The sequence below is a fragment of the Micromonospora sp. NPDC048935 genome (genome assembly GCF_043197875.1).
GTDB lineage: Bacteria > Actinomycetota > Actinomycetes > Mycobacteriales > Micromonosporaceae > Micromonospora.
The window spans coordinates 1-115,343 of the sequence record NZ_JBICTZ010000015.1 but is presented as its reverse complement, the minus strand read 5'-3'; the positions used below and the strand labels follow the sequence as shown (position 1 = coordinate 115,343).

At 72.3% G+C, this 115,343-nt stretch carries 105 protein-coding genes and 2 pseudogenes (1 of these 107 running past the window's edge); 92 read left to right on the top strand and 15 right to left on the bottom strand.

Features of this window, described 5'->3' with window-relative positions; translation table 11 throughout:
* On the bottom strand, positions 1-277 hold the 5' portion of the coding sequence (locus ACGFIW_RS30780; protein WP_393323182.1) for a 3-hydroxybutyrate dehydrogenase. 506 nt of this gene lie to the left of the window's left edge; 277 of the gene's 783 nt are visible here — the first part of the coding sequence; the start codon lies at positions 275-277; its stop codon lies off the left edge, out of view.
* A gap of 275 nt (positions 278-552) precedes the next feature.
* Here ACGFIW_RS30780 and ACGFIW_RS30775 point away from each other — a divergent pair, with 275 nt between their 5' ends.
* The 9 genes from ACGFIW_RS30775 (at position 553) to ACGFIW_RS30735 (ending at position 10,483) form a co-directional block, all read left to right on the top strand.
* Positions 553-798 (top strand): hypothetical protein, encoded by a 246-nt coding sequence (locus ACGFIW_RS30775; protein WP_393323179.1) that lies wholly within the window; start codon positions 553-555, stop codon positions 796-798.
* Positions 799-841: 43 nt separating this feature from the next.
* Positions 842-1,369, top strand: coding sequence for a crossover junction endodeoxyribonuclease RuvC (ruvC, locus tag ACGFIW_RS30770; protein WP_393323177.1), 528 nt, complete (start codon positions 842-844; stop codon positions 1,367-1,369).
* Positions 1,366-1,968, top strand: coding sequence for a Holliday junction branch migration protein RuvA (ruvA, locus tag ACGFIW_RS30765; RefSeq protein WP_393323174.1), 603 nt, complete (start codon positions 1,366-1,368; stop codon positions 1,966-1,968). The genes ruvC and ruvA overlap by 4 nt, the downstream gene beginning before the upstream one ends.
* A gap of 146 nt (positions 1,969-2,114) precedes the next feature.
* Entirely contained in the window at positions 2,115-3,182 is a 1,068-nt protein-coding gene (gene ruvB / locus ACGFIW_RS30760; RefSeq protein ID WP_393323171.1) for a Holliday junction branch migration DNA helicase RuvB, read from the top strand.
* A gap of 140 nt (positions 3,183-3,322) precedes the next feature.
* Entirely contained in the window at positions 3,323-3,661 is a 339-nt protein-coding gene (yajC, locus tag ACGFIW_RS30755; RefSeq protein WP_393323168.1) for a preprotein translocase subunit YajC, read from the top strand.
* Between the two features lie 277 nt (positions 3,662-3,938).
* Complete coding sequence (gene secD / locus ACGFIW_RS30750; RefSeq protein WP_393323165.1) at positions 3,939-5,864, top strand: protein translocase subunit SecD; 1,926 nt, start codon at positions 3,939-3,941, stop codon at positions 5,862-5,864.
* A 1-nt stretch (position 5,865) separates the two neighbouring features.
* Positions 5,866-7,059 carry a protein translocase subunit SecF gene (gene secF / locus ACGFIW_RS30745; RefSeq protein WP_393323162.1) on the top strand — a complete coding sequence of 398 codons (1,194 nt, stop codon included), beginning with the start codon at positions 5,866-5,868 and terminating at the stop codon, positions 7,057-7,059.
* Between the two features lie 136 nt (positions 7,060-7,195).
* Positions 7,196-7,762, top strand: a complete 567-nt coding sequence (locus ACGFIW_RS30740; protein ID WP_393323160.1) for an adenine phosphoribosyltransferase — start codon at positions 7,196-7,198, stop codon at positions 7,760-7,762.
* Between the two features lie 198 nt (positions 7,763-7,960).
* Positions 7,961-10,483: a RelA/SpoT family protein gene (locus tag ACGFIW_RS30735; protein ID WP_393323157.1), complete on the top strand. Its 2,523-nt coding sequence runs from the start codon at positions 7,961-7,963 to the stop codon at positions 10,481-10,483.
* Between the two features lie 66 nt (positions 10,484-10,549).
* Here the strand turns inward: ACGFIW_RS30735 and ACGFIW_RS30730 are convergent, their stop codons facing one another.
* Positions 10,550-11,389 carry a peptidylprolyl isomerase gene (locus ACGFIW_RS30730; protein WP_393323155.1) on the bottom strand — a complete coding sequence of 280 codons (840 nt, stop codon included), beginning with the start codon at positions 11,387-11,389 and terminating at the stop codon, positions 10,550-10,552.
* Between the two features lie 59 nt (positions 11,390-11,448).
* Entirely contained in the window at positions 11,449-12,327 is an 879-nt protein-coding gene (locus tag ACGFIW_RS30725; RefSeq protein WP_393323152.1) for a peptidylprolyl isomerase, read from the bottom strand.
* Between the two features lie 270 nt (positions 12,328-12,597).
* On the opposite strand from ACGFIW_RS30725, the gene ACGFIW_RS30720 reads away from it, so the two are divergent.
* The 3 genes from ACGFIW_RS30720 (at position 12,598) to ACGFIW_RS30710 (ending at position 15,723) form a co-directional block, all read left to right on the top strand.
* The gene (locus tag ACGFIW_RS30720; RefSeq protein WP_393323149.1) at positions 12,598-13,308 is read left to right on the top strand and encodes an MBL fold metallo-hydrolase; all 711 of its coding nucleotides are present in this window, start codon (positions 12,598-12,600) and stop codon (positions 13,306-13,308) included.
* Between the two features lie 73 nt (positions 13,309-13,381).
* On the top strand, positions 13,382-14,710 hold the full coding sequence (gene hisS / locus ACGFIW_RS30715) for a histidine--tRNA ligase (RefSeq protein ID WP_393323146.1): 1,329 nt from the start codon (positions 13,382-13,384) through the stop codon (positions 14,708-14,710).
* 77 nt (positions 14,711-14,787) lie between these two features.
* A complete protein-coding gene (locus tag ACGFIW_RS30710) occupies positions 14,788-15,723 on the top strand; it encodes an acyl-ACP desaturase (RefSeq protein WP_393323324.1) in 936 nt (311 codons plus the stop codon).
* 119 nt (positions 15,724-15,842) lie between these two features.
* Here ACGFIW_RS30710 and ACGFIW_RS30705 read toward each other — a convergent pair whose 3' ends face one another.
* Positions 15,843-16,349 (bottom strand): PaaI family thioesterase, encoded by a 507-nt coding sequence (locus tag ACGFIW_RS30705; protein ID WP_393323143.1) that lies wholly within the window; start codon positions 16,347-16,349, stop codon positions 15,843-15,845.
* Between the two features lie 55 nt (positions 16,350-16,404).
* Between ACGFIW_RS30705 and ACGFIW_RS30700 the strand changes: the two genes are divergently transcribed.
* Both ACGFIW_RS30700 and ACGFIW_RS30695 read left to right on the top strand, forming a co-directional pair.
* The gene (locus ACGFIW_RS30700; protein WP_393323140.1) at positions 16,405-16,881 is read left to right on the top strand and encodes a winged helix-turn-helix transcriptional regulator; all 477 of its coding nucleotides are present in this window, start codon (positions 16,405-16,407) and stop codon (positions 16,879-16,881) included.
* Positions 16,882-17,158: 277 nt separating this feature from the next.
* Positions 17,159-18,205 carry a S1 family peptidase gene (locus tag ACGFIW_RS30695; RefSeq protein ID WP_393323138.1) on the top strand — a complete coding sequence of 349 codons (1,047 nt, stop codon included), beginning with the start codon at positions 17,159-17,161 and terminating at the stop codon, positions 18,203-18,205.
* Here the strand turns inward: ACGFIW_RS30695 and ACGFIW_RS30690 are convergent.
* A complete protein-coding gene (locus tag ACGFIW_RS30690) occupies positions 18,192-18,980 on the bottom strand; it encodes a DUF998 domain-containing protein (protein WP_393323135.1) in 789 nt (262 codons plus the stop codon). The genes ACGFIW_RS30695 and ACGFIW_RS30690 overlap by 14 nt on opposite strands.
* A 155-nt stretch (positions 18,981-19,135) precedes the next feature.
* Here ACGFIW_RS30690 and aspS point away from each other — a divergent pair, with 155 nt between their 5' ends.
* The 4 genes from aspS (at position 19,136) to ACGFIW_RS30670 (ending at position 23,867) form a co-directional block, all read left to right on the top strand.
* Positions 19,136-20,941: an aspartate--tRNA ligase gene (gene aspS, locus ACGFIW_RS30685; RefSeq protein ID WP_393323132.1), complete on the top strand. Its 1,806-nt coding sequence runs from the start codon at positions 19,136-19,138 to the stop codon at positions 20,939-20,941.
* A gap of 100 nt (positions 20,942-21,041) precedes the next feature.
* A complete protein-coding gene (locus ACGFIW_RS30680) occupies positions 21,042-21,854 on the top strand; it encodes an SDR family oxidoreductase (RefSeq protein WP_393323130.1) in 813 nt (270 codons plus the stop codon).
* 68 nt (positions 21,855-21,922) lie between these two features.
* Positions 21,923-22,525, top strand: a complete 603-nt coding sequence (locus tag ACGFIW_RS30675) for an ArsR/SmtB family transcription factor (protein WP_393323127.1) — start codon at positions 21,923-21,925, stop codon at positions 22,523-22,525.
* A 55-nt stretch (positions 22,526-22,580) separates the two neighbouring features.
* Complete coding sequence (locus ACGFIW_RS30670) at positions 22,581-23,867, top strand: MFS transporter (protein WP_393323124.1); 1,287 nt, start codon at positions 22,581-22,583, stop codon at positions 23,865-23,867.
* 33 nt (positions 23,868-23,900) lie between these two features.
* Here ACGFIW_RS30670 and ACGFIW_RS30665 read toward each other — a convergent pair whose 3' ends face one another.
* Positions 23,901-24,707 (bottom strand): GNAT family N-acetyltransferase, encoded by an 807-nt coding sequence (locus tag ACGFIW_RS30665; protein ID WP_393323122.1) that lies wholly within the window; start codon positions 24,705-24,707, stop codon positions 23,901-23,903.
* Between the two features lie 74 nt (positions 24,708-24,781).
* Between ACGFIW_RS30665 and ACGFIW_RS30660 the strand changes: the two genes are divergently transcribed.
* The 22 genes from ACGFIW_RS30660 to ACGFIW_RS30555 all read left to right on the top strand — a co-directional run bounded on the left by ACGFIW_RS30660 (position 24,782) and on the right by ACGFIW_RS30555 (position 51,594).
* Entirely contained in the window at positions 24,782-24,994 is a 213-nt protein-coding gene (locus tag ACGFIW_RS30660; RefSeq protein WP_204944524.1) for a hypothetical protein, read from the top strand.
* Positions 24,995-25,068: 74 nt separating this feature from the next.
* Positions 25,069-26,607, top strand: coding sequence for a replication-associated recombination protein A (locus ACGFIW_RS30655; protein WP_393323119.1), 1,539 nt, complete (start codon positions 25,069-25,071; stop codon positions 26,605-26,607).
* Positions 26,608-29,246: 2,639 nt separating this feature from the next.
* Positions 29,247-29,936: a hypothetical protein gene (locus tag ACGFIW_RS30650; protein ID WP_393323321.1), complete on the top strand. Its 690-nt coding sequence runs from the start codon at positions 29,247-29,249 to the stop codon at positions 29,934-29,936.
* A gap of 149 nt (positions 29,937-30,085) precedes the next feature.
* A complete protein-coding gene (locus ACGFIW_RS30645) occupies positions 30,086-30,550 on the top strand; it encodes a DUF948 domain-containing protein (RefSeq protein ID WP_393323116.1) in 465 nt (154 codons plus the stop codon).
* Between the two features lie 29 nt (positions 30,551-30,579).
* Entirely contained in the window at positions 30,580-30,885 is a 306-nt protein-coding gene (locus ACGFIW_RS30640) for a hypothetical protein (protein WP_357559396.1), read from the top strand.
* Entirely contained in the window at positions 30,882-33,560 is a 2,679-nt protein-coding gene (gene alaS, locus ACGFIW_RS30635) for an alanine--tRNA ligase (protein WP_393323113.1), read from the top strand. Before ACGFIW_RS30640 ends, alaS begins: the two co-directional genes overlap by 4 nt.
* 72 nt (positions 33,561-33,632) lie before the next feature.
* On the top strand, positions 33,633-34,091 hold the full coding sequence (gene ruvX, locus ACGFIW_RS30630) for a Holliday junction resolvase RuvX (RefSeq protein WP_393323110.1): 459 nt from the start codon (positions 33,633-33,635) through the stop codon (positions 34,089-34,091).
* On the top strand, positions 34,091-35,284 hold the full coding sequence (mltG, locus tag ACGFIW_RS30625; RefSeq protein ID WP_393323107.1) for an endolytic transglycosylase MltG: 1,194 nt from the start codon (positions 34,091-34,093) through the stop codon (positions 35,282-35,284). The genes ruvX and mltG overlap by 1 nt, the downstream gene beginning before the upstream one ends.
* A 56-nt stretch (positions 35,285-35,340) precedes the next feature.
* The gene (locus ACGFIW_RS30620; protein WP_393323318.1) at positions 35,341-36,177 is read left to right on the top strand and encodes a shikimate dehydrogenase; all 837 of its coding nucleotides are present in this window, start codon (positions 35,341-35,343) and stop codon (positions 36,175-36,177) included.
* 101 nt (positions 36,178-36,278) lie between these two features.
* A complete protein-coding gene (locus tag ACGFIW_RS30615) occupies positions 36,279-37,979 on the top strand; it encodes a glycosyl hydrolase (RefSeq protein ID WP_393323104.1) in 1,701 nt (566 codons plus the stop codon).
* Between the two features lie 224 nt (positions 37,980-38,203).
* Complete coding sequence (locus ACGFIW_RS30610) at positions 38,204-40,141, top strand: hypothetical protein (RefSeq protein ID WP_393323102.1); 1,938 nt, start codon at positions 38,204-38,206, stop codon at positions 40,139-40,141.
* Positions 40,142-40,269: 128 nt separating this feature from the next.
* Positions 40,270-40,788, top strand: coding sequence for an acyltransferase (locus ACGFIW_RS30605; protein ID WP_393323099.1), 519 nt, complete (start codon positions 40,270-40,272; stop codon positions 40,786-40,788).
* A complete protein-coding gene (locus ACGFIW_RS30600) occupies positions 40,781-42,379 on the top strand; it encodes a lipopolysaccharide biosynthesis protein (RefSeq protein WP_393323097.1) in 1,599 nt (532 codons plus the stop codon). The genes ACGFIW_RS30605 and ACGFIW_RS30600 overlap by 8 nt, the downstream gene beginning before the upstream one ends.
* A 68-nt stretch (positions 42,380-42,447) precedes the next feature.
* A complete protein-coding gene (locus tag ACGFIW_RS30595; protein ID WP_393323315.1) occupies positions 42,448-43,740 on the top strand; it encodes an O-antigen ligase family protein in 1,293 nt (430 codons plus the stop codon).
* Positions 43,737-45,359 carry a lipopolysaccharide biosynthesis protein gene (locus ACGFIW_RS30590; protein ID WP_393323094.1) on the top strand — a complete coding sequence of 541 codons (1,623 nt, stop codon included), beginning with the start codon at positions 43,737-43,739 and terminating at the stop codon, positions 45,357-45,359. Before ACGFIW_RS30595 ends, ACGFIW_RS30590 begins: the two co-directional genes overlap by 4 nt.
* Before the next feature lie 8 nt (positions 45,360-45,367).
* Entirely contained in the window at positions 45,368-46,270 is a 903-nt protein-coding gene (locus tag ACGFIW_RS30585) for a sulfotransferase domain-containing protein (protein ID WP_393323313.1), read from the top strand.
* On the top strand, positions 46,267-47,529 hold the full coding sequence (locus ACGFIW_RS30580; protein ID WP_393323091.1) for a hypothetical protein: 1,263 nt from the start codon (positions 46,267-46,269) through the stop codon (positions 47,527-47,529). The genes ACGFIW_RS30585 and ACGFIW_RS30580 overlap by 4 nt, the downstream gene beginning before the upstream one ends.
* Before the next feature lie 212 nt (positions 47,530-47,741).
* Entirely contained in the window at positions 47,742-48,221 is a 480-nt protein-coding gene (locus ACGFIW_RS30575) for a UDP-N-acetylglucosamine--LPS N-acetylglucosamine transferase (RefSeq protein ID WP_393323088.1), read from the top strand.
* Positions 48,218-48,889: a glycosyltransferase gene (locus tag ACGFIW_RS30570; protein WP_393323085.1), complete on the top strand. Its 672-nt coding sequence runs from the start codon at positions 48,218-48,220 to the stop codon at positions 48,887-48,889. Before ACGFIW_RS30575 ends, ACGFIW_RS30570 begins: the two co-directional genes overlap by 4 nt.
* On the top strand, positions 48,886-49,809 hold the full coding sequence (locus tag ACGFIW_RS30565; RefSeq protein ID WP_393323082.1) for a glycosyltransferase family 2 protein: 924 nt from the start codon (positions 48,886-48,888) through the stop codon (positions 49,807-49,809). The genes ACGFIW_RS30570 and ACGFIW_RS30565 overlap by 4 nt, the downstream gene beginning before the upstream one ends.
* 103 nt (positions 49,810-49,912) lie before the next feature.
* On the top strand, positions 49,913-51,091 hold the full coding sequence (aroC, locus tag ACGFIW_RS30560; RefSeq protein ID WP_393323079.1) for a chorismate synthase: 1,179 nt from the start codon (positions 49,913-49,915) through the stop codon (positions 51,089-51,091).
* Positions 51,091-51,594: a shikimate kinase gene (locus tag ACGFIW_RS30555; protein ID WP_393323075.1), complete on the top strand. Its 504-nt coding sequence runs from the start codon at positions 51,091-51,093 to the stop codon at positions 51,592-51,594. Before aroC ends, ACGFIW_RS30555 begins: the two co-directional genes overlap by 1 nt.
* Before the next feature lie 93 nt (positions 51,595-51,687).
* On the opposite strand, the gene ACGFIW_RS30550 is transcribed toward ACGFIW_RS30555, so the two are convergent.
* Positions 51,688-52,416 (bottom strand): alpha/beta fold hydrolase, encoded by a 729-nt coding sequence (locus ACGFIW_RS30550; protein ID WP_393323072.1) that lies wholly within the window; start codon positions 52,414-52,416, stop codon positions 51,688-51,690.
* 79 nt (positions 52,417-52,495) lie between these two features.
* Here ACGFIW_RS30550 and ACGFIW_RS30545 point away from each other — a divergent pair, with 79 nt between their 5' ends.
* From ACGFIW_RS30545 to nusB, 5 genes are all read left to right on the top strand, one after another.
* Complete coding sequence (locus ACGFIW_RS30545; RefSeq protein WP_393323068.1) at positions 52,496-53,494, top strand: helix-turn-helix transcriptional regulator; 999 nt, start codon at positions 52,496-52,498, stop codon at positions 53,492-53,494.
* A 10-nt stretch (positions 53,495-53,504) separates the two neighbouring features.
* Positions 53,505-54,584, top strand: a complete 1,080-nt coding sequence (gene aroB / locus ACGFIW_RS30540; RefSeq protein WP_393323065.1) for a 3-dehydroquinate synthase — start codon at positions 53,505-53,507, stop codon at positions 54,582-54,584.
* Positions 54,581-55,048 carry a type II 3-dehydroquinate dehydratase gene (aroQ, locus tag ACGFIW_RS30535; RefSeq protein ID WP_393323063.1) on the top strand — a complete coding sequence of 156 codons (468 nt, stop codon included), beginning with the start codon at positions 54,581-54,583 and terminating at the stop codon, positions 55,046-55,048. The genes aroB and aroQ overlap by 4 nt, the downstream gene beginning before the upstream one ends.
* Positions 55,049-55,415: 367 nt before the next feature.
* Positions 55,416-55,973: an elongation factor P gene (gene efp / locus ACGFIW_RS30530; RefSeq protein WP_210793018.1), complete on the top strand. Its 558-nt coding sequence runs from the start codon at positions 55,416-55,418 to the stop codon at positions 55,971-55,973.
* A 23-nt stretch (positions 55,974-55,996) separates the two neighbouring features.
* The gene (gene nusB / locus ACGFIW_RS30525) at positions 55,997-56,407 is read left to right on the top strand and encodes a transcription antitermination factor NusB (protein ID WP_172862180.1); all 411 of its coding nucleotides are present in this window, start codon (positions 55,997-55,999) and stop codon (positions 56,405-56,407) included.
* A 73-nt stretch (positions 56,408-56,480) separates the two neighbouring features.
* On the opposite strand, the gene ACGFIW_RS30520 is transcribed toward nusB, so the two are convergent.
* Complete coding sequence (locus ACGFIW_RS30520; RefSeq protein ID WP_007458348.1) at positions 56,481-56,969, bottom strand: transcriptional regulator; 489 nt, start codon at positions 56,967-56,969, stop codon at positions 56,481-56,483.
* A 287-nt stretch (positions 56,970-57,256) separates the two neighbouring features.
* Between ACGFIW_RS30520 and pyrR the strand changes: the two genes are divergently transcribed.
* From pyrR to ACGFIW_RS30445, 15 genes are all read left to right on the top strand, one after another.
* On the top strand, positions 57,257-57,841 hold the full coding sequence (gene pyrR, locus ACGFIW_RS30515; protein ID WP_393323060.1) for a bifunctional pyr operon transcriptional regulator/uracil phosphoribosyltransferase PyrR: 585 nt from the start codon (positions 57,257-57,259) through the stop codon (positions 57,839-57,841).
* A complete protein-coding gene (locus ACGFIW_RS30510) occupies positions 57,838-58,764 on the top strand; it encodes an aspartate carbamoyltransferase catalytic subunit (protein WP_030335650.1) in 927 nt (308 codons plus the stop codon). The genes pyrR and ACGFIW_RS30510 overlap by 4 nt, the downstream gene beginning before the upstream one ends.
* Entirely contained in the window at positions 58,761-60,038 is a 1,278-nt protein-coding gene (locus tag ACGFIW_RS30505) for a dihydroorotase (RefSeq protein ID WP_393323057.1), read from the top strand. The genes ACGFIW_RS30510 and ACGFIW_RS30505 overlap by 4 nt, the downstream gene beginning before the upstream one ends.
* Positions 60,038-61,201: a glutamine-hydrolyzing carbamoyl-phosphate synthase small subunit gene (gene carA, locus ACGFIW_RS30500; protein WP_393323054.1), complete on the top strand. Its 1,164-nt coding sequence runs from the start codon at positions 60,038-60,040 to the stop codon at positions 61,199-61,201. The genes ACGFIW_RS30505 and carA overlap by 1 nt, the downstream gene beginning before the upstream one ends.
* Complete coding sequence (carB, locus tag ACGFIW_RS30495; RefSeq protein ID WP_393323051.1) at positions 61,194-64,541, top strand: carbamoyl-phosphate synthase large subunit; 3,348 nt, start codon at positions 61,194-61,196, stop codon at positions 64,539-64,541. Before carA ends, carB begins: the two co-directional genes overlap by 8 nt.
* The gene (locus ACGFIW_RS30490) at positions 64,538-65,584 is read left to right on the top strand and encodes a quinone-dependent dihydroorotate dehydrogenase (protein ID WP_393323049.1); all 1,047 of its coding nucleotides are present in this window, start codon (positions 64,538-64,540) and stop codon (positions 65,582-65,584) included. The genes carB and ACGFIW_RS30490 overlap by 4 nt, the downstream gene beginning before the upstream one ends.
* 240 nt (positions 65,585-65,824) lie before the next feature.
* Complete coding sequence (locus ACGFIW_RS30485; RefSeq protein ID WP_393323046.1) at positions 65,825-67,099, top strand: adenosylmethionine--8-amino-7-oxononanoate transaminase; 1,275 nt, start codon at positions 65,825-65,827, stop codon at positions 67,097-67,099.
* 65 nt (positions 67,100-67,164) lie between these two features.
* Positions 67,165-68,001 (top strand): orotidine-5'-phosphate decarboxylase, encoded by an 837-nt coding sequence (gene pyrF / locus ACGFIW_RS30480; protein ID WP_393323044.1) that lies wholly within the window; start codon positions 67,165-67,167, stop codon positions 67,999-68,001.
* A gap of 178 nt (positions 68,002-68,179) precedes the next feature.
* Entirely contained in the window at positions 68,180-68,497 is a 318-nt protein-coding gene (gene mihF, locus ACGFIW_RS30475; protein WP_030335662.1) for an integration host factor, actinobacterial type, read from the top strand.
* Positions 68,498-68,522: 25 nt separating this feature from the next.
* Entirely contained in the window at positions 68,523-69,059 is a 537-nt protein-coding gene (locus ACGFIW_RS30470) for a guanylate kinase (RefSeq protein WP_393323041.1), read from the top strand.
* A gap of 61 nt (positions 69,060-69,120) precedes the next feature.
* Positions 69,121-69,384, top strand: a complete 264-nt coding sequence (gene rpoZ / locus ACGFIW_RS30465) for a DNA-directed RNA polymerase subunit omega (RefSeq protein WP_007075826.1) — start codon at positions 69,121-69,123, stop codon at positions 69,382-69,384.
* Positions 69,385-69,398: 14 nt separating this feature from the next.
* A complete protein-coding gene (coaBC, locus tag ACGFIW_RS30460) occupies positions 69,399-70,610 on the top strand; it encodes a bifunctional phosphopantothenoylcysteine decarboxylase/phosphopantothenate--cysteine ligase CoaBC (RefSeq protein ID WP_393323039.1) in 1,212 nt (403 codons plus the stop codon).
* A gap of 87 nt (positions 70,611-70,697) precedes the next feature.
* Positions 70,698-71,891: a methionine adenosyltransferase gene (gene metK, locus ACGFIW_RS30455; RefSeq protein WP_393323036.1), complete on the top strand. Its 1,194-nt coding sequence runs from the start codon at positions 70,698-70,700 to the stop codon at positions 71,889-71,891.
* Positions 71,892-71,950: 59 nt separating this feature from the next.
* Positions 71,951-74,035 carry a primosomal protein N' gene (locus ACGFIW_RS30450; protein WP_393323033.1) on the top strand — a complete coding sequence of 695 codons (2,085 nt, stop codon included), beginning with the start codon at positions 71,951-71,953 and terminating at the stop codon, positions 74,033-74,035.
* A 254-nt stretch (positions 74,036-74,289) separates the two neighbouring features.
* The gene (locus ACGFIW_RS30445) at positions 74,290-75,273 is read left to right on the top strand and encodes an AAA family ATPase (RefSeq protein WP_393323030.1); all 984 of its coding nucleotides are present in this window, start codon (positions 74,290-74,292) and stop codon (positions 75,271-75,273) included.
* Between the two features lie 110 nt (positions 75,274-75,383).
* On the opposite strand, the gene ACGFIW_RS30440 is transcribed toward ACGFIW_RS30445, so the two are convergent.
* Positions 75,384-76,664, bottom strand: a complete 1,281-nt coding sequence (locus ACGFIW_RS30440) for a hypothetical protein (RefSeq protein WP_393323027.1) — start codon at positions 76,662-76,664, stop codon at positions 75,384-75,386.
* A 242-nt stretch (positions 76,665-76,906) separates the two neighbouring features.
* Here ACGFIW_RS30440 and ACGFIW_RS30435 point away from each other — a divergent pair, with 242 nt between their 5' ends.
* The 4 genes from ACGFIW_RS30435 (at position 76,907) to ACGFIW_RS30420 (ending at position 82,497) form a co-directional block, all read left to right on the top strand.
* Complete coding sequence (locus ACGFIW_RS30435) at positions 76,907-79,381, top strand: ATP-binding protein (protein WP_393323024.1); 2,475 nt, start codon at positions 76,907-76,909, stop codon at positions 79,379-79,381.
* A gap of 194 nt (positions 79,382-79,575) precedes the next feature.
* Positions 79,576-80,133 (top strand): peptide deformylase, encoded by a 558-nt coding sequence (gene def, locus ACGFIW_RS30430; protein WP_393323023.1) that lies wholly within the window; start codon positions 79,576-79,578, stop codon positions 80,131-80,133.
* Between the two features lie 4 nt (positions 80,134-80,137).
* Positions 80,138-81,064, top strand: coding sequence for a methionyl-tRNA formyltransferase (gene fmt / locus ACGFIW_RS30425; protein ID WP_393323020.1), 927 nt, complete (start codon positions 80,138-80,140; stop codon positions 81,062-81,064).
* Complete coding sequence (locus ACGFIW_RS30420) at positions 81,019-82,497, top strand: RsmB/NOP family class I SAM-dependent RNA methyltransferase (RefSeq protein ID WP_393323309.1); 1,479 nt, start codon at positions 81,019-81,021, stop codon at positions 82,495-82,497. Before fmt ends, ACGFIW_RS30420 begins: the two co-directional genes overlap by 46 nt.
* Before the next feature lie 49 nt (positions 82,498-82,546).
* Here ACGFIW_RS30420 and ACGFIW_RS30415 read toward each other — a convergent pair whose 3' ends face one another.
* A complete protein-coding gene (locus ACGFIW_RS30415) occupies positions 82,547-83,437 on the bottom strand; it encodes a septum formation family protein (protein ID WP_393323017.1) in 891 nt (296 codons plus the stop codon).
* Between the two features lie 72 nt (positions 83,438-83,509).
* Complete coding sequence (locus ACGFIW_RS30410; protein WP_393323014.1) at positions 83,510-84,400, bottom strand: septum formation family protein; 891 nt, start codon at positions 84,398-84,400, stop codon at positions 83,510-83,512.
* A gap of 254 nt (positions 84,401-84,654) precedes the next feature.
* Between ACGFIW_RS30410 and rpe the strand changes: the two genes are divergently transcribed.
* From rpe to ribH, 7 genes are all read left to right on the top strand, one after another.
* Positions 84,655-85,335 carry a ribulose-phosphate 3-epimerase gene (gene rpe, locus ACGFIW_RS30405; protein WP_357558359.1) on the top strand — a complete coding sequence of 227 codons (681 nt, stop codon included), beginning with the start codon at positions 84,655-84,657 and terminating at the stop codon, positions 85,333-85,335.
* A 1-nt stretch (position 85,336) separates the two neighbouring features.
* A complete protein-coding gene (locus ACGFIW_RS30400; protein ID WP_393323010.1) occupies positions 85,337-86,293 on the top strand; it encodes a response regulator in 957 nt (318 codons plus the stop codon).
* A gap of 444 nt (positions 86,294-86,737) precedes the next feature.
* The gene (gene ribD, locus ACGFIW_RS30395) at positions 86,738-87,799 is read left to right on the top strand and encodes a bifunctional diaminohydroxyphosphoribosylaminopyrimidine deaminase/5-amino-6-(5-phosphoribosylamino)uracil reductase RibD (RefSeq protein ID WP_393323007.1); all 1,062 of its coding nucleotides are present in this window, start codon (positions 86,738-86,740) and stop codon (positions 87,797-87,799) included.
* Between the two features lies 1 nt (position 87,800).
* The gene (locus ACGFIW_RS30390) at positions 87,801-88,445 is read left to right on the top strand and encodes a riboflavin synthase (RefSeq protein WP_393323005.1); all 645 of its coding nucleotides are present in this window, start codon (positions 87,801-87,803) and stop codon (positions 88,443-88,445) included.
* On the top strand, positions 88,445-89,131 hold the full coding sequence (gene pnuC, locus ACGFIW_RS30385) for a nicotinamide riboside transporter PnuC (RefSeq protein ID WP_393323002.1): 687 nt from the start codon (positions 88,445-88,447) through the stop codon (positions 89,129-89,131). The genes ACGFIW_RS30390 and pnuC overlap by 1 nt, the downstream gene beginning before the upstream one ends.
* A complete protein-coding gene (locus ACGFIW_RS30380; RefSeq protein WP_393322999.1) occupies positions 89,128-90,393 on the top strand; it encodes a bifunctional 3,4-dihydroxy-2-butanone-4-phosphate synthase/GTP cyclohydrolase II in 1,266 nt (421 codons plus the stop codon). The genes pnuC and ACGFIW_RS30380 overlap by 4 nt, the downstream gene beginning before the upstream one ends.
* 2 nt (positions 90,394-90,395) lie before the next feature.
* On the top strand, positions 90,396-90,896 hold the full coding sequence (gene ribH / locus ACGFIW_RS30375) for a 6,7-dimethyl-8-ribityllumazine synthase (RefSeq protein WP_357069460.1): 501 nt from the start codon (positions 90,396-90,398) through the stop codon (positions 90,894-90,896).
* A gap of 108 nt (positions 90,897-91,004) precedes the next feature.
* Here ribH and ACGFIW_RS30370 read toward each other — a convergent pair whose 3' ends face one another.
* From ACGFIW_RS30370 to ACGFIW_RS30360, 3 genes are read right to left on the bottom strand one after another with little or no spacing between them, the layout of a single operon-like run.
* Positions 91,005-91,748 carry an amino acid ABC transporter ATP-binding protein gene (locus tag ACGFIW_RS30370; protein WP_393322996.1) on the bottom strand — a complete coding sequence of 248 codons (744 nt, stop codon included), beginning with the start codon at positions 91,746-91,748 and terminating at the stop codon, positions 91,005-91,007.
* 2 nt (positions 91,749-91,750) lie between these two features.
* Positions 91,751-92,596 carry an amino acid ABC transporter permease gene (locus tag ACGFIW_RS30365; RefSeq protein ID WP_393322993.1) on the bottom strand — a complete coding sequence of 282 codons (846 nt, stop codon included), beginning with the start codon at positions 92,594-92,596 and terminating at the stop codon, positions 91,751-91,753.
* Positions 92,593-93,456 carry an ABC transporter substrate-binding protein gene (locus tag ACGFIW_RS30360; RefSeq protein WP_393322990.1) on the bottom strand — a complete coding sequence of 288 codons (864 nt, stop codon included), beginning with the start codon at positions 93,454-93,456 and terminating at the stop codon, positions 92,593-92,595. The genes ACGFIW_RS30365 and ACGFIW_RS30360 overlap by 4 nt, the downstream gene beginning before the upstream one ends.
* Positions 93,457-93,591: 135 nt before the next feature.
* Here ACGFIW_RS30360 and ACGFIW_RS30355 point away from each other — a divergent pair, with 135 nt between their 5' ends.
* The 9 genes from ACGFIW_RS30355 (at position 93,592) to pheT (ending at position 102,314) form a co-directional block, all read left to right on the top strand.
* Complete coding sequence (locus tag ACGFIW_RS30355) at positions 93,592-93,855, top strand: phosphoribosyl-ATP diphosphatase (RefSeq protein WP_088947482.1); 264 nt, start codon at positions 93,592-93,594, stop codon at positions 93,853-93,855.
* A 49-nt stretch (positions 93,856-93,904) separates the two neighbouring features.
* On the top strand, positions 93,905-94,750 hold the full coding sequence (gene hisG / locus ACGFIW_RS30350) for an ATP phosphoribosyltransferase (protein ID WP_393322987.1): 846 nt from the start codon (positions 93,905-93,907) through the stop codon (positions 94,748-94,750).
* A gap of 345 nt (positions 94,751-95,095) precedes the next feature.
* Positions 95,096-95,569, top strand: coding sequence for a PH domain-containing protein (locus ACGFIW_RS30345; protein WP_393322984.1), 474 nt, complete (start codon positions 95,096-95,098; stop codon positions 95,567-95,569).
* Between the two features lie 695 nt (positions 95,570-96,264).
* Positions 96,265-96,915, top strand: coding sequence for a translation initiation factor IF-3 (gene infC / locus ACGFIW_RS30340; protein WP_393322982.1), 651 nt, complete (start codon positions 96,265-96,267; stop codon positions 96,913-96,915).
* A 20-nt stretch (positions 96,916-96,935) separates the two neighbouring features.
* Positions 96,936-97,130, top strand: coding sequence for a 50S ribosomal protein L35 (gene rpmI, locus ACGFIW_RS30335; protein ID WP_110566082.1), 195 nt, complete (start codon positions 96,936-96,938; stop codon positions 97,128-97,130).
* Positions 97,131-97,162: 32 nt separating this feature from the next.
* Positions 97,163-97,555, top strand: coding sequence for a 50S ribosomal protein L20 (gene rplT, locus ACGFIW_RS30330; RefSeq protein ID WP_007458417.1), 393 nt, complete (start codon positions 97,163-97,165; stop codon positions 97,553-97,555).
* 83 nt (positions 97,556-97,638) lie between these two features.
* A complete protein-coding gene (locus tag ACGFIW_RS30325) occupies positions 97,639-98,436 on the top strand; it encodes a TrmH family RNA methyltransferase (protein ID WP_393322979.1) in 798 nt (265 codons plus the stop codon).
* Between the two features lie 220 nt (positions 98,437-98,656).
* Positions 98,657-99,724, top strand: a complete 1,068-nt coding sequence (gene pheS / locus ACGFIW_RS30320; protein ID WP_030335722.1) for a phenylalanine--tRNA ligase subunit alpha — start codon at positions 98,657-98,659, stop codon at positions 99,722-99,724.
* A 40-nt stretch (positions 99,725-99,764) separates the two neighbouring features.
* Positions 99,765-102,314, top strand: coding sequence for a phenylalanine--tRNA ligase subunit beta (pheT, locus tag ACGFIW_RS30315; RefSeq protein ID WP_393322976.1), 2,550 nt, complete (start codon positions 99,765-99,767; stop codon positions 102,312-102,314).
* A 44-nt stretch (positions 102,315-102,358) separates the two neighbouring features.
* On the opposite strand, the gene ACGFIW_RS30310 is transcribed toward pheT, so the two are convergent.
* Entirely contained in the window at positions 102,359-103,249 is an 891-nt protein-coding gene (locus ACGFIW_RS30310) for a Crp/Fnr family transcriptional regulator (RefSeq protein WP_393322974.1), read from the bottom strand.
* A 215-nt stretch (positions 103,250-103,464) separates the two neighbouring features.
* On the opposite strand from ACGFIW_RS30310, the gene ACGFIW_RS30305 reads away from it, so the two are divergent.
* The 12 genes and pseudogenes from ACGFIW_RS30305 to argH all read left to right on the top strand — a co-directional run bounded on the left by ACGFIW_RS30305 (position 103,465) and on the right by argH (position 115,206).
* A complete protein-coding gene (locus ACGFIW_RS30305) occupies positions 103,465-104,247 on the top strand; it encodes a hypothetical protein (RefSeq protein WP_393323306.1) in 783 nt (260 codons plus the stop codon).
* Positions 104,244-106,550, top strand: coding sequence for a HEAT repeat domain-containing protein (locus tag ACGFIW_RS30300; RefSeq protein ID WP_393322971.1), 2,307 nt, complete (start codon positions 104,244-104,246; stop codon positions 106,548-106,550). Before ACGFIW_RS30305 ends, ACGFIW_RS30300 begins: the two co-directional genes overlap by 4 nt.
* A complete protein-coding gene (locus ACGFIW_RS30295) occupies positions 106,547-107,377 on the top strand; it encodes a hypothetical protein (RefSeq protein WP_393322969.1) in 831 nt (276 codons plus the stop codon). Before ACGFIW_RS30300 ends, ACGFIW_RS30295 begins: the two co-directional genes overlap by 4 nt.
* A 151-nt stretch (positions 107,378-107,528) precedes the next feature.
* On the top strand, positions 107,529-108,530 hold the full coding sequence (argC, locus tag ACGFIW_RS30290; protein WP_393322967.1) for an N-acetyl-gamma-glutamyl-phosphate reductase: 1,002 nt from the start codon (positions 107,529-107,531) through the stop codon (positions 108,528-108,530).
* Complete coding sequence (gene argJ, locus ACGFIW_RS30285) at positions 108,527-109,699, top strand: bifunctional glutamate N-acetyltransferase/amino-acid acetyltransferase ArgJ (protein ID WP_393322964.1); 1,173 nt, start codon at positions 108,527-108,529, stop codon at positions 109,697-109,699. The genes argC and argJ overlap by 4 nt, the downstream gene beginning before the upstream one ends.
* Before the next feature lie 55 nt (positions 109,700-109,754).
* Positions 109,755-110,660, top strand: coding sequence for an acetylglutamate kinase (argB, locus tag ACGFIW_RS30280; protein WP_393322962.1), 906 nt, complete (start codon positions 109,755-109,757; stop codon positions 110,658-110,660).
* Positions 110,657-111,931, top strand: a complete 1,275-nt coding sequence (locus ACGFIW_RS30275) for an acetylornithine transaminase (protein ID WP_393322959.1) — start codon at positions 110,657-110,659, stop codon at positions 111,929-111,931. The genes argB and ACGFIW_RS30275 overlap by 4 nt, the downstream gene beginning before the upstream one ends.
* Entirely contained in the window at positions 111,928-112,911 is a 984-nt protein-coding gene (gene argF / locus ACGFIW_RS30270; protein WP_393322956.1) for an ornithine carbamoyltransferase, read from the top strand. Before ACGFIW_RS30275 ends, argF begins: the two co-directional genes overlap by 4 nt.
* Positions 112,908-113,423 carry an arginine repressor gene (locus ACGFIW_RS30265; protein WP_393322953.1) on the top strand — a complete coding sequence of 172 codons (516 nt, stop codon included), beginning with the start codon at positions 112,908-112,910 and terminating at the stop codon, positions 113,421-113,423. Before argF ends, ACGFIW_RS30265 begins: the two co-directional genes overlap by 4 nt.
* Positions 113,420-113,485: pseudogene (locus ACGFIW_RS30260) on the top strand (hypothetical protein); the annotation flags it as partial. The gene ACGFIW_RS30265 and the pseudogene ACGFIW_RS30260, both read left to right, overlap by 4 nt.
* Positions 113,486-113,519: 34 nt before the next feature.
* Positions 113,520-113,666 (top strand): annotated as a pseudogene (locus ACGFIW_RS30255) (argininosuccinate synthase); the annotation flags it as partial.
* A 76-nt stretch (positions 113,667-113,742) separates the two neighbouring features.
* Positions 113,743-115,206 carry an argininosuccinate lyase gene (gene argH / locus ACGFIW_RS30250; protein ID WP_393322950.1) on the top strand — a complete coding sequence of 488 codons (1,464 nt, stop codon included), beginning with the start codon at positions 113,743-113,745 and terminating at the stop codon, positions 115,204-115,206.
* Positions 115,207-115,343: the final 137 nt, after the last annotated feature.

Sequence of the window (115,343 nt, the reverse complement as noted above, 5' to 3'; positions counted from 1 at the left end):
GCCCGGCGTTGTTCACCACGATGTCCACGTCCACGTCGAGACGGTCCACCGCCGCCGCGTCGGACAGGTCCACGCCCTCGGCCCGGCCACCGGCCTCGGCGGCCACCGCCTTGGCCGCCTCCAGGTCGCGATCCACCACGAGCACCTTGGCGCCGGCCGCGCCCAGCCGCAGGGCACACGCCCGCCCGATGCCGCCGCCGCCCCCGGTGACCAGGGCGGTCCGACCGGCGAGGTCGAGCTGTACGACGTGGGGGACCGCCACGGGTTCTGCCGTCATGGCGCAAGAAGTTACGAGCTGTGTGCTCCCCGGCACATGGGCCAGCAACACATACTCCGATGCCAAGCTGTGTGGCCTCAAGATCGCGCAATGTCCCGGATGTAGTGGTTTCCGGGCGCCCCGAGGCCACTGCACCCTGGCCCGACTGCGACCTTGTCGGCCGCACGTGCCCCGCCCTCGCTCCCGATCTCGCCGGAACCGTGTGTCATCGAGATCCGCGCACTATCGGGGATGTTGCTGTCTCTTCCGCGCCGGAGGCAGCAACATCCGGGAAGTTGCGTGGATCTTGGCGCGGCGGCGCGGCGGCGCGGTGGCGCGGTGGCGCGGTGGTGGGGTGGTGGGGTGGCGCGGTGGTGGGGTGGCGCGGTGGTGGGGTGGTGGGGTGGCGCGGTGGTGGGGTGGCGCGGTGGTGGGGTGGCGCGGTGGTGGGGTGGCGCGGTGGTGGGGCGCGGGGCGGGGTGGTGGGGCGCGGGGCGCGGGAGGGCGTGTCCCGTGGGGCTGGTGGGAAGGGCGCCGGTTAGGGTGTCGAACACACGTACTGCTGACGGCTGGGGAGGGGGCGGCGTGCGCGTGCTCGGTGTGGACCCCGGGTTGACCCGGTGCGGGGTGGGTGTGGTCGAGGGTGTGCCGGGGCGGCCCTGCACTCTCGTCGCCTACTACGTGGTCTACACCGATCCGGCTGACGACCTGGCGCTGCGCCTGCTGCACCTGGACCGTTCGCTGACCGAGCTGGTCGCCGAGCACCAGCCGGACAGCGTCGCCGTCGAGCGGGTGTTCAGCCAGCACAACGTGCGTACGGTGATGGGCACCGCACAGGCCAGTGGCATCGCCGTGCTGGCCGGGGCGCGTGCCGGCCTGCCGGTGCAGACGTACACGCCGAGCGAGGTGAAGGCGGCCGTGACCGGGTCCGGTCAGGCCGACAAGGCGCAGATGACCGCGATGGTCACCCGGCTGTTGCGGCTGGCCGAGCCACCGAAGCCGGCCGACGCGGCCGACGCGCTCGCCCTGGCCATCTGCCACGTGTGGCGCGGCGGGACCCGCTCCAAGCTGGCCGCGGCGGCCGACCGGGTACGACGAGGAGGAGCACGATGATCGCCAGCGTGCGGGGCACGGTGACCGCGACGGGTCCGGACCAGGCCGTGATCGAGGTTGGCGGCGTCGGCCTCGCCGTGCACTGCGCCCCGGGGACCCTCGCGGAGCTGCGGGTCGGCCAGGTCGCCCGGCTGGCCACCAGCCTGATCGTGCGGGAGGATTCGCTGACCCTCTACGGCTTCGCCGACGACGACGCGAAGTCGCTGTTCGAGTTGCTCCAGACCGCCAGCGGGGTGGGCCCGCGACTGGCCCAGGCGGTGTTGGCCGTGCACAGCCCGGACGCGGTGCGCAAGGCGATCGCCAACGCCGACACGGCCGCGTTGACCCGGGTGCCCGGGATCGGCAAGAAGGGCGCCGAGCGCCTGGTGCTGGAGTTGCGCGACCGGATCGGCCCGGTGCCGATCGGCGTCGACGGCGTCGCCGGGGTGACCCGTGGTAGCTGGCCGGAGCAGGTTCGGCAGGCGTTGGTCGGGTTGGGGTGGACGGCTGGCCAGGCCGATCAGGCGGTGGCCGCGGTGGCGGAGACGATCGAGGGCGAGACGCCGCCGGTGCCTGTCCTGTTGAAGCAGGCCATCCGCCTGCTGGGTCGCACCCGATGAGCGCCCGGTGGCGACGGGAGGCGGCACGGTGAGCGCGAGGAGTGAGCCGGGGTCGCGAGCCCCGCAGTCGCGAGTGAAGAGGGCACGGTGAGCGCGAGGAGTGAGCCGGGGTCGCGAGCCCCGCAGTCGCGAGTGAAGAGGGCACGGTGAGCGAGACCGACGGGCTCGTCTCGGCGTACGTCAGTGACGCGGACCGGGACGCGGAGGCCACGGTCCGGCCGCGGCGGCTGGCCGAGTTCATCGCCCAGGATCGGGTGCGTGACCAGCTTGACCTGCTGTTGCAGGGCGCGATGCGGCGTGGGTCGCCCCCGGATCACATTCTGCTGTCCGGCCCACCCGGTCTGGGCAAGACGAGTCTGGCCAACATCGTGGCCGCCGAGTTGGGCGCGGGTATCCGGGTGACCAGCGGCCCGGCGATCGAGCGTTCCGGTGACCTGGCGGCGATCCTGACCAGTCTCACCGAGGGGGATGTGCTCTTCATCGACGAGATCCACCGTATCGCGCGTCCGGCCGAGGAGTTGCTCTACAGCGCGATGGAGGACTTCCGGGTCGACGTGGTGGTCGGCAAGGGGCCGGGGGCGACGGCGATCCCGCTGGATGTCGAGCCGTTCACCCTGGTCGGCGCGACGACCCGCTCGGGTCTGTTGACCGGGCCGATGCGGGACCGGTTCGGTTTCGTCGCGCACCTCGACTTCTACGCGCCGGCGGATCTGGAGACGCTGCTGCACCGTTCGGCGCGGATTCTCGGCGTGCCGATCACCCCGGAGGGCGCGACGGAGATCGCCGGTCGTTCCCGGGGCACGCCCCGGATCGCCAACCGGCTGTTGCGCCGGGTCCGCGACTACGCCGAGGTGCGGGCCGACGGCGTGGTCGATGTCGACACCGCCCGTGCCGCGTTGATCGTGTACGACGTGGACGCGCTCGGGTTGGACCGGCTGGACCGGGCGGTGCTGACCGCGTTGGTCGACTCGTTCCGGGGTGGCCCGGTGGGTCTGTCCACCCTTGCCGTGGCGGTGGGGGAGCAGCCGGACACGGTCGAGGAGGTCTGTGAGCCGTTCCTGGTCCGCGCTGGCCTGTTGGCCCGTACGCCGCGGGGGCGGGTGGCCACCGAGGCCGCCTGGCGGCATCTGGGGCGCACTCCGCCGAATGGTACGTTTGGCATGGATAGTCCACCTGTGCCCGATCTGTTCTCCTTGGATACCGAACAGCCGTGATGTGAACGTGATCTGTGCCGCATTCGATGTTCTCAGGTGCAGGGTTTAGACTTCGCCGCGGTCTGTACAGGACGTGAGATTCCGCCTCCGCTCCGGCACCCCGGGTGCCGGGCCGGCGGCCAGTGGGAAGGTCAGTAACCGTGCATTACACAGCAGCGGGCGCCACGGGCGGCGGTATCACGCCGGTCCTGATGATCGTCCTGCTCTTCGGCGTCATGTATTTCATGATGATCCGACCCCAGCAGAAGCGTCGCCGTGAGGCGGAGACGATGCAGTCCGGGCTCGGCCCGGGCGACGAGGTCGTCACCATCGGCGGGCTCTACGGCACGGTCACCGGCATCGAGGACGACACCGTCCTGATCGAGGTCGCTCCGGGCGTGCAGACCCGCTACGCCCGGGCCGCCATCGCCCGGGTGGTCACCCGCGCGGAGCTGCCGAGCGAGCCGATCAGCGGGGACGCCGACGTCATCAAGGAATGACGTCTTCTCCGGGGGTGGCGCGTCCGGCGTACGGCCGGTCGGCCGGCTTCCGGGCCCACCGCGCCCGACGGGGCAGCGGACGAGACGTGAAAACTGGATAGTTGGGTCGACGCCGGGCGTCGGCACGTTCTCCTGACCATCGGCGTTCCGCGCCGGGTTGTCCGGGCCACGTGTCGGCATCTCGTCGGCTCAGGTCAGACCCGTCAGCCGGGACCCCCGGCCCGACCCCGCCGCCGCTGCGCACAGCGGCGCGACCGCACAGGGAGACAGGACAGCCGTGGCACCACCTCAGGGACAGATGCGCCCCGGGCGGCAGCTCGCCGTGCTCGGGTTCATCTTCGTCGTCCTCTATCTTCTGGTGTTCTTCTCCGGCGGCGCCAAGGGCAGCTTCCAGGACCGGCTCGAGCCTCGGCTCGGTCTGGACCTGATCGGCGGCACCCGGGTGACGTTGGAGGCGACCAACAGCGTCGACGGCAAACCTCCGACGGCGGAGAACCTCGAGGAGGCCCGCCAGATCATCGAGAGCCGGGTCAACGCGTTCGGCGTGGCCGAAGCCGAGGTGGTCGCCGAGGGCAACCGGAACATCGTCATCTCCCTGCCCGGTGAAAATCGGGACCTCACCGACGTGGGCAGCGCAGCCGAGCTGCGCTTCCGCAAGGTGCTCAAGGGCGCCGACGGCAGCGGCACGGCCACCGCGCCGCCAGCGGCCACGCCGTCCGGCAGCGCCGCCCCGACCCCGTCCGGCAGCGCGACCCCGTCCGATGCCACCCCGACCCCGTCGGGCAGCGGCGCGCCGAAGGTGACCTCGTCGCCCAGCGGCGGTCAGGGCGGGATGGCCCCGGCATCGCCCAGTGCCACGCCGACTCCGTCCGCGTCCGCGTCCGCCTCGGCCTCGGCGAGTGCCGCCGCGCCCAGCGCGAGTGCCGAGCCGGTCCCGGCCAGCGTCGAGGAGCAGCGCAAGGCCGTCGAGCAGAAGGTCGGCGCCGCCGCGTGGCAGGCCGCGAACGGGTTGCAGGCCCCCGCCGACCTGACCGCTGATCCGTCGCTGGCCGACAAGCTCAAGCCGTTCGGCACGCTGTCGCCGCGCGAGGTCGCCGTGCTGCCGGCGCAGATGCAGTTCAACGTGCCGACCATCGGTTGCGAGCAGCTCGACAAGCGCCCGCCCGCGTCGATCTCCGACCCGAAGCAGCAGGTCGTCTCCTGCGAGGGCGGCGCCTCGAAGTACCTGCTCGACCAGGCCAAGGTGCTGGGCACCGACGTGGACGACGCCGACGCGGTGCTCGACCAGACCAACGCCTGGGTGGTCAGCCTCGACTTCAGCGGCGAAGGCCAGAGCAAGTGGACCGCCCTGACCCGCGAGTCGTTCAACAACGAGGGCCAGGCCTGCGACGCGACAGCGCTCGGCCAGGACGGCAAGTGTCGGGTGGCCGTCGTGCTGGACAACCTGATCGTCTCCTCCCCGGAGATCCAGGGCGTGCTGACCGGCAACTCCCAGATCACCGGCAACTTCAACCAGAAGGACGCGAGCGCGCTCGCCAGCCAGCTGCGCTACGGTGCGCTGCCGGTGACCTTCGAGCAGCAGGAGCAGCAGAACGTCACCGCCACGCTGGGTGCCAGCCACCTGCGCGCCGGTCTGCTCGCGGCCGGCATCGGCATGCTGCTGGTCATCATCTACGCGTTCTTCTACTACCGGCTGCTCGGTTCGGTGATCTTCCTGAGCCTGATCCTCTCCGCGCTGCTGGTCTTCGGCGCGCTCGTGGTGCTCGGCCGGCAGATCGGCTTCACGCTCACCCTCGCCGGCATCGCCGGCATGATCGTCTCGCTCGGTGTGGCGGCGGACTCGTTCGTCATCTACTTCGAACGGTTGAAGGACGAGATCCGGGAGGGGCGCAGCCCGCGCAGCGCGGTGCCGCGCGCCTGGATGCGGGCTCGCCGCACGATCATCTCGGCCAACGCGATCACCCTGCTGTCCGCGGTGGTGCTCTACGTGGTCTCGGTCGGCACGGTCAAGGGCTTCGCCTTCGCCCTCGGTCTGGCCACCGTGCTCGACCTGGTCGTGGTCTTCCTCTTCCGGCACCCGATCATGACGATGTTCGCCCGGACCCGGGCGTTCCTGTCCCCGCGGGTCAGCGGTCTGGGCCGGGCACTGCCGGCCCGCACCCAGCAGACTCAGCCCCGCAACCCGCGCGCCAAGGAGGCCTGAGATGGCTGAAAACGGTTTGGCGAGCCGCCTCTACAACGGCGAGGCCGGTCTCAACGTCGTCGGCCGCCGCAAGCTCTGGTTCGGCGTCGCCGGGGCCCTGCTCCTGATCGCGCTGCTCAGCTTCGGGCTGCGTGGGTTCAGCCTCGGCATCGAGTTCGCCGGCGGCAACTCGTTCCAGGTGCCGGCCAGTGTCGGCAGCCTGGAAGACGCCGAGCGGGAGGTCAACTCGGCTCTCAAGGCAGAGAACACCGGCATCGAGGTGGTCACCGCGCAGAAGGTCGGCGGCCCCGGCGGCGACTCCTACGAGCTGCGTACCGCGCAGCTCAGCGCCGAGCAGACCAACGCGGTCAAGGGGCAGATCGCCGAGGATCTCGGTATCAACGCCGACCAGATCAGCGGCAACCAGGTCAGCGAGGCGTGGGGCAGCCAGGTCACCGAGCGGGCCGTGCTCGGTCTGGTCATCTTCATCGCGCTGGTGATGGTCTACCTGATCCTGCGGTTCGAGTGGCGGATGGCGGTCGCCGCGGTCGCGTCGCTGTTCACCAACCTGGTCCTCACCGCCGGCATCTACTCGCTCGTCGGCTTCGAGGTCACCCCATCGACGATCATCGGCTTCCTCACCATCCTGGGCTTCGCGCTCTACGACGTGGTGGTGGTCTTCGACAAGGTCCAGGAAAACACCCGGGGCATCACGGCCAACAACAACCAGACGTACGGCGAGGCGGCCAACCTGGCCGTCAACCAGAGCCTGATGCGGTCGTTGAACACCTCGGTGGTGGCCCTGCTGCCGGTCGGTGGTCTGCTCTTCATCGGTGCCGGCCTGCTCGGCGCCGGCACGCTGAAGGACCTCGGCCTGGTGCTGTTCGTCGGTATGGCGGTGGCGTTCCTGACCTCCATCCTGGTGGCCACGCCGCTGCTGGCCCTGCTGAAGAACTACGACCCGCGCATCCAGGCGCACAACAAGCGCGTCCTGGCCCGGCGGGGCGCGCTCGCCCGGGGCGAGGTCACCGGCAAGGGTGCGGTGAGCCCGACCCAGGGCCAGTCGACCGAGGAGCAGCTCGACCCGGACGCCGCCGCGCTGGCCGGTGCCGCACCCAAGGTGGGCGCTCGTCCGGCGGGTAAGCGGCCAACCGGTGCCCGGGGCGGTCGCCCCGGCGGTGGCGGCAACCGCCCGGGTGGCGCCAAGCGCCGCTGACCCGGCACGAAAACCGAACGGCGTCCGGCATGCTGTGCGAGCAGCCCGGGGCTGTGTCGAAGCGCCTCGGCTCGACCGAGGCCCTCGACACCGCCCCAGCCGGACGCCGTCGTCGTCGAGAGGAAACGCAACAGCCGTGACGGAGACCCACAGCACCGTGGCGCACGGGGACAGCGGCCCGGAGGCCGCCCGACTGGTCGCCAGCCGGGTGCTGGACGTGCCCGACTTCCCCAAGCCCGGTGTCCTGTTCAAGGACCTGATGCCGCTGTTCGCCGACGGCAGGGCGTTCCGTGAGGTGATCGACGGGGTCGTCGCGTACCACGGTCGGGACGCCTTCGACGTGGTGGTCGGCATCGAGGCGCGCGGGTTCGTCGTCGCCGCGGCCGTCGCGTACGCGACCGGGGTGGGCGTGGTGCCGGTCCGCAAGGCCGGCAAGCTGCCCCGCCCGGCGCACTCGGTTTCCTACGCCCTCGAATACGGCGAGGCGACCCTTGAGGTGCACGAGGACGCCTTCACCGCCGGGCACCGGGTGCTGGTGGTCGACGACGTGCTGGCGACCGGCGGCACCGCCGAGGCGACACTGGACCTGGTGGAGCGGGCCGGTGGGACGGTGGCCGGCTTCACGGTGCTGCTGGAGCTCGGTTTCCTGGGCGGGCGGGAGCGGCTGGCCCCGCGTCCCGTCCATGCCCTGCTGACCGTTTGAACCCGTCGGTGGCGCACTGACCGTTTGGTCCGAGGCCCGTCGGGCGGTGCCCGCGCCGACCGTCCGGCGGAGCGGCAGCGGACCGTCCGTGCGGGTAGCATTGCCCTTTGCTGACGCCGGCGGTACGCCGTCCGGCGGGGCGAGACCAGGCCGGCCGATTGTTCGGCAGGTGTTTTCCGGCGAGCGGTGAGGAGGCCGGTGTCCCACGATGTCGTCCCTCCGGCGGAGGGCACGGTGCACCCGACAGGCGACGCTGACGGCACGGTGACCGACCGGGCAGGCGACGCGCCAGCCCGGGTGACGGGCGCCGGCAGCGGCTCTGACAGCGCTGCGGGCGAGAGCCCCGCACAGCCGATCAGCGCCCCGCCGAGCGTCCAGGCGTCCCCCGGTGCCGACGGGGTGGTGGTGCCGTTCCCGAGTGACGCCGGCGTCGACCCGTCGCCGAGCGGTGGCTTCGGGCTGTCCAACGCACCCACCGGCCGGCGGGTGCGGGCCCGGTTGGCCCGGTTCAACGCACCCTGGCAGACCTCCCAGGTCAGTGAGGTGCTGGAGCCGCTCATCGCGAGCCACCGGGACAATCACCCCAAGGCCGACGCCCGGCTGCTCCAGCGCGCCTTCGACACGGCCGCGCGGTGGCACTCCGGGCAGTACCGCAAGTCCGGTGACCCGTACATCACCCACCCGCTCGCGGTGGCGACCATCCTCGGCAACCTGGGGATGGACACCACCACGCTCGTCGCCGCGCTGCTGCACGACACCATCGAGGACACCGAATACACCCTCGACGCGATGCGCGCCGACTTCGGCGGCGAGGTGGCCCTGCTTGTCGACGGCGTCACGAAGCTCGACAAGGTCAAGCTGGGTGACGCGGCCAAGGCCGAGACGATCCGCAAGATGGTCGTGGCGATGGCCAAGGACCCGCGGGTGCTGGTGATCAAGCTGGCCGACCGGCTGCACAACATGCGTACCCTGACCTTCCTGCCCCGCCCCAAGCAGGAGCAGAAGGCCAAGGAGACGCTGGAGATCCTGGCGCCGCTGGCCCACCGGCTCGGTATGAACACGATCAAGTGGGAGCTGGAGGACCTGTCCTTCGGCACGTTGTTCCCGAAGCGCTACGAGGAGATCAACCGGCTGATCGGGGAGCACCAGCCGCAGCGTGAGTCGCTGCTGCGGCAGGTCACCCAGAAGGTCGGCACCGACCTGAAGGCCGCCAAGATCAAGGCGGAGACCACCGGGCGGCCGAAGCACCTCTACTCGATCTACCAGAAGATGATCGTGCGGGGTCGTGACTTCAACGACATCTACGACCTGGTGGGCGTGCGGATCCTGGTCGACACGGTGCGCGACTGCTACGCGGCGCTGGGTGTGATCCACGCCAACTGGCAGCCGGTGCCGGGCCGGTTCAAGGACTACATCGCGATGCCCAAGTTCAACATGTACCAGTCGTTGCACACGACTGTCATCGGGCCCACCGGCAAGCCGGTGGAGATGCAGATCCGCACGTACGCGATGCACCGCACCGCGGAGTTCGGCATCGCCGCGCACTGGAAGTACAAGGAGCACAAGGGCACCCAGATCGTCGGCCCGCCCGCGCACATCGACGAGATGACCTGGCTGCGGCAGCTGCTCGACTGGCAACGGGAGGCGGCCGACCCGAGCGAGTTCCTGGACGCGCTGCGCTTCGACCTGTCCAGCCAGGAGGTGTACGTCTTCACCCCGAAGGGTGACGTCATCCCCCTGCCGACCGGCTCGACACCCGTCGACTTCGCGTACGCGGTGCACACCGAGGTGGGGCACAAGTGCATCGGGGCGCGGGTCAACGGCAAGCTGGTGCCCCTCGAATCGACGCTGTCCAACGGCGACGTGATCGAGATCTTCACCTCGAAGTCCGAGACGGCCGGCCCGACACAGGACTGGCTGGGCTTCGTCAAGAGCCCCCGGGCGCGCACGAAGATCCGTCAGTACTTCAACAAGGAGCGGCGCGAGGAGGCGATCGAGGCCGGCAAGGACGCGATCGTCAAGGCCATGCGCAAGCAGGGCATGCCCCTGCAGCGGATGCTCACCTCCGACGCGCTGATGTCGATCGCACGGGACCTGCACCTGGCCGACGTGGCGTCGCTCTACGCGGCGGTCGGCGACAGCCAGGTCTCCGCCCAGTCGGTGGTGCAGAAGCTGATGGCCGCGTACGGCGGCGAGGAGGGCGCGGCGGAGGACATCGCCGAGACCGCCGTCGCCACCCGGCCACCGCGCAGCCGACAGAGCAGCAACGACCCAGGCGTGGTGGTCCGGGGCGTCAGCGACGTCTGGATCAAGCTGGCCCGCTGCTGCACCCCGGTCCCACCCGACTCGGTGTTCGGCTTCGTCACCCGCTCCGGCGGGGTCAGCGTGCACCGCGACGACTGCGCCAACGCCGAGGACCTGCGGGCCCAGAGCGAGCGGGTGGTCGAGGTGAGTTGGAAGCTCACCTCCGCCTCGACGTTCCTGGTCGCCATCCAGGTCGAGGCACTGGACCGGCACAAGCTGCTGGCCGACGTCACCCGGGTGCTCTCCGACGAGCGGGTCAACATCCTCTCCGCCACCGTCACCACCACCCGCGACCGGGTGGCGGTGAGCCGGTTCAGCTTCGAGATGGCCGACCCGAAGCACCTGGGCCACCTGCTGGCCACGGTCCGCAAGGTCGACGGCGTCTTCGACGCGTACCGCGTCACCTCCGGCGCCTGACGCGTACCCCGGGCACGACAGCGCCCGCCGGCTCAGCCGGCGGGCGCGTGGTCGTCTGCGCGGGTGTCAGCCCTGCGGTGGGCTCATCGTGAGGTCCTTGATGATGACCTCCTTCTTCGGGTGGCCGCCGCCGGCCTGCTGGGCGAACGCCCCGTCGTCGCCGGCCTTCGCCACGTCCTTGACGATGTCCATGCCGCCGGTGATGGTGCCCAGCACCGTGTACGCCGGGTCCAGCGGCGAGTCGCCGTAGACGATGAAGAACTGGCTGCCGGTGCTGCCCGGGTCCTGCGACTTGGCCATCGCGATGACACCCTCCGGGTACGGCGGGCGCTTGTCGGTGGGCAGGTTCTCCTCGGCCATGCGGTAGCTCGGGCCGCCCTGGCCGTCGGTGTCCCGCCAGCCGTTGCCGGTGGCGCTGGGGTCGCCGCACTGCAACACCTTGATGCCCTCGCTCACCAGGCGGTGGCACTTGGTGTTGTCGAAGAAGTTCTTCTCCGCGAGGTAGCTGAAGCTGCCCGCCGTGCACGGCACCTGCGACCTGTCGACCTTGGCCGTGATCGGGCCCAGGTTGGTGTCGATCGTCATGGTCTGCACGCCGGTGGCGGACTGCTGGTTGCTCGGCACCCCGACGTCCTTGATCTGCGGGGGCCGCTGATCGGTGGGCAGCGTGTTGAACGCGCACTCCGCCGCGCCGGCCGCCGGCGCGGCGGAGTCCTTCTTGTCGTCGTCGCCGCCGAGGCTCACCGCCAGCCACACGGTGCCGGCGACCACCAGCACCAGCGCGGCTGCCGCGCTGACGATCGCCTGGGTCTGCCGGCGCTTGCGGGCCTTGGCCGCGCGCTCGGCCATCTCCTTCTCGAGCCGGGCGCGTGCCGCCGCGCGCTGCCGCTCTCTGGTGGACGTCACGCCTGGATCCTCCTGGCTGTCTGCTGCTGGGTGCCGTGTGGGTGGGTGGTGGCGGCCGGTCAGCCGGCGCTCGGGCTGCTGGACGGCGCGCCGGAGGCCGACGGTGCCGCCCCGGTGACCGGCTCACCGACAGTGAGGCTTTGGATCGTCACGTCGGTGCTGGGCTTGACCTTTGCCCCGGTCCCATTGTCCACGGTCGGGAGGGCGCCGATCTTTTCCACCACGTCCAGCCCGCCGGTCACCCGGCCGATCACCGGGAACTTCGGGTCAGTGGTGGTGAAGTCCTTGAAGAAGATCAGGAACTGGCTGCCGTTGCTGCCCGGCGGGTTGGCGATCATCGCCACGGTGCCCTTCGGGTACGTCGGCGGCTGGCCGGGGGCCGGACTGGCCGACGGGGACGCCGAGGGCACGGTGGGCAGCTCCTCGTCGTAGAACGAGTAGGTCGGCCCGCCGAGGCCGGTGCCGCTCGGGTCGCCGCAGCGCAGTGCGCCGTCGGCGGTGATCTCGTGGCACTTGGTGTTGTCGTAGAACGACCGGCTCGCCAGGTGCGCGATGCTCGCCGCCGCGCACGGCGAGTTGGTCAGGTTGAGCTCCGCGGTGATCGGCGCACCCTGGTTGGTGGTCACGGTCATCGCCCGGGTGCCCGCGGTGGGGATGTCCTTGGTCGCCGGGGTGCCGACGTCCTTGAGGTTGGTGTTGGCCGTCGCGTCCTGCGGCGTCCAGAGGCAGGTGTCCTCCGCCGCCGTCTTCTGCTTCGAGTCGGAGTCGAACGCCCCGAGCGCCCAGGCGGAGCCGGCCACGACCAACACGAGGATCAGGGCGGCGCCGACACCGGCCTGGATCTGCCGACGACGCCGCGTGGCGGCAGCCCGGCGAGCCAACTGCCGGTCGAGCTTGGCCCGCGCCAGTTTGCGCTGCCGGTCCCTGCTGGAAGCCACAGGTGCTCCCCTTTCCTCTGCCTGGTCGTCGCCGGCGGCCGGGCACCCCGGCCCGTCCGGGCGTCACGTGTGCCGCGCCACACGCCCGCCAGAGTGTACGGCTAGTGACTGGGAAAGTGGTGTACGAGGTCCACCCCGTCCCGAGCAGCGCTTATCGGGCGACGTCACTGTGCCGTGCGGGGCGCGTGGGACGGACGCGGCAAACTCGCTCGGCGCGCCCGTTAGGCTGCTGGGCAGGACGACCAGCCGCTCGACGAAAGGACAGCGCCCGTGCTCGTGGCCGGCTTTCCCGCGGACGCCTTCGGCACCAACTGCTACGTGGTTGCCACCGCGCCGGGGGAGCAGTGCGTGGTGGTCGACCCCGGCATCGGGGTGCTCGACCAGCTCGACGCGCTGCTCGCCGAGCACCGCCTGCATCCGGCCGCCGTGCTGCTCACCCACGGCCACCTGGACCACACGTTCTCGGTCGCGCCGGTCTGCGGTGCGCGGGGCGTCACCGCCTACGTGCATCCCGGCGACCGGGAGATGCTTGCCGACCCGGCCAAGGGCCTCTCCGCCGACCTGAGGTCACTGTTCGGCGGGCGGCTGAGCTACACCGAGCCGGAGGACGTGGCCGAGCTGACCGACGGCGCCACCCTCACCCTCGCCGGCCTGGAGATCGCCGTCGACCACGCCCCGGGCCATACCGGCGGGTCGGTGCTGTTCCGGCTGCCCGGCGCGGGCTCGGGCTGGGAGGCGGACGAGATCTGCCTCTCCGGCGACGTCCTCTTCGCCGGGTCGATCGGCCGCACCGACCTGCCGGGCGGGAGCATGCCGGCCATGCTCACCAGCCTGCGCGACAAGATCCTTCCGCTGGCCGACGACACCGTCGTGCTGCCCGGCCACGGCCCGAGCACCACCATCGGCCGCGAGCGCGCCAGCAACCCGTACCTCGTCGAGGTGGCCGGCACGACGCCGGCCGCACCGAACCGGGGCCTCTAGTTCTTTCGTCCGCGCCGCGCGCGGACCCACGACACCACCGCGCCGCGGGCGCGGAACCGCAAGGAGTACGCCGATGAGCAAGCCCACGCCCATCTCCGGGTTCCCGGAGTGGACCCCCGGCCAGCGGATGATCGAGCAGTTCGTGCTCGACAAGATCAAGGCCACGTTCGAGCTGTACGGCTTCGCGCCGCTGGAGACCCGCGCCGTGGAGCCGCTGGACCAGCTGCTGCGCAAGGGCGAGACCTCGAAGGAGGTCTACGTGATCCGTCGGCTGCACGCCGACGCCGAGGGAGCCGGGGCGGATGACCAGCTCGGCCTGCACTTCGACCTGACCGTGCCGTTCGCCCGCTACGTGCTGGAGAACGCCGGCAAGCTGACCTTCCCGTTCCGCCGCTACCAGATCCAGAAGGTGTGGCGCGGGGAGCGGCCGCAGGAGGGCCGCTACCGGGAGTTCGTCCAGGCCGACATCGACATCGTCGACCGGGACACCCTGGCCGCGCACCACGAGGCGGAGATGCCGCTGGTCATCGGGGACGCGCTGCGGTCGCTGCCGATCCCGCCGGTGACCATCCAGGTCAACAACCGCAAGATCTCGGAGGGCTTCTACCGGGGCATCGGGCTCACCGACCCGGAGGCGGCGCTGCGGGCGATCGACAAGCTCGACAAGATCGGCCCGGCGAAGGTGGCCGACCTGCTGGCCGAGACCGCCGGGGCGAGCGAGGCGCAGGCCAAGGCGTGCCTGTCGCTGGCCGAGATCTCCGCACCGGACACGTCGTTCGCCGACGCCGTCCGCGCGCTCGGGGTGAGCGACCCGATGCTCGACGAGGGCATCGAGGAGTTGGTCCGGGTGGTGCAGACCGCCGCCGAGCACTCGCCCGGTCTCTGCGTGGCGGACCTGCGCATCGCCCGTGGCCTGGATTACTACACCGGCACGGTCTACGAGACCCAGCTGCGCGGCTACGAGCGGTTCGGCTCGATCTGCTCCGGCGGCCGCTACGACAACCTGGCCAGCGCCGGCGCTGTCTCGTACCCCGGGGTGGGGATCTCGATCGGGGTGACCCGGCTGCTCGGGCTGCTCTTCGGCGCGGGGGAGCTGTCGGTGTCCCGTTCGGTGCCCACCTGTGTCCTGGTGGCGTTGGCCGACGAGGACCACCGCCCGGCCAGTGGCCGGATCGCGGCGGCGCTGCGGGCCCGCGGCATCGCCACCGAGGTTTCGCCGAGCGCGGCGAAGTTCGGCAAGCAGATCCGTTACGCCGAGCGGCGCGGCATCCCGTACGTGTGGTTCCCGGGGGCGGACGGCGCCCCGGACGAGGTGAAGGACATCCGTTCGGGTGAGCAGGTCACGGCCGGTGCGGAGGAGTGGGTGCCACCCCTGGTGGACCGTAAACCGACGGTCAGCTGAGTCTCCCCACTGGCGCTCATGGTCCCGGGGACCTACGGTAGCGTAAGTTACGCCACCGTAGGGAGTTTCTCGTGACCATGAGCACCACACTGAGCCAGACCGCGCTCCTCCTCGAGTTGGAGCCGGTGGTTGCCCGCAACCTCGACCGCCATCTCTCGCTGGCCAAGGAGTGGTTCCCGCACGAGTACGTGCCGTGGAGCGAGGGTCGGACCTTCGACGGGCCGCTGGGCGGTGAGGCGTGGTCGCCGACCGACTCCACGATCCCGGACGTGGCCCGCACCGCGCTGATCGTGAACCTGCTGACCGAGGACAACCTGCCCTCGTACCACCACGAGATCGCCACCCTGTTCGGCCGGGACGGCGCGTGGGGCACCTGGGTGCACCGGTGGACCGCGGAGGAGGGTCGGCACGGTGTCGCGATCCGCGACTACCTGACCGTCACCCGGGCGGTGGACCCGGTGGCGCTGGAGCGGGCCCGGATGACGCACATGTCCGAGGGCTACACCAACGCCCACGGCGACGAGGTGCTGCACTCGCTGGCGTACGTCTCGTTCCAGGAGCTGGCCACCCGGATCTCACACCGCAACACCGGCAAGGCCACCGGCGACCCCGCCTGCGAGGCGCTGCTGGCCCGGGTGGCCGCCGACGAGAACCTGCACATGGTCTTCTACCGCAACCTGCTCGCCGCCGCGTTCGAGCTGGCCCCGAGCCAGGCCATGCGGGCCGTCGCCGACGTGGTGGCCGACTTCCAGATGCCGGGCTCCGGCATCGACGGGTTCGCCCGCAAGTCGGTGGCGATCGCCCTGGCCGGCATCTACGACCTGCGCCAGCACCGCGACGAGGTGTTGCAGCCGGTGCTGCGCCAGTGGGACGTCTTCAACGTGACGGGCCTCGACGCCGACGGCGAAGCCGCCCGCGAACAGCTCGCCGCCCAGCTGGACAACCTGGACCGCGCCGCGAGCCGCTTCGAAGAAAAGCGCGACGCCCGAGCCGCCCGCCTAGCCCTCCGCTAAACCCCACCCCACCCCCACCCCCTCTACCCCTTGTTGATCATGAGGTTGGCGGGTCTGTCGATCTCCGAATCGCCCGCTAACCCCATGATCAACGCAGTGGGGCGGGGGTGGGGGGTGGGTTAGGGGTGGGGGAGGAGTAGGCAGGTGCTGGTGGCGTGGGCTATCAGGCGGGTTGTGGCGTCGGTGATGCGGGCTTCGGCCAGGGCCGTGCGGCGGCCGCGTTGCAGCACCGTGCCCTCGCAGCGCAGCGTGCCACTGTCCACCGTGACCGGGCGGAGGAACTTCACGTTGAGGTCCAGCGAGGTGTAGCCGACGCCGGCCGGCAGGGTGGTGTGCACGGCACAACCGGCGGCGGTGTCCAGCAGTGTCGAGAGGACACCACCGTGGACGCTGCCGAGCGGGTTGTAGTGGAACTCCTGCGGGGTCAACTCGACGACGACCCGACCCTCGTCGGCCTCCATCCGGGTCATGTCGATGAGGTGCATCACCGGTGGTGCGGCCAACTCGCCGGCGATCATCGCCCGGAGCATGTCCAGGCCGCTGCGTCGACCGATCTGGGCGGCGTTGACCGACGGGTCCGCCCAGGTGAAGGTGCGGCTACGCGCCGGTTCCTGCATCTGCGTCATGGACGCAGCCTGGCAGCCGGTTGCTGAGTCTGTCAACGAGACCTAGCCTGGTCGGATGGGACCCGCGGCACTGGACTGGTCGGTGGAGAACTGCACCATCGCCCGCGCGATGGAGATCCTCGGTGAGCGGTGGACCCTGGTGGTGCTCCGGGAGGTGTTCACCGGCGTGCGCCGCTTCGACGACATGCGGGTGCGTACCGGTATTCCGCGTCAGGTGCTGACCAACCGGCTGGCCACACTTGTGGAGCAGGGCGTGCTCCGCCGGGAGCCGTACCGGGAGCCCGGCAGCCGGCTGCGCCACGAGTACCGGTTGACGGAGAAGGGCCTGGACCTGTGGCCGGTCCTGGTGGCCGTGCTCGGGTGGGGTGACCGCTACCTCGCCGACGCCGAGGGCTCACCGCTGACCGTTGCTCACCGTGACTGCGATGCTCCGGTACGCGTCGAGCTGCGCTGCGCCGACGGGCATGAGGTGGGGCGGGTCCGCGACGTGCTGCCCCGCCCCGGCCCCGGCGCCCGCCGCCGGACCCCCTGACGCACGACCCCCGCTCCGGCAGGCACCGCAATGGCATCGATGACCATCCCTGCCTGCGACGCGTTGGGTGTGACGGTGACTGTTCGTGAACGTGTCGGTGGTGTTGCGGCGATGTAGCCCCGCCAGGTTCGGTGAACCCGGGTTGAACCAAGCCTTGTCAATGATCTTAAGTATGTGAATACTTCAGTTCACTTGGCCGGTTTCCCCAGATCGGCCGGGCTGTCATCGGGTCAGCCGACCTCGGCGAGACCCGCTCCCCCGCCCAGGAGGTTGTTACATGCGACCCACGAGGTCCACATTCCGCGTTGCGGCGACCGTCGCCGTTTCCGGAAGCCTGGTCGTCGGCGCGCTCATCGGCGCACCGGCCCAGGCCGCACCCGCCGCCTCGCCCGACGCCGCGGCCGCGCTGTCCGCGCAACTCGGCGACCGCTCGGCCGGCTCGTACATCGACGCCAGCGGCAGGTCCGTCGTCACGGTGACCGACGCGGCCGCCGCCAGCGCGGCGAGCAAGGCCGGCGCCGCCGTCCGCTACGTCACCCGCGGTGCCGGTGAGCTCAACCGGGCCACCGCCGACCTGGAGCGCTCCGCCAAGATCCCGGGCACCGCCTGGTGGAGCGACCCGGTCACCAACCAGGTCGTCGTCTCCGTCGACAGCACCGTCACCGGCGCCAAGCTGGAGCGGGTCAAGGCCGCCGCCGCGCGGGCCAACGGCGCGGTCCGCGTCGAGGCCGAGGCCGGTGTGCTGAGCACCCGGATCTCGGGTGGCCAGGCCATCTACGCCGGCGGTGGCGGGCGCTGCTCGCTCGGCTTCAACGTGCGCAGCGGCAGCACCTACTACTTCGTGACCGCCGGGCACTGCACCAACATCTCGGCCAGCTGGTATTCGAACTCCGCCCAGACCGCGCTGATCGGCACGCGCACCGGCACCAGCTTCCCGGGCAACGACTACGGCATCGTGCGGCACAGCAACTCCGCCAACGCGGCCGGCAACGTCTACCTCTACAACGGCAGCTACCGGGACATCACCGGCGCCGGCAACGCCTCCGTCGGCCAGTCGGTGCAGCGCTCCGGCAGCACCACCGGGCTGCACAGCGGCACGGTGAGCGCGACGAACGCCACGGTGAACTACGCCGAGGGCTCGGTCTCCGGCCTGATCCGCACCAACGTGTGCGCCGAGCCGGGCGACAGCGGCGGCTCGCTGTTCGCCGGCAGCACCGCCCTGGGCATGACCTCCGGGGGCAGTGGCAACTGCCGCAGCGGCGGCACGACGTTCTTCCAGCCCGTCACCGAGGCCCTGAGCCGCTACGGCGTCAGCGTCTTCTGATCGATCCACCGCCCGCGGGCCGCCGGAACCATCCGGCGGCCCGCGCCGCGCGTCCGGGCACCGGCTGCTCAGGCGAGCCGGTCGGGCCGCTGGGTGGGCCGCAGGGGATCCGGGGTACGACAGGCGTGGAGTCACCGGGTGCCGCGACACCGACGGACCAGGCGAGATGCGCCCCACGGGCCGAGAGCACCGCCAATAGCGGCCAGAGGGAGACCGCCACCGCCGTCACCCGCTCGGCCAGCCCGGTGCGGGACCCGCCTGTCACCTCGAAGGCGCACCAGCCGAAGAGCGCGAGCAACACCAACGTGGCGCTCAGCCCCACGGCCCGGCGAAACGCCCAGGGTGGCTCCGGGCGGGCCGGGTGCGCGGCGTCGTGGCCCCGCGGCAGCCGCAGTGCCGACCCCGCAGGCCAGAGCGCCAGGGCGAGGACGGCCACCGTCGCCGCGATGCCGTGGCTGAGCGAGCCGCCCACCGGCGGCCGGGGGAACGCGACGAGCGCGATGGTGGCCACCCCACCGACCGCGAGCAGGAACCGGCTGGGCAGCCCGGCCGCGTGCAGGACGGCGGCCACCGACAGGTAAGAGCAGCCGAGCAGCACCAGCGCCACAACCATGATCCAGGCGTCGGTGGCGTCCTGCCCCGCCAGCTCGCTGATGGTGTCCCGAATCGGGTCGTACCCGGCGGGTTGCCGCGCCGCCGCGACCGTCCAGCCGCCCACCAGGAGCAGAGGTGCGGCCGCCGCCGTGGCGACGGCCCAATTGGGTACGGCGCGCATTTCGCCACGTTAACCGGCGCGGCGGGCGGCCGAGTCGGGTTCGCCGCTCCGCCCCACCAGCGAATCGTGCCGGCCTGCCGGGTGCCCCGGAGGCGGGGCGGCCACCCCTGACAGAATGCCGGTGAGGACTGTTCCACGATGAGGAGTTGCCAGCCGTGATCCGTACCCACAATGCCGGAAGCCTGCGCGCCGCGGACGCCGGCTCGACGGTGACGCTCGCCGGGTGGGTGGCCCGCCGGCGCGACCACGGCGGGGTCATCTTCGTCGACCTGCGCGACGGCACCGGCGTCGTCCAGGTGGTCTTGCGCGAGGAGGATGCGCACGCGCTGCGCAACGAGTTCTGCGTGAAGGTCGTCGGTGAGGTGACCCGCCGGCCGGCCGGCAACGAGAACCCGGAGCTGCCCACCGGTGAGGTCGAGGTGACCGTCGCCGAGCTGGAGGTGCTCTCCGAGGCGGCGCCGCTGCCGCTGCCGGTGGACGACCAGATCGAGGCCGGCGACGACATCCGGCTCAAGTACCGCTACCTGGACCTGCGCCGCAGCGGGCCGGCGAACGCGATGCGGCTGCGTTCGCGCGCCAGCCACCTGGCCCGGGGGGTGCTGCACGAGCGCGACTTCCTGGAGATCGAGACGCCGACGCTGACCCGGTCGACGCCCGAGGGCGCCCGCGACTTCCTGGTGCCGGTGCGGTTGCAGCCGGGCAGCTGGTACGCGCTGCCGCAGTCGCCGCAGCTGTTCAAGCAGCTGCTGATGGTCGGCGGCATGGAGCGGTATTACCAGATCGCCCGCTGCTACCGCGACGAGGACTTCCGCGCCGACCGGCAGCCCGAGTTCACCCAGCTCGACATCGAGATGTCCTTCGTCACCGAGGACGACGTGATCGATCTCGGTGAGGCGATCGTCTCGACGCTGTGGAAGGACCTGGCCGGGCACGAGATCTCCGGGCCGATCCCACGGATCACCTGGCACGACGCCATGGCACGGTACGGCTCGGACAAGCCGGACCTGCGCTACGGCGTGGAGCTGACCGAGCTGACCGACTACCTGCGCGGGACCGAGTTCCGGGTCTTCGCCGGGGCGATCGACGCGGGCGGCTACGTCGGCGCGGTGGTGATGCCGGGTGGGGCGGCGCAGAGTCGCAAGGAGCTGGACGGCTGGCAGGACTGGGCCAAGGCGCGCGGGGCGCGCGGCCTGGCGTACGTGGTGTTGGACGCCGAGACCGGCGAGGCACGCGGCCCGGTGGCGAAGAACCTCTCCGCCGAGCACCTGGGCGGGCTCGCCGACGCGGTCGGCGCCAAGCCGGGTGACGCGGTCTTCTTCGCCGCCAGTGCCACCGCCCGGGAGGCGCAGGAGCTGCTCGGCGCGGCCCGGGTCGAGATCGCCAAGCGGGCCGGCCTGATCGACGAGAGCGCCTGGGCGTTCTGCTGGGTCGTCGACGCGCCGATGTTCGAGCGCACCGACGAGGGTGGTTGGACGGCCGTGCACCACCCGTTCACCTCGCCGAACGCCGAGTGGGTCGACCGGTTCGAGGAGGCCCCGGACCGGGCCCTGGCGTACGCGTACGACATCGTCTGCAACGGCAACGAGATCGGCGGCGGGTCGATCCGTATCCACCGGGGTGACGTGCAGAAGCGGGTCTTCGACCTGCTCGGCATCACTCCCGAGGAGGCGCAGGACAAGTTCGGCTTCCTGTTGGAGGCGTTCAAGTACGGCGCTCCGCCGCACGGCGGTATCGCCTTCGGCTGGGACCGGGTCTGCATGCTGCTCGCCGGTGCCGACTCCATCCGTGAGGTCATCGCCTTCCCGAAGACCCGGGGTGGCTTCGACCCGCTGACCGGCGCTCCCACCCCGATCACCACCCAGCAGCGCACCGAGGCCGGCATCGACGCCAAGCCCAAGCCCCCCGCGACGGCCCACACCGGCACGGCCGGCCCGGCAGCCCCGGTAGCCGACCCGGTCTGACCCCCGCCCCAACCCTGTTTGGTTGATCAAGAGGTTTGCGTCATCATCGCCCCGCGAGGTGACGCGAACCTCTTGATCGTCTGTGGGGGAGTGGGCCGGGATGCGGGTGCTTGTCGTCGGGGGTAGTGGGTTACTGGGGCGGTCGGTTTGTCGGCGGGGGGTCGACGCCGGGCTCTCGGTGGTGGGGACGTTTCACTCGGGTGAGATCGCTGTGCCGGGTGTCCTGGCGCGGCGGCTGGACGTGACCGATCGGGCCGCCGTGCGCGCGCTGGTCGGCGAGGTGCGGCCGGACGCCGTGGTCGGGACCCCCTATCGGTACGGCGACTGGGCGGTCACCGCCGACGGGGCCGCGCACGTGGCGTTCGCCGCCGCCGAGGTGGGTGCCCGGCTGGTGCACGTGTCCAGCGACGCGCTGCACGCCGGACGACCCGTGCCGTACGCCGACGACGAACCACCCACGCCGGTGCACGCGTACGGTGCCGCGAAGGCGGCGGCCGAGACCGCCGTACGGGCGATCGACCCGAGCGCGGCGCTGGTGCGGACCTCCCTGATCGTGGGGGAGGGCAGCAAGCAGATCCAGCTCTGCCGGGACGCGCTCGCCGGCCGGGCCACCCTGTCCAGCGACGAACTGCGCTGCCCGATCGACGTCACCGACCTGGCCGACGCCGTGCTGGAGCTGGTCGCCTCGACGTACGCCGGTCTGCTCAACGTGGCCGGCCCGGACGCGGTCAGCCGGGCCGAGCTGGGCCTGCTGGTCGCCGGGCGGTACGGCATGGACGCGGCGGGGTTGCGGACCACCACCAGCGCGGCCACCGGTCTGGTGCGCCCCCTTGACGTACGCCTTGACTCCGCGCGCGCCGCCGCCCTGTTGCGCACCCGGCTGCGCGGAGTACGCGAACTCCTCGCCCGCTGAGTACTGCGCCTGCACACTTTCCTGCACAACTATTGTGCATGGAAAGTGTGCAGAGATAGTGTGCAGGCATGGAGAAGCCCTCACCCGATGGCCGCCCCGAGCCACGGCGCGTCGATCTTGACGGCCGGCAGGTTCGGGTGTTGGCCCACCCACTGCGGATGCGGCTGCTCGGCTCGCTGCGTATCGACGGCCCGGCGACCGCGACGGCCCTCGCCGAGAAGTTGGGCACCAACACCGGCGCGACCAGCTATCACCTGCGGCAGCTCGCCGAGGTGGGGCTCGTGGCCGAGGATCCCGACCGGGGCACCGGTCGGCAGCGCTGGTGGCAGGCCGCGCACGACATGAGTCACTTCGAACCCACCGACTTCGACGAAGACCCGGACACCCGCGCCGCCGTCCAGTGGATCCAGGCGGACCAGGTGCGGCTGATGGGTGAGCTGGCCGAGCGGTGGATGGCCGTCGAACACCACCAGTCTCCGGCCTGGCGTGACGCCGCCGGGATGAGTGACCTGGTGCTGCCGCTGGACCCGGCTCGGCTGCGTGCTCTCAGCGACGACCTGTGGGCGGTGCTGATGCGCTACCGCGACGACGACCCCGCGACCGATGCCCCGGACGTCAAACCCGTGCACGTGTTCCTGGCCGGCTTCCCGCGTCTGGACGAGCGCTGGTGAGCGCCGGGAGTGAGCGGGTGTCGCGAGCCCCGCGGTCGCGAACGGAGGTGTCGTCGTGAGTGCGCTGACCGTCCGTCAGATCCGACGCCGTTACCTCACGCTCTACGGCCTGCGCTGGCTGCCCACCGGTCTGATGATTCCGGTGATGATCCTGCTGATGCAGGAGCGGGGCCTGTCGCTGCCGCAGATCGGCCTGGTCAGCACCGCGCAGGGGCTGTTGGTGCTGGCGCTGGAGCTGCCCACCGGTGGGCTCGCCGACGCCCTCGGCCGCCGACCGGTGCTGCTCGCCGCCGGGGTGCTCAACCTCGCCTCGCTGGCGCTGTTCGCGGTGGCCGACTCGTTCTGGCTGTTCTTCGTGGTCTGGGCTCTACAGGGGGTCTACCGGGCGTTGGACAGCGGCCCGTTGGAGTCCTGGTACGTCGACGCCACCCTGGCTGTCGACGCGGAGGCCGAGTACGAGCGTGGCCTCGGGCATGCCGGCACCGTTGTCGGCGGTGCGATCGGTGCTGGCGCGTTGCTCAGTGGCGGTCTGATCGCGCTCGGCCCGATCGGGCCGGTCAGCGCGCTCACGGTGCCTGTCCTGGCTGCCATCGTCGCGCAGGCGGTGGCGCTCGTCGCACTTGTCGTGCTGCTGGTCGAGCGGCGCTCGGCCACCGGGTTCGCGGCGGTGCGGGCCTCGGCCGTCCAGGCGCCCCGGATGATCGGCGAGGCGCTCGGGCTGCTGCGCCGGTCCCGGGTGCTGCTGGCGTTGGTCGCGGTGGAGCTGTTCTGGGGCTTCGGCATGGTCACCTTCGAGTCACTGCTGCCGGTACGGCTGGCCGAGGTGATCGGCGACCCGGAACGCGCCGCCGCGCTGCTCGGGCCGGCGAACTCGGTCGCCTGGCTGGCCTCGGCCGCCGGCGCGGCGCTGACCCCACTGCTGCTGCGCTGGTTCGGCGCTGCACCGGGCGCGGCGCTGCTGCGCATCCTGCAGGGTGTGACGGTGGTCGGGATGGGACTGTTCGCCGGGCCGGTCGGGGTGCTGGTGGCGTACCTGGCCTGCTATGCCGTGCACGGGGCGTCCAACCCGCTGCACAGCGGGTTGCTGCACCGGCAGGTGGACGGCCCGTACCGGACCAGCGTGCTCTCGCTGAACTCGATGATGGCGCAGCCGGCCGGTGCGCTCGGTGGGGTGGTGCTGACCGCGCTTGCCGCCGCCACCAGTGTCGGCACCGCGATGGTGGTCGGCGCTGTGGTGCTGGCCGTCGCCGCCCCGCTCTATCTGCCCGCCTGGCTGGCCGGCCGTCGGGCCGCACCCGCCGTCGAGCCGACCCCGGTCCCAGTTCCCGCCGCCGACCGTTAGGGCACACCCCTCGCCTGACCGGCCGCTGGCCGGTCAGGCGAGGCGGATCGTGCTGAGCGGGAGGATGTTGGTGAAGCCGAGCCGACGGTAGAGGCGTGCCGCACCGACGTTGTGCGTGTAGACGCCGAGCGCCACGGTGTCGTGGCGGGCCAGCAGCGCCCGGGTCATCCCGGCGGCCAGCGACGCACCCAGACCCCGACCCCGCAGGTCGGGGGCCACGGTCAGGCCGGCGATGAAGCCGAGCTCACTCTGGCTGCGGTCCGCGCCGCACGCCACCAGTCGGCCGCCGGCCCGAATGCCGTACCAGTCGACCACCCGCGGGTCGCCGGGGCGGGAGGTGGTGCTGGGGAACGCCTCGTCGACGAGCGCCTCCAGCGCCGGGGTGTCGGCGTCGGTGAGCCGGACGACCGGTTGCTCGTCCGGCTGCGCCGGTGGTGGCGCGTCGGTCCAGTGGAAGTCCCAGTCGTGGTGCTCGGCCACCGCCAGCCGGCCGGTCAGCAGAGCGCGATCGTGCCGGGGCAGATGCAGTCGATGCCCGGGGCGCAACGTCCCGCTGTCCCGGAGCGCGACACAGATGTCGAGAGCCGGTCCGGCCGGGCCGATCGCGCAGCCGGTCGGCCCGTGCCTGGTCGGCACCAACCACAGCACCGCACCCTCGCGCCGGTATCCCGTCGCCGGTAACGCCGGCCCGAGTGCGTGGCGGGCGAACGGGTGGTGGCCGACGGCACCCAGGATGGCGGCCCGGTCCTGGAGCACCTGGTCGTCGAGGATCATGCTCACCAGCCTAGAAGCCTGGGGTACGACGCCCGCGTCGGGCAGCGGCGAGGCAGCCAGATCCACCGTGGAGATTGGCGGGTCGACCGATTGGGTACATCACGCGCCGACCCACTGGGAACCCCCACCGGAGGACCGACATGCTCGCCATTCTCGCCGCCATCGTCTTTGGCTTCGCCCTGCTGCTCGACCTGCTCAACACAGACTTCGGAGCACCGGATCTGTTCAACTGGAACACTCTCGTACTCATCGGGTTGCTCCTGCTCTCGCTCTACCTGGGCGGCGTGGGCAACGGTCCGCGCGGCGGTGGTGGCGGCCGTTGGTACCGGGGCCGGCGCCCGGGTCGTGGCTGACCGGAACCGATCACCGGTGGCGGGCCCACGGCGCGATTCCGGCCTCGTGGGCCCGGCCCGGTACTGTCTTCGTGATGGAGTCCGACGCCCTCTTCTCCCTCGGTGAACCCGCCGGGTCGCGCAGCGCGCCCGACGGTCCCGCCGGTGTCGACGGCTTCACCGCGGTGGCCGACGATTCGCCCCTGCCCGTCCGGATGCGCCCGGTGACCCTCGACGAGTTGGTCGGGCAGGACCACCTGCTCGCCCCCGGCGCCCCGCTGCGGCAACTGGTCTCCGGTGGCGCCCCGATGTCGGTGATCCTCTGGGGTCCGCCGGGCAGCGGCAAGACCACCATCGCGCACCTGGTGGCCGGGGCGACCGACCGTCGCTTCGTCGCCATGTCGGCGCTCTCTGCCGGCGTCAAGGACGTGCGGGCGGTGATCGAGGCGGCCCGCCGCCAGCGCCGTTCGGGCGGCCCGCAGACCGTGCTCTTCATCGACGAGGTGCACCGGTTCAGCAAGACCCAACAGGATTCGCTGCTCGCCGCCGTCGAGGACCGTACTGTCACGTTGCTGGCGGCAACCACCGAAAATCCGTACTTCTCGGTCATCTCGCCGCTGTTGTCGCGGTGCGTGCTGCTCACCCTGCAACCGTTGGACGACGAGGCGGTGCGGGGCCTGCTGCGCCGCGCGGTCGCCGACAAGCGCGGCCTGGACGACGTGCTCACGCTGACCACCGAAGCCGAGGACCACCTGGTCCGGCTCGCCTCCGGTGACGTCCGTAAGGCACTCACCGCGCTGGAGGCGGCGGCGGCCTCGGCCACGGCACTGGGCAGCGGGCGGATCGACCTCGCCACCGCCGAGCAGGCCGTCGACGTCGCGGCGGTGCGCTACGACCGCGACGGCGACGCCCACTACGACGTGGTCAGCGCCTTCATCAAGAGCATGCGCGGCTCGGATGTGGACGCCGCGGTGCACTGGCTGGCCCGCATGCTGGTCGCCGGCGAGGACGCCCGGTTCATCGCCCGCCGCCTGGTCATCTTCGCCAGCGAGGACGTGGGCATGGCCGACCCCGGCGCCCTGAGCGTCGCCACCGCCGCCGCCCACGCCGTCGAGTACGTCGGGCTGCCCGAAGCGCAGCTCAACCTGGCCCAGGCGGTGATCCACCTGGCCACCGCACCCAAGTCGAACTCGGCCACCACCGCCATCGGTGCCGCGATCGCCGACGTCCGCGCCGGCCGCGGTGGCCCGGTGCCGCGCGGGCTGCGCGACGCGCACTACGCCGGCGCCCGCGGGCTGGGCCACGGCACCGGCTACCGCTACCCGCACGACGACCAGCGCGGCGTGGTCACCCAGCAGTACGTCCCGGACGACCTGGTGGGCACCGACTACTACCAGCCCAGCCCGCACGGCGCGGAGCGGTCGGTGGCCACCCGGCTGCCGGTGCTGCGCCGGATCGTGCGTGGCCTGCCGGCCCCGGCCACCCGTCCGGACCCGGGAACAGCCGAGCCGCCGGTAACGACGCGGGCCGCGTCGGCGCTTCCCGGTGAGATCGGTCGCTCGACGACGGGCACGGGCGCCCCCGGCACGACGCAGGACAGCGGCGCTGACGCCGCAGGAGAGGGTCAACAGTGAGATCGCGTGGTGGGGACCGCCCGGACGAGGGCCCGGACGAGCGGCGCGATCGGAGCGCCAAGACGCGCCGGTGGGGTCGAGGCCGGGCGGCCGAGGTCGAGCCGGAGGAGCCGGTCGCCGGCGAGGAGTTCGGCTGGATCGACGACCTGCGGTCGGCCAAGCAACAGCGCGGCGAGCTGGGCCCGGACGGCGCACCGGCGGGCCCCGACCGCCCACACGGAGCTGCGCCGGGGGAGCCGGCCGGGCCGCGTCGGGGTGCGCCGGCAGAACCTGCCGGGCCGCGTCCGGCGATGCCCCCGGAGGCCGGGGGGCCGCCTGCCGCGCGCCAGAGCGGCCCCGGTGGCGCCGCCGCCCGTCGACCGGTCGACACCCCCTGGCCGGGGGACGTGCCGCCGGGCCGCCGCCCGGACGACCGGCCGCCCGCCGCCGCTGCCCCCGTCCAGGGCCAGCCCGTGCGTCGGGGCGTACAGCCGGCAGCCGGTGCCCGTGCCGCCGTGCCGCCGGCACCGCCCGCCGCCCGCCCGGGTGGCGGTGACCCGGCCGGCGCGTCCGTGCCTCGCCCGACTGCGGACGCACCCGGCGGTCCGGCCCGGTCCCGCCCGGCGACGGCTCCCCCCGGCCCACCCGCGGGCCCACCGACCTCGGGCGCCCCGATCGGCCGTCGCCCGGAGGCCGCCGTTCCGCCGGGTCGTCGGCCGGAGGCCGCCGTTCCGCCGGGTCGTCGCCCGGAGGCCGCCGTTCCGCCGGGTCGTCGCCCGGAGGCCGCCGTTCCGCCGGGTCGTCGCCCGGAGGCCGCCGTTCCGCCGGGTCGTCGGCCGGAGGCCGCTGCTCCGCCGGGTCGTCGGCCGGACGCCGCCGCAGCCGGGGGGCACCCGGACGCGATGCCGCCGCTGCGCCGTCCGGACGCCGGCCCACCGGGGCGCCGGCCGGGCCCGGAGTCCGCCGAGCCCGGTCGTCCACTGCCGCCGGCCGACGGCATGCCCGCTGGCCGACGCGTCGCGGCGGCACCCGATCCGACCCGGGCCGCCGGGCCGCCTGTCGCCTCCGGCGCGGCCCGCGTGGACGGCCCACCGGCCGCTGCCGTGCCACCGGCCACGGAGGGCCTGCGGCCCGATCCCGCCATCGACCGCGACCCGCGTACCGCGCGGCGTCGCCCAGGCCCGGTCGACCCGGGAGCCCCGGAGCCCACCGACAGTCGTCCCGCCGACCGCTCCCGTCCGGCAGCCGGCGGCCGCCGCCGTGCCGCCGAACCCGATGAGACAGCGGTGCCCCGCTCGGGCAACGCGCCGCAGGTGCCCGAGGCCGCTGGCGGTCACAGCGGTGCCACGCCCACCATCGGGGCGGCCGACGGCACCGGTCGCCGCCGGGCCGCCTCCGCCGAGCCCGAGCGTCGGCCGCCGGCCGCCGGTGAACCCCGGACCGACCGCCCCGAACGGCCCGCCGACTGGCTGCGCCAGGCCGGCCGCCTGCCACACACCGACCCCGGCCTGCCGGTGGTCAACCGCCGCGGTGGCACCCCGCCGGCCGCGGATCGGCGTCCGGCACCGGCCAGCGGTACCGGCGACCTCGTCGACCACGCGTCCGGTCGCCTCGGCGTGCCCGACCCGGCCGCGGAGCGCACCGCCGCCCGCCGGCCCGCCGGCCCGCCGGCTGACCCGGGTGCGGACGCACCGGCCGGTCGCCGTGCCGTCCGACCCGACGCGTCGAGCAGCACCGGAGAGCAGGCTCTGCCCCCGTCGCCGACGTCCGGCGATCGGCGCGCCCGTGGCCGAGACGCCGCGGCGTCCGTTGCGGACCCGACCGGTGGGCGCGCCCGTGGCCGAGACGCCGCGGCGTCCGTCGCAGACCCCGCCGGCGGGCGCGCCCGTGCGGTGGCCGCGCCCGGCCCGGACGCCCCACCCGTGCCCGATCCGACCGGTCGACGACGCCGGCCACCAGCCGAGCCCGGCCCGGACGGCCCGGGTCGACCCGGGCCGGCGAACGACCGAGGCGACGGCCCCTACCCCGGCGGACGGCCCGCGCCCGGCGCCGAACCCGCCGCTCCGGTTCGGGGCGCCGCCCGCTCCGCGCCGCCCGCCCGCTCCACCCCGCCCGGCCGGGCCCGGCCCGTCCCGGCCGGCGCACCGGTCCCGGACGCCGGCCGCCGTGGCGCCGACGCCCCGCCCCGCCCCGCCCCGGGTGCCGAGGCGGGCCCCCGGGACGCCGCCCGTCCGGACGGTACGGCGCGTACCGCCGGTGCACCGGGCGCGGACGGCCCGGTCCGTGCCGCCGCCGCAGCGGGTGTGGACGGCCCGTCGCGTTCGCGCCCGGACGGTCCGGCTCGTGCCGCCGTCCGGCCACCCGTCGGCGCGCAACCGCCCCTGGCCGACGATCGGACGCACGGTGAGCCGGGTGCCGGTCCCGGCTCCCCGGCGCGTGGTGGCACCGCGGCCGGGCGGGCGACCCCCGCCGACCGTGCCGCCGGGCGTGCCGTGCCTCCGCACCGGGAGCCCGGCCGAGCCGAGCCGAGCGGCGTCGCCCCGGTGCCACCGCCCGGCCGCCCCGGGGAGCCCGTCGGGGTGGCCCGTGCCGCCGCCGCCGTGCCGGTCCCGTCCGGCCCGGTGGACCACCCGACACCGGAGCCGTCCGGCGGGCCCGCGCTGCGCGCGGTCGGCCAGGACGCGCCCGACGACGCGGCCGGTGCCCGGTCCGAGGTACGCCGGCAGTCGCGCGAACGCCGTCGCCTCCGGGCGGCGGTGCTGGTGCTGGTCAGCGTCGTGCTGCTCGGCGCGGTGCCGCTCTTCTTCGGCATCCGCACGCTGAGCCGTGACCCGGTCTTCGACAACCTGGATCAACTCAACGTGCCCGGCTGGGCCGCCGCCAAGACGGTCGACGACGTCAGTGGCAGTCGGTGGTGCCTGCTCGACTGCCGGTTGCGGGAGCGCACCGTCACCTCGGAGAAGTCGCCACAGGACACGGCGCAGGTCTACGAGGACGCGCTGCGCCAGGACGGCTGGCAGCCGTGGAAGGTGAGCCGCTGCCCGGAGCAGAAGACGAAGGGCAGCTACACCTGCTGGCGTCGCGACGAGTTGACCCTCGACCTGTGGGTCCGCGAGCCGACCTGCGTACCGCCACCGGTCGACGGTGAGCCGGCCGTCGTGCCGTCCACCGAACCGTCGGCCGCTGCGACGGAGTGCACCGGCTCGTTGGTGTCGGTGAAGGTACGCAACGCGATCGACGACGAGCGGACCAGGCCGCAGCCGACCACCGACCCGTCACTGACCGGAGAGGACCCGTTCCCGACGGTCAGCGCAGACCCGCTGGGTGAGCTGACACCCTCACCGTCGTGAGCCGGTCTCCATCACGGACGGTAGGGTCTGGGGCTGGCGGGCTCGCCCGCTGCCGGTGACCGCCGACGGCTCGGCGGCCGGCACGGGTGCCATGGTTCTGCGTTCCGGGGACGTCGGGTCCTGCGGAACTCTGCTTGAGGAGGACAGGCGTGGGCGACATTGCAGCCATCGCGGCGCTGATCGCGGCGAGCGCGTTCGCGGTGCTGGTGCTCATCCTGACGCTGCCCATCCTGCGGCTGCGGCACACGGTGGACGCCACCACCCGGATGATCAACGACCTGAACAATCGGACCGGGCCGCTGCTCGGTGACGTGAACACCACCGTGAAGAACGTCAACACCGCGCTGGAGCAGGTGCAGACCTCGCTCGACGGCGTGAACCTCCAGCTGGCGAAGGTCGACACGATGACCAGCCACGCGCAGAACGTCACCGCCAACGTCGCCAACCTGGCCACCGTGGTCTCCGCCGCGGCCGCGAACCCGCTGGTGAAGGTGGCCGCGTTCGGCTACGGCGTACGCAAGGCCGCCGCCGGTCGCCGGCACGCCGAGACCGAGCGCGAGGTCCGCGACACCATCAAGCAGCAGCGGCGGGCCGCGCGGCGCGGCAACAGCTGACCGGCCGGCGTACCAGGAGGTAGCGAGACATGAGGCGCTTGTTCTGGCTCGGCATCGGGGTGGCCGTCGGGGTGATCGTGGTCCGCAAGGCGACCCGGACCGCCCAGGCGTACACGCCGGCCGGCATCGCCAGCTCGCTGACGGAATCCGCTGGCGGGCTCGTCGAGTCGCTGCGTAGTTTCGTGGAGGACGTCCGGGTCGGGATGGCCGAACGCGAGCAGGAGATCCACCACGCGTTCGCCCAGGGCGAGGCGTTCGACGATCAGTTCGCCGACCTGCGGGAAGACCCGCGCATCGGCGATCGAGACATCTTTCCGGAGGAACACCAGCGATGAAGACGGCGGAGATCAAGCGGCGGTACCTCGCGCACTTCGAGGCGAATGGCCACACCGTGGTGCCGTCCGCTCCGCTGCCCGCCATCAGCGACCCGAACCTGCTGTTCGTCAACGCCGGCATGGTGCAGTTCGTCCCGTATTTTCTGGGTCAGCAGACTCCCGCCTACCAGCGGGCGGTCAGCGTGCAGAAGTGCATCCGCACACCGGACATCGACGAGGTCGGCAAGACCAGCCGGCACGGCACGTTCTTCCAGATGAACGGCAACTTCTCCTTCGGTGACTACTTCAAGGCCGGTGCGATCCCGCTGGCCTGGGAGCTGTCCACGAAGCCGATCGCCGAGGGCGGTTACGGGCTGGATCCGGAGCGGATCTGGCCGACGATCTACCTCGACGACGACGAGGCGTACGAGATCTGGCGGTCGGTGGGCGTGCCGGCCGAGCGGATCGTGCGCCGGGGCAAGGCGGACAACTTCTGGTCGATGGGCATTCCCGGGCCGTGCGGTCCGTCGTCGGAGCTGTTCTACGACCGGGGTCCGGAGTACGGTCGCGAGGGCGGCCCGGCGGTCGACGAGGACCGGTACATGGAGTACTGGAACCTCGTGTTCATGCAGTTCGAGCGGGGTCCGGGCACCACCAAGGAGGACTACCCGATCCTGGGTGACCTGCCGGCGAAGAACATCGACACCGGCATGGGCCTGGAGCGGATGGCCTCGATCCTGCAGGGCGTCGACAACCTGTACGAGATCGACGAGGTTCGGCCGATCCTGGCGCGGGCGGCGGAGCTGACCGGTAAGCGGTACGGCGCGCACTCCGGTCACGTGGCCAGCGAGTCGCACCCCGACGACGTGCGGCTGCGGGTGATCGCCGACCACGTGCGCACGGCGCTGATGCTGATCGGCGACGGGGTGACCCCCTCCAACGAGGGTCGCGGCTACGTGCTGCGCCGCATCATGCGCCGGGCGATCCGGTCGATCCGGCTGCTCGGCTGGCAGGACCGGGCGCTGCCCGAGTTGCTGCCGGTGGCACGGGACTGCATGTCCCCGTCGTACCCGGAGCTGGCGACCGACTTCGACCGGATCGCGGACTACGCGTACGCGGAGGAGGAGGCGTTCCTGTCCACCCTGCGTGCCGGCACGACGATCCTGGACACCGCGATCGCCGAGACCCGCACGGCGGGCGGCTCCGCGCTGTCCGGGGCGAAGGCGTTCCAGCTGCACGACACGTACGGCTTCCCGATCGACCTGACCCTGGAGATCGCCGCGGAGCAGGGCCTCACCGTCGACGACGAGGGTTTCCGCCGGCTGATGGCCGACCAGCGCACCCGGGCGAAGGCGGACGCGCAGGCGCGCAAGACGGGGCACACCGACCTGTCGGCGTACCGGTCGGTGCTCGACTCGGGTGGCCCGGTGACGTTCACCGGGTACAGCGAGGTGGCCCGCGAGTCGACGGTGCGGGCGCTGCTCGGCGCCGACGGCCCACGTCAGGCGGCGACCGAGGGCGACACCATCGAGCTGGTGCTCGACACGACCCCGTTCTACGCCGAGGGCGGTGGCCAGCAGCCCGACCAGGGCATGATCACCGTTGGTGGCGGGCAGGTCGAGGTGCTCGACGTGCAGCAGCCGGTGCCCGGCCTGATCGTGCACCGGGCCCGGGTGATCCGGGGTGAGGTGCGTGCCGGCGAGGCGGGTTACGCCGAGATCGACACGACGCGGCGGCGGGCGATCTCCCGGTCGCACACCGCCACCCACCTGGTGCACCAGACCATGCGGAACTTCCTCGGCGAGTCGGCCACGCAGGCGGGTTCGCTGAACGCGCCGGGCCGGCTCCGGTTCGACTTCAACACCCCGACCGGGGTGTCACCGAGCGTCCTGCGGGACGTGGAGCAGCAGGTCAACGAGGTGCTGCTGGCCGACCTGGAGGTGCACGCCTTCATCACCTCGCTGGACGAGGCGCGGCGGATCGGCGCGATGGCGCTCTTCGGCGAGAAGTACGGCGAGGAGGTGCGGGTCGTCGAGGTGGGCGACTACGCCCGGGAGCTGTGCGGCGGCACGCACGTGGCCCGCTCGGCCCAGCTCGGCCTCGTGAAGATCCTCTCCGAGTCGTCGATCGGCTCCGGTGTCCGCCGGGTCGAGGCGCTTGTCGGCATGGACGCCTTCGGCTTCCTGGCCAAGGAGCACCTGCTGGTCTCCCGGTTGGCCGAGCTGTACCGGGTGCCCAACGACCAGGTCGCCGACCGGGTGGAGCAGACCGTCACCCAGCTCCGGGACGCGGAGAAGGAGCTGGAGAAGCTGCGCGCCCAGTTGGTGCTGGGCGGGGCGTCGGCGCTCGCGGCGCAGGCCAGGGATGTGCGCGGGGTCGCGTACGTGGGCACCGAGGCGCCGGAGGGCGCGGCCGGTAACGACGTGCGGACCCTGGCCCAGGAGATCCGGGGCAAGATCGACGCGGCGCGGCCGGCGGTGGTCGCGGTGGCGGCCCGGTCGAACGGCAAGGCGTCCCTGGTGGTGGCGGTCAACGCGGCCGCGCGCAGCCGGGGCCTGGCCGCGTCGGATCTGGTGAAGGCGGCGTTCTCCGGGCGTGGTGGTGGCAGCCCCGACCTGGCCCAGGGCGGCGGCCTGCCCGCGGCCGAGGCGCCGACCCTGCTGCTCACCGTCGAGAAGGCGATCTCCGAGGCGTGATGGACGAGCATTGTCGGCCAGGGCGGACCATTTGGTCCGCCCTGGCTCGTTCGACCTCGGTGGTGACCTTAGGTGGCTGAGTTGACACGTGGTGTGCGGATCGGGGTGGACGTCGGTCAGGTGCGGGTGGGAATCTCCCGCTCCGACCCGGACGGGATCCTGGCCACGCCACTCGTCACCCTGGCGCGCGACCTCACGGCCGCGCCGGACGAGGTGCCGAGTGATCTCGCCGAGCTGGCCGCGCTGGTGGCCGAGCACGAGGCCGTGGGGGTCGTCGTCGGCCTTCCGGTCAATCTCGCCGGTAAGCACGGCCCGGCGGCTGTCCACGTGAAGGCGTACGCTGACCGACTGGTCGATGTGATAGCGCCCGTTCCGGTAACGCTCACCGACGAGAGGATGTCGACGGTGGTCGCCTCTCGTAGGCTTGCCGAACGTGGCGTCCGAGGTAAACGTCAACGTGCGGTTGTCGATCAGGCGGCCGCAGTGGAGATCCTGCAGAGCTGGCTGGACGCGCAGCGGAGGCGGCAGTAATGATCGACGATCTGGACCTTGGGTTCGACGAGGCGGAGCGGGGGGAGAAGGGCCGGCACCGGCGCAGCTTCCGCAAGCGCAACGGCGGGTCCGGCGGTGGCCGGGGCAAGACGTTCCTGGCACTGCTGATGGCCCTGGTCCTGCTGGGCGCCATCGGCGGTGGTGCGTACTACGGCTTCGACCGCATCCAGAACTACTTCGTCACCCCCGACTACGACGGTGCCGGGTCCGGTGAGATCACCGTCGAGATCAAGAACGGCGCGCTGCTGGCCGACATGGCCGATGCCCTCGTCACGGCCGACGTGGTGAAGAGTCAGAAGGCGTTCATCGAGGCGGCCGAGGCCAACTCCCGCAGCAAGAACATCCAGCCGGGCACGTACAAGCTGCGTAAACAGATGAGCGGCGCCAGTGCCGTGACCGCGATGCTCGACCTGAAGAACAAGGTCGTCAACGGGTTGACGATCCCCGAGGGTCGCACCAGCCTGAACGTCTACAAGCTGCTCTCCGACAAGACCAAGATCCCGGTGAAGGACTTCCAGGCCGCCGCGAAGGACCCGGAGGCGCTCGGCGTTCCGGACTGGTGGTTCAAGCGCGACGACGGCAAGAAGGTCGTCAAGTCCATCGAGGGCTTCCTCTTTCCGGACACCTACGAGATCCCGCCGAAGTCCACCGCCGAGAGCATCCTCAAGCTGATGGTCAACCGCTTCCTCTCGGTGACCGGGGAGATGAAGTTCGCCGACACGGTGCAGGAGAAGCGCAAGGTCAGCCCGTACGAGGCGCTGATCGTGGCGTCGCTGGCCCAGGCCGAGGCGGGCAACGCCGACGACCTGGGCAAGGTCGCCCGGGTGGCCTACAACCGGGCGTACGGGGATTTCTTCTGCAACTGCCTGGAGATGGACGTCACGGTCAACTACTACCTGGAGTCGATCGGTAAGCCGACCAAGTCGTCCAAGCAGATGACGGCGGCCGAGTTGGACGACCCGAAGAACCCGTACAACCGCAAGCTGGCGGGAATGATCCCGACGCCGATCAACAGCCCCGGCAAGCAGGCCCTGGAAGGGGCGATGGACCCGCCGGCGGGCAAGTGGCTCTACTTCGTGGCCATCGACAAGCAGGGCCATTCGGCGTTCGCCGAGACGTACGAGCAGCACCAGCGCAACGAGGCCAAGGCCCGGGAAGCCGGCATCATCTGACGGCCTCCGATCCGGCGCACACGCGAGAGGGCAGAAGGTGACGACAACCGGTGGTGATCGTGTCGACGCGTAGGGCCGCGGTACTGGGAAAGCCGATTGCGCACTCGCTCTCCCCGGTGATCCACAACGCCGGGTACGCTGCCGCCGGGCTGACCGGGTGGTCGTACACCCGGATCGAGTGCGCGGCCGCGGAGCTGCCGGATCTGGTCGCCGGCCTGGGCCCGGAGTGGGCCGGCCTGTCGGTGACCATGCCGGGCAAGGAGGCGGCGCTCGCCGTGGCCGACACCGCCTCGCCGGTCGCCGTCGCCGTCGGTGCGGCCAACACGTTGGTACGCCGTGCCGGCGGCTCCTGGTACGCGGACAACACCGACGTCGCCGGCATGGTCCAGGTGCTCACCGACGCCGGGGTGCTCCCCGGTGCCGCCGTGACGGTGCTCGGCGCTGGTGGCACGGCCCGCGCCGCGCTGGCCGCCGCCGCGCGGCTCGCCGGCACCTCGGTCACCGTGGTGGCCCGCCGGGCGGCGGCGGTCGACGAGCTGCGGCCGGTGGCGGACGCGCTCGGTGTCGCGCTGGTCCCCGCCGACTGGGCCGACGCGCGCCGCCACCTCGCCGCCGCCGACGTGGCGGTCTCCACCGTGCCGAAGGGAGTCGCCGACCCCTTGGCCGACGCGGTGGCCTGGCGGTCGGGTGCGGTGTTCTTCGACGCGCTCTACGATCCGTGGCCCACCCCGCTGGCCGCCTCCGCCGCCGCGGCAGGTCTGCGGGTGGTGTCCGGCCTGGACCTCCTGCTGGCTCAGGCGGTCGGGCAGTTCGAGCAGTTCACCGGCGTGACCGCGCCGGTCGAGTCCATGCGGGAAGCGGTGCGACGGGCGACCGGCGGCGGCGTTCTTTAGCTGACGGTTAAGACGCGCTTACGGGAAACTGTCCTCTCTGCGTTGTGCCCTGGTCATGGATACGCTGCTCCCCGTTACGGCCGCAGACACAGGGAGTTTCCTTGACCAGGCACGGACTGCACCGCATCACCCGGTTCCGCTCCGCACCCCGCCGTAAGGCGATCGCCATCGGCGTGGTCGGCGGATCGGTGGTGGCCGGCATCGTGGCGACCATGATGCCGATCCTGGCCAGCGACGACCTGTCCATCCGGGCGGCGGCCGACACCACCGCGACCGCCGTGACGCAGGACGGCGACAACGCGACCAAGACGACGCTGGCGACCTGCCCGACGCGCTGCGACGGCAATCCGCGTGGTGGCCGCCAGGCGGTCATCGAGTTCGCGGTGACCACCGTTCCGGCCACCGCGGTCAATGTCCGGGCGACGTTGCGGGTGCACGCCTGGCAGCAGTTCCCCGCCACGGTGACGGCGCACGCCTCACCGCTGAGCGCCCGCGAGTCGCGGCCGCCGCTGGCGACGGCCGGCGCCGTACTGGACAGCGTGACGAGTGTGTCCAAGGGCTTCAACGAGTGGGACGTCTCCAAGCTGGTCACCGGCAACGGCACCTGGACCGTCGCGCTGGCCCAGAGCGGCCTGGAGAGTCGGGTCTACTGGGCGTCGGCCGACAACCGTAACCCGGACCTGCGCCCCAACCTGCTGATCAGCTACGACATCGGCAGCCGGCCGTCGCCGGTGACGACCACCCGGCCCGCGCCGCCGCCGAGCGCCGCGCCGACCACCGCCGCGCCGAAGCCGTCGGCCACCACCGCCCCGAGCCGGACGGCGACGCCGAGTGCGAGTGGCACCCTGCCGTCCGGTCGGTGTGGGTCGGTGTCGGACAAGCTCGTCCCGTCCTGCGGCGCCTGGTGGGGCATGTACTCGCCGGCGGGGGCGGGCGGTGGTTGGGACCACGGCAAGGCCGTCACCAACGTGGAGGCGCAGGTCGGGCGCAAGTTCGACATCGTGCACCGCTACCACGACTTCTCCAACGCCGGCAGCAACGGTGCCTTCCCGGACGCGTACGAGACGCAGCAGATGCGCGAGGGCCGGTTGATGTTCTTCGCCTGGGAGTCCCGTGACTTCTCCGCCGGCACCACCCTGAAGTGGTCGGATGTCTACAGTGGTCGGCAGGACGCGACGATCGACGCGGTGGCCGGCCGCATCCGCGCGGCGGGCGTGCCGGTCTTCATGGGCTTCGACCACGAGCCGGAGGACGAGCCGAACAAGGGCAGCGACGCCGACTTCGTCCGCGCCTGGCGCTACGTCTACGAGCGGTTCGCCAAGGCCGGCGCGACAAACGCGGTCTGGGTCTGGACGATGATGGGCTGGTCCGGCCACTACTCCCGCTACGCCGGCCTGTACCCCGGTGACCGCTACGTCGACTGGGTCGCCTACGACCCGTACAACTTCCACGTCTGCAACGGCAGCACGGTGTGGAAGAGCCCGAGCACGACCGTGGGCGGCTTCTACGACTGGTTGGACGACAGCGGCATCGGCGCCGGCAAGCCCCGGATGCTCGCCGAGTTCGGCACCAACTTCAACGCCGCCGACCCGGGCGCCAAGCAGCGCTGGTTCCAGGACTTTCCGGCCGCGCTGAAGGAACACCCGAAGATCAAGGCCGCCATCTACTTCAACTCCGCGGGCATGACCAGCCGCACGGCGACCTGCGACATGACGATGAACCACGACGCCTCGGCGGTGGCCGGCTTCGCGAAGGCCGGGCAGGACCCGTACCTGCGTCAGCCTACCGGGGGGAGCCGCTGACGACTGACTCACGCCAGTGACAGAACGCCGCGCACCGGGGGTCGGACATCCGATCCGCCGGCGTTCTGTCGGCTAGCGGATTCATGCACCGCCCAATCGGCGGATTTTGCTGACCAGGCTGGACGAGGCACGCTACCTCGGGTTCTCATCCATCTTGGAGGCGCAGCGTGCCCAAACTCTCGCACTTGTGGCGTTTCGCAGGACGACGTCGTACCAGGGCGGGGATGGTCGCGTTGGCGATCGTCGCCGCAGTTCTAGGCGTACCCACCACCGCGTCGGCCGCGGTCGTGCCGGTCCCGGAGACGGCGACCCTGGTCTCGCCCAACCCCGCCGACGTGACACCGCATGCCCGAGACGGTGAGACCCGTGCCTTCGCGCAGGTGGGCAACACGGTCTTCGTCGGCGGCAGCTTCACCCAGATCCGGCAGACCGCTGCCTCCGCGTGGGTCACGCAGCGCTACCTCTTCGCGTACGACCGGATCACCGGCACCATGTCCACCACGTTCCTGCCGGTGCTCGACGGCGCGGTCAACACGCTCGTCGCCGGTCCCGGCGGCACGCTGATCGCCGGGGGCGCCTTCAAGAACGTCAACGGGGTCGCCCGCAGGAACCTGGTCGCACTCGACCCGGCCACCGGCGCGATCATCGACAGCTGGGTCGGCCGCTCCGACGGCGGCACGGTCCGCGACCTGGCGCTGCACGGCAACTGGCTGTACGTGGCCGGCGCGTTCAACTGGCTCAACGGCACCGCGCACGTCGGCCTCGGCCGGCTCAACGCGACCACCGGCGCGATCGACCCGAGCTTCGTCGTCGACGCCACCGTGGGGCGGCACGGCACCACGTCGTACGTCTGGACCCTCGACGTCGCACCGGACGGCGACACGCTTGTCGTCGGTGGCAACTTCACGCTCGTCAACGGCCTGGCGCGCAACCAGATCGCGCTCGTGGACGTCTCCGCGACGCCCACGCTGCTCGACTGGAGCACCGAGAAGTACTCCTCGCCCTGCGCGTCGCCGTCGACCTTCGTGCACTACGTGCAGGACGTGAAGTTCGGCGAGGACGGCAGCTGGTTCGTCGTCGGCAGCAACGGCGGCGGTGGTTGGCCGACCGCGTACTGCGACGTCCTGGTCCGCTTCGAGACCGGGGCGCGGGGCAGCGGCCTCGTCGCCACCTGGGCCGACTTCACCGGCAACGACACCATCACCTCGGTCGAGGTGGCGGACAACGTCATCTACCTGGGCGGGCACTTCCGCTGGATGAACAACCCGAACGCCAGCGACGTCGCCGGCCCGGGCGCGGTGGACCGGCTCGGTATCGCCGCCGTCACCCCGGCCACCGGGATGCCGGTCAACTGGAATCCGCGCCGCAGTGGCAGCGCCTCGATGCCCTCGGGCACCAGCAGTTGGGGCTCGGCGGTGCCGGTGCTCTGGCGTGGCTCGGACGGCCTCTACTTCGGGCACAACTCCGACGGCATGGGCGAGGAGTACCACGGCCGGCTCGGCATGTTCCCGCTCGCCGGCGGGCGTACCTTCGCCCCGATGAACCCGCCGTCGGCCACCACCGGCAACCTCTACCTGAACACCGGCGCGGGCACGCTGGCGAAGGTGCCGTTCGACGGCACCGCGCTGGGCACCCCGGCCACGGTGAGCCAGCCCGCCTACACCGAGGCCGGCGCGACGTGGCGGGTGAACGACCGGATCTACTGGTCGCACACGGTGGCCGGCACGCCCACCGGCAGCCGGATCGACGTCTCGCTGTTCAATGGCGGTGCGATCGGCTCGTCGTGGGAGGCGTCCGGCTACAACGACTGGTACAACCCGGCGGTGTTGACCGGTGCCTTCTTCCTCGACGGTCGGCTCTACTACACCCGTACCGGGGCCAACAATCTCTACTACCGCTACTTCGAGATCGACGGCAACTATCTCGGCGCCACCGAGTTCGTCCTGCCGACCACCGGGGTGACCTGGTCCGGAGTGCGTGGCATGGCCTGGGTGGGCGGTCGGATCGTCTACGGTGGCACCGACGGTGCCCTGCGTAGTGCGCCGTTCGACCCGACGTTCGCGGCGAGCATGGCGGTCGACGGCGCGACGGCGACGGTCATCAGCGCCGCGACGCCCGAGTTGTCCTGGTCCACCCCATCGACGTTCTTCTCCGTACAGTGATGGTCGAACGTTCGTAACGGAGCGTCGGTAGATTGTTCACGTTGGGTCGGTGGCGGGCACCACCGCCACCGGCCCCGTGACGTGGGGGAGGCTCGTTGCTCGGCGCCGCTGGCATTCGGACGAGACGCGTGGTGCGTCTGGTCTTCGCGGTCAAACGTGGGTGGTACAGGGTCCGTTACCGGCGGTTGACGCTCGGCCGGGACGTGGAGATCCGTGGCCGGATCCGGCTGCGCCGTGGCGTGCGGGTCACCATCGGCGACCGCACCCGCATCAACAAGCTCGTCCGCTTCGCGGGCCCCGGTGAGGTACGCGTCGGTGCCGACTGTCTGCTCAACGCCACCTGGATCGGCACCTGGACATCGGTGACCGTGGGGGACCGGTGCCTCCTGTCGGATTGTGAACTGCTCGACAACGACTTCCACAACCTGCCGCCCGCGCAACGGCACGCACCGCCCGGCCCGGCCACCCGCGCACCGATCGTCCTGGAGGACAACGTGTGGGTCGGTGCGCACGCCCTGGTGCTCAAGGGGGTGCGGGTCGGCCGGGACAGCGTCGTGGGCGCGGCGACGGTGGTCCGCACGGACGTCCCACCCGGCGTCGTGGTAGTCGGCAATCCTCAACAGACGGTGAAGAAGTTCCATGACTGATGCGACCTCCGGTTCCTGGCCCACGGGCGGCCCGTCCCCCGCGACCCCTGGCACGGTGACACTGACCGACCTGCTGCGGGTGCCGATGCACCGGATGCGGCTGGTCGGTGCGGTGGCCCTGGTCGGTCTGCTCGCCGCACTCGGCTACGTGCTGCTGGTGCCGGCGGCGGTGACCGCGAACGCCGTGGTGGCGGTCCGGCCGGTGGTGACCGACGCGTTCACCCCCAGCGGTGCGGGTGCCGACCGGGCGGTCAACATGAACGTGGAGAGCGGCATCGCCACCGGCACCGAGGTCGTGCAGCGGCTCGCCGACGCGGCCGGCGGCCACCCGCGCGACGTCCGCGGCGCGCTCGAGGTCGAGGTGCCCACCGGTGGGCAGATCCTGCGCTTCACCTACCAGGCGGGCGACGCGCAGCGGGCCGTGCAGAGCGCCAACCTGGCCGCCCAGACCTACCTCGACGTGCGACGCGCCATGTACGAGCAGCAGCGCGCCGAGATGCTGCGCTCCTACGACGCCAGCATCACCAAGGTCGCCGCCCAGCAGGCCGTCCTGCAGAAGCGGGCCAGCACCGTCAAGGACACCGCCGCCGGCGACGCGGTGGTGGCCGAGCTGGCCGGGATCAACAACCAGCTCACCCAGCTCAACGCCGCGCGCACCGAGATCGCCGCGGTCGACGTCAACCCCGGTTGGGTGACCCAGAGCGCCGAGAAGTCGCTTGTCACCTCCGCCGGGCACCGGCCGCTCTACCTGGTCGCCGGCCTGCTCGGTGGCGCGCTGATCGGCATCGTGCTCGCGTACGCCTGGGAGTCGACCGACCGGCGGGTCCGCTCGGTCGCCGACGGCCGGGACGCCAGCGGTCTGCCGCTGCTCGGCACCGTGCGTCGGCCGGCGTTGCGGGGCAGCCCCCGGGCGGTCGACGCCGACGTCCGGTACGTGGCGATGGCAGTCGCCGAGCGGGTCCGTCCGCCCGCCCGGGTGGCGCTGCTCAGCACCCGGGAGGACGCCACCGCGCTCACCGCCGGGCTCGCGGTGGCGCTCGCCGCCGACGGCCGCGACGTCTTCGTCGCCGACGACAGCGGGCGCGCCGAACGGCTGCGCGCCACGGTGCTCGCCGACCGGGGACGGCTGCCCATCGATCCGTCCCGACCGCTGGTGCCCAAGCCCCGCCCGGCCGGCAGCCCTCCGGCCGCCGCCGGGGGCGGGGAAGCCGCGGCCCCCCGCCGGCCCTCTCCGCATCCGCCCGGCGCCCGCCCGTCCACCGACGCGGACGCCACGCTGACGCTTCCCCGGGTGTCGTCCGCCCGACCGGACAACGGTCGGGTCGTCGACCCGGACGAGGTGAGCGTCGGGGTGGGCAGCGTCCGGTTCGGCACCTGGCGACAGGGCGCGGACCACGGCCTGGTGTTGTTCAACGCCCCGCCGGCGGAGTCCGACGAGCGCGGCGTCGCCGTCGCCCGGCAGGGCAGTGCGGTGGTGATCGTCGAGCGGGACCGCACCCGGCAGAGCGACCTGCGACGCCTGGTGGAGCGGCTGCGCGCCGCCGGGGTCACCCCGCTGGGCTTCGTGCTCACCCGCAACGGCCGGGCCTGAGCGTGTCGGTCACCCGCGCCCCGGCGACCGACCCGCCGCCCGGGGGCGCTCCCGTCGCCGTCGCCCCGGTGCCGCTGCCCGTGCCGCCCCGGCTGCCGCTCTGGCCCCTGTCGCTGATGTTCGGCCTGGTGCCGCTCTGGTGGCTGTTCGGCGCGTTCTACCTCGGCTGGCCGTTGCTGGGTGCGTTGCTGCTCGCGCTGCTGCTCACCCGGGGTCGGGTGCCGCTGCCGCCGGCGGCCGGGATCTGGCTGCTGTTCCTCGCCATCGTGGTGGTCAGCGCCACCCAACTGCCGTCGCCCGCCTCGCTGCTGACGTTCGCCCTGCGCCTGGCGTTCTATCTGACCGCGCTGGTGGTCGGTGTCTACGTCTACGTCGCCGCCCGGGAACGCGCGAGCCTGGTGGTGGTGCTCAGCCCGCTCTGCGCGTTCTGGTTCGCGCTGGTGGCGCTCGGCTGGCTCGGGGTGCTGGTGCCCCGGCTGGCCATGGCCACCCCGATGGAGGTGCTGCTGCCCGCCGGGGTGGCCCGCACCCCGTTCATCCAGGACATGGTGCACCTGACCACCGCGGAGTACAGCGCCCGGTCGCTCAACCCGATCTACCGGCCGGCCGCGCCGTTCGCGTACACCAACAACTACGGCAGCGCGTACGCCATGACCCTGCCGTGCATGGTGGCGTACACGATGCTGCGCCGGCGGGGTTTCCTGCGCTGGGTGCTCCTCGCGTCGTTGCCGCTGTCGCTCGCGCCGGCGTTCCTCACCCTCAACCGGGCGATGTTCCTCAGCCTCGGCACCGGGCTGGCGGTGCTCGGGCTACGGGCCAGCCTGCGCGGCAACGTCCGGGTGGCCGCGTCCATCGTCGGCGTGGTGGTGATCGGGGCGTTGGCCACACTGTTCATCCCCATCACCGAGCTGATCAACAAACGGGTCGACTCCAGCGACACCAACACCGACCGGCTCTCGCTCTACACCGAGGTGATCCGCCGGGTGCAGGAGTCGCCGTGGTTGGGCTACGGGGCGCCGGTGAACGTCGACACCGTGTCGGCGGACGCGCCGATCGGCACCCAGGGGCAGCTCTGGATGGTGCTGTTCAGCCATGGCGTACCAGCGCTCGTCTGTTTCCTCGCCTGGTTCGTGGCCGCCGCGGTGATCTGCGCGCGGGCGACCTCGGCGGCCGGGCAGTGGCTGGCGGTCGTGCCGGTGGTCTGCCTGGTGCAGATCCCGTTCTACGGCATGGCCAACCAGAATCTGGCTGTCGCGTTCTTCGCGGTCGCCTTCGCGATGGCGCTCACCGAACGGGAACGCGCCGCCGGGCCGCCCCGGGTGGCCGGGTGGCAGCCGCCCGCCGTGGCGGTGCCGGCATGACCGCCGCGACCCGACCGCCGGCCGACCCGGAGCGCCCGACGCCGGTGCCCGCCGGTGCGGACCAGCCGGACACGGACACGGGTGCGACCGAGACCCGACGCAGCGCCCGCAGTGGCGTGGCCGGGCTGCTCGGCGCGGCCACCAGCGGCCTGTTCGGCTTCGTGCTGGCGGTGGTGATCACCCGGGGGTACGGCACGGCTGGGGCGGGCGCGTTCTTCGCGGCGATCGGGGTGGTCACCGTGGCCACCGCGATCTGTACGCTCGGCGCGGAGACCGGCCTGATGTGGTCGCTGCCCCGCCGTACTGCCGGTGTACGCGGGGACGCCGCCCGGGTGCTCCCGGTGGCGCTGATCCCGCCGTTGGTGGCCGGGTTCCTGGTCGCTGGGGCCGGCGTGCTGGCCGCCGACGCGCTCGCGCCCCGGCTGCTGCGGGGCTCCGGTGCGGCCGCCGAGGCGCTGCTCACCGTCACGTTCGCGGCGGTGCCGGTGGTGGTCGCCATGACCCTCCTGCTGGCCGCGTTGCGCTGTGTGCGGTCCATCCGCGCGTACGTCGGGGTGCAGTTCCTCCTGCTGCCGGTCGCCCGGCCGGTGCTGGTCGGCGCGGCCGCGCTGGCCGGCGGAGGTCTGCTCGCCGGCATGACCGGCTGGCTGGTGCCGGCGGCGTTGGCGCTGCTGGTCTGCCTCGTCCTCGTGGCCGGTCCGCTCGGGCTGGGCCGGGGCGCGGCGCTGCGGCCGAGTCGCGGCGACTGGTCGACGTTCTGGCGCTTCGCGTTGCCCCGGGCCGCGTCGGCGGCCATCGACGCGGGCAGCATGTGGGTGGGTGTGCTGCTCACCTCGGTGTTGGCCGGGCCTGCGGACGCCGGCGTGTTCGGCGCGGTCGGGCGGTATGTGCTGGCCGGCCAGCTCGCCATGCAGGGGCTGCGGGTGGCGGTGTCGCCGCAGTTGTCCCGGCTGCTCGGGCGCGGCGAGCGGGCCGCGGCGGCGGCCGTGCACCGGCAGCTGACCATCTGGGGTCTGGTGCTGTCCTGGCCGGTTTACCTGCTCCTGGCGGTGTTCGCGTTGGCCTTCCTCCAGCTGTTCGGGCCGGAGTTCACCGCCGGTGTGCCGGCGATGACCGTGCTCGCGCTGGCGATGCTCGTCAACACCGGGGTCGGCAACGTGCAGAGCCTGCTGCTGATGGGTGGGCGCAGTGGTCTGCACCTGGTGGCCACCGTGGCCGGGTTGACGGTGACCGTCTCGCTGGGCCTGTGGCTGATTCCCGGTCACGGCGCGACGGGCGCGGCGGTGGCCTGGGCCGCGGGCATCGCCACCGAGAATCTCACCGCCGCCGGGTTCGCCCGGTCGGTGGTCCGGCAGCCGTTGTTCGATGCCGCGACGGTGCGTGCCGCGGTGGTCACGGCCACCGGGGTGGGCCTGGCCGCCGGTGCCGGTGTGCTGGCGGGCGGGCGCGGCCTGCCGGGCCTGGCGGTGGCGTTGGGTGTTCTGCTGGCCGGCTGCGTCGGCATGTTGACGTTGCCCCGGGTGCGCGCCGGCATCCGGGGGACCATGAGGCAGGTCCGTGGACGGGACGACGCGGCCGTGGCCGCCGACCCCGGCCCGGTATCGACGAGAGGCAGGTGAGGTCCGTCGTGGCGTCCATCCGTGACCGGGTCAAGCAGTTGGTCCCGACCCAGGTGACCGTGCGGGTGAAGGAGTCCCTGGTGGACTACGGGGTCCGTACGAGTGACCGGCGGCCCCTGCCGGACTTCCTGATCATCGGCACGAAACGGGGCGGCACCACCTCGCTGTGGAACTACCTCATCCAGCACCCGCTGGTGCCGCGCCTCTTCCCGGCCTGGAACACCAAGTCGGCGCACTACTTCGAGGAGCACTGGGGGCGCGGCGAGTCGTGGTACCGCTCGCACTTCCCGACCCAACGCCACCGGGACGCCCTGTCCAAGCGGCACGGCGGGCCGGTCCGGGTCGGCGAGGCCGCACCGCTGTACATGTTCCACCCGCTCGCCGCCGAGCGGGTCGCCGCGCTGCTGCCGGCGGTGAAGCTGATCGTGCTCCTGCGCGACCCGGTGGAGCGGGCGTACTCGCACTGGAAGGAGCGCCGCACGCACGGCATCGAGCCGTTGGACTTCGCCGACGCGCTGGCCGCCGAGCCGGAGCGCACGGCGGGGGAGCGGGAGCGGCTGATCGCCGAACCGGAGTCGTTCAGCGAGGCGTACGACTGGTACACGTACCGGGCCCGGGGGCGCTACCTGGAGCACCTGGAGCCGTGGTTGGAGCGTTTCGACAGGCAGCAGATCCTCTTCCTGCCCAGTGAGGACCTCTACCGGGACTCCCGCGCCACCTACCGGCGCACCCTCGACTTCCTCGGGCTGCCCGCGTACGACCTGCCGCACTTCAAGGTCTACAACGACCGGCGCTCGGCACCGCTGGAGCCGGCGGTGCGCGCGGAGCTGACCGACTACTACCGGCCGCACAACGACGCGCTGCGCCAGCGGCTCGGGCTGGACCTCGACTGGGCGGACCGGCCGGCGTGACGACACGGGTCGACCCGGGCACGGACCCGCGGTCGCGGGTGGACGGCCTGGGCTGGGTGAGCCGCGCGGTCTTCCCGGACGAGCGGGTCAACCTGAGCGTGGGCGGCGGCGTCCCGCCCGGTCATCGGGCGGTGGCCCGGTACGCGGTGGTGCCGTCGGTCGCCCGGGCCCGGTTCCTGGTGCCGTTGGGCGCGCCTGCGGCCGGGGCGGCGTCGCTGCTGGCGTACAACGCCCTGCGACCACCGAAGGTGCGCGCGTTGCGGGCGGTGCTCGGCGGGCTGGCCCGGTTCGGTGCGGTGGGGCTCGCGCCCTTTCCGACGTTGACCGTCTCGGTGCCCGCCGGGGCGGTGGCCGCGGAATTGCTGCTGACCGAGCGACTCGCGGCCGAGTTGGGCGGCACGCCGCTGCTGGCCGCGTGCGGGGTCCGACCACCCGACCCGAACGTCAAGCCCACCCTGCAACTCTTCAGCGCCGACGGTCGACCGCGGGGCTACGCGAAGATCGGCTGGAACGACGCGACCCGCGCGTTGGTCACCGCCGAGGCGGCGGCGCTGCGCGCGTTGGGCGCGGTGGCCGGCGTCGCCGACCACCCGACGCCGCCGAGGCTGCTCACCGAGACGACGTGGGCCGGTCAGGTGGTCGCGGTGATCGAGCCGTTGCCACCGGCGGTACGCGGTGTGCCGGTCGACGACGCCCCCCGGATCGCGGCGCTGCTCGCCGTCGCCCGACGCGGCGGCCCGGCGGACCCGCCCCGGGCACTGGCCGGGTCGACCTTCCTGTCCCGTCTGGCCGGGCAGGCCGACCGGGCCGCCGCGGCCGGGCAGAGCGGCGCGCGGGCGGTCGCCGCGGTCGCCGCGCTGGCTCGCCGGCACGGCGACACAGGTGTCGAGTTCGGCCACTGGCATGGTGACTGGGTTCCGTGGAACCTGGGCCGGCACGACGGCGGGTTGGTCGCCTGGGACTGGGAGCACAGCGGGGCGGACGTGCCGGTCGGCTTCGACCTGGCGCACGACGCGTTCCAACGGTCCCTGGTGCTACGCGGTGAGTCGGCGGCCGTCGCGGCGTCGGCCGTCGACGCGTACCTGGACCGGTACGGCGACCGACTCGGCCTCGGCGCGGCACAGCGGCGGCTGGTCGCCGATGCGTACCTGGTGGAGATGTGGTTGCGGACCTGGCGGCTGGCCGACGCGGGCGCGGGCTGGAACGCCGCACTGCATCCCGCACTGCTGGACGTCATCGAGAAAAGACATAGCGGCTGATCCGGAGGAATCGCGGTGCCGGCGGCGCCGCAGAGTGACGACAAAAACGCAGGTGGTGACAACGATCGATGAATTTCGGACGTTCGACGGGTTCGACCGTCCGAGGTGGAGATCGATGCCTCGTCCGATCACGCTATTCAACGACCACAGAACGTGTGATCTGCTTCTGCGTGGCGTGAACTGGAATTCCAAGCGAACTTGTGGGGAGTCGCGTGGACACGAAGAACGACGACGATGCCGCGCCGGTGCTCCTGCTGGTCGGCTCCAGCGGTGGCCACCTGGCCCAACTACTAGCCCTGCGGCCCTGGTACGAACAGTGGCGGCGCTGCTGGGTGACCTTCGACACGCCGGAGGCAGTGTCCCTGCTGACCGGCGAGGATCTGGTGCCCGCGCACCACCCGACCACCCGCAACGTACCCAACCTGCTGCGCAACGCGCTGCTGGCCTGGCGGGTGCTGCGGGAACGGCGGGTCGCCGCGGTGGTCACCACCGGCGCCGGGGTGGCGGTGCCGTTCGTGGTGCTGGCCCGGCTCTGGCGCATCCCGACCGTCTACATCGAGGTGTACGACCGGATCGACACGCCGACGCTGACCGCCCGGCTCTGCCGACCGTTCCTGTCCGCGATGCTCGTGCAGTGGGACGAGCAGCGCCGGCAGTATCCCGAGGCGACAGTCGTCGGGACGCTCCTGTGACCGGGGAGGCCGGCACCGCCCGGCGTTCACAACCCCGGTCGGCCGACGAGGAGGCCCGGCTGCCGCGCCAGCGCGACACGCCGGCCGGCCAGCTCCGGCTGCTGGTCGCCGTCGGCACCGACAAGCACCCCTTCGATCGGCTCGTCGACTGGCTGGCGCAGTGGCACCAGCAGGCGGGCGACCCGATCGGGCTGACGGTGCAGCACGGGCACACCACCGCTCCACGACTGCCCGGCGCGGTGGCGTTCCTCGGCCACGACGCACTGCAACAGGCGATGGACGAGGCCGACCTGGTGGTCTGCCACGGCGGCCCGGCGACCATCCTGGAGGCACGCCGGCACGGCCACCTGCCCATCGTGGTGCCCCGCGACCCGGCCCGCGGTGAGCACGTCGACAACCACCAGCTCCTCTTCGCCCGCCGGCTCGGCGCGGCCGGCCTGGTGGCCCTCTGCGAGACCCGGGAGGCGCTGCACGACGCGTTGGCCGACGGGTTGGCCGACCCATCCCGGTACGCGGTGACCGCCGACCCGGCGGCGCACGAGGCACGACGGGCGGCGGTGGCCCGCGTCGGGCGGATCGTCGACGAGTTGGTGGCCCGCTCGACCCCGCGCCCACACCGGCGGCGGGCCTGGTCCCGGCCGCGCCCGGGTGCGAAGGAGATCCGATGACCCACCAGCCGAGCGTCAGCGTCGTGGTGCCCACCCGGGACCGCCCCGAGCTGCTGCGGTCCGCGGTGCGCGCGATCCTGGCGCAGGAGTACCCGGGCCGGATCGAGGTCGTGGTGGTGTTCGACCAGTCCGTGCCGGACGAGTCGCTGACCGAGCTGGGCGACGGCCCGGCCCGCGCGGTGCGGGTGGTCCGCAACACCCGTACCCCGGGGTTGGCCGGTGCCCGCAACAGCGGCACCCTCGCCGCCGAGGGGGAGCTCGTCGCGTTCTGCGACGACGACGACGAGTGGCTGGCCGGCAAGCTGGCCGTGCAGGTCGACGCGCTGGCCGCCGATCCGGCGGCCGAGTTCGTCTGCTGCGGCATCCGGGTCAGCTATGACGGGCACACCGTCGACCGGGTGCTCGACAAGGACCGGATCACCCTGGACGACCTGCTGCGCGACCGGTTGACGGAGCTGCACCCGTCGACCTTCCTGATCCGCGCCAGCGCGCTGCGGGACGGGTTCGGGCTCGTCGACGAGGAGATCCCGGGCAGCTACGCGGAGGACTACGAGTTTCTGCTCCGGGCCGCGCGCAGCGCGCCGCTGATCAACCTGCGGACACCCTCGGTGCTGGTGCGCTGGCACAAGCGCTCGTACTTCTCGCAGCGCTGGGACACCATCTCCGAGGCGTTGCAGTGGCTGTTGCGGCGCTACCCCGAGTTCGACAGCCAACCGGCCGGTGCGGCCCGGGTGACCGGGCAGATCGCGTTCGCCCAGGCCGCGTCCGGCGACCGTCGGGGCGCGCTGCGGTGGGCCCGGCGCACCCTGCGGAGCAATCCCCGCGAGCCGCGCGCCTATCTGGCCCTCGCCGTCGCCGGTCGGGTGGTCCGGGCCGACGCGGTGCTGCGCACCCTGCACAAGCGGGGTCGGGGGATCTGACCTGCCGCCGGTGCCCGGTCGTCGACCGGGCACCGGCGTCCGCAGGGCGGGACGCGGCGGGCAGCGTGCCGGGTCGGTGGCGCGCCGTGACAGACTGACCGCTGTGTTGCGCTGGCTGACTGCAGGTGAATCGCACGGTCCCGCTCTCGTCGCGATGATGGAGGGGGTGCCGGCCGGCATCGAGGTGACCACCACCGCGATCGCCGACGAGCTGGCCCGCCGGCGACTGGGCTACGGCCGGGGCGCGCGGATGTCGTTCGAGCGGGACGAGGTCGAGGTGCTCGGCGGCCTGCGGCACGGCGTCACCCTGGGCAGCCCGGTGGCGATCCGGGTCGGCAACTCCGAGTGGCCGAAGTGGCAGACCGTCATGGCGGCCGACCCGGTCGACCCCGACGAGCTGGCCCGGCAGGCCCGCAACGCCCCGCTGACCCGGCCCCGGCCGGGCCACGCCGACCTGGCCGGCATGCAGAAGTACGGCCACACCGACGCCCGGCCGATCCTGGAACGCGCCAGCGCCCGGGAGACCGCCGCCCGGGTGGCCGTCGGCGCGGTCGCCAAGGCGCTGATCCGGCAGGCGCTCGGCATCGAGATCGTCTCGCACGTCATCGAGCTGGGCCCGGTGGCCGCGAAGCCGGGGCTGCGTCCCGTCCCGTCCGATGCCGACCGCATCGACGCCGACCCGCTGCGCTGCCTGGACCCGGAGGCCAGCGCCCTCATGGTCGCCGAGGTCGACGCCGCGAAGAAGGCCGCCGACACGCTCGGGGGTGTGGTCGAGGTGCTGGCGTACGGGGTGCCGCCGGGGTTGGGCAGCCACGTGCAGTGGGACCGCAAGCTCGACGCCCGACTGGCCACCGCGCTGATGTCCATCCAGGCGATCAAGGGTGTGGAGATCGGCGACGGCTGGCAGCAGGCCCGGTCCCGGGGCTCGGAGGCGCACGACGAGATCATCCCGTCGGCCACCGGGGTCCGCCGGGTCACCGACCGGGCCGGCGGGCTGGAGGGTGGCATCACCACAGGTGAGCCGCTGCGGGTTCGGGCCGCGATGAAGCCGATCTCCTCACTGAACCGGGCGCTGGCGACAGTGGACATCACCACCGGCGAGCCGGCCACCGCGATCAACCAGCGCTCCGACGTCTGCGCGGTGCCCGCCGCGGCGGTGGTCGCCGAGGCGATGGTGGCGCTGGTGCTCGCCGAGGCGGCCACCGAGAAGTTCGGCGGCGACTCGATCGCCGAGATCCGCCGCAACCTCGCCGGCTACCTCGACGCTCTGGTGATCCGCTGATGGCGCCGGTCGTCGTGCTGGTCGGCGCGCCCGGCTGTGGCAAGACCACCGTGGGCCGGGCTCTCGCCGGCACCCTCGGGGTGGAGTTCCGCGACACCGACCTCGACATCGAGCAGTTGGCCGGCAAGCCGATCCCGGAGATCTTCATCGACGAGGGTGAGGCCCACTTCCGTACCCTGGAGCGCGCCGCGGTGGCCGCGGCGCTGGCCTCCGGCACCGGTGTGCTCGCCCTCGGCGGCGGCGCGGTGTTGGCCGAGGAGACCAGGGCCGCGCTGATCGGGCACCGGGTGGTCTATCTCTCGGTCGAGTTGCCGGACGCGGTGAAGCGCGTCGGGCTCGGCGCCGGCCGGCCGCTGCTGGCGATCAACCCGAGGGCCACGCTGAAGCACCTGCTGGACCAGCGCCGGCCGCTCTACGCCGAGGTGGCGACCGAGACGGTGGTGACCGACGGCAAGGCCCCGGCGCAGGTAGTCGCCGAGGTAGCGGCGGTGCTCCCGCACTGACCCGGCGTCGATCTTGCACTTCGTGTCGCGACAGAAGTGGCGAATCAGGGCGCATCGGCGACAGTAAGTGCAAGATCGACGCAGGTGGGGTCTTCAGGCACGGGCGGCGGCGTCGAGCACGTCGGTCAGGGCCTTCGGCTCGCTGAGCATCGGCCAGTGCCCGGTGGGCAGCTCGAACAGCTGACCGTCGGCCAAGCCGGTGAAGAACGGGTGCCCCTCGTCGATCATCTGCCGCACCACGCTGAGCGGGAAGGTGCTGGCGACCAGCGCGGTCGGCACCGGGCGCCCACCGGTGCGACGCACCGGGTCGGTGGCCGCCGCCAGCGGCTGCGGGGTGGCCCGGGCGCGCAGCAGGGCCAGCGTCGGTTCGTCCAGACCGGCCAGGTTGGTGGGGTCGGCGGCCGGTTCCCACGCTGGCGGCGGCAGCAGGTGGCCGGTGCCGATCGCGGCGCGCAGCCGCTGCTGCTCCTCCGGTGGCATCGTGTCGAACTGCGCGACGCCGTCCGGTAGGGGCCCACTCTCCACGTAGATCATCCGGGCGATCCGGTCCGGGATGCGGTCCGCGGCCTGGGCGGCCGGCATCCCGCCGCCCGAGTGGCCGACCAGCAGCACGTCGCGCAGATCCTCGACCTCGATCAGCCGGACGATGTCGGTGGTGTGCGTCTCCAGGCCGATTTCCGGGCCGGCGAGATGATGGCGTTCCGCCACCCCGGTCAGAGTCATCGGGTGGACCTCGTGCCCCTGCGCGCGCAGCGCCGAGGTCACCTCCCGCCACGCCCAGGCGCCCAACCAGAACCCCGGCACCAGCACGAACGTCGCCATCTGTCGCTCCTTATCTCGGCTACCGGATGACCGTACGATCGCAACCGGACAGAATCCGCCCGGTTTGAGGGAGTGGTCTGTGTCACATCCCGCTGGTCGTGTGCTGGCCCTACTCGAACTGCTGCAGACCCGGCACCTGGCGACGGCTGCCGAGCTCGCCGGCCTGCTCGGCGTGGACGAGCGGACCGTGCGCCGGTACGCGGCCACCCTTGTCGAGTTGGGCATCCCCGTCATCGCCGACCGGGGCCGCTACGGCGGCTACCGGCTGCGTTCCGGCTACAAGCTGCCGCCGCTGATGCTCACCGACGACGAGGCGCTGGCGGTGCTGCTCGGTCTGGTCGTCGCCGAACGGGTCGGGCTGGCCACCGAGTTGCCGGGCACCGCCACCGCGCTGGCCAAGATCCGCCGGGTGTTGCCGGTGCCGCTGGCCGACCGGCTGACCGCCGTGCAGGAACACCTCGGTTTCACCCTGCGGCGCACGGAGCCGGAGCGGGGGCCGGCATCGGGCACCCTGCTCACCCTGGCCGTCGCCGCCCGGCACCGGCAGCGGGTGGCACTGGACTACCGCTCCTGGCGGGGTGAGCAGTCGCGCCGCGAACTCGACCCGTACGGGCTGGTCTTCCACGCCGGCCGCTGGTATGTCACCGGCCACGACCACCGGCGCGGCGAGGTCCGCACCTTCCGGCTGGACCGGATCGGCACCGTGACCCCCACGGCGGCGACGTTCACCGTGCCGGACGGCTTCGACCCGGTGGCCCGGGTCACCAGGTCGCTGGCCGGCGTGCCGTACACGCACGAGGTCGAGGTGCTGTTGGAGACCGACCTGGTCGCCGCCCAGCGCCGCATCCCGCCCAGCGTGGCCGAGTTGACCGCCACCACCGACGGGGTGCTGCTGCGGGCCCGGGCGGAGAGCCTGCCCGGCATGGCCGCGCTGCTCGCCGGGATGGGTTGTCCGTTCACCGTGCGACACCCGGAGGCACTGCGTGCCGCGGTGGCCGAGCACGCCCGCCTGCTCGCCGACTGGGCGACCCGACCAGCAGGTGGGCAGACGCCGTTGCCGCGCCGTCCGCTCGACTAGGCTGCCGGCGATGGACGAGGTGACCCGGATTCCGGTCGGCGGCGAACGGCCGTACGACGTTTTGGTGGGACGTGACCTGCTGGGCGCGTTGCCCGGCCTGCTGCCCGGTGCGACCCGGGCGGCGGTGCTGCACACGCCCCCGCTGAAGGCTCTCGCGGACGCGCTCGGCGAGCGACTGCGCGCCGCCGGCGTCGCGCCGTTGCCGATCGAGGTGCCCGACGCCGAGTCGGGCAAACAGATCGACGTGGCCGCCGCCTGTTGGGACCGGCTCGGGGCGGCCGGCTTCACCCGTACCGACGCGGTGGTCGGGGTGGGCGGCGGCGCCGTCACCGACCTGGCCGGCTTCGTCGCGGCCTGCTGGTTGCGCGGGGTGCGCTGGGTGCCGGTGGCGACCTCGCTGCTGGGCATGGTGGACGCGGCGGTGGGCGGCAAGACCGGCATCAACACGGCCGCCGGCAAGAACCTGGTGGGCGCCTTCCACCCGCCGGTCGGTGTGCTGGCCGACCTGGCCACCCTGGACAGCCTGCCGGCGGTCGACCTGGCGGCCGGGCTCGCCGAGGTGGTCAAGTGCGGGTTCATCGCCGACCCGGCGATCCTGGACCTCGTCGAGCGCGACCCGGTGGCCGCCACCGACGCGCGCGGGCCGGCGACGCGGGAGCTGATCGAGCGGGCGATCCGGGTCAAGGCCGACGTGGTCGCGGGCGACCTGCGCGAGTCGGGCGTACGGGAGGTGCTCAACTACGGCCACACCCTCGCCCACGCGATCGAGCAGAACGAGGGCTACCGCTGGCGTCACGGGCACGCCGTCGCCGTCGGCCTGGTCTACGCCGCCGCGCTGGCCCGGCTCGCCGGCCGGCTGGACGCGCCGACCGCCGACCGGCACCGGGCCACGTTGCGGGCGCTGGGCCTGCCGGTGAGCTACCCGGCCGACGCCTGGCCGCGGCTGCTGGCCGCGATGCGGGTGGACAAGAAGGCGCGGGGCAGCCGGCTGCGCTTCGTGGTGCTCGACGGGCTGGCCCGCCCGGCGATGTTGGAGGGCCCGGACGACGCCCTGCTGGAGGCCGCCTACCGGGAGGTGTCCGCCTCGTGAGGGTGTACGTCCTCAACGGGCCGAACCTGGGCCGGTTGGGCACCCGGGAGCCGGCGGTGTACGGCTCGACCACCTACGCCGATCTGGTGGCGCTCTGCGAGACCACCGGCCGGGAGCTGGGGCTGGACGTGACGGTCCGGCAGACCGACGCCGAGCACGAGCTGCTCGGCTGGCTGCACGCCGCCGCTGACGAGGGTGCCGCTGTGGTGCTCAACCCGGCGGCTTGGTCGCACTACTCGTACGCCGTGCGGGACGCCTGCGCCATGCTGCGGGGGCCGCTGGTGGAGGTGCACCTGTCCAACATCCACGCCCGCGAGGAGTTCCGCCACCACTCGGTGGTCTCCGCGGTGGCGACCGGGGTGATCTGCGGGCTCGGCGTGGACGGCTACCGCCTCGCTCTGCGTCATCTGGCCGCGTCGGATCTGGCTGCGGTGGATCCGGCTGCGCCGGGCGACGACAGCTGACAGCGGACCGTCACGGCGGCTTCGCACGTACTCCTGCTTTCCTTTTCTCACAGTGAGTGGCGACGGCCCCGGCCGATCCCGACCCACCGCCTCCCTTTGCTCTGCTGCTCTATGTGCACCACCGCGACTGAGCTGCGCTTTCGACCGACGACGCCCGCGGCGGTCGGGACCATGAGGGAACTCATCGTGACCGTCGCCTCGGCGGGTGCAGAGCAAAGGGTGTGGGCGGTGTTGGTGGGGTCCGTCCGGCGGGTACGGAGGGTGCCGCACCGGGCGAGGCCGTCGGTGCCGAGACGGTGGCGGCCAACCTCCGGCGCGGAGAGTAGACTTCCCAGGTCTGTCCGCCAATTGATGATCAAGGCAGGAAATGGCCTCCACCAACGACCTCAAAAACGGCCTGGTACTCAACCTTGACGGCGAGCTCTGGGCCGTCGTCGAGTTCCAGCACGTCAAGCCCGGTAAGGGTGGTGCCTTCGTGCGCACCACGCTGAAGAACGTGCTGTCCGGGAAGGTGGTCGACAAGACCTTCAACGCGGGCACCAAGGTCGAAACCGCGACCGTGGACAAGCGCACGATGCAGTACCTGTACGCCGACGGCGAGGACTTCGTCTTCATGGATCTGGAGACGTTCGACCAGATCACCGTGCTCGGCGGCACAGTCGGAGAAGCAGCCAACTACCTGCTGCCCGAGGCGGAGGCGACCGTCGCCCAGCACGAGGGTGTGCCGCTCTACATCGAGCTGCCCACCAGCGTCGTGCTGGAGGTCACCTACACCGAGCCGGGCCTGCAGGGCGATCGCTCGACCGGCGGCACCAAGCCGGCGACGGTGGAGACCGGCGCCACCGTGCCGGTGCCGCTGTTCATCACCACCGGTGAGAAGATCAAGGTCGACACCCGCGACGGCCGTTACCTCGGCCGCGCCTGATGGCTGAGGGTTCCAAGCAGCAGATGCCGGCGCGCCGCAAGGCGCGCAAGCGGGCGCTGGATGTCCTCTACGAGTCCGACCTGCGGGACAAGCCTCCGGTGGAGGTGCTGGCCGGCTACGTGCAGCGGATCGAGCAGCCCCGACCGGAGCACCTGGGCTACGCGGTCGGCCTGGTCGAGGGCGTCGCCGAGCACCTCGACCGGATCGACGAGCTGATCGCCAGCTACGCCGAGGGTTGGACGCTGGAGCGGATGCCGGTCGTCGACCGTAATCTGGCCCGGATCGCCGTCTACGAGTTGCTCTACGTCGACGAGATCGACGACGCGGTGGCGATCAGTGAGGCCGTGGAGCTGGCCCGGCAGATGTCGACGGACGATTCGCCGCGCTTCCTCAACGGGGTGCTCGGCCGGATCGCCGAGTACGCCACCCGCTGAGCGTCCCCACCGCACGCCGTGACACGAAAGGGCCCGTGCCAGTCGGCACGGGCCCTTTCGGTACAGCGACAGCTCAGGAGGCGAAGAACGCCCGCGGGTCGGCCACCAGCACACCGTGCTCGGTGAGCCGCTCGATCAGACCCGACGGCGATGCGTCGTAGACGATCGCGAGCGCCCGCAGGTCGTCGGCGCGGATGGAGAGCACCCGGCCGTTGTAGTCACCACGCTGCTGCTGGATGGCACGCGCGTAGCGGGCGACGTAGGCCAGGTCCTCGGAGGCCTCGTCGTAGAGCCGCTCCAGGTCCAGGACGATCTTGCTGGTGGGCTCGTGCCGGACACCACTGCCGTCAGGCAGCAACTCCGAGACGGGGACACGGTAGAACTCGGCCAACTCGGCCAGACGGGACACCGTCACGGCCCGGTCGCCGCGCTCGTACGAGCCGACCACCACGGCCTTCCACCGCCCATTCGACTTCTCCTCCACACCCTGCAGGGAGAGACCCTGCTGCTGGCGGATGGAGCGCAGGCGGGCGCCCAGAGACTTGGCGTATTCAGAGGGCATTCGGACACTCCCAGTGCTGCTCGGGGTTCTCCCGTCGATCGCTACGGAGCGTGACGGTACGGGGAATGCGACACCTGGTCAAGTGGTCGAGACCCGACCGTTGGGGAGCGCCCGGGAAGTTATCCCCTTTTCCCGGTCCTGATCGGGTGGTCAGCGGCCGCCGTCCATCGGCCCGGTGACCACTGGTAACGTGGCGTGAAGCCCCGGCCTGTCCGCTGCGCGGTCCGGTCGGAGGTGCCCGACATCCTTTAACGACCCGTCCCGTGAGGCGGGGAAGGAGGTCCGCCGTGGCATACCCACCGGCTGCCCATCCGTCGCCACCGCGACAACCCTCGGTGAAGGTGATCCTCGCCAGCGCCGACGTGCAACGCGTGGTCGACCGCATCGCCCACCAGATCCTGGAGAAGACCCAGGGCGCCGCCAACACGGTGCTGCTCGGGATTCCCACCCGGGGCACCCCCCTCGCGCGGCGGCTCGCCGACCGGATCAGCACCTTCGAGGACGTCGCCATACCGGTCGGTGTGCTCGACATCACCCTGTACCGCGACGACCTCCGTCGGCACGCCACCCGCGCCGTGGGCCCGACCCAGCTGCCGTCCGGCGGGATCGACGGCAAACGGGTCATCCTCGTCGACGACGTGCTCTTCTCCGGCCGCACCGTCCGGGCCGCGCTCGACGCGCTCAACGACGTGGGCCGCCCGGCCTCGGTGCAGCTCGCCGTCCTGGTCGACCGTGGCCACCGGGAGCTGCCGATCCGCGCCGACTACGTCGGCAAGAACATCCCGACCTCGCTCGCCGAGAGCGTGAAGGTGACGTTCGCCGAGACCGACGGGGCGGACGAGGTCAAGCTGTACGGGGGGACCGTCTCATGATCAAGCATCTGCTCTCCGGCGGGGACCTGGACGCCGACACCGCCACCGAGATCCTGGACACCGCCGCCGAGATGGCCACCGTCGCCGGCCGGGAGATCAAGAAGTTGCCCGCGCTGCGCGGCCGGACCGTGGTGAACCTGTTCTACGAGGACTCCACCCGTACCCGGATCTCCTTCGAGGCGGCGGCGAAGCGACTCAGCGCCGACGTGATCAACTTTTCCGCGAAGGGGTCCAGCGTCACCAAGGGCGAGAGCCTGAAGGACACCGCGTTGACCCTACAGGCCATGGGCGCGGACGCCGTGGTCGTCCGACACCCCGCCTCGGGCGCGCCGCACCGGCTGGCCAACTGGGTGGACGGGTCGGTGGTCAACGCCGGTGACGGCACCCACGAGCACCCCACCCAGGCGCTGCTGGACGCGTACACCATGCGGGCCCGGCTGGGTCGGCTCGCCGGGCTGTCGGTCGCAGTGGTCGGGGACGTGCTGCACTCCCGGGTGGCCCGCTCCAACGTGCTGCTGCTCTCCACCCTCGGCGCCAAGGTCACCCTGGTCGGCCCGCCGACCCTCATCCCGGTCGACATCGCGGGAGCTCTCGCCCCCGGCACCGACGTCTCCTACGACCTCGACTCCGTGCTGCCCAACGTCGACGTGGTGATGATGTTGCGGGTGCAGCGGGAGCGGATGAACGACTCCTACTTCCCCTCCGCCCGCGAGTACGCCCGCCGCTACGGGCTGGACGGGCCGCGGATGCGCCGGCTGCCCGAACACGCGATCGTCATGCACCCCGGCCCGATGAACCGGGGGATGGAGATCACCCCCGAGGTCGCCGACTCACCCCGCTCCACAATCGTCGAACAGGTCACCAACGGGGTCTCCGTGCGGATGGCTGTCCTTTACCTGCTGCTCGGAGGAAACAACCGGTGAGCGCGTACCTGATCACCAGCGTGAGTGTCGTCGGCGCCGCGCCGACCGACCTGCTGATCCGCGACGGCGTGGTGGCCGAGGTCGGCACCGGCCTGACCGCGCCGGACGCGACAGTCGTCGACGGCACCGGCCTGGTCGCCCTGCCCGGCCTCGTCGACCTGCACACCCACCTGCGCGAGCCCGGCCGGGAGGACGCCGAAACCGTCGAGTCCGGTTCCCGGGCGGCGGCGCTGGGCGGCTACACGGCGGTCTGCGCGATGGCCAACACCTCCCCGGTGGCGGACACCGCCGGTGTGGTCGAGCAGGTCTGGCGGCTCGGCCGGGAAGCCGGCCTGGTCGACGTGCAGCCGATCGGCGCGGTCACCGTCGGACTGGCCGGCGAGCGCCTGGCCGAGCTGGGCGCGATGGCCGACTCGGCGGCCCAGGTGCGGATCTTCTCCGACGACGGGCACTGCGTCGCCGACCCGAAGCTGATGCGTCGGGCCCTGGAGTACGTCAAGGCGTTCGACGGGATCATCGCCCAGCACGCCGAGGAGCCCCGGCTCACCGAGGGCGCCCAGATGCACGAGGGTGAGGTCTCCACCCGGCTCGGCCTGATCGGTTGGCCGGCCGTCGCCGAGGAGGCGATCATCGCCCGGGACGTGCTGCTCGCCGAGCACGTGGGCAGCCGACTGCACGTCTGCCACGTCTCCACCGCCGGCAGCGTCGAGGTGCTGCGCCAGGCAAAGGCCCGCGGGGTACGCGTGACCGCCGAGGTGACCCCGCACCACCTGCTGCTCACCGACGAACGGGCGGAAACCTACGACCCGGTCTACAAGGTGAACCCGCCGTTGCGCACCGCCTCGGACGTCACCGCGTTGCGCGCCGCCCTCGCCGACGGGGTGATCGACGTGGTCGCCACCGACCACGCCCCGCACGCCGTGGAGGACAAGGAGTGCGAGTGGGCGTACGCCCGGCCGGGGATGCTCGGCCTGGAGACGGCCCTCTCCATCGCGCTGGACGTGCTCGGCCCGCAGTGGGATCTGATCGCCGAGCGGATGTCGCGCACCCCCGCCCGGATCGCCGGGCTCACCGGGCACGGCGTCGACCCGGCACCGGGTGTGCCGGCCAACCTGACCCTGATCGACCCGGCCGAACGCCGCACCATCGAGCCGGCGGAGTTGGCCAGTCGCAGTCGCAACACCCCGTACGCCCGCATGACGCTGCCGGGTCGCATCGTGGCGACCTTCCTGCGCGGCGAGCCGACGGTCCTGGACGGAAAGGCTGTCAAGTAATGGTCAAGCGCAGATCCGCGATCCTGGTGCTAGAGGACGGGCGCACCTTCCCCGGTGCGGCGTACGGCAGCGTCGGGGAGACCTTCGGCGAGGCGGTCTTCAACACCGGCATGACCGGTTACCAGGAGACCCTGACCGACCCGTCCTACCACCGACAGGTGGTGGTGCAGACCGCCCCGCACATCGGCAACACCGGCGTCAACGGCGAGGACGACGAGTCCGGCCGGATCTGGGTGGCGGGTTACGTCGTCCGTGACCCGGCCCGGATCGGCTCGAACTGGCGCGCCACCGGCTCCCTGGAGGACCGCCTCGCCACCGAGGGTGTGGTGGGCATCAGCGGGGTGGACACCCGGGCGCTGACCCGGCACCTGCGCGAGCGGGGCGCCATGCGGGTGGGCATCTCCAGCATCGACAACGACCCACAGAGCCTGCTGGCCCGGGTCCGCCAGGCACCGCAGATGGTCGGCGCGGACCTGTCCGCCGAGGTGAGCACCCCCGAGCCGTACGTCGTCGAGGCGCTCGGCGAGCACCGGTTCACCGTGGCGGCACTGGACCTGGGCATCAAGCGCAACGTGCCGCGCCGGCTGGCCACCCGCGGGGTGACCACCCACGTGCTGCCGGCCACGTCGAGCATCGAGGACCTGCTGGCCACCGGCGCCGACGCGATCTTCCTGTCGCCCGGCCCCGGCGACCCGGCCACGGCCGACGGCCCGGTGGCGCTGGCCCGGGAGGCGCTGCGGCGGCAGGTGCCGCTGTTCGGCATCTGCTTCGGCAGCCAGATCCTCGGCCGGGCGCTCGGCTTCGGCACCTACAAGCTGGGCTACGGCCACCGGGGCATCAACCAGCCGGTGCTCGACCGGGTCACCGGCAAGGTCGAGGTGACGAGCCACAACCACGGCTTCGCCGTTCAGGTGCCGGGTGCGGGTGTCGGCGCGGTCGTCCCCGACCAGGTGATCGACACCGACTTCGGTGGCGTCCGGGTGTCGCACGTCTGCCTCAATGACAACGTGGTCGAAGGGCTGCGAGCCGTGGACGTGCCCGCCTTCACCGTTCAGTACCACCCGGAGGCGGCGGCCGGCCCGCACGACGCGGACTACCTCTTCGACCGATTCGCCGACTTGATCGAAGGCCGGACCCACAGCAAGGGGCGCAGCAATGCCTAAGCGGACCGATCTCAAGCACATCCTCGTGATCGGCTCCGGGCCGATCGTCATCGGGCAGGCCTGCGAGTTCGACTACTCCGGCACCCAGGCGTGCCGGGTGCTGCGCAGTGAGGGGATCCGGGTCAGCCTGGTCAACTCCAACCCGGCGACGATCATGACGGACCCGGAGTTCGCCGACGCGACGTACGTCGAGCCGATCACCCCGGAGTTCGTGGAGCTGGTCATCGCCAAGGAGCGCCCGGACGCCATCCTGGCGACCCTCGGTGGGCAGACCGCGCTGAACACGGCCGTCGCCCTGCACGAGGGCGGCATCCTGGAGAAGTACAACGTGGAGTTGATCGGCGCGAACATCGACGCCATCAACCGGGGCGAGGACCGCCAGCTGTTCAAGGAGATCGTGGCGAAGGCCGGAGTACGCCTCGGCGTCGAGGACCCGACCGGGCTGGTGCCCCGCTCGCGGGTCTGCCACTCGATGGACGAGGTCGAGGCGACAGTCGCCGAGTTGGGCCTGCCGGTGGTGATCCGGCCGTCGTTCACCATGGGTGGCCTGGGCTCCGGCATGGCGCACACCCCGGAGGACCTGGCCCGCATCGCCGGCGACGGCCTGGCCGCCAGCCCGGTGCACGAGGTGCTCATCGAGGAGAGCGTGCTCGGCTGGAAGGAGTACGAACTCGAGCTGATGCGCGACCGGCACGACAACGTGGTGGTCGTCTGCTCGATCGAGAACATCGACCCGATGGGCGTACACACCGGCGACAGCGTCACCGTGGCACCGGCCATGACGCTCACCGACCGGGAGTACCAGCGCCTGCGGGACCTGGGCATCGCGGTGCTTCGCGAGGTCGGGGTGGACACCGGCGGCTGCAACATCCAGTTCGCGGTCAACCCGGTCGACGGCCGGATCGTCGTGATCGAGATGAACCCCCGGGTGTCGCGCTCCTCGGCGCTGGCCTCCAAGGCGACAGGCTTCCCGATCGCGAAGATCGCCGCGAAGCTGGCCATCGGCTACACCCTCGACGAGATTCCCAACGACATCACGTTGAAGACCCCGGCGGCGTTCGAGCCGACCCTGGACTACGTCGTGGTGAAGATCCCCCGGTTCGCGTTCGAGAAGTTCCCCGGCGCGGACCCGGAGCTGACCACCACGATGAAGTCGGTGGGTGAGGCGATGAGTCTGGGGCGCAACTTCACCGAAGCGCTGAACAAGGCCATGCGCTCGATGGAAACCAAGGCCGCCGGTTTCTGGAGTGTGCCGGATCCGGCAGGCGTCACCCTGGCGGACACCCTCGCGGCGCTGCGGATCCCGCACGACGGCCGGCTCTACACCGTCGAGCGGGCACTGCGTCTCGGCGCGTCGATCGCCGAGGTCGCCGAGGCGTCCGGCGGGATCGACCCGTGGTTCCTGGACCAGATCGCCGCGCTGATCGAGCTGCGCGCCGAGATCGTCGACGCCCCGGTGCTCGACGCCGAGCTGCTGCACCGGGCCAAGCGGGCCGGCCTGTCCGACCGGCAGCTCGCCGCGCTGCGCCCGGAGCTGGCCGCCGAGGACGGCGTACGGACCCTGCGGCACCGCCTCGACGTGCGCCCGGTCTACAAGACGGTGGACACCTGCGCGGCCGAGTTCGAGGCGACCACGCCGTACCACTACTCGTCGTACGACCTGGAGACCGAGGTCGTGCCGTCGGACCGGCCGAAGGTGCTGATCCTCGGCTCCGGCCCGAACCGGATCGGGCAGGGCATCGAGTTCGACTACTCGTGCGTGCACGCGGTGCAGGCGCTGCGGGCGGCCGGCTACGAGACCGTGATGGTCAACTGCAACCCGGAGACGGTCTCCACCGACTACGACACCGCGGACCGGCTCTACTTCGAGCCGCTGACCTTCGAGGACGTGCTGGAGGTCTGGCACGCCGAGGACTCGTCCGGCCGGGCGGCCGGCGGGCCGGGTGTGGTCGGGGTGGTCGTGCAGCTCGGCGGGCAGACCCCGCTGGGGTTGGCGCAACGCCTCAAGAACGCCGGGGTGCCGGTGGTCGGCACCTCCCCGGAGTCGATCCACCTGGCCGAGGAGCGCGGCGCGTTCGGCGCGGTGCTGGCCCGCGCCGGGCTGCGCGCGCCGGCACACGGCATGGCCACGTCCTACGACGAGGCCAAGACGATCGCCGACGAGATCGGCTACCCGGTGCTGGTCCGCCCGTCGTACGTGCTGGGCGGGCGGGGCATGGAGATCGTCTACGACGACCCGACGCTGCGCGACTACATCGGTCGGGCCACCGACATCTCCCCGGATCACCCGGTGCTGGTGGACCGGTTCCTCGACGACGCCATCGAGATCGACGTGGACGCGCTGTGCGACGCCGACGGCGAGGTCTACATCGGTGGCGTGATGGAGCACATCGAGGAGGCCGGTATCCACTCCGGCGACTCGTCCTGCGCGCTCCCGCCGATCACCCTCGCGGGCTCGCACCTGGTCGAGGTCCGCCGCTACACCGAGGCCATCGCCCGTGGCGTCGGCGTCCGCGGTCTGCTCAACGTGCAGTACGCGCTCAAGGACGACGTGCTCTACGTGCTGGAGGCCAACCCGCGGGCGTCGCGGACCGTGCCGTTCGTCTCCAAGGCGACGGCGGTACCGCTGGCCAAGGCGGCGGCCCGGATCGCCCTCGGCGCGCGCATCGCGGAGTTGCGGGCCGAGGGCCTGTTGCCGGCGACCGGAGACGGGGGCACGATGCCCGCCGACGCGCCGGTCGCGGTCAAGGAGGCGGTGCTGCCGTTCAAGCGCTTCCGCACCCGCGCCGGCAAGGGGATCGACTCGCTGCTCGGCCCGGAGATGAAGTCGACGGGCGAGGTGATGGGCATCGACACGAACTTCGGGCACGCCTTCGCCAAGAGCCAGTCGGCCGCGTACGGTTCGCTGCCGACCGCGGGGAAGATCTTCGTGTCGGTGGCGAACCGCGACAAGCGCGGCATGATCTTCCCGATCAAGCGGCTGGCGGATCTGGGCTTCGAGATCGTGGCGACCACCGGCACCGCCGAGGTGCTGCGTCGGCACGGCATCGCCTGCGAGCAGATCCGCAAGCACTACGAGGCTGGTGAGGGCGACGACGCGGTGTCGCTGATCGGTGGCGGCCAGGTGGCGCTGGTGATCAACACCCCGCAGGGCTCGGGTGCCAGCGCCCGCTCCGACGGTTATGAGATCCGCAGCGCGGCCGTCACCGCGGACATCCCCTGCATCACCACGGTCCCCGGCGCCGCCGCGGCGGTGATGGGCATCGAGGCGCGGATCCGCGGCGACATGCAGGTCCGCCCCCTGCAGGACCTGCACGCCACCCTCCGGGCGGCCCAGTGACCCTGTTCGAGCGGGCGGTGCGGCCCTGGTTGTTCCGGCTCGGGGGTGGGGACGCCGAGGCGGCCCACGAGTGGACGCTGCGGCGGTTGACCGCCCTGTCGCGGCGACCGGCCGCGCTCGCCGCGCTGCGCGCCCGGTACGCGGTCGACGCGCCGCGCACGGTGTTCGGGGTGCGGTTCCCCAACCCGGTCGGGCTGGCCGCGGGAATGGACAAGGACGGCGCGGCGCTGCCGGCCTGGCCGGCCCTCGGCTTCGGTTTCGTCGAGGTCGGCACGGTCACGGCGCACGCCCAGCCGGGCAACCCACGGCCACGGCTGTTCCGGCTGCCGGCCAGCGAGGCCGTGGTCAACCGGATGGGCTTCAACAACGCCGGGGCCGCCGCGTTGGCCGCCCGACTGGCGGCGCTGCCTCGCCCGCTCGGGGTGCCGCTGGGCATCTCGCTGGGCAAGTCCAAGGTGACCCCGCTGGACGAGGCGGTCGAGGACTACCTCGCCTCGTACCGGGCGCTTCGCGGCCACGGCGACTACTTCGCGGTCAACGTGTCCTCACCGAACACTCCGGGGCTGCGCTCGTTGCAGGACCGTGCCCACCTGGACGCGCTTCTCGGCGCGCTGGTGGGGGAGAAGCCGGTGCTGGTCAAGATCGCGCCCGATCTGACCGAGGCGGCGATCGCCGAGCTGCTGGAGGTCTGCCTGGCCCGTGGTGCCGCCGGGGTGATCGCCACCAACACGACGCTGTCGCGTACCGGTCTGGCCACTGTGGACGCCGAGCGCGGCGCCCAGGCGGGTGGTCTCTCCGGTCGGCCGCTCACCGGGCGGGCTCGGGAGGTGGTCGACTTCGTGCACCGGGAGACCGGTGGCCGGCTGCCGGTCATCGGTGTCGGCGGGGTGCTGGACCCGGACGACGCGGCGCGGATGTTCGACGCCGGTGCCGCCCTGGTGCAGCTCTACACCGGCTTCATCTACCGGGGTCCGGCCCTGGTCCGCGCCGCCGCCCGCGCGGCGGCCACCACCGCGGCACCGGACCCCGTCGCGGGCCGGTGAGCGTCCCCGGCTCCGGTGCTGGCCCGGCGCAACCGGATGCCGGGTCCGCTCCGGGCTGAGGAGCACGGGCCCCGCTGTTGCCCCTTTGCTCTGCACCCGCGGGTGCACCACCACCCGCAGCGCGACACCCGACCACCGGGCGTCGCATCCGCGGGTGCAGAGCAAAGGCGGCGGGGGAGGGGTCCGACCCCGCTGTAGGACGTCCGTCGTCCGGACCGCTTGAGGCGCAGAGGAGTACGTGTGACACCCGAGGAGATCCTGGCCGCCGATCGGGCGCACGTCTGGCACCCGTACGCCGCGCTGCCGCCGACGAACCCGCCGTACGTGGTGGAGAGCGCCGCGGGGGTGCGGCTGCGGCTGGCCGACGGGCGGGAGTTGGTGGACGGGATGTCGTCCTGGTGGGCGGCGATCCACGGCTACCGGCACCCGGTGTTGGACGCGGCGGTGACCGACCAGCTCGGCCGGATGAGCCACGTGATGTTCGGTGGGCTCACCCACGAACCCGCCGTACGGCTCGCCCGGACCCTGGTCGAGCTGACCCCGGAGGGCCTGGAGCACGTGTTCCTGGCCGACTCCGGCTCGGTGAGCGTCGAGGTGGCGGTGAAGATGTGCCTGCAGTACCAGCGGGCCGTCGGTCGGCCGCAGCGGCGCCGGTTGGCGACCTGGCGGGGCGGCTACCACGGCGACACGTTCCACCCGATGAGCGTCTGCGACCCGGAGGGCGGCATGCACCACCTCTGGGGTGACGTGCTGCCCCGGCAGGTGTTCGCCCCGGTCCCGCCCGGCGGCTTCGACGACCCACCCGACGACGCGTACGTGGCGGCGTTGGTGCGGACCGTCGAGCGGCACGCCGACGAACTGGCCGCGGTCATCGTCGAGCCCGTCGTCCAGGGCGCCGGGGGGATGCGTTTCCACCACCCGGGTTACCTGCGGGTGCTGCGCGAGGTGACCCGGGCGCACGGGATTCTGCTGATCTTCGACGAGATCGCCACCGGATTCGGCCGTACCGGCGAGATGTTCGCCGCCGAGCACGCCGGGGTGACGCCGGACGTGCTGTGCCTGGGCAAGGCCCTCACCGGCGGCTACCTGACGCTCGCGGCGACCCTGTGCACCCCGGAGGTCGCCCGGGGCATCTCCGCCGTCGGCGTGCTGGCGCACGGGCCGACGTTCATGGGCAACCCGTTGGCCTGCGCAGTGGCGAACGCCTCCATCGGCCTGCTGCGGGCCGGAGACTGGGCCGGACAGGTCGCCAGGGTCGGCGCCGGCCTGCGCGCCGGCCTGGAGCCCCTGCGCGGTACGCCCGGCGTGGCCGACGTGCGGGTGCTCGGCGCGATCGGTGTGGTCCAACTCGACCACGAGGTCGACCTCGGCGCGGCCACCGCGGCGGCGGTGGACCACGGGGTCTGGCTGCGCCCGTTCCGCGACCTGGTCTACACGATGCCGCCGTACGTCACCGACGACGCCGACCTGGCCCGGATCACGGCCGGGGTGGCGGCGGCGGTGGCGGCGGGCTGAGCCGCCGTCGTCAACGGACACCCGGGAGGCCCGTGCGCCGCCCGGCAGGAGAGAGGGAGTACCGGATGGAGAGCTTCGGAACCCGGCTGCACCGGGCGATCGGCGAGCGGGGGCCACTCTGTGTGGGCATCGACCCGCATCCCGGTCTGCTGGCCCGCTGGGGCCTCCCGGACGACGTTCACGGGTTGGCCAGCTTCACGCGGACCGTCGTGGAGGCCCTCGGTGACCGGGTTGCGGTGGTGAAGCCTCAGTCGGCCTTTTTCGAGCGGTTCGGATCCCGCGGAGTGGCGATTCTTGAGTCAACTATCCGACAGTTACGGGATGCCGGCTCGCTCGTGCTTCTCGACGTCAAGCGCGGCGACATTGGTTCGACGGTGAGCGCGTACGCCTCCGCGTACCTTGATCCATCCAGCCCCATGTATGTCGACGCGGTCACCGCGAGCCCCTACCTGGGAGTAGGTTCGCTGGCGCCGATGTTCGAGCTGGCCGCCGAGCACGGCGGCGGTGTGTTCGTGCTGGCGCTCACCTCCAACCCCGAGGGGGCGGCCGTGCAGCGGGCCCGCACGGCCGACGGCCGCACCGTGGCGCAAACCGTGATCGACGAGATTTCGCAGCTCAACAGGGGTGCGACCCCGCTCGGGAGCTTCGGGCTGGTGGTCGGTGCGACCATCGGCGACACCGGTCACGACCTCTCCGGCGTGGGGGGTCCACTGCTCGCCCCGGGGCTCGGCGCACAGGGTGCGGGTGCGGCCGATCTGCGTACCGTCTTCGGCTCGAGCCTCGCCTCGGTGCTCCCGTCGTACTCCCGGGAGGTGCTCTCGGCCGGCCCCGATGTCGCCGCCCTGCGCGCGGCCGCGGACCGCGTCCTGGTCGACTGCCGGGCCGTTCTGCCTGCCCGGTGACTGACTGACTGGTCGGTCACTTTACGGTGATCATGCGGCCCCCACGTTGCCGAAAGTTCCGTTGGCCGCTAGTTTTCCCCGCGCTGGGAACCATGGACCCCTTGGTTCACAGCGACACCACGTTTCACAGATGCGGCGGTGCGCCCCGCCCGCCGCGATAGGGACCTGAGGAGAACTGGTGCCGCTCCCGTCACTGACCCCCGAACAACGCGCTGCCGCGCTCGAGAAGGCCGCGGAGATCCGCAAGGCCCGTGCTCAGCTGAAGGAGCAGCTCAAGCAGGGCAAGACCACTCTCGGTGCCGTCCTCGAGCGCGCCGAGAGCGACGACGTCGTCGGTAAGCTCAAGGTTTCGGCCGTCCTGCAGGCCATGCCGGGTATCGGCAAGATCCGGGCGACCCAGATCATGGAGAAGCTCAAGATCGCCGACAGCCGTCGCCTGCGTGGCCTCGGCGAGCAGCAGCGCAAGGCACTGCTTGGAGAGTTCGCCGCCAACTGAACCTGGCAGCGTGTAGAAACAAGCAGTGAGCACGGATGACGAGGCGCGCCCGGCTGCTCGGCTCACTGTCCTGGCTGGACCTTCGGGTTCCGGCAGGGAGAGTGTCGTCGAGTTGGTCCGGGCGCGTTTCCCGTCCGTGTGGATCCCGGTGCCGGCAACCACCCGGCCGCGCCGGGAGTCGGAGATCGACGGGGCCGACCGCGTTTTCCTCGCCCCCGCCGAGTTCGATCGCCGGCTCGCCGGTGGCGAGCTGTTGGAGTGGTCCCGGATCGGTGGCTACCGCCGGGGGACTCCGTACCCACCGTTGCGCGCCCGGCTCGACGCCGGGCAGCCGGTGCTGCTCCCGCTCGACCTGCGCGGTGCCGCGCTGGTGGGTGCGCGCCTGCCCGGTGCGCGGCTGGTGCTGTTGAGCCCACCCGGGTACGAACCCGACACCACCGTGGCGGCCGCCGCCGAGCACACGCTGACCCACGACCGTACCGAGCGGGTGGTCGACGAGCTGGTAGGCTTACTCGGTTCTTCTTATCCGGACCCGGCCTGGTCGCGCGTGCTGCGCGGCTGAGCGCCGGCCGTTGAGACTCAGCACCGCGTCCGCGCGGCTCGAAAGACGCAGAGGTTAATTCGTGGGATCCATCGCCAACCCCGAAGGCATCACCAACCCGCCGATCGACGAGCTCCTCGAGAAGACGACGTCGAAGTACGCGCTGGTCATCTTCGCCGCCAAGCGCGCGCGCCAGGTCAACGCCTACTACAGCCAGCTCGGCGAGGGCCTGCTGGAGTACGTCGGCCCGCTCGTCGAGACCACCCCGCAGGAGAAGCCCCTCTCCATCGCCATGCGCGAGATCAACGCGGGTCTGCTCACCGCCGAGCCGACCGACCAGCCGTAACCGCTCACCGGCCGATGTCCGCCTCGATCGTCCTCGGGGTCGGCGGCGGCATCGCCGCCTACAAGGCGTGTGAGCTGCTGCGACTCTTCACCGAATCGGGTCACCAGGTCCGGGTCGTGCCCACCGCGTCGGCGCTCCGGTTCGTCGGGGCGCCGACCTGGGCGGCGCTCTCCGGGCAGCCGGTCGCCGACGACGTCTGGACCGACGTCCACGAGGTGCCGCACGTCCGGCTCGGTAAGCAGGCCAACCTGGTGGTGGTCGCGCCGACCACCACCGACCTGCTCGCCAAGGCCGCGCACGGGCTCGCCGACGACCTGCTGACCAACACGCTGCTGACCGCCCGCTGCCCGGTGCTGCTGGCGCCGGCCATGCACACCGAGATGTGGGAGCACCCGGCCACCGTGGCCAACGTCGCCACGCTGCGCTCCCGGGGTGTGCGGGTCATCGAGCCCGCCGTCGGGCGACTCACCGGCGCCGACACCGGCAAGGGTCGGCTGCCCGACCCGGCGGAGATCTTCGCCGTCGCCCGTCGACTCCTGGCCCGGGGTGACTCCGCCCCCGCCGACCTGGCCGGTCGCCGGGTGGTCGTCACCGCCGGCGGCACCCGGGAGCCACTGGACCCGGTCCGCTTCCTGGGCAACCGCTCCTCGGGCAAACAGGGGTACGCGTTCGCCCGCGCCGCCGTCGCCCGGGGTGCCCGGGTCACCCTGGTCGCGGCAAACGTCTCCCTCGCCGACCCCGCCGGCGTCGACCTGGTCCGGGTCGGCACCACCGCCGAGTTGCGGGAGGCGACGCTGAAGGCCGCCGTCGAGGCCGACGCCGTGGTGATGGCGGCGGCTCCGGCCGATTTCCGGCCGGCGACGTACGCGGCTGGCAAAATCAAGAAGTCGGACGACGGCGTCGCACCCACCATCGAGCTGGTCACGAACCCGGACATCGCGGCGGAGCTCGGCCGGCGCAAGCGACCGGAGCAACTGCTCGTGGTGTTCGCCGCCGAGACCGGCGACGCCGAGGCCAACGGCCGAGCGAAACTCGCCCGGAAGCGGGCCGACCTGATCGTGGTCAACGAGGTCGGTCCCGATCTGGTCTTCGGTGCCGACACCAACACGGTGACGGTCATCGGCGCTGACGGCTCGGTCAGCCGGCTGCCTGAGCAGGCCAAGGACGCCGTGGCCGACGCCGTCTGGGATCTCGTCGTGGCGCGACTGCCGGGCCGCCGCTCCTGACGGGTGGAACGGAGCGCGACCGGGCCATACACCGGCCGCAGTGGTGATTAGACTGCCGCGGAACGACCTCACACGCTTAGGAGTGCCGTGACACGCCGCCTCTTCACGTCCGAATCGGTCACGGAAGGCCACCCGGACAAGATCGCCGACCAGATCAGCGATGGCATCCTCGACGCGTTGCTGACCGAGGATCCGCACAGCCGGGTCGCGGTTGAAACCATGATCACCACCGGCCAGGTGCACATCGCCGGTGAGGTGACCACCAAGGCGTACGCCGACATCCCGACCATCGTCCGGCGGACCATCCTCGACATCGGCTACGACTCGTCGAAGAAGGGCTTCGACGGCGCGTCCTGCGGGGTCAGCGTCTCCATCGGCGCCCAGTCCGAGGACATCGCGCAGGGCGTGGACAACGCCTTCGAGTTGCGTACCGGGGCGTCGGAGAGCGCGTTGGACGCGCAGGGCGCCGGTGACCAGGGCATGATGTTCGGCTTCGCCTGCTCGGAGACGCCCGAGCTGATGCCCCTGCCGATCGCCCTTGCCCACCGGCTCGCGCGCCGCCTGTCCGCGGTGCGCAAGGACGGCACGATTCCCTACCTGCGCCCGGACGGCAAGACCCAGGTGACCATCGAGTACGAGGGGCTGCGCCCGGTCCGGCTGAACACCGTTGTCGTGTCCAGCCAGCACGCCGCGGACATCTCACTGGACTCGCTGCTCACCCCCGACGTGCGCGACCACGTGATCGCTCCGGAGTTGGAGAGCCTGGGTCTGGACACCGACGGTTACCGGCTGCTGGTCAACCCGACCGGCCGGTTCGAGATCGGTGGTCCGATGGGTGACGCCGGGCTGACCGGCCGCAAGATCATCGTCGACACGTACGGCGGGTACGCCCGCCACGGCGGCGGCGCGTTCTCCGGCAAGGATCCGTCCAAGGTGGACCGGTCGGCCGCGTACGCGATGCGCTGGGTGGCCAAGAACGTGGTCGCCGCCGGTCTGGCCGAGCGGTGCGAGGCGCAGGTCGCCTACGCCATCGGCAAGGCCCACCCGGTGAGCCTGTTCATCGAGACGTTCGGCACCGAGACGGTGCCCGTCTCCTCGATCGAGAAGGCCGTCACCGAGGTGTTCGACCTGCGTCCGGCCGCGATCATCCGGGACCTCAACCTGCTCCGCCCGATCTACCAGCAGACCGCCGCGTACGGCCACTTCGGCCGCGAGCTGCCGGACCTGTCGTGGGAGAGCACCGACCGGGCCGCCGACCTCAAGTCGGCCGCGGGAGCCTGACCGCCACCAGGCGTAGCGACCGGCGACCCGCTGATGGGTCGCCGGTCGCGCGCGTCTGCGTGGATGTCGGACTGGCGCACCTGGACCGGCCGTTCGACTATCTGGTGCCGGCGGAGCTGGACGAGGCGGCGGTGCCCGGCACCCGGGTGAAGGTGCGCTTCGCCGGGCAACTCGTCGACGGGTGGCTGTTGTCGCGCGCCGAGGACTCCGGGCACACTGGGCGTCTCGCGTACCTGGAGAAGGTGGTCTCGCCGGAGCCGGTGCTGGCGCCCGAGATCGCCCGGCTGGCCCGCGCGGTCGCCGACCGGTACGCGGGCAGCCTCGCCGACGTGCTCCGGCTCGCCGTCCCACCCCGGCACGCCCGGGTCGAGAAGGAGCCGCGCGGCGACCAGCCCACCCCGGCGGACGCCGACACCCCCGCCGCACCCGCCGACGACCCCACGACCGTGCGGCCGGCGACCGTCGGCCCGGGGGCCGTGCGGCCGGAGTCGACGGCGTCTGCGACCGTGCGGCCGGAGTCGACGGCGTCCGCGGCCGTGCGGCCCGGGACCGTCGCCCCGGGGGCCGCCGGGCCGGTCGGTGCCGTGGGGGCGGTCGACCCGCGCGGGTGGCGGGACTACCCGACGGGCCCGGCGCTGCTGCGGGCGCTCACCGACGGCCGGGCACCCCGCGCGGTCTGGTCGGCGTTGCCGGGCGAGGACTGGGCGGCCCGCTACGCCGATGCGGTGGCCGCCACCGTCGCCGGCGGGCGCGGCGCGGTGGTGGTGGTGCCCGACGCCCGCGACCTCGACCGGCTGGACGCCGCGCTCACCGGCGTGCTCGGCCCGGGGCGGCACGTCAGCCTCTCCGCGGCCCTCGGGCCGGCCCGGCGCTACCGGGCGTTCCTCGCCGCCCGCCGTGGGCAGGTGTCGGTGGTGATCGGCACCCGGGCGGCGATGTTCGCCCCGGTGGAGCGGCTCGGCCTCGTCGCCATCTGGGACGACGGCGACGACCTGCACTCCGAGCCCCGGTCTCCGTACCCGCACGCCCGCGACGTGCTGCTCACCCGTGTCCAGTTGGCCGAGGCCGGTGCGCTGGTCGGCGGGTACGCCCGCACCGCTGAGGCGCAGCTGCTGGTGGAGACCGGCTGGGCTCGGGAGGTGGTCGCCGACCGGGCCACCGTGCGGGCCCGGATCCCGGCCATCGCGCCGACCGGCGACGACCCACAACTGGCCCGTGACCCCGGGGCCGCCACCGCCCGGCTGCCCAGCCTGGCCTGGACGGCCGCCCGCGACGCCCTCCGGCAGGACCTGCCGGTGCTGGTGCAGGTGCCCCGCCGCGGCTACCTGCCGTCGATCTCTTGCGCCGAGTGCCGCACCCCGGCCCGCTGCGCGCACTGCTCGGGGCCGCTCGCGCTGCCCTCGGCCGGTGGCACCCCGGCCTGCCGGTGGTGCGCCCGGGTGGCGGCCGCGTACGCCTGCCCGCAGTGCGGCGGGCGGCGGCTGCGGGCCGCGGTGACAGGTGCCCGGCGGACCGCCGAGGAACTGGGTCGGGCGTTCCCCGGGGTGCCGGTACGCACCTCGGGGCGCGAGGAGGTGCTGACCGACGTGCCCGGCGGCGCGGCCCTGGTGGTGACCACACCCGGCGCCGAGCCGGTCGCCGCGGGCGGCTACGGCGCGGTGCTGCTGCTCGACTCGTGGGCCCTGCTGACCCGGGCCGACCTGCGTGCCGGCGAGGAGGCGCTGCGCCGCTGGCTGGCGGCGGCGGCGCTGGCCCGTCCGGCACCGGCCGGCCGGGTGGTGGTGGTCGCCGACGGTGCGCTGGCCCCGGTGCAGGCGCTGCTGCGCTGGGACGCCGCCTGGTTCGCCGGCCGGGAGTTGGCCGAGCGCCGGGAGTTGGGTTTCCCACCGGCCGTCCGGATGGCGAGCGTCACCGGTCCGGCCGAGGCGGTGGCCGACCTGCTCGCCGCGGCCCGGCTGCCGACCGACGCCGAGGTGCTCGGGCCGGTGCCGGCCGAGGAGGGCCGGGAGCGGATGCTGGTGCGGGTGCCCCGGTCCCGGGCCGCCGCGCTGGCCGAGGCGTTGCACTCGGCCGCCGGTGCCCGCGCCGCCCGCAAGGCCGCCGACCCGGTTCGTCTCCAGGTCGATCCGCTGAGCCTGTTCTGAGGTGTTTCGGCCGGTGCCGACGTCGGCGGTCCCGGCCCGCGCGCGATGGCCCTCGCACACCGCGTCCGGCAAAGCGGTGGCGCTCAAGTGGTAGCATCGCCCGTCATGTCAGGCGTACGACGGCTCCGGGTCGCAACGGAGCGTCACAGGCGCCGAGCTGGGGCCGCGCAGGATGGCGCGACGAGGGCGGGAACGCGTCCGTCGGACGCGATGTCGATGATGTCTTTGAGCCGGTGATCAGGGGTGGACCAGTCGTGACCGTTGGACAATCGATCGTCTTCAACGGCGACCTCGGCAGCGGCAAGAGCACCGTGTCGGTCGAGATCGCCAAGCGGCTCGGCATGCGCCGGGTCAGTGTGGGTGACCTCTATCGGGAGATGGCGCAGCAGCGGCAGATGACCGCTCTGCAGCTCAACCTGCACGCCGAGCTCGACCAGGCCGTCGACGGCTACGTCGACCAGCTCCAGCGGGACATCGCCGCCACCGGTGAGCCCCTCATCATGGACTCCCGGCTGGCCTGGCACTTCTTCACCGACGCGCTCAAGGTTCACATGATCACCGAGCCGGCCGAGGCGGCCCGCCGGGTGCTCGCCCGCCCGTCCGGGCCGGCGGAGAGCTACGCCTCCCTGGAGGAGGCCAAGGCCAAGCTCCGGGAACGCAGCGCGAGCGAGCGCAGCCGGTTCATCGTCCGGTACGGGGTGGACAAGGCCCGCCTGCGCAACTATGACCTGATCTGCGACACCACCCGTGCCTCGGCGGCCGAGGTGATCGAGCACATCGTGGCCGCGTACGAGGGCACGCTCGGTGCCGAGGTGCTGCGCGACGGGCCGCCGCTGTTGCTGCTGGACCCGGCCCGCGTCTACCCGACCGAGGACATCGCCACCCTGCGGGGCCTGTGGGACACCGACTTCGTCGGCGACGTGGCTGAGGCCGGTGACGAGGCCCTCGAACCGCTGAAGATCGGTTTCACCGGTGAGTACTTCTTCGTCGTCGACGGTCACCGCCGGCTCAGCGCCGCCCTGCAGAACGGCTTCTCGCTGGTCCCCGCCCAACTGGTCGCCGAGGTCGACGAGCCGGTGGTGGGCGGGATGACCGCGATCGACTACTTCGCCGCCCAGGTCCGCCCCGGCCTGATCTACGACTGGGAGGCGGCCCACAAGATCCGGCTGCCGCTGCCCGAGCCCGCCCTGCTGCGTGGTGACGCGGTGCTCGCCGGGGACCCGGCCGCCAGCGCCTGAGCCCAGCATCGGACCGGGCCGGCACGCGGGGTGCGTGCCGGCCCGGCCACCTGTGCAGTCGTCGCGCCGAGGTGGTGCCTCAGCTTCGGTCGTCGCGCCGAGGTGGTGCCTCAGCCGAGGACCACGCCGGAGGCGCCGACGCCGGCCATACCCGAGAAGATGTCCTCGTAGTAGAACCGCCAGGCGCAGACCCGGCCGAGGGTGACGTAGCCGGTGCAGGCCACCGAGGTGTTGGTGTCGTCGATGGCGGTGTTGGTTCCGGTCGCCCAGACCTGGAGGGTGTTCGCCGCGTTGACGATCTCCACCGGGCCGCCGCTGTCCCCCTGGCCGACGGCGTTGGCGCCGGTGGTGTTCTCGGCCTGCACCTGACCACAGACCGTGCCGAAGTTGCGCACGTTGATGCACAGGTTGCGGGCCTTCACCTGGATCGAGCAGCGGGTGCCGGAGTACGCGCCGGAGGTGCAAACCCAGTTGCCGACCTGGCTGGCGGTCGCGCCGATCACCTGGTTGTTGAACTCACTGACCACCGCGCCGGCCGCGTCGGTGCTGTTGTTGAAGACCCGGCCGCCTCCGCTGCCGTTGAGCAGCAGGGTGTCGGTGCTGACGTTACGGGTGCCGACGGTGCCGATCGTCTGCCCGGTCGGGTCGGTCGCCAGGACGTTGAGGTTGGCGCAGTGCGCGGCGGAGAGCACCCGCGTCACCCCGCCCTGGAAGACCCCGAAGCCGGTCGAGCAGCCGCCACCGGTGGCGGTGTTGCGCCACGCGGCGCCACCCCACCACGGCGGGGAGTCGTCCCACCGGGTCGCGGGCGCGGCGGCGACGCCGGTCTGCACGGTCACCGGGACACCGGCGAGTGCCGTCGCGCCGAGCAGACCGTCCTGGGTGCCGACGAGCAGGCCGGCGCCGTCGGCGCGCGGACCGACCGTGGTGATCTGGTTGCCGACCTTGGCCCGCAGCCGGTCGGCCGCGGCGACGAGTTCCCGCTGCGAGTACGGGGCGGACAGCACCTTCGTCGCGACGGTGGCCCGGGCGGTGGCCACCAGGTGGGCCGGCGGCTCGCCCTTCCAGTAGACCTGGAGCTGGCGCGTGGTGGGATCGGCGACGATCCCGGCGAAGCCGGAGTCCGCGCTGCGCTCGGCGGCCTTCGTGATCCGCGCGGCGGCGGTGTTCATGCGCTCCTGTAGCCGGAGCAACTCCGACCAGGAGGCGAAGCCGCCGGGCACCGGTGTGCTGTCGACGAACGATCCGGTGCTGGCGGCCTTGCCTCCGGGCGCGGCATTGGCCGGTGCGGCGGTCACGCCCGCCACGAGCAGCGTGAGGCCGAACGCGGCGACGGCGGCGCGCCGCAGCAGCGACGGGGACCGCCGGACGGTCAGATGTGGACGGATCATCAGGTACCTCTTCCCCCAGGGGTAGTGGAGCGGGTCGAACCCGCACCAGGACGGTGGCATGTGACGTCGGCGGCACGAGGCGGATCCTGGACGGCACTGGACACCGCCGGACACCGCCGGACGGGCCACGCTCCACCGTGGAACTGTCAGACATCGGCGCTCGGCTATCGAATGGCGTGCGGGCGGAATTAGCCTGCCCCTGCGCATCCGGGGCGGCTGGGTGCACGGGGGGTGGGAGCCGCATGTCCGACCAACGGGTACCTCCCGTTCGACAGGCGGTGCAGGAGTCGCCCGGGGCGTTCGAGGTGGCTCGCGGCGGCACCGACGCGCAGACATTGCCGGAGCTGGCCGGATTGCTGCGCCAGTTGCGCCGCCGGGAGGCCCGGCAGCAGGGCGAGACCCAGCTGACGTACCGGCAGTTGGCCGCGAAGACCGGCTGGTCGCGCGGGATCATCGGGGAGTATTTCGCCGGCAACATCCTGCCGCCGCCGGAGCGGTTCGACGTCCTCATCCGGCTGCTCGGGGCAACTCCCGCCGAGCAGGGAGTGCTGGCCACGGCACGGGACCGGATCGAGGAGTGCCGGAGGCGCCCGAACCGGGACCACACGGCCACCGGGCGGGCGAGCGCCGGGGCCGTCCGCGCCAGGCCCGGCGGCCCACGCCCCGCCGCTGCCTCGGCCCGCTTCCCGGTGCCCCGGCAACTGCCCCCGGCGCTGCCGGGCTTTGTCGGTCGTACCGCCCAACTCGCCCAACTCGATGCCGCCTGCGCCGACTCCGGCGCGTCCGGGGACGGTGGCATGGCGCCGGGCACCGTCCTGACGTTGTCCGGCACGGCCGGGGTCGGCAAGACGACGCTGGCGGTGCACTGGGCGCACCGGGTAGCCGACCGTTTCCCGGACGGGCAGCTCTACGTCGACCTGCGCGGGTTCGACGCCTCCGGAGCGGTGGTGACGGCCGTCGAGGCGGTACGAGGCTTCCTCGAGGCCCTCGGGGTGCCGCCGGAGCGGATCCCCACCCACCTGCCCGCGCAGGTGGGCCTCTATCGCAGCCTGCTCGCCGGCCGCCGGATGTTGGTGCTGGTCGACAACGCCCGCGACATCGACCAGGTTCGTCCCCTGCTGGTCGGCAGCCCGAGCTGCCTGGTCCTGGTCACCAGCCGCAACCGGCTCGCCGGCCTGATCGCCGCCGACGGCGCCCGGCCGATCGGCGTCGGCCTGCTCAGCACCGACGAGGCATGGCAACTGCTGGCCCGGCGGCTCGGCGGGGACCGGTTGGCGGCCGAACCGCAGGCGGTGGACGAGATGATCGAGCGGTGTGCGCGCCTGCCGCTGGCGCTGGCCGTGCTCGCCGCCAGAGGGGCGGGCAATCCCACCTTCCCCCTGGCCGCTCTCGCCGACGAGCTGCGCGAGGCGCCCCGCCCGCTGGACTCGTTCGACGGCGGTGACACCGGCACCGACGTGCAGGCGGTCTTCTCCTGGTCGTACCGGAGTCTGACGCCCGCGGCGGCGCGCCTGTTCCGGCTGTTCGGCTGCCATCCGGGGCCGGAGATCGGGGTGGCGGCGGCGGCCAGCCTGGCCGGGCTGCCCCGGGGGCAGGTGCCTCGCCTGCTGGCGGAGCTGGCCCACGCCCACCTGGTCACCGAGCACGCCCCCGGCCGGTTCGGCGCGCACGACCTGCTCCGGGCGTACGCGGCGGAGCTGGCGGAACGTCTGGAGCCGCCGGAGGCCCGGCGGGCCGCGATCCGGCGTGGGCTGGATCACTACCTGCACACCGCGCACGCGGCGGCGCTGTTGCTGCAACCGGGCCGCGACCCGGTCGACCTGGCCGCCGCCCCGCCGGGTGTGCTGCCCGAGGAGATCGCCAACCACGGTCAGGCACTCACCTGGTTCACCGTCGAGTACCCGGTGCTGCTGGCGGCGGTCACCCACGCCACACGTGCCGGGTTCGACGGGCATGCCTGGCAGTTGGCCTGGACACTCGTGGATTTCCTGCAACGCCGGGGGCGGTGGACGGATCTGTGCGTCGCCCAGCGGACCGCCCTGGCCGGGGCACGGCGGGCGGGCGACCGACTCGGGCAGGCGAACGCCCACCGCGACCTGGCCCGGGTGCTCTCCCGGCTGGGCCAGGTGGACGAGGCGGCGAAGAACTACCGCCAGTCCCTGGTGATCTTCGAGGCGTTGGGTGACCACACCGGGCAGGCGCGGACCCACCGGGCGCTCGGCGCGATGTTCGACGGGCTCGGCCGGTACGCCGAGGCGCTGGACCACGGTCAGCGGGCTCTCGCGCTGTACCGGGACGCCGGCCACGCGGCCGGCGAGGCCAGCGCCCGCAACGCGGTGGGCTGGGCACACGCCCAACTCGGCCAGTACGGGCCCGCGCTGGTGCACTGCCGGCAGGCGTTGGCGCTGCTGCGCCCGACCGGGGACCGGCACGGTGAGGCGAACACCTGGGACAGCCTCGGCTTCATCCACACCCAGCTCGGTGACCACCGCCAGGCGATTCGCTGCTACCAGCGGGCGCTGGGGTTGTACCGGCGGATCAGCGACCGCTACGACGAGGCGGACACCCTGTCCCGGCTCGGCGAGACCCGGCACGCGGCGGGGGACACGGCCGGCGCCGTACGGACCTGGCGAAGGGCCCTGGGGATCCTCGACGACCTCGGCCACCCCGACGTCGAGCGGGTCCGTGACCTGTTGAGCCGGGCGGCGGAGGGGTGAGAGCCGACGGGTCGTGCCGGTCGGACGTCGGCGGCGCGTCGCCGCCGGGCGGGTGTCACCACCGCCCGGAGGCCGTCCGGTGACGCTTGGCACACCGGCGGTGGCCGATCGAGGTACGCCGGCCAGCTCGCGGCCGGGCACTCCGTAGACTGGTACGGCACGGCCCGTCCCACCTGTCGAAGGAGCCTTCCCGCGTGACCGTCCAGCCCATCCGTCTTTTTGGGGATCCGGTGCTGCGCACGCCGGCCGATCCGGTGGTCGACTTCGACGCCGAGCTGCGTCGGCTCGTCGCCGACCTCACCGACACGATGCGTGAGCAGAACGGCGCCGGCCTGGCCGCGCCGCAGCTCGGCGTGAGTCTGCGGGTGTTCACCTTCGACGTCGACGACGTGCTCGGGCACCTGATCAACCCCGTGCTCGAGTTTCCCGACGAGGAGGAGCAGGACGGCCCGGAGGGCTGCCTGTCGATCCCCGGGCTCTACTTCGACACCAAGCGCCGGCAGAATGTCATCGCCAAGGGCTTCAGCTCGTTCGGCGACCCGATGCAGATCGTCGGCACCGGTCTGATGGCGCGGTGCGTCCAGCACGAGACCGACCACCTCGACGGGGTGCTCTTCCTCGACCGGCTCGACGCCCAGGGGCGCAAGGACGCCATGAAGGCGATCCGCCAGGCCGACTGGTACGACGCGGCGGCCCCACCGACGGTCAAGCTGAGCCCGCACATCAGCGACCCCTTCGGTCTGGGTCGGTGACCCGATGCGAGTGATCTTCGCCGGTACGCCGGCCGTCGCCGTTCCCGCCCTGGCCGCCGTCGCCGCCTCCGGGCACGACCTGCTCGCCGTGGTCACCCGGCCCGACGCTCCCGCCGGGCGGGGGCGTGGCCTGTCCCGTTCCCCGGTCGGCGAGTGGGCCGACGCGCAGGGCGTCGAGGTGCTCACGCCGGCCCGCCCCCGCGACCCCGAGTTCCTCGACCGGCTGCGGGCGCTCGCACCGGACTGCGTGCCGGTGGTCGCCTACGGCGCGTTGGTGCCGCCGGCGGCCCTGGAGATCCCCCGGCACGGCTGGATCAACCTGCACTTCTCGCTGCTGCCCGCGTGGCGTGGTGCCGCGCCCGTGCAGCACGCCGTCCTGCACGGTGACGAGTTGACCGGGGCCAGCGTCTTCCAGTTGGAGGAGGGCCTGGACACCGGCCCGGTGTACGGCACCCTCACCGACGAGATCCGGGCCGCCGACACCTCCGGTGACCTGCTGGAACGGCTCGCCGACTCCGGTGCCGGGCTGCTGGTGGCGGTGCTCGACGCGATCGCCGACGGCACCGCCCGGGCGCAGCCGCAGCCCGCCGACGGGGTGTCGCTGGCGCCGAAGTTGACCGTGGACGACGCCCGGGTGCGCTGGGGTGACCCGGCCTTCGCCGTCGACCGGCGGATCCGGGCCTGCACGCCCGCGCCTGGTGCGTGGACCACGTTCCGGGGCGAGCGGGTGAAGCTCGGCCCGGTGGTGCCGGTGCCCGACGGCCCCGAGTTGAAACCGGGGGAGTTGTTCGTGGAGAAGTCGCGGGTGTTGGCGGGCACGGCGACGGTGCCGGTGCGCCTCGGTGAGGTGCGTGCCGCCGGCAAGCGGGCCATGGGCGCGACCGACTGGGCGCGCGGCGTCCGGGTCGGCACCGGCGAGGACTTCGCGTGACGGCCCCGGAGGGTACGCGTCCGACACGTTCCGGCCCGCTGTCCGGTCGTGGCGGTGACCGCCGTCCGGTCCGGCCGCCACTGGATCGACCGCGCCGTGCGGCGTACGAGGCGGTGGCCGCCGTGCACCGCGACGACGCGTTCGCCAACCTGGTGCTGCCCACCATCCTGCGCGACGAGGGGCTGTTCGGCCGGGACGCGGCCTTCGCCACCGAGCTGACCTACGGCACCCTGCGCAACCTGGGCACGTTGGACGCGATCCTGACCGACGCGGCCGGCCGGGACGTGGCCCGGATCGACCCCCCGGTCCGCGACGCGCTGCGGCTCGGGGCGTACCAACTCCTGCACACCCGGGTGCCGGCGCACGCCGCGGTGTCGTCGACCGTCGACCTGGTCCGTTCGGTCGCGCCGGGCGCAACCGGCTTCGCCAACGCGGTGCTGCGCGAGGTGTCCAGCCGGGACGCGGACGCCTGGGTGGCGAAGCTCGCCCCACCGATGCAGACCGATCCCGTCGGGCACCTGGCGTTGGCGTACAGCCACCCGCAGTGGATCGTGCGGGCCTTCTCCGAGGCGCTCGGTGGCGACCTGGGTGAGACCACCCGCCTGCTGATCGAGGACAACGAGCGCCCGCCGGTGCACCTGTGCGCACGGCCGGGGCTGATCGACCCGATCGAGTTGGCCGACCAGGTCGGCGGGGCGCCCGGCGCCTTCTCCCCGTACGCCGTCTATCTGTCCGGCGGCGCGCCGGGCGACATCCCGGCGGTGGTCGACGGCCGTGCCCACGTCCAGGACGAGGGCTCCCAGTTGGTCGCCGCGGCACTCACCAACGCGCCGCTGGACGGCCCGGACGGGCGTTGGCTGGACCTGTGCGCCGGCCCGGGCGGTAAGGCCGGCCTGCTCGGGGCGCTGGCCGCGCAGCGTGGTGCGCGGGTGACCGCGGTGGAGGTGGCCGAGCACCGCGCCCGGCTGGTCTCCCTGGCGACCCGTGACCTGCCGGTGGCCGTGCTGGCGATGGACGGCCGTGACGTGGGCGCCGACCCGAAGCTGCCGGAGCAGCACTTCGACCGGGTGCTGGTGGATGCCCCGTGCACCGGGCTGGGGTCGCTGCGGCGTCGGCCGGAGTCGCGGTGGCGCCGGCAGCCGTCCGACCTGCCGCCGCTGACCCGGCTGCAACGAGAGTTGCTGGGTGCGGCGTTGCGGGCGGTCCGCCCGGGTGGTCTGGTCGCCTATGTCACCTGCTCGCCGCACACCGTCGAGACGCACGTGACGGTGACCGAGGCGGCCCGCCGCAGTGGTGTCGCGGTGGACTTCGTGGACGCTCGGCCGCTGCTGCCGGCCGGCATGCCCGGTCTGGGCGACGGGCCGACGGTGCAGCTCTGGCCGCACCGCCACGGCACCGACGCGATGTTCCTCGCCGTCCTGCGCCGAGGCTGATCTGTTCGACGCGTCCGGCCGGTCACCCGACCGGCCGGACGCGGGGCGCTCAGGTGACCGGGAGCCCCTTGGTGCCGGCGCTCTTCATCGAGCGGGTCAGGTTCCGGTCGGAGATCCAGAGGAAGCACTGCACACCGCGGTTGCCGTTGCGCCACTCCTCCTCGTACGGCTGGTAGAAGATCGTGCCGGCGCGGAACTCGAGCTGGGAGTTGTCCGGCACCTTGGCGTACTTGGCGATCATCGTCTGGCAGGCGCGGTGGGTCTTCTGCACACTGCGGGTGAACGCGCTGTAGCTGATCTCCGGGGCCTGCCAGACGCCGACGAACTCGGCGTGGTGCCTGGCCGTGCAGGAGACCGGCAGCATCTCGTCGATGTCGTCCTTGACCAGCTTGGGGTTGAAGCAGCGGTACGCCAGCGGCGCCGCGCCCGACAGCGCACCACGGAGACTGCCGGTGCGCAGGCCGACGGTGGTGTCGTCGATGCTGGCGATCTCGCTGACGTCGCAGCGGTACCACCGGGCCCCGCCCGCCCAGGCCTGCGGTGACGGCAGCACGACGGTCAGGCCGAGCCGCCCGGAACGCCAGTCGGCGCCCACCGCCTTGTTGACGACCGTCCCGCACCCGGCCTGTGCGGCCCGCATGCCGGCCGAGCCGGGCTGCGGGGGCGTGGCCGGCTCGGCGTTCGCCCCGGTGAGCGTGCCGACGTGCATGGTCTCCGCCAGGTGCGACTCGGTGCACGCCGTCGGGTTGTAGCCGGTCAGGAAGCCGACCTGCTGAGCGGTCAGGTGGCAGACGTCGGCGGCGGGCACGAACTGCTGCGCGGCGACCGGCGCCGGCCAGTCGTCGACGAGGTCCCTGTCGATTCCGGCGGGTGCGCTGCACCCGGCCAGCACCAGGGCCAGGGCCGCACCACCGGCGTACGCCGTCAACCACCGTCGCATTCCCGACCTCCCGCCACTGTGGCCTCCGGCCGAACCCAGCCGGTCGGTAGCGCCACGGCGCAGCAGCATACGCTAGCTTGCGGGCAGTCCCTCGGGGCCGGCGCCGCGGATCGAGCGGGTGAGTTTGCGGTCGTCACTCCACAGGAAGCAGCGCACCCCACGGTCACCCTCCTCCCACTCCCGTTGCGACGGCGGGTAGTAGATGGACCCGGCCCGGTACGGTAGGTCCTTGTCGTTCGGCACGGCGGCGTACTCGGCGATCAACGCCATGCAGCGCTGGTGCGACCGCGCGGCGGAGCGGGCGAACGTGGCCCAGTCGGTGTCCTGTTCCTGGTAGACGCCCACGAACTCGGCGCGGTGCGGCTCGCTGCACAGCACCGGTGCCATGTAGTTGAGGTTGTCGCCGATCAGCTTGGGGTCGAAGCACCCGTGGGTCAGCGGGTTGTCGCCGATCAACGCGCCGCGCAGGCTGCCGGTGCGGTTCACCGGGCGGGTGTTGTCGATGCTGCCGGTCTCGCTGAGGTCGCAGCGGAACCACCGTGCGCCCCCGGCCCAGGCCGGCGCCGATGGCAGCGCGAGGGACAGCGTGAGCCGGGCCGTGTGCCAGTCGCCGCCGAGCACCTCCCGGGCCCGTTGGTCGCACTCGGCGCGGGCCGTACGCAGCGCCGACGACCCCGGTTCCGGTCGGGTCTCGGTCAGCGCGTCGGGCCCGACGAAGGCGCCGACGTGAATGGCCTCGGCCAGGTGGTTGCGCGCGCAGTCCACTGTCTCGTAGGTGCTGGCCTGCACGACCGCGGTGATCCGGGGCAGGCAGGTGTCGGTGGCGGGGGTGAACGGCGTCGGGTCCCGCAGCGCCGGCCAGTCGTCGGTGAGATCACCGTCCGCGCCCCGTGCCGGCGCGCAGCCGGCCAGCAGCATCATCGTGACGCCGGCCAGCACCAGCGCTGGGAGCCACCGTCGCATCGTCCGCCCTTCCGGGAACTGACGGCCGGTCACCGCGTCCCGCGGCGAGACCCCGCCGGGCGTGCCCCGTTCGGCACCGTCCCGCTTGGAGTGTCGTCGCGTTTCCGTCGATCGGCCAGCCACTCGTGTCTGTTCGTCCGGATTCGGCAGTCCGGAACGACCAATTCTGCACCACCGGTCACTGTCGCATCACAACGCGTCGGAGTTGGTGCCGCGATGCGGATGGTGGGTGGCCACGTTCGTACACTGGCCCCGTGACCGTACCGCCGCCGATCGTCGCGCCGAGCATCCTGGCCGCCGATTTCGCCCGTCTCGCCGAAGAGGTCCGTGCCGTCGAGGACGCCGCGGACTGGTTGCACGTCGACGTGATGGACAACCATTTCGTGCCGAACCTGACCATCGGTCTGCCGGTGGTGCAGAGCCTGCGTGCGGTCACCGCGATGCCGTTCGACGTGCACCTGATGATCGAGGATCCGCGCCGGTGGGCCCCCGGTTACGCCGACGCGGGGGCGTACAACGTCACCTTCCACGCGGAGGCGTCCGACGACCCGGTGGCGCTGGCCAAGGACCTGCGCTCGGCCGGCGCGAAGGCTGGCCTGGCCATCGACCGGGACACCCCGATCGAGCCGTACCTGGACCTGCTGCCCAGCTTCGACACCCTGCTGATCATGACGATCAAGGCCGGTTTCGGTGGGCAGCGGTTCATTCCCCAACTGCTGGACAAGGTGCGTGCCGCCCGCCGGCACGTCTCGGCCGGGCACCTGGAGCTGCGCATCGAGGTGGACGGCGGGATCGCCGCGGACACCATCGAGCAGGCGGCCGCCGCCGGCGCCGACGCGTTCGTGGCCGGCACCGCCGTGTACGGCGCGGCCGACCCGGCGGAGGCGGTACGGCACCTGCGGGCACTGGCGGAACGCGCGGCTCGCGAGGTCTGAGGTGGACCCCGAGGGCGATCACAAGGACGTCATCCTCGTCGTCGACGACGACGAGGACATCGCCCGTTTCGTCGAGTTCAACCTGCGGCTGCACGGCTTCGAGGTCATCCACGCCAGCGACGGGCAGGAGGCCCTCGAGGTCATCGAGCGGCAGCGACCGGACCTGGCGGTGGTCGATCTCATGATGCCCCGCATCGACGGGCTGGAGCTGACCCGGCGGCTGCGCGCGGACCCGATGACCTCCGCCCTGCCGGTGATCATGCTGACGGCCAAGGGGATGACGGTCGACAAGGTGCACGGGCTCAGCGCCGGCGCCGACGACTACCTGGTCAAGCCGTTCGACACCGCCGAGTTGGTGGCCCGGGTCTCGTCGACGCTGCGCCGCAACAAGGAGTTCCGGGAGGTCTCCCCGCTCACCGGGCTGCCCGGCAACAGCCGGATCCGGCGGGAGATCAGCGACCGGGTCCGCCACGGCGTGGACTACGCGGTCGGCTACATCGACATCGACCGGTTCAAGAGCGTCAACGACCGCTACGGTTTCGTCCGCGGTGACGACTTCATCTCCGCGCTGGCCCGCAGCCTGCACCGGGCGGTGGTGGCGGTGGGGCTGCCACCGGCCTTCCTCGGCCACGTCGGCGGTGACGACTTCGTCATCGTCTGCGCACCGGACCAGGTCCGCCCCCTGACCTCCCGCGCGGTCGTCGACTTCGAGAAGTCCGCCGACACGCTCTACGACGCGACCGACCGTGAGCGCGGCTTCGTCGAGCTGAAGGACCGGCGCGGCACCATCCGGCGCGCCGCCCTGGTCACGCTCTCCATCGGGGTGTCCCTCTCCGACGCCGGCAAGCGGTTCACCGACCCCCTGGAGGCGATCGCGGTGGCCTCGGAGATGAAGACGGTGGCCAAGAGCCAACCGGGCTCGTACGTCGCCGTGGACCGGCGCCGTGGTGTCACGTGAGCATGACGACGCTGTGAAGTAGCTCGCCACGGTGGCGACGCACCCCCGTCGGCGTGTAAGACTGCCCTGTACCCACCACGCGCTGGCGGGACTCGGTGAAATTCCGAACCGGCGGTGATCCACGGTCCAACCGTGGTCAGCCCGCGACCCGGACGGCTCACGCCGCCCGGTGGACCTGGTGAAAATCCGGGGCCGACGGTTGGGAGCGGTTCGTCCGCCCCCAGACAGTCCGGATGGGAGACAGCGCGCGGGACGGACGGGTCCGAGCCGGCCGCTGGCTTCAGCGCGCCGTGCCGACCCTCCGGGGGCGGCTGTGCCGTTCCCGGAATCCGCGGGCGGCTCGCGCCGTTCCCGGGATCCGCCACCGCCTGCCCGTGGCCCCATGGCCACCGCCTCCCTGACCGCCCGCGCGCGGACCGGCGAGTGAGAGGGCAGGGCAGGGCGATGGCCAGCGTCTCCGTCGACGAGGCGATGCGGCGTGCGATCGAGTTGGCGGCACGCGGGCTCGGCACCACCAGTCCCAACCCGGTGGTCGGCTGCGTGCTGCTCGACGAGGACGGCCAGGTCGTGGGCGAGGGCTTCCACGCGTACGCCGGCGGGCCGCACGCCGAGATCGTCGCCCTGGCGCAGGCCGGGCGACGGGCCAAGGGCGGCACCGCCGTCGTCACTCTGGAACCGTGCGACCACACCGGCCGCACCGGCCCCTGTAGTTCCGCGCTCGTCCAGGCCGGGGTCGCCCGGGTGGTCATCGCCGTGCCCGATCCCAACCCGGTCGCGTCCGGCGGCGCCGCCACCCTGCGCGCCGCCGGGGTCCGGGTCGAGGAGGGGGTACGCGGCGAGGAGGCCGAGGCCGGCAACGTCGCCTGGCTGACCTCGATGCGCCGCGGCCGGCCGTACGTGATCTGGAAGTACGCCGCCACGCTCGACGGGCGCTCCGCCGCGGCGGACGGCACCAGCATGTGGATCACCTCGGAGGCGGCCCGGATCGACGTGCACGCGCTGCGCGGCACTGTCGACGCGGTACTCGCCGGGGTGGGCACCGTGCTCGCCGACGACCCTCGGCTGACCGCCCGCAACCTGCGCGACGGCAGCCTGGCCATCCGGCAGCCACTGCGGGTGGTCGTGGACAGCTCGGGGCGTACCCCGGCTGACGCCCGGGTCCGCGACGGCGCCGCGCGGACGTGGATCGCGACGGCCGACGAGGTCGGCGCCGACCCGGACGGCCGGGTGGATCTGTCGGCGTTGCTCGCGGCGCTGCATCAGCGCGGGGTCCGCGCGGTGCTGCTGGAGGGCGGCCCGCGACTGGCCGGGGCGTTCCTGGCCGCCGGCCTGATCGACAAGATCGTCTCCTACGTCGCGCCCCGGTTGCTCGGCGCCGGCCCGACCGCCCTGGTCGACGCCGGAGTGAGCACCATCGCCGAGGCCATCGATCTGGAGTTCGTCGACGTTACGCAGATCGGTCCGGATCTCCGGATCACCGCTTTGCCCCGCAAAAGGGAGGGCTGACATGTTCACCGGCATTATCGAGGAGTTGGGCGAGATCGTCCGGGTGACGGCGACCGCGGGCGATTCCGCCCTTGTCGCCGTACGCGGTCCGCTCGTCACATCCGACGCCCGGCACGGCGACTCCATCGCGGTCAACGGCGTCTGCCTGACCGTCGTGGACGCCACCGACGGCGTCTTCACCGCGGACGTGATGGGGGAGACGCTGCGCCGCTCCGCGCTTGGCGCGCTGCGCCCCGGCGACCCGGTCAACCTGGAGCGGGCCGCCGCCCTCGGCAGCCGGCTCGGCGGGCACCTGGTGCAGGGCCACGTCGACGGCGTCGGCGAGCTGATCTCCCGGGAGCCCGCGGAGCAGTGGGAGACCGTCCGGTTCCGGCTGCCCGCCGCGCTGTCCCGGTACGTGGTGGAGAAGGGCTCGATCACCATCGACGGCGTCTCGCTGACCGTGGCCGAGGTGGGTGCGGACGAGTTCGCCGTCGGGTTGATCCCGACCACGCTCAAGCTGACCACACTCGGCGCCAAGGGCGTCGGCGACCCGGTCAACCTGGAGGTCGACGTGGTGGCCAAGTACGTCGAGCGGTTGCTCGGCGACCGGCTCACCGGCACCGACGGCACCGGGGTGGCCCCGAGCACGGGTGGGGTGGCCTGATGGGCCCGCTCGGTTGGCTGCTGGACGCCCAGGTGCAGGTGGCCGGCTCGCCGGTGCTGGCCCGGGAGATCGTCGGCAACGCGTTCGGGCTGTTCTCCGCGCTGCTCGGGCTGCGCCGGCTGGTCTGGGCCTGGCCGGTCGGGATGGTCGGCAACGCGCTGCTGCTCACCGTGTTCCTCGGCGGGGTGTTCGCCACCCCGCAGGAGCACGACCTGTACGGGCAGGCCGGCCGGCAGGTGTTCTTCTTCGCGGTCAGCGTCTACGGCTGGTGGCGCTGGCGGTCCAACCGTCGCGCCGACGCCGGTCGGGCCGCGGTCGTCCCGCGCTGGGCCACCGGGCGGGAGCGGCTGGTCATGCTGCTGGCCGCCGTGGTCGGCACCGCCGCCGCGTACCCGGTGCTCAAGGCACTGGGCTCGTGGGGCCCGCTGCCCGACGCCTGGATCCTCACCGGCAGCCTGCTGGCCACCTACGGCATGGCCCGCGGCTGGGTGGAGTTCTGGCTGCTCTGGGTCGCGGTGGACGCGGTCGGCGTGCCGCTGTTGCTGCGCGGCGGTTTCTATCCGTCGGCGGCCATGTACCTGGTCTACGGCGCCATCTGCGTCTGGGGCTTCGCCGCCTGGTGGCGCACCTCGCGCGCCACCCGACCGGTCCCCGTCCGTCCCATCTACACGGAGGCCGTGGCGTGACCAGTTTCGGAGATATCGAGCAGGCTATCGCGGAGATCGCGGCCGGGCGGCCGGTCGTCGTGGTCGACGACGCGGACCGGGAGAACGAGGGTGACCTGATCTTCGCGGCCGAGCTGGCCACGCCGGAGCTGATGGCGTTCATGGTGCGCTACACCTCCGGGTACGTCTGCGTGGCGGTGACCGAGAGCGAGGCCGATCGGCTCGACCTGCCGCCGATGCACCACACCAACCAGGATCGGCGCGGCACCGCGTACACGGTGACCGTGGACGCTCGGGAGGGGATCGGCACCGGCATCTCGGCGGCCGACCGCGCGCACACCAGCCGGCTGCTCGCCGGCGCGGCGACCGACCCGACCGACCTGGCCCGACCCGGGCACGTGGTGCCGTTGCGTGCCCGCGAGGGCGGGGTGTTGCGGCGGCCCGGGCACACCGAGGCGGGGATCGACCTGACCCGGCTGGCCGGGCTGCGCCCGGCGGGTGTGCTCTGCGAGCTGGTCAACGACGACGGCACCATGATGCGGCTGCCGGACCTGGAGAAGTTCTCCGCCGAGCACGGCCTCATGCTGATCACCATCGCCGACCTGATCGCCTACCGGCGGCGTACCGAGAAGCAGGTCGAGCTGGTCGCGGACGCCCGGATGCCCACCCGGCACGGGGTGTTCCGGGCGCTTGGCTACCGCGCCGCGCACGACCCGGCCGAGCACGTCGCCATGGTGCTGGGTGACCTCGGCGACGGCCAGGACGTGCTGGTCCGGGTGCACTCGGAGTGCCTGACCGGGGACGTGTTCGGCTCGCTGCGCTGCGACTGCGGGCCGCAGTTGGACGCCGCGCTGGCCCGGGTCGCCCGCGAGGGCCGGGGCGTGGTCCTCTACGTCCGCGGCCACGAGGGGCGCGGCATCGGGCTGCTGCACAAGTTGCAGGCGTACCAGTTGCAGGACGCCGGCCGCGACACCGTCGACGCCAACCTGGACCTGGGGCTGCCGGCCGACGCCCGCGACTACGGCACCGGCGCCCAGATCCTCTACGACCTGGGCGTGCGCTCGATGCGACTGTTGACCAACAACCCGGCCAAGCGGGCCGGGCTGGAGGGGTACGGGTTGACCATCACCGGCCGGGAGGGGCTGCCGGCCGGCGCGCACCCGGAGAACCTGCGCTACCTGCGCACCAAGCGGGACCGGATGGGTCACCTGCTGGACGAGTTGGACGAGGTGTCCGAGGCGCCGCTGGGGCGCCCGGTCGCCAACGACGAGATCGGAGCATGACGATGGCGGGTTTCGGGGAGCCGGGAGTCGACGCGGTGGACGCCGCGGGGCTGACCGTCGGGGTCGTCGCCGCCCGGTGGCACGGTGACCTGACCGACCACATGCTGGAGCGGGCGGTGGCCGCCGCCGAGGCGTGCGGCGCCCGTTCCGTCGTGGCCCGGGTCGCCGGCTCGGTCGAGCTGCCGGTGGTGGCCCAGGCTCTGGCGCGCCGCTGTGACGTGGTGGTCGCTCTCGGCGTGGTGGTGCGCGGCTCGACCGCCCACTTCGACTACGTGTGCCGCTCGGTCACCGACGGGCTGACCCGGGTGGCGCTGGACGAGGGCAAGCCGGTGGCACACGGGGTGCTGACGGTGGAGACCATCGAGCAGGCCCGCGACCGGGCCGGTCTGCCCGGCTCGGCCGAGGACAAGGGCTGGGCGGCCACCGTCGCCGCGCTGGACGCCGCGCTGGCCGTGCGAGCGGTGGCGGCCGGCAACGCCCAGCGGGTCGGCTTCGGCGGCTGACGCCTCAGCCGCCTCGGCCGGCTGGTGCTTGGCGGCTTCTGCGGCTGCCGCCCTGGCCGGCTGGCGGCTTCGGCGGCTGCCGCCCTGGCCGGCTCTGCGGGCGGGTGTTCAGAGCCGGCCGGCCTCGATGATCCGGTGCAGGAACTGCCGGGTCCGGGGCTGGGTCGGCTCGCCGAGCACCTGCTCCGGTGGGCCGCTCTCGACGACCCGCCCGGCGTCCAGGAAGCACACCTGGTCGGCGACCTCCCGGGCGAAGCCCATCTCGTGGGTGGCCAGCACCATGGTCATGCCGTCGGCCTTCAGGTCCCGGATCATGGCCAGCACCTCACCGACGAGTTCCGGGTCCAGCGCGGACGTGACCTCGTCGAGCAGCATCAGTCGAGGTGAGTTGGCCAGCGCCCGGACGATCGCCACCCGCTGCTGCTGCCCACCGGAGAGCCGGTCCGGGTAGGCGTCCGCGCGGGCACCGAGCCCCACCCGGTCGAGCAACTCCCGGGCCTGGGCCTCCGCCTCCGCCCGACCCCGCCCGTGTACGCGGCGCGGCGCCAGGGTGATGTTGTCCAGGACGCTCAGGTGCGGAAAGAGGTTGTACGCCTGGAACACCATGCCGATCCGCCGCCGGACCCGGTCCGGGTCCACCCGGGGGTCGGAGATGTCTTCCCCGTCCAACTCGATGGTGCCGTCGTCGAGGTCGTCCAGCAGGTTCACGCAGCGCAGCAGCGTCGACTTGCCCGACCCGGACGCGCCGATCAGGGCCACCACCTGGTGCTCGGCGACCGTCAGGTCGAGTTGGTCGAGCACGACGGTGCCCCCGAACTCCTTACGCAGGCCCCGGCAACGCAGCAGAGCCATGGTCAGCCTCCCGACTGTCGGCGTGCCGCGCGCAGCGTCACCCAGTCGGTGACCGCGATCAGCGGGATCGCGAGCAGCACGAAGAGCACCCCCGCCACGACGTACGGCGTGTAGTTGAAGGTCTGGGCGGTGGCGATCTGCGCGGCGCGGACCGCGTCGATCGGCCCCGCGAGGGAGACCAGCCCGACGTCCTTCTGCAACGCCACCACGTCGTTGAGCAGCGGTGGCGCCACCCGGCGCACGGCCTGCGGCAGGACCACGTGCCGCATCGTCTGCCGGTAGGTCAGGCCCAACGAGCGGGCCGCCGCGAGCTGGCTGGGGTGCACCGACTCGATGCCGGCCCGGAACACCTCGGCGAGGTAACCGCCGTAGGTGAGGACCAACGCGATCCCACCCAGCGCCAGCACCGGCGGCATGCCCTGCAACCGCAGGCCCGGCACGCCGAGGGTGAGCAGGTACAGCACGATGATCAGCGGCAGGCCGCGGAAGGTGTAGGTGTAGCCGGCGGCCAGCGCCCGGACCGGGAAGAAGACCGGGCCGCGCAGCGTCCGCAGCACCGCGATCACCAGCCCGAGCAGCAGCGCGCCGACCGCGCAGCAGACCAGCAGCCGTACGTTGAGCCAGAGCCCGCTCAGCACCGCCGGCAACGCGTCGGAGGCGATCGCCGGGTCCAGGAACGACCGCCGGACCCGCTCCCAGCCGGGAGCACCGGTCACCGCGACGACGAGCAGAGTGCCGAGAGCCGCCGTGGAACAGGCCGCGACCAGCACGCTGTAGACGGTCTGCCGACTCCGGTACGCGGACCGCCGCCGCTGCGCCTCGGACGGGACGTGTTCGAGCAGTGTCACCGCAGCTCGGCCGCCCCCGCCACCTGCGCGAGCCACTTCTGCTCCAACTGCTTCAGCGTGCCCGCCTCGGTGAGCTGGCCGACCGCGCCGGTGACGCAGGAGGTCAACGGCGAGTTCTTGTCCAGCAGCAGCCCGAATGCCTCCGGTGAGCCGACCTGCGGCACCTGCCCGACGATCGTCGCGTCGGTGATCTCCGCGCCGGTGATGTAGAAGGCGGTCGGCAGGTCCACCACCAGACCGTCGATCTGCCCGTTCTGCAGGGCCTTCTTGGCGTCGTCGTTGCTGTTGTAGACCTGCGGCTTCGCGGCCGGCGTGATGACGTCCGTGATCGCCTGATAGCTGGTGGTGCCGACCTGGGCGCCGAGCTTGGCGTCGCGCAGCTCCGCCAACGACTTCCGGCCGGCGATCTTCGAGGACTTCAACGCGATCACGGTCTGCCGGACCAGGTAGTACGGTGCGGAGAAGTCGACAGCCCGCTTGCGCTCCTCGGTGATGGAGAACTGGTTGATGTCGAAGTCGAAGTTCTTCGGCCCCGGTGCGATCGCGGTGTCGAACTTGACCCGGGTCCACGTGACGTCGGCGCGGGCGTAGCCCAGCTTCTCGGCCACCGCGTACGCGACGGCGGATTCGAAGCCCTCGCCGCTGTCCGGCTTGTCCTTGGCGAACCACGGCTCGTACGCGGGCTGGTCGGTGGCGATGGTGAGCTTGCCCGGCGTACGCGTGGGCAGGCTGTCCTTGGCGCAGGACGGCGCGGCGGTGACGGTGGGGTTGGGTTTCTCCTCCTGTGGCGCGCACCCAGCGACGGCGGTGACGACCGCACCGGCGAGGGTGAGCGCGAGGAGACGTGAGCTGCTGGCCATGGCCGACAGCGTAGAGGTATCGACGGGTCTGCTTGGGGGCTTGTCCCACCATGTTGATAGGGAATTGTCCGCTTGCTGGATTTCGGCCGACCCGGACGCGGGGCGTCGCCGCGGCGGCTGGAAGAATCGTCTCCCGTGAAGACGTTCGAGGAGTTGTTCGCCGAGCTGCAGGCCAAGGCCGCCGCCGGCACCCCGGGCTCGGGCACCGTCGCCGCCCTGGAAAAGGGCGTGCACTTCATCGGCAAGAAGGTCGTCGAGGAGGCGGCCGAGTCGTGGATGGCCGCCGAGCACGAGGGGCCGGAGCGCACCGCCGAGGAGATCTCCCAACTGCTCTACCAGGTCCAGGTGCTCATGCTCGCCAGTGGTCTCGACCTCAAGGACGTCTACCGACATCTGTGAGTGCATCCCCACCCGTTGATCGCCATCCGGATCGAAGGAGCACTCCGTCATGCTGCGTGTCGCCATCCCCAACAAGGGCACCCTGGCCGAACCTGCCGCCCAGATGCTGCGCGAGGCGGGCTACCGCCAACGCACCGACCCCAAGGACCTCGTCTGCCGCGACGAGGCCAACGACGTCGAATTCTTCTACCTGCGCCCCAAGGACATCGCCACCTACGTCGGCTCCGGTGACCTCGACCTCGGGATCACCGGCCGGGACCTGCTGATCGACTCGGCCGCGCCGGCCGAGGAGGTGGTCGACCTCGTCTTCGGTCAGGCCACCTTCCGCTTCGCCGCCCGCCCCGGCGACATCGCCTCCGTGCAGGAGCTGGGCGGGCACCGGATCGCCACCGCGTACCCGGGGCTGGTCGAGCGGCACCTCGGCGAGGCGGGCGTCAAGGCCGACGTGATCCGCCTCGACGGCGCGGTGGAGAACGCCGTACGCCTCGGCGTCGCCGACGTGATCGCGGACGTGGTGGAGACCGGCGCCACCCTGCGCCAGGCGGGCCTCGTGGTGTTCGGCGAGCCGCTGCTGCGCTCGTCGGCGGTGCTGGTCCGCCGTACCGACGCCCCGCCGCACCCGCAGTCCGAGCAGCTGCTGCGCCGCCTGCACGGTGTGCTGGTCGCCCGTCGTTACGTGATGCTCGCCTACGACGTGCCGGCCGGTCTGCTGGAACGGGCCAGCGGGCTCACCCCCGGCATCGAGTCGCCCACCGTGTCCCCGCTGCACCGCGAGGGGTGGGTGGCGGTGCAGGCGATGGTGCTCCGCGACGACGTCCACCGCATCATGGACGAGCTGTACGAGCTGGGCGCCCGCGCCATCCTCGTCACCAACATCCACGCCTGCCGCCTCTGACCGTATCCCGCTTGATCAACTCGGTTTCGTGAAAACGGGGGTGTCCGGCCGCCAGGGACACCCCCGTTTTCACTGACCTCGAATGGGTTTGTCGGGTTCGTGTGGGTTTGACGCGTGGGCGCGCGTCGCGGCCGTTCCAGGAGAGGCAAGATCACGCTCGAACCAGGATGTAGTGGCCTCCACCACCACCGAGACCACTACATCCTGGTTCGAGCACGATCATGCGGTGGGTGCCCGGTGCCCGGTGCCCGGGGCTCGGCGTCCGGTGCCCGGTGCCCGGGGCTCGGGGTGGTGGCTCGGCGGGTGGTGCGTTTGACGGGTGGGTGTGGGTGGCAGACTGGTGGGGTGAGTGAAACCGAGCTGGTCCGCCTGAAGCCCCGCCGCATCCGCGTGGTCTGCTGGTCGGCAGCGGCTGCCCTGGTGGTGGTGTTCGCTCTGGTCGCCACGTCGCTGAGTGGCCCGACCGGCGACGGTTACGGCAGCTTCCAGCGCGGCGACCAGATTGCCATGATCGGTCTCGGCGTCTTCGGTGCTCTCGGCTTTCTGCTGTTCACCCGTCCTCGGGTGGAGGCGGACGCGCGCGGCATCCGGGTCCGTAACGTCATCAGCTCCTACGAGCTGCCCTGGGAGGTCGTCCGGGGCGTCCGCTTCGACCGGGGCGCGCCGTGGGCCAGCCTGGAGTTGCACGACGACGACCTGCTGCCGATGATCGCCCTGCAGGCCGCCGACAAGGAGTTTGCCGTCGACGGGGTCCGCGCGCTGCGCCGACTGCACCAGGCTCACCAGGCCCACCTCGCCGAACGCGCCGCGCGTCACTGACCCCGACCATCCCGCCTCTTCGGCCGGCCCACGCGGTCACCGCCCCTCCCCACGCCGTCACCGCCCCTCCCCACGCGGTCACCGCCCCTCCCCACGCTCCAAGATCCACGCAACATCACCGAAAGTGCTGCCTCAGCCCGCCCTGAGGCAGCACTTTCGGTGAATTTGCGTGGATCTTGATCCCGCCGGGCCCGACCGGGCCCCCGGGCCCGCCGCGCTGACGGGTCTACCGCGCTGACGGGTCTACCGCGCTGACGGGTCTACCGCGCACGCCGGGCCGCTCCGCTCGCAGTGGCTCGCCGGGCCGCTCCGCCCGCGGGGTGACCCGGGCCACCGGGGGGCGGGCGGCGTGTGTGGAGGCCCTGCGTGGGTTGGGTGTGCCCGGTTTGGGGGCGGTCGGGGCGCGGGTGTAGTGTTATCGAGTCGACCAGGCTGTCTCCGCATGCGAGCAGGCAGCCTTGAAAGCGGAGCGCCTGCTCCCACCCGAGTCGCCGCTACGGTGGCCGGGTCCGGTCACCGGTTCCGGGCACGTCCCGGCGTCGGATGAGCGATCCTGTGATCGTGCTGACCGGTCGAGCGGGCCCTGGCATGCGCCGGGGCCTTCTGCTTTCCAGGTCGGTTCCCACCTGGGAGCCGCGGGGGTCGGCACCTGAGCAGAAACGACTCGAGGAGGCCCCATCAGCGTCGAACCACGCGTGAACGAGCAGATCCGGGCACGTGAGGTCCGACTGGTCGGCCCCGAGGGTGAGCAGGTGGGCATCGTCCCGCTGGAGCGCGCCCTTCAGCTGGCCGCGGACGTCGATCTGGACCTGGTCGAGGTTGCGCCGATGGCGCGCCCGCCGGTGTGCAAGCTCATGGACTTCGGCAAGTTCAAGTATGAGAGCGCACTCAAGGCGCGCGAAGCGCGGCGTAACCAGCAGCAGACCGTCATCAAGGAAATGAAGCTTCGGCCGAAGATCGACCCGCACGACTACGAGACCAAGAAGGGTCACGTGGTGCGGTTCCTCAAGGCGGGCGACAAGGTCAAGGTGACGATCATGTTCCGCGGTCGCGAGCAGAGTCGCCCGGAGCTGGGTTACCGGCTCCTGCGCCGGCTCGAATCCGAGATCACGGACCTGGGATACGTCGAGGCCGCTCCCAAGCAGGACGGCCGAAACATGATCATGGTTCTCGCTCCGCACCGGGCCGTCAAGGCCTCCGCGGTTGCCGCTACGGCGTCCCGCGGTGGGCCTCGGGACCGGGCGGCGGACGAGTCCGCCGCTCCGGCAGCCGAGGAGACCGCGGCGGTCGGCGAGACCGCAGCAGCCGGTAACACCGGCCTCGCCGCCGATACCAGCGGCGAGTAACAGGGGAGAAGACGTTCCACATGCCGAAGATGAAGAGCCACACGGGTATGGGCAAGCGGGTCAAGGTGACCGGCCGTGGCAAGATCGTGGCCGAGCAGGCCGGCAAGCGCCACCTGTTGGAAGGTAAGTCTTCCACCCGTACCCGCCGGTTGACCGGCACGGTCGAGGTGGCCAAGGCCGATGTCAAGCGCATCAAGAAGCTGCTCGGCCGCTGACGCGCGCCACCTTTACGTTTTAAGGAGTTGAGATGGCACGCGTCAAGCGGGCTGTGAACGCCCAGAAGAAGCGTCGTACCCTGCTGGAGACCGCGAGCGGTTACCGCGGTCAGCGCTCCCGGCTGTACCGCAAGGCCAAGGAGCAGGTGCTGCACTCGATGCAGTACGCCTACCGGGACCGTCGCGACCGCAAGGGCGACTTCCGGCAGTTGTGGATTCAGCGGATCAACGCGGGCGCCCGGGCGAACGGGATGACCTACAACCGCCTGATCCAGGGCCTGCGTCTGGCCGGCATCGAGGTCGACCGCAAGATCCTGGCCGACATGGCCGTCAACGACGCCGCGTCCTTCGCGGCGATCGTCGAGCTGGCCCGGGCCGCGGTCACGGCCGAGGGCACCGGCGGCGCGGCGGCTCAGGCCGCCTGATCCCCACGCACCAGAGCGAGGCGTCTCCCGTGTCGGCACCGCCGTCCGGGGGGCGCCTCGATCGTGCCGGAGGAGCCCACACCATGGCCTTCACCCCGCGTACCCCCAGGATTGTCGCCGCCCGCCGGTTGCAGCGCCGCCGCGACCGCGACGCCGCCAGCCGGTTCCTGGCCGAGGGACCACAGGCGGTCCGCGAGGCACTGGCGCGGCCGGGGGTGGTCACCGAGTTGTTCGGTACGCCCGCCGCGCTCGACCGGCACCCGGACCTGGCCGCCGCGGCGGCCCACGCCGACGTGCCCGTCTCCGAGGTGACCGACGACGCCCTCGCCGCGTTGGCCGAGACCGTCGCCCCGCAGGGGCTGGTCGCGGTCTGCCGGCACCTCGACGTGTCGCTCCAGCAGGCCCTCGCGAACGCACCCCGGCTGGTGGCGGTGCTCGCCGAGATCCGCGACCCGGGCAACGCCGGCACCGTGTTGCGCACCGCCGACGCGGCCGGGGCGGGTGCGGTGGTCTTCGCCGGCGAAGCCGTCGACCCGTACAACGGCAAGTGTGTGCGGGCCTCGGCCGGCAGCCTCTTCCACGTCGACGTCGTCCGCGCGCCGGACCCGGTCACGGTGGTCGACGCGCTGCGCGCCGCCGGACTGTCGATCTTCGCCACCACGGGGTACGGCGACAGCGACCTGGACGACCTGACCGACTACGGTCGGCTCGTCGGGCCCACCGCCTGGTTGTTCGGCTCGGAGGCGCACGGGTTGCCCGAGGAGTTGACCGCCGCAGCCGACGCCCGGGTGCGGGTGCCGCTGTACGGGCGCGCGGAGAGCCTTAACCTGGCTGCCGCGGCGGCGGTGTGCCTGTACGCTTCAGCGAGAGCACAGCGCTGACGGTGATCGTGCCCGGCGCGACTGACAGCAGGGGAGAGCGTCCGTCCATGAACGCGCAACGGCGTTCGTTTAGCCAGCCCGCCGGTGTCGGCGGGCGGCGGGCCTGACCTGCTCCCTGCACGGACTCCTACCGGCGGGCTGCGGCACAGCCGCGCGTCCGTAGACTCGCTTAGCCGCCCCGCTGAGGGCTGGCGCCGCCGTGAGGGAGTGCCCGTACGCCATGAGCTACCGCAACGATCCGTACGACCCGAAGCAGGTCGCCCTGCTCGACCCCGCCGCCCTGGCCGAGGCCGTCGCGGACGCCACGAAGGCGTTCGAGGCCGCCGCCGATCCGGACGCGCTGACCGCGCTGCGCTCGGTGCACCTGGGGGACCGGTCCCCGGTCTCCCTCGCCCGCCGGGAGATCGGCGCGTTGCCGCCGGCCGCGAAGTCCGACGCGGGTAAGCGGGTCAACGAGGCCCGCCGGGCGATCGAGTCCGCCTACGCCGAGCGCGCCGAGGTGGTGGAACGCGAGCAGGCCGAGCGGGTGCTGGTGGAGGAGCGGGTGGACGTCACCCTGCCCTACGACCGGCGTCCGCGGGGGGCCCGGCACCCGTTGAGCACCCTGATGGAGTCGATAAGTGACCTCTTCGTCGGGATGGGCTACGAGGTGGCCGAGGGGCCCGAGGTCGACCTGGAGTGGGTCAACTTCGACGCGTTGAACATCCCCGCCGACCACCCGGCGCGGGGGTTGATGGACACCTTCCACATCGCACCGGAGGGCTCCGGCCTGGTGCTGCGCACGCACACGTCGACGGTGCAGACCCGCACCATGCTCAGCCGCAAGCCGCCCATCTACGTGATCGTGCCCGGTCGCGTCTACCGCACCGACGAGATCGACGCCACCCACAGCCCGGTGTTCCACCAGGCCGAGGGCCTGGTGGTCGACAAGGGCATCACGATGGCGCACCTGCGGGGCACGCTCGACCACTTCGCCCGGGCGATGTTCGGCCCGGAGGCGAAGACCCGGTGGCGGCCGCACTACTTCCCGTTCACCGAGCCGTCGGCGGAGTTCGACGTGTGGTTCCCGGAGCACCGCGACGGCCCGCAGTGGGTCGAGTGGGGCGGCTGCGGGATGGTCAACCCACGGGTGCTGCGCGCCTGCGGCGTCGACCCGGAGGTCTACTCCGGGTTCGCCTTCGGCATGGGCATCGACCGGACCCTGATGGTCCGGCACGGGGTCAGCGACATCCGCCATCTCTTCGAGGGCGACGTGCGGTTCAGTCGGGCGCTCGGGACCGGGGCGTAGGCGATGCGGGTACGAGACACGGGAACGGTGGTCTGACGTCATGCGAGTTTCTGTCAGTTGGCTGCGGGAGTACGTCGATATCCCCGCCGACCTGCCCACCGGTGACCTGGAGCAGGCCCTGGTCGACCTCGGCATCGAGGTCGAGTCCGTGGTGGACCTGGCCGAGACCGTCACCGGCCAGCTCGTCGTCGGTGAGGTCCGCGAGATCGAGGAGCTCACCGGCTTCAAGAAGCCGATCCGGTTCTGCCGGGTCGACGTGGGTGCCGCCAACGGCACCGGCGAGCCGCAGGAGATCGTCTGCGGTGCCCGTAACTTCGCCGTGGGCGACCGGGTGGTGGTGATCCTGCCCGGCGGCGTGCTGCCCGGCGGCTTCGCCATCGGCGCCCGCAAGACGTACGGGCACAACTCGGCCGGCATGATCTGCTCCGCGAAGGAGTTGGGCCTGGGCGACGACCACTCCGGCATCATCGTGCTGGGCGCGGACGTGACGGCCAAGCCGGGCGACGACGCGCGCCCGGTGGTCGGCCTCGACGACGTCGTGCTCGATCTGGAGATCACCCCCGACCGGGGGTACGCGTTGAGCCTGCGCGGCCTGGCCCGGGAGCTGTCGCACGCGTTCGACGTGCCGCTGCGCGACCCGGCTCTGGTGCCCGCGCCGGCCGGCACGGCGACGCCGGCGTACCCGGTGGAGGTCCGCGACCCGGTCGGCTGCGACCGGTACGCGGCCCGCCTGGTCCGCGGCGTCGACCCGAGCGCGCCCACCCCGTCCTGGATGTCCCAGCGGCTCGTCACCGCCGGCATCCGCAGCATCTCGCTGCCGGTCGACATCACCAACTACGTGATGCTGGAGCTGGGCCAGCCGATGCACGCCTTCGACGCCGACCGGATCGCCGGGCCGCTGGTGGTCCGTCGCGCCGAGGCGGGGGAGAAGCTGACCACCCTCGACGGGGTCAACCGGGTGCTCACCGCCGATGACATGGTGATCTGCGACGACACTGGTCCGATCTCCCTCGCCGCGGTGATGGGCGGCGAGACCAGCGAGGTCGACACCGGAAAGACCACCAACGTGCTGTTCGAGGCCGCCCACTGGGACCCGGCGATGGTCGGGCGGACGGCCCGCCGGCACAAGCTGTTCAGCGAGGCCGCGAAGCGCTGGGAGCGGGGCGTCGACCCGGCCGTGGCGCTCGTCGCGTTGGAGCGGGCCGTGCGGCTGCTCACCGAGCACGGCGGGGGCACGCCGAGCGCGGAGGTCCTGGACATCGACCACGTCCGGCCGCGTACCCCGATCAGTCTTCCAGCGGACCTGCCGACCCGGCGGGTCGGCGTCGAGTACCCGCCGGCGCGGGTGGTCGCCCTGCTGGAACGGGTCGGCTGCACCGTCGCGCAGGGCGCGGACCGGTTGTCCGAGGACCCGGGCGCGGTCGGCGTGGCCAGCGGCGTCGGGGTGACGCTCAGCGTCACCCCGCCGACCTGGCGGCCCGACCTGACCGACCCGGCCGACCTGGTCGAGGAGGTGGTTCGCCTCGACGGGTACGACAGGGTGCCGGCGGTGCTGCCGACCGCACCCCCCGGCCGCGGGTTGACCCCGCGGCAGCGTCGGCGTCGGGCGGTCGCGGGGTCGCTGGCCGAGCGAGGGTACGTGGAGGTGCTGGCGCACCCGTTCGTGTCGCCGGAGCTGGCCGACCAGCTCGGCCTGCCCGCCGACGACCTGCGCAGGCCGGCGGTGCGGCTGGCCAACCCGCTGTCCGAGGAGGAGCCGCTGCTGCGTACCACGCTGCTCGGCCCGCTGCTCGGCACCCTCAAGCGCAACCTCGGCCGGGGTCACCGCGACCTGGCCCTCTACGAGATCGGGGCGGTCTTCCACCCGCGCCTCGGCGCCGGCAGCCCGCCGGCGATGGGCGTGGACCGACGTCCGACCGACGCGGAGTTCGCCGCCGCCGACGCGGTCGTGCCGGCGCAGCCGGTTCACGTCGCCGTGGTGCTCGCCGGCGACCTCGACCCGGCCGGCTGGTGGGGCGCGGGTCGCCCGGCCGGCTGGGCGGACGCGATCGAGGCGGCGCGTGACGTGCTGGCCGCCGCCGGGATCCCCGACGAGCGGGTGGAGGTGCGGGCGGCCGAGTACGCGCCGTGGCACCCCGGCCGCTGCGCCGAGCTGCGAGTCGACGGCGCGGTCGTCGGGCACGCCGGTGAGCTGCACCCGGTGGTGGTCGCGGCGCTGGAGCTGCCCCGGCGCACCTGCGCGATGGAGTTGGACCTGGACGCGCTGCCGGCGACCCCGGTGACGCCCGCGCCGACGGTGTCCGGCTTCCCGCCGGCACTCATCGACGTGGCCCTGGTGGTGGACGAGTCGGTGCCGGCGGAGCAGGTGCGCCGGGCACTGGAGGCGGGCGCCGGTCCGCTGCTGGAGGACGTGCGGCTGTTCGACGTGTACTCCGGCGCGCAGCTCGGCGACGGTCGCCGGTCGCTGGCGTACAAGCTGACCTTCCGTGCGCCGGACCGGACGCTGACCGTCGAGGAGGCGGTGGCGGCCCGGGACGCGGCGGTCGCGGTAGCGGCGGAACGCCTCGGCGCGACCCTGCGCGGCGCGTAACGGAGCCGATGGGCCCCCTCCTGCGGACGGCAGGAGGGGGCCCGTCAGTCTTCGCTGGATTCCAGGTCGCCGAGCTTGCGCAGACCTGCCAGATCGCGGACGGTGATCCGGCGGTAGTCGGTGTCGACGAATCCGTCTGTCCGTAGCTCCCGCAGCGCCTTCTGGATGGAGGTCTCGGAGGCGCCGCAGATGGTGGCCAGGTCGGGCTGCGTGAGTCGGACGTCGATGATGATGCCGTCGCGCCCTTGTCGACCGTGGGTCCGGCACAGTTCCGCGATCACTCGGGCGACACGCAGTTTCACCGGGTACGAGGTGAAGTCGATCCGCCGTCGATTCGACCAGCGCAGTCGGTCGGACACCATCGCGGCGAGTTCGAGGGCGGCGTCGGGGTGTTCCTTCAGGAACCGCTTGAACCGGTCCGGTTGGATCACGCTGTACCGTGCGGGCCCGCAGGTCGTGACGGTCGCGGAGCGGGGAGCGTTGTTCAGCGCGGACATTTCGCCCACGAGGTCGCCGCCGACCCGGAGCGACAGCAGGGCCGACCGGCCATCCGGCAGCGTGGCGGTGACTTTGGTCAGGCCCTCTTCGAGGAGTACCAGGTGGGATTCCCGTATGCCTTCGTGGATCACGATCTGCCCGGCGGGAACCTCACGACGAACGCCCAGCCCCAGCAGCGTCATGCGAACCGGCGGCGCGAGGCGTTGTAGGAACGTGCCGTAGGGCCACTTGCCGCCGGAAAGCTCGCGTGGTCGTCGCATCTGCGGCCTCAGCCTCCTTCGCCACTGACAGCTGCCGAAGCGTAGCCGTTCCTGCGCGCAGCGCGATGCCCCTGTCGCGGCGACGATTTCGGCCAGCAGGCGGATCGCCATCAGCACCATCACGGCCACGGGTGGCCATTCGAGGGTGGGCAGCAGCGCAAACAGGTTCGTCCTCATGCGACAAGGACACCGTCCGGGGGTGTCGCTGACTCCCGAACAGAACGGGATGACCGTTTTTCGACAGCCCCGAGACGATGCCGTACTTCTACGGGGTCCCGACTGGTCCCCGGCGCTTCGATGGCTCCTGCGGTGCTCGCTCGTCGGGCGAGCCGGTGACGAGGGGCGGGAGCCTGATGCAACATCCCGAGCGGCGACTGTTGATCTCTGTGGATATGGAACGGTACAGCCGACGCAGCAACCTGCAGCAGTATGAGGCGCAGCGGCATTTCGGAGAACTGCTGCACGAGGCTGCTGGCGCTGTCGGCCTGGACCGTGTGGCCTGGACCACTCAGCGGGCGGGTGACGGCGAACTCGCAATCCTGCCCCGGGAGGTGGCCGAGTCTCGTGTCATCGGTAGGTTCGTGCCGGAGCTGAACCGGCGGCTGCGCAACTACAACGGCAGCCGCCTCCCCGTTGCCCGGATCCGACTCCGGGTGGCCGTGCACCAGGGCCTGGTGCACATGGACGGTGCGAACGGTTTCCCCGGCAACGCCGTCGTCTTCGTCTGTCGCCTGTGCGATGCCGATCCCGTCAAGAAGGCCCTGGCGGCCTTTCCCGAGGCGGGGGTGGCGCTCGTCGTCTCGACCGAGATCTTCCGGGACGTGGTCAGCGAGTATCCGGAAGAGATGCGGCCGGAGCGTTTCGTGCGGATCGAGGTGGCCCATCCGGACAAGGAGTTCCGCGAGTACGCCTGGCTGTGTGTCGTGGACGAGGATCTCGGCGGCGCGGCGGTCCCGGGCGTCGTACCCCCCGTTGTGGAAGGCCCTGCCCCGGCTGGGGAGAAGCCGGCAGGCACCGCCGAGGGGAAGCCCACCAACAGCGCGACAGGTCACGGTGGAATTCGGACCGGTGACATCCGGGTCCAGGGGCAGAACGCGATCGGCCAGGGTGCGACGGCGATCGGCTCGGTCGGCCGCGACGCGAACGTCGGCCCGAGACGAGGCAGGTCCCGATGATCGTTCGGTATCCCTCTGCCTCCGCCGGCACCGCGCGGGCTCTGGACGACCTCGTGCACGATTTTTCGGAGGAGCCCTCGGCCGACGACCCGTTCGGCGACGCCGGTGCTGGTGTGCTCGCCGGATCGGGGGACACCCTGCCAGCCACGGGTTCCCTCGATGGCCAGGACGAGCCGGGTTCGACCGGGGAACTGCCCGAGGAGCCAGCGGAGGAGGAGGCGGACGAACCGGAAGACCACCTCGACCCGACGGACGTGTTGCGCCGGCTGGCCGGCCTGCTGGGTGGGTCGAGCATCGGAGTCGGCGATGTTCGGGTCCAGGGACAGAACGCCACCGGTCATGGCGCCGTCGCCATCGGGACCGTCAATGTCACCGCCGCCCGGTCCGACGGCGCGGGGCGGGTCTGGTTCGAAACACTTGTCGAGGCAGGCGTCCACGAGACCGCCAGCGGGTACGCGTCCACGCCCAGTGACCGGCGGCTCGACCGTCATCTCCACCAGCACCACCTGGTCTGCCTCTCCGGACCGGTGGGGAGCGGACGGTTCACGTCGGCGACCCTCGCGGTGGCCCGCAGACACGGGTTCAACCGGGTCTGCGTGCTCGGCGTCGAGCGGTTGTCCGATCTGCTCGGCGCGGGGGTGTCGTTGCCCGCGGGACACGGTTACGTGGTCGAACTGAGCGAGGTGGTTCTCCGCGCGGTCGACGGATTCACACTGGTGGCGCTGGCCGCCAGGGCCGCGACCTCGGGCACGACGGTGGTCCTGGTCGGTGACTTCTCCCAGCGGAAGCACGACTTCGTCAGCCACGTCGTGGACCATCGCCCGGCCCCGGCAACCGAGGTGTTTCGGGCGCAACTCCGTCATCAGCTCAGAGGGCGGTGTGTCGGCTGGTGCACGGACACCTGCGACGGACGCTGCCTGGAGCGGTATGTGGATCTGGACTGCGTCGGACATCCACTGCTGTCGGCCTACCTGGCCGGAGAGCCTCGACCCAGCGAGGTCCTGAAGGTCGTCGCGGCGCTCTCTCCCACCGCTCCCAAGGCTGGCGCCCTGGCCGTGCGGCTGGAGCAGTTCCTGCCGCTCCAACTTCGGGAGCGCGCCGTGGAGATCCTCGACGTGCGACGCCGCGGCGAGGAGACGGACGGGTTCACCGACGAGGAGGTGCGCGCGTTCCGCCTCTCCTGCGCCGTGCTGGCCGGACAGCCCGTGGCCGAGATCCACGAGGCAGCCCAACGTCTGGCTCGCCAGGGCTTCCCGGAGATGACGCCGATCGGTGCACCCCTGCGCGGGTCGGCGATCGACATGCTGTTGGGGCAGGCGCTGGGCCAGGCTGTCACACGGGTGCCCGACGGGCGGGTGCCGGGCGGGTGCCGGATCGACTTTCCGGCGGGTAGCGAGTCGATCCGGTCGGCACTGCTGGACGTCGCGTGGACCGACTGGTGGTCGCCTGGACAACTCCTCGACTGGCTCGCAGACCTGATCCGGGCGGACCTTCCGCCGGTCCGGCAGGCCGCCGCCGGGGCCATCGGTTGGTCGGCGACGCGCGATGTGCGGGCGGCCCTGCACACGGTGGGGGAATTGGCCCGGGACCGGCGGGCTGGGGTCCGACAGGCGGCAGCGATCGTGCTGGTCGCCATGGCCATGCAGCCGATGTTGCGCCTTCGGGTCCGCGCCGAGCTCGATCAGTGGGCCGCCGGTCCGGCAGCGCATCTGCAGGACACCGTGGCGCGCGCGTACAGCCTCGGGTTGGCCCGGCTCTGGCCGGACGTGGCGTTGGCGCAGTTGCGCCAGGTGGCTCGGGCCCGGATGCAGCGGCGCAACAACTCCGTCGTCCGAGGACTGGTCGAGGTGTATGAGAACGGCCATGCCGCGAGCGTCGTTCCGGCGCTGGTGGACTGGGCGGCGTCCGCCGACCCCGAGGTGCAACTCCACGCCGCGCGGACCCTGCGGGTGCTCGCGGACCGTTGGGCGGAACCGCCGAGAGAGCACTGGCCGCAGTTGCTGCACCTGGTCGACCAGAAAGTGATTCGTCTGGCCGATCTGGCCGGGCTCTGGGCGGTCGCCCTCAGCCTGCCACGGACGGCGTACCGCACGTGGCGGACCCTCGGGTTCTGGCTGGACCGGGCGGACCGGCAGCCAGCCGTTGCCGGCCACTGCCTTGACCTCGTGCGTCATCTGATCGCGGGAGAGCCCGCACTGCGTCATCGCCTGGACCATCAGCTCCACCACGTATGGCGTCCCGTGCTGCCCCAGAACGACCTGCTCGATGACGTACAACGACTGATCGACGAGGAGACACGATGATCATCAATCCGCCTGGCGGTCCCGGCACGAGACCATCCGTACCCGGGCAGGTGGCACGCCATCGTTGGTGGCACGCGTTCTTCCCGCCGGCGGAACTTCCGCTTCCGCCCGCTCCGCCACCGCCGGTCGTCCCGGCCACGGTCACGTTCCGGCAGGACGCCCCGGCGCCGATCCTGGTCCCGGCGAAGGGAGACGCGTTCGACTTCCGCCTGCACGCCCTCTACCACTGGACGGGGCAGAACATGGCCTACGAGGAGTTGCGGCTCCGCGCCGAGCGTTACCTGGGCTGGGCTGCCGGGATCGTCCGGGAGCGGGCAGTTGACCTGGCACGTGAACACGAACCTCACCGTTCGCACGATCTCGAGCGTGCGCTGAACAGCCGTCTCGGCGGCCAGCGCTGGCCGCGCGAGGGTGCCCTGCCGCACTTCGGTGTGCTCATCCGCGTCAGCCCGGACGAGCGTGTCCGGGAGAGGCTGCGGCCGTACTGGGAGGAACGGATCAGGCTTGAGTGTGATCACGAGCTGCAGAAGATCAAGGCGACCCAGGCGAACGAGCTGACTCGTCGCTGGTGCGCGGTGCTACAGGGTCTTGAGGACGATCCGGTGACCTCGCATGCGGCGCGGTTGACTGGTGAGCAGTTCGCCGAGGTGTTCCGCCGGTACGTTGAGGAACGCCGAGAGAGCGTTCCCGAACTCGTCAAACTGCTTCGTGAGGCGGTGCGGGGACATGGCGATCTCGGTATGGGGCCGAGCGAGTACACAGAGGCATGGGACGCGGCCCTGAGGACGTATGAGCGTCAGCACGGGTTGTCCGAGCGGGTGAACTGACACGGGTGTCCTCTGCCGGGATCATCTGGCAGAGGGCAGTCAGCGCTCGACCGATGCGGTCCGCCTTTCATTAGCATGCACTGCTCTGCATGAACTTGCACTCGTGAGTCGTCCTTGTTAATCTTCGCTGCATAGTCATGCGGAGGTGAGTATGGGGATCCGAGTCGCGGTTGCCGGTGCGAGCGGTTACGCGGGGGGTGAGCTGCTGCGACTGATCGCCGGTCACCCGGAGTTCGACCTGGTCGCCGCCACTGCGCACAGCCAGGCCGGACATCGTGTCGACGTGGTGCATCCGCAGCTCACCGGGCTCGACCTGGTGCTCGGCGAGACCGACCCGACGACCCTGGCCGACGCGGACCTGGTCTTCCTGGCCCTGCCGCACGGTGAGTCGGCGGCCCTGGCGGCCCACCTGCCGGCCGAGGTGCGCGTCGTCGACCTGGGCGCGGATCACCGGCTCGCCGACCCGTACGCCTGGGCGCAGTACTACGGCGGCACGCACGCCGGGCAGTGGACCTACGGCCTGCCCGAGCTGCCCGGCCAGCGGGAGCTGATCGCCGGCTCCACCCGGGTGGCGAACACCGGCTGCTACGCCGCCGCGATCACCCTGGCGCTCGCGCCGCTGATCGCCGACGGCGCGGCCAGCCCCGCCGACGTGGTGGTGGTCGCGGCCTCGGGCACCTCCGGGGCGGGACGGTCGGCCAAGGCGCACCTGCTGGCCAGCGAGGTGATGGGGGACCTGTCGCCGTACCGGGTGGGCACCCACCAACACGTACCGGAGATCAAGCAGGCCACCGGCGCGACCGGGCTGTCGTTCACCCCGGTCCTGGCGCCGATGCCGCGCGGCATCCTGGCCACCGTCACGGCGGTGCCGGCGCGCGGCGTCGACCCGCAGGAGGTGCTGGCGCGGGCGTACGCGGACGCGCCGTTCGTGCACGTGCTGCCGGAGGGCCGTTGGCCGCACACCGCCGCCACGTTGGGCTCCAACTCGTGTCACCTACAGGCCACCGTCGACGTCGACTCGGGTCGCCTGATCGTGCTCAGCGCGTTGGACAACCTGGGCAAGGGCGCCGCCGGTCAGGCCGTCCAGAACGCCAATCTGATGCTCGGCCTGCCGGAGACGACGGGCCTGTCGATCTGGGGAGTAGCACCGTGAGCGTTACCACCCCACGGGGGTTCCGGGCGGCCGGGGTGGCCGCCGGTCTCAAGGCCGGCGGTGGCGCGGACGTCGCCCTGGTGGTCAACGACGGCCCGGACGCGGGTGTGGCAGGTGTGTTCACCACCAACCGGGTCAAGGCCGCGCCGGTGCTCTGGAGCCAGCAGGTCGTGCGGGGCGGCGTGGTCCGCGTCGTGGTGCTCAACTCCGGTGGCGCCAACGCCTGCACCGGCCCGGCCGGCTTCCAGGACACGCACGCCACCGCCGAGCACACCGCCGCCGCGCTGACCTCGGTCAGCCCCCGGCTGATGCTCGGTGCCGGTGAGGTGGCGGTCTGCTCCACCGGGCTGATCGGTGAGCGGCTGCCGATGCCGAAGCTGCTGTCCGGCGTCCGCTCGGCGATCCGGGGGCTCTCCCGGGACGGCGGCCTGGCCGCCGCCGAGGCGATCATGACCACGGACACCCGGCCCAAGACCACGGTGGCCCGGGGCGGCGGCTGGACGGTCGGCGGCATGGCCAAGGGGTCCGGGATGCTCGCGCCGGGGATGGCCACCATGCTGTGCGTGTTGACCACCGACGCGGTGGCCGGGCCGGCGACGCTGGACGAGGCGCTGCGGGCGGCGACCCGGGTCACCTTCGACCGGGTCGACTCCGACGGCTGCATGTCCACCAACGACACCGTGCTGTTGCTGGCCAGCGGCGCGAGTGGCATCGAGCCGACGCCTGCCGAGCTGACCGCCGCCGTCACCGCGGCCTGTCACGACCTGGCCCAGCAGCTGGTGTCTGACGCCGAGGGTGCCACCAAGGAGGTCGCCATCGACGTGGTCGGCGCCGCCGACGAGGACGACGCGGTCGAGGTGGGCCGCACGGTGGCCCGCAACAACCTGGTCAAGACCGCGCTGTTCGGCAACGACCCGAACTGGGGTCGGATCCTCGCCGCGGTCGGCACCACCGCCGCCGCCTTCGATCCGGACGAGGTGGACGTGGCGGTCAACGGGGTGTGGGTGTGCCGGGGCGGTGCCGGCGCCGAGGACCGGTCGAAGGTCGACCTGACCGGGCGGGACGTGACCATCCGGATCGACCTGCACGCGGGTGGGTCCGCCGCGACGATCTGGACCAACGACCTGTCCCACGCGTACGTGCACGAGAACTCGGCGTACTCGACGTGAGCGCGAGGAACGCAGCGCAGCGGAGTCCCGCAGTCGCGGACGAAAGGTTGGCGCGGTGACCCTCAGCAGCGACCTCACCCGCGCCCAGGTCAAGGCGGAGACGCTGATCGAGGCGCTGCCCTGGCTGGCGCGCTTCTCCGGCTCCACGGTCGTGGTCAAGTACGGCGGCAACGCGATGACCGACCCCGAGTTGCAGCGGGCGTTCGCCGCCGACATGGTCTTCCTGCGGTACGCCGGTCTGAAGCCCGTGGTGGTGCACGGCGGCGGCCCGCAGATCTCCGCCATGCTGGGCCGGCTCGGCATCGCCAGCGAGTTCCGGGGCGGGCTGCGGGTCACCACCGCCGAGGCGATGGACGTGGTCCGGATGGTGCTGGTCGGGCAGGTGGGCCGCGAGCTGGTCGGGCTGATCAACTCGCACGGCCCGTACGCGGTCGGCCTCTCCGGCGAGGACGCCCGGCTGTTCACCGCGGTGCGCCGCCCGGCGTACGTGGACGGGTTGCCGGTCGACGTCGGCCAGGTCGGTGACGTCGAGTCGGTAGACGTGTCCGCGGTGACCGACCTGATCGAGGCCGGTCGGATTCCGGTGATCTCCACGGTGGCGCCGGACGCGGACGGGGTGCTGCACAACCTCAACGCGGACACCGCCGCCGCGGCGCTGGCCATCGCCCTGCGCGCCCGCAAGCTGGTCGTGCTCACCGACGTGGCCGGCCTGTACGCCGACTGGCCGGACACCACAAGCCTGGTCTCCGAGATCGTCGCGGACGACCTGGCCAAGCTGCTGCCCAGCCTGGAGTCGGGGATGGTGCCGAAGATGGAGGCGTGCCTGCGGGCGGTGCGTGGGGGAGTGCCGGCCGCGCACGTGGTCGACGGCCGCGTGGCGCACTCCACGTTGCTCGAGGTGTTCACCTCGGAAGGGTTCGGAACGATGGTGGTGCCGGGAGACGGGATGGTCGCATCGTGAGCACGTTGGCGCAGCGCTGGACGCAGTCCATGATGGACAACTACGGTACGCCGCCGCTGGCGTTGGTCTCCGGCGCCGGTGCCGTCGTGGTGGACGACACCGGTCGGGAATACCTCGACCTGGTCGGTGGCATCGCGGTCAACGCCCTCGGGCACGCCCACCCGGCCGTGGTGGCGGCGGTGTCCAAGCAGGTCGCGACCCTCGGGCACGTCTCCAACCTCTACGTCGCCGAGCCGCCGGTCGCCCTGGCCGAGCTGTTGCTGGCGCTCGCCGGCCGGCCCGGCCGGGTCTTCTTCGCCAACTCGGGCGCGGAGGCCAACGAGGCGGCGTTCAAGTTGTCCCGGCGCACCGGCCGCACGCACGTGGTGGCCACCCGGGGCGGCTTCCACGGCCGCACCATGGGTGCCCTGGCTCTGACCGGGCAGCCGGCGAAGGCCGACCCGTTCCGGCCGCTGCCCGGCGAGGTGACCCACGTCGACTACGGCGACGTCGCCGCCCTCGAAGCGGCGGTCACGGAGGCCACCGCCATGGTGATCCTGGAGCCCATCCAGGGCGAGAACGGCGTGGTCGTCCCCCCGGCCGGCTACCTGGCCGCGGCCCGGCAGATCACCGCCCGGCACGGCGCGCTGCTGGTCCTCGACGAGGTGCAGACCGGCATCGGCCGCACCGGCCACTGGTTCGCGCACCAGGCCGAGGGCGTGGAGCCGGACGTGGTCACCCTGGCCAAGGGCCTCGGCGGCGGGCTGCCCATCGGGGCCACGCTGGCCTTCGGCCGGGCCGCGGACCTGCTCACCCCCGGCTCGCACGGCACCACCTTCGGCGGCAATCCGGTGAGCTGCGCGGCGGCGCTCGCGGTGGTGGCGACCATCGCCAACGAGGGCCTGCTGGACAACGTCAAGCGCGTCGGCGAGCGGCTGCGTCGCGGCATCGAGGCGCTGGGCCATCCGCTGATCGCCGGGGTACGCGGTGCCGGGCTGCTGCTCGGCGTGACGCTCACCGCGCCGGTGGCACCGGTGCTCGCCGAGGCGTTGCGCGAGGCGGGCTTCCTGGTCAACGCCGTGCAGCCGGGTGTGATCCGGCTTGTCCCACCGCTGATCCTCACCGCCGCCCAGACGGACACCTTCCTCGCGGCGCTGCCCGCCGCCCTGGACGCGACCGCCCCGGCAGCCACCGCAACCGCCGCAGATCTTGGAGGGAAAGCGCCCCTCCAGGGGCCGAAACCTTCCAAGATCTCGACGACCACCACCACCACGACGGGAACGAGCGCATGACTCGGCACTTCCTGCGCGACGACGACCTCTCGCCGGCCGAGCAGTCCACGGTCCTCGACCTGGCGGCGCGGATGAAGGCGGACCGGTTCGGCCACCAGCCGCTGGCCGGCCCCCGTTCGGTGGCGGTGCTCTTCGACAAGCAGAGCCTGCGGACCAGGATCTCGTTCGACGCCGGCATCGCCGAGCTGGGCGGGCACCCCCTCGTGGTGGACACGCAGGTCACCCACTTCGGGCGGGGTGAGTCCCTCGCCGACGCGGGGCGGGTGCTGTCCCGCTACGTCGCGGCCATCGTGCTGCGGACCCACGGCGACGACCGGATCGCCGAGGTGGCGAGCGGCGCCACCGTGCCCGTGGTCAACGCGCTCACCGACGGGTTCCACCCGTGCCAACTGCTGGCCGACCTGCTCACCATCCGGGAGCGGTGCGGCGGCACGGCCGGGCGCACCCTGACCTACGTCGGCGACGGCGCGAACAACATGGCGCAGTCGTACCTGCTGGCCGGGGCGATGGCCGGCATGCACGTGCGGATCGCGGGGCCGGCCGGGTTCGCGCCGGACGAGGCCGTGCTGGACCGGGCGGCCCGGATCGCCGCCGACACCGGCGGGTCGGTGCGGGTGCTGACCGACCCGGCCCAGGCGGTACGCGACGCCGACGTGCTGGCCACCGACACCTGGACGTCGATGGGGCAGGAGTCCGACGGGCTGGACCGGATCACCCCGTTCCTGCCGTACCAGGTCAACAAGGAACTGCTCGGCCAGGCCGCGCCGGACGCGATCGTGCTGCACTGCCTGCCCGCGCACCGCGGTGAGGAGATCACCGACGAGGTGCTGGACGGTCCGCAGAGCGCCGTCTTCGACCAGGCGGAGAACCGGCTGCACGCGCAGAAGGCACTGCTGACCTTCCTGCTCGACACGACGACCGAAGCTGCCGCGACCGGGGCTGCCGCGACCGGGGCCACCGTGGTCGGGGAGTCGCGTTGACTGGGCCACTGACCCGCGCGGCCCGGCACGCCCGGATCGTGGAGCTGATCCGGGAGAAGGCGATCCGGTCGCAGACCGAGCTGGCCGACCTGCTCGCCGCCGACGGTGTCGTCGTCACCCAGGCCACCCTCTCGCGGGACCTGGAGGAGTTGGGCGCGGTCAAGGTGCGCGGCGGTGACGGGCCCGCCGTCTACCTGATCCCCGAGGACGGCCAGCGACCGCTGCGCGACGCCGAGGCCGCGCCGGCACGGCTGGTGCGGTTGCTGCGCGAACTGCTCAACGGGGTCGACTCCAGCGGCAACATCGCCGTGCTGCGTACCCCGCCGGGGGCGGCCCAGTACCTGGCCAGCGCGTTGGACCGAGCGGGTCTGCCGGAGATCGTCGGCACCATCGCCGGTGACGACACCATCCTCGTCTTGGCCCGCGAGGCCGTCGGCGGGGCCGCGCTCGGTGACAAGCTCGCCGGTTGGGCCGGCCGGGAAGACAACGCCGAAGGGAACAGCACGCCATGACCGGGCGGGTCGTGCCCGCGTACTCCGGGGGGTTGGACACCTCCGTCGCCATTCCGTACCTGGCCGAGCGGACCGGCGCCGAGGTGATCGCGGTCGCGGTCGACGTCGGGCCTCTACGACTTCGGGATGGCCACCTACGACACCTTCGACCGGTCTCTGGCGAAGGGCTTCGTGCGGCTGTGGGGCCTGCCGAGTCGGATGGCCGCCGCGCGGGACGCCCGGCTGGGCGGTGCCGGACGGTGACGCCCGCCAGCGCGCGGAGTGAGCGAGCGCAACGAGTGGGCCCCGCAGTCGCGAGTGAAAGGCGAGCAGAGCAATGATGGGCGACGTGGACGACAAGAGCCTGACCGAGAACAGCGCAGCCACCAACCGGACGAGCCTGTGGGGTGGCCGGTTCGCGGGCGGCCCCGCCGAGGCACTCGCCCGACTGTCGGTGAGCGTGCAGTTCGACTGGCGCCTGGCCCCGTACGACATCGCCGGTTCCCGGGCGCACGCTCGGGTCCTGGCCGGCGCCGGCCTGCTCGACCCCGAGGAGTTGGGTCGGATCCTGGCGGCCCTGGACGACCTGGAGGCGGCGTGCGCCTCGGGGTCGTTCCGCCCCACGATCGACGACGAGGACGTGCACACCGCGCTGGAGCGCGGGCTGCTGGAGCGCCTCGGCAGCCTCGGTGGCAAGCTGCGCGCCGGCCGGTCGCGCAACGACCAGGTCGCCACCGACCTGCGCCTCTACCTGCGCGACCACGCCCGGGGCGTGGCCAGCCGCCTGGTCGAGTTGGCGGAGGCGCTGGTCGAGCAGGCCGAGCGGCACATCGACACCGCCGCGCCGGGCATGACCCACCTTCAGCACGCCCAGCCGGTCACGTTCGGGCACTGGCTGCTCGCCCACGTGCAGCCGCTGCTGCGGGACCTGGAGCGGTTGCGCGACTGGGACCACCGGGCGGCGATCAGCCCGCTCGGCGCGGGCGCCCTCGCCGGTTCGGGGCTTCCGCTGGATCCGGTGGCCGTGGCCAAGGAGCTGGGTTTCCGGACGTCGTTCGCCAACTCGATGGACGCCGTCGCCGACCGGGACTTCGTCGCCGAGTTCCTCTTCGCCACCGCCCTGATCGGGGTGCACCTGTCCCGGCTCGGTGAGGAGGTCGTGCTCTGGACCTCGCACGAGTTCGGCTGGGTGGAGTTGGACGACTCGTTCGCGACCGGTTCGTCGATCATGCCGCAGAAGAAGAACGCGGACATCGCCGAGCTGGCCCGGGGCAAGTCCGGCCGCCTGGTCGGCGGTCTGGTGACGGTGCTCACCATGCTCAAGGGCCTGCCGATGACCTACGACCGGGACATGCAGGAGGACAAGGAGCCGGCCTTCGACGCCGTCGACACCCTGGAGCTGCTGCTCCCGGCCCTGGCCGGCATGATCTCCACGATGTCGGTCCGGGTGGACCGCCTCGTCGCCGCCGCGCCGGTCGGCTTCTCCCTCGCCACCGAGGTCGCCGACTGGCTGGTCCGGCGCAACGTGCCCTTCCGGGACGCCCACGAGATCACCGGCCGGCTGGTGGCGCTCTGCGCGGCCCGGGAGTGCGAGTTGGAGGACGTCTCCGACGACGACCTGACCACCATCAGCGAGCACCTCGACCCGTCGGTGCGCGACGTGCTCTCGGTCCGTTCGGCCCTCGCGGCCCGGACCACCCCCGGCTCGACCGGCCCCGGCCCGGTGGCCGACCAACTCGCCACCGCCGCGGACCGGCTGGCCACCTGGCGGGAGTGGTCCGCCGAGCGGGTCGTCCCGCGCTAGAAGTTGTCGTGGGGGGGGGGGGGGGCGCCCCCGCCCCCCCCCGGGGGGGGCCCCGGGGGGGCCCGCGGGGGGGGCGGGGGCCCCACCCACTAGTTAGCCCCCGGGCCCCGCACGGGCACCGCCACCGCGGGGCGTGC

Excerpts from the sequence above, each read along its gene's own strand:
- ruvA (WP_393323174.1), top strand. The coding sequence starts at position 1,366 with ATGATCGCCAGCGTGCGGGGCACGGTGACCGCGACGGGTCCGGACCAG.
- secF (WP_393323162.1), top strand. The coding sequence starts at position 5,866 with ATGGCTGAAAACGGTTTGGCGAGCCGCCTCTACAACGGCGAGGCCGGT.
- hisS (WP_393323146.1), top strand. The coding sequence starts at position 13,382 with ATGAGCAAGCCCACGCCCATCTCCGGGTTCCCGGAGTGGACCCCCGGC.
- ACGFIW_RS30710 (WP_393323324.1), top strand. The coding sequence starts at position 14,788 with ATGAGCACCACACTGAGCCAGACCGCGCTCCTCCTCGAGTTGGAGCCG.
- ACGFIW_RS30705 (WP_393323143.1), bottom strand. The coding sequence starts at position 16,349 with ATGACGCAGATGCAGGAACCGGCGCGTAGCCGCACCTTCACCTGGGCG.
- ACGFIW_RS30700 (WP_393323140.1), top strand. The coding sequence starts at position 16,405 with ATGGGACCCGCGGCACTGGACTGGTCGGTGGAGAACTGCACCATCGCC.
- ACGFIW_RS30695 (WP_393323138.1), top strand. The coding sequence starts at position 17,159 with ATGCGACCCACGAGGTCCACATTCCGCGTTGCGGCGACCGTCGCCGTT.
- ACGFIW_RS30690 (WP_393323135.1), bottom strand. The coding sequence starts at position 18,980 with ATGCGCGCCGTACCCAATTGGGCCGTCGCCACGGCGGCGGCCGCACCT.
- ACGFIW_RS30680 (WP_393323130.1), top strand. The coding sequence starts at position 21,042 with ATGCGGGTGCTTGTCGTCGGGGGTAGTGGGTTACTGGGGCGGTCGGTT.
- ACGFIW_RS30675 (WP_393323127.1), top strand. The coding sequence starts at position 21,923 with ATGGAGAAGCCCTCACCCGATGGCCGCCCCGAGCCACGGCGCGTCGAT.
- ACGFIW_RS30660 (WP_204944524.1), top strand. The coding sequence starts at position 24,782 with ATGCTCGCCATTCTCGCCGCCATCGTCTTTGGCTTCGCCCTGCTGCTC.
- ACGFIW_RS30655 (WP_393323119.1), top strand. The coding sequence starts at position 25,069 with ATGGAGTCCGACGCCCTCTTCTCCCTCGGTGAACCCGCCGGGTCGCGC.
- ACGFIW_RS30640 (WP_357559396.1), top strand. The coding sequence starts at position 30,580 with ATGAGGCGCTTGTTCTGGCTCGGCATCGGGGTGGCCGTCGGGGTGATC.
- alaS (WP_393323113.1), top strand. The coding sequence starts at position 30,882 with ATGAAGACGGCGGAGATCAAGCGGCGGTACCTCGCGCACTTCGAGGCG.
- mltG (WP_393323107.1), top strand. The coding sequence starts at position 34,091 with ATGATCGACGATCTGGACCTTGGGTTCGACGAGGCGGAGCGGGGGGAG.
- ACGFIW_RS30610 (WP_393323102.1), top strand. The coding sequence starts at position 38,204 with ATGGTCGCGTTGGCGATCGTCGCCGCAGTTCTAGGCGTACCCACCACC.
- ACGFIW_RS30600 (WP_393323097.1), top strand. The coding sequence starts at position 40,781 with ATGACTGATGCGACCTCCGGTTCCTGGCCCACGGGCGGCCCGTCCCCC.
- ACGFIW_RS30590 (WP_393323094.1), top strand. The coding sequence starts at position 43,737 with ATGACCGCCGCGACCCGACCGCCGGCCGACCCGGAGCGCCCGACGCCG.
- ACGFIW_RS30565 (WP_393323082.1), top strand. The coding sequence starts at position 48,886 with ATGACCCACCAGCCGAGCGTCAGCGTCGTGGTGCCCACCCGGGACCGC.
- ACGFIW_RS30555 (WP_393323075.1), top strand. The coding sequence starts at position 51,091 with ATGGCGCCGGTCGTCGTGCTGGTCGGCGCGCCCGGCTGTGGCAAGACC.
- ACGFIW_RS30550 (WP_393323072.1), bottom strand. The coding sequence starts at position 52,416 with ATGGCGACGTTCGTGCTGGTGCCGGGGTTCTGGTTGGGCGCCTGGGCG.
- aroB (WP_393323065.1), top strand. The coding sequence starts at position 53,505 with ATGGACGAGGTGACCCGGATTCCGGTCGGCGGCGAACGGCCGTACGAC.
- efp (WP_210793018.1), top strand. The coding sequence starts at position 55,416 with ATGGCCTCCACCAACGACCTCAAAAACGGCCTGGTACTCAACCTTGAC.
- nusB (WP_172862180.1), top strand. The coding sequence starts at position 55,997 with ATGCCGGCGCGCCGCAAGGCGCGCAAGCGGGCGCTGGATGTCCTCTAC.
- ACGFIW_RS30520 (WP_007458348.1), bottom strand. The coding sequence starts at position 56,969 with ATGCCCTCTGAATACGCCAAGTCTCTGGGCGCCCGCCTGCGCTCCATC.
- ACGFIW_RS30510 (WP_030335650.1), top strand. The coding sequence starts at position 57,838 with ATGATCAAGCATCTGCTCTCCGGCGGGGACCTGGACGCCGACACCGCC.
- carA (WP_393323054.1), top strand. The coding sequence starts at position 60,038 with ATGGTCAAGCGCAGATCCGCGATCCTGGTGCTAGAGGACGGGCGCACC.
- carB (WP_393323051.1), top strand. The coding sequence starts at position 61,194 with ATGCCTAAGCGGACCGATCTCAAGCACATCCTCGTGATCGGCTCCGGG.
- pyrF (WP_393323044.1), top strand. The coding sequence starts at position 67,165 with ATGGAGAGCTTCGGAACCCGGCTGCACCGGGCGATCGGCGAGCGGGGG.
- coaBC (WP_393323039.1), top strand. The coding sequence starts at position 69,399 with ATGTCCGCCTCGATCGTCCTCGGGGTCGGCGGCGGCATCGCCGCCTAC.
- ACGFIW_RS30440 (WP_393323027.1), bottom strand. The coding sequence starts at position 76,664 with ATGATCCGTCCACATCTGACCGTCCGGCGGTCCCCGTCGCTGCTGCGG.
- ACGFIW_RS30435 (WP_393323024.1), top strand. The coding sequence starts at position 76,907 with ATGTCCGACCAACGGGTACCTCCCGTTCGACAGGCGGTGCAGGAGTCG.
- fmt (WP_393323020.1), top strand. The coding sequence starts at position 80,138 with ATGCGAGTGATCTTCGCCGGTACGCCGGCCGTCGCCGTTCCCGCCCTG.
- ACGFIW_RS30415 (WP_393323017.1), bottom strand. The coding sequence starts at position 83,437 with ATGCGACGGTGGTTGACGGCGTACGCCGGTGGTGCGGCCCTGGCCCTG.
- ACGFIW_RS30410 (WP_393323014.1), bottom strand. The coding sequence starts at position 84,400 with ATGCGACGGTGGCTCCCAGCGCTGGTGCTGGCCGGCGTCACGATGATG.
- ribD (WP_393323007.1), top strand. The coding sequence starts at position 86,738 with ATGGCCAGCGTCTCCGTCGACGAGGCGATGCGGCGTGCGATCGAGTTG.
- ACGFIW_RS30390 (WP_393323005.1), top strand. The coding sequence starts at position 87,801 with ATGTTCACCGGCATTATCGAGGAGTTGGGCGAGATCGTCCGGGTGACG.
- pnuC (WP_393323002.1), top strand. The coding sequence starts at position 88,445 with ATGGGCCCGCTCGGTTGGCTGCTGGACGCCCAGGTGCAGGTGGCCGGC.
- ribH (WP_357069460.1), top strand. The coding sequence starts at position 90,396 with ATGGCGGGTTTCGGGGAGCCGGGAGTCGACGCGGTGGACGCCGCGGGG.
- ACGFIW_RS30370 (WP_393322996.1), bottom strand. The coding sequence starts at position 91,748 with ATGGCTCTGCTGCGTTGCCGGGGCCTGCGTAAGGAGTTCGGGGGCACC.
- ACGFIW_RS30360 (WP_393322990.1), bottom strand. The coding sequence starts at position 93,456 with ATGGCCAGCAGCTCACGTCTCCTCGCGCTCACCCTCGCCGGTGCGGTC.
- hisG (WP_393322987.1), top strand. The coding sequence starts at position 93,905 with ATGCTGCGTGTCGCCATCCCCAACAAGGGCACCCTGGCCGAACCTGCC.
- rpmI (WP_110566082.1), top strand. The coding sequence starts at position 96,936 with ATGCCGAAGATGAAGAGCCACACGGGTATGGGCAAGCGGGTCAAGGTG.
- rplT (WP_007458417.1), top strand. The coding sequence starts at position 97,163 with ATGGCACGCGTCAAGCGGGCTGTGAACGCCCAGAAGAAGCGTCGTACC.
- ACGFIW_RS30325 (WP_393322979.1), top strand. The coding sequence starts at position 97,639 with ATGGCCTTCACCCCGCGTACCCCCAGGATTGTCGCCGCCCGCCGGTTG.
- pheS (WP_030335722.1), top strand. The coding sequence starts at position 98,657 with ATGAGCTACCGCAACGATCCGTACGACCCGAAGCAGGTCGCCCTGCTC.
- pheT (WP_393322976.1), top strand. The coding sequence starts at position 99,765 with ATGCGAGTTTCTGTCAGTTGGCTGCGGGAGTACGTCGATATCCCCGCC.
- ACGFIW_RS30310 (WP_393322974.1), bottom strand. The coding sequence starts at position 103,249 with ATGAGGACGAACCTGTTTGCGCTGCTGCCCACCCTCGAATGGCCACCC.
- ACGFIW_RS30305 (WP_393323306.1), top strand. The coding sequence starts at position 103,465 with ATGGAACGGTACAGCCGACGCAGCAACCTGCAGCAGTATGAGGCGCAG.
- ACGFIW_RS30300 (WP_393322971.1), top strand. The coding sequence starts at position 104,244 with ATGATCGTTCGGTATCCCTCTGCCTCCGCCGGCACCGCGCGGGCTCTG.
- ACGFIW_RS30295 (WP_393322969.1), top strand. The coding sequence starts at position 106,547 with ATGATCATCAATCCGCCTGGCGGTCCCGGCACGAGACCATCCGTACCC.
- argC (WP_393322967.1), top strand. The coding sequence starts at position 107,529 with ATGGGGATCCGAGTCGCGGTTGCCGGTGCGAGCGGTTACGCGGGGGGT.
- argF (WP_393322956.1), top strand. The coding sequence starts at position 111,928 with ATGACTCGGCACTTCCTGCGCGACGACGACCTCTCGCCGGCCGAGCAG.
- argH (WP_393322950.1), top strand. The coding sequence starts at position 113,743 with ATGGGCGACGTGGACGACAAGAGCCTGACCGAGAACAGCGCAGCCACC.